Annotated in this window: 100 protein-coding genes, 2 tRNA genes, 1 pseudogene and 1 riboswitch (1 of these 104 only partly in view); of the genes and pseudogenes, 52 read left to right on the top strand and 51 right to left on the bottom strand. The window is 43.1% G+C overall.

All coding sequences use genetic code 11. From position 1 onward, the window contains the following. Positions 1–852: the 3' portion of an SDR family oxidoreductase gene (locus tag G460_RS0107215; protein ID WP_026954721.1), read on the top strand. The gene continues 21 nt to the left of window position 1, outside the view; 852 of the gene's 873 nt are visible here — the last part of the coding sequence; its start codon lies beyond the left edge, outside the window; its stop codon occupies positions 850–852. Positions 853–882: 30 nt separating this feature from the next. On the opposite strand, the gene G460_RS0107210 is transcribed toward G460_RS0107215, so the two are convergent. Continuing rightward, positions 883–1,968: a PAS domain-containing protein gene (locus G460_RS0107210; RefSeq protein ID WP_026954720.1), complete on the bottom strand. Its 1,086-nt coding sequence runs from the start codon at positions 1,966–1,968 to the stop codon at positions 883–885. A 265-nt stretch (positions 1,969–2,233) separates the two neighbouring features. Here G460_RS0107210 and G460_RS0107205 point away from each other — a divergent pair, with 265 nt between their 5' ends. After that, complete coding sequence (locus G460_RS0107205; RefSeq protein ID WP_026954719.1) at positions 2,234–2,965, top strand: DUF2092 domain-containing protein; 732 nt, start codon at positions 2,234–2,236, stop codon at positions 2,963–2,965. A gap of 12 nt (positions 2,966–2,977) precedes the next feature. Further along, a complete protein-coding gene (locus G460_RS0107200; protein WP_026954718.1) occupies positions 2,978–3,997 on the top strand; it encodes a DUF6515 family protein in 1,020 nt (339 codons plus the stop codon). Between the two features lie 44 nt (positions 3,998–4,041). Here the strand turns inward: G460_RS0107200 and G460_RS0107195 are convergent, their stop codons facing one another. Next, positions 4,042–4,536 carry a DUF4494 domain-containing protein gene (locus G460_RS0107195; RefSeq protein WP_026954717.1) on the bottom strand — a complete coding sequence of 165 codons (495 nt, stop codon included), beginning with the start codon at positions 4,534–4,536 and terminating at the stop codon, positions 4,042–4,044. 174 nt (positions 4,537–4,710) lie between these two features. Here G460_RS0107195 and G460_RS0107190 point away from each other — a divergent pair, with 174 nt between their 5' ends. After that, positions 4,711–6,972, top strand: coding sequence for a patatin-like phospholipase family protein (locus G460_RS0107190; RefSeq protein ID WP_026954716.1), 2,262 nt, complete (start codon positions 4,711–4,713; stop codon positions 6,970–6,972). Here G460_RS0107190 and G460_RS0107185 read toward each other — a convergent pair. Further along, a complete protein-coding gene (locus G460_RS0107185; protein ID WP_026954715.1) occupies positions 6,966–7,445 on the bottom strand; it encodes an Mpo1 family 2-hydroxy fatty acid dioxygenase in 480 nt (159 codons plus the stop codon). The two genes, G460_RS0107190 and G460_RS0107185, sit on opposite strands and share 7 nt — an antisense overlap. A 74-nt stretch (positions 7,446–7,519) precedes the next feature. Here G460_RS0107185 and G460_RS0107180 point away from each other — a divergent pair, with 74 nt between their 5' ends. The 3 genes from G460_RS0107180 to G460_RS0107170 are packed head-to-tail and all read left to right on the top strand — an operon-like array spanning position 7,520 to position 10,749. Continuing rightward, complete coding sequence (locus G460_RS0107180) at positions 7,520–8,650, top strand: NAD(P)/FAD-dependent oxidoreductase (protein WP_026954714.1); 1,131 nt, start codon at positions 7,520–7,522, stop codon at positions 8,648–8,650. Positions 8,651–8,695: 45 nt separating this feature from the next. After that, the gene (nhaC, locus tag G460_RS0107175) at positions 8,696–10,156 is read left to right on the top strand and encodes a Na+/H+ antiporter NhaC (RefSeq protein ID WP_026954713.1); all 1,461 of its coding nucleotides are present in this window, start codon (positions 8,696–8,698) and stop codon (positions 10,154–10,156) included. Further along, positions 10,153–10,749, top strand: coding sequence for a 3'-5' exonuclease (locus G460_RS0107170; RefSeq protein WP_026954712.1), 597 nt, complete (start codon positions 10,153–10,155; stop codon positions 10,747–10,749). Before nhaC ends, G460_RS0107170 begins: the two co-directional genes overlap by 4 nt. 14 nt (positions 10,750–10,763) lie before the next feature. On the opposite strand, the gene G460_RS0107165 is transcribed toward G460_RS0107170, so the two are convergent. From G460_RS0107165 to G460_RS0107140, 6 genes are read right to left on the bottom strand one after another with little or no spacing between them, the layout of a single operon-like run. Then, complete coding sequence (locus tag G460_RS0107165) at positions 10,764–11,249, bottom strand: hypothetical protein (RefSeq protein ID WP_026954711.1); 486 nt, start codon at positions 11,247–11,249, stop codon at positions 10,764–10,766. 55 nt (positions 11,250–11,304) lie between these two features. Continuing rightward, on the bottom strand, positions 11,305–11,925 hold the full coding sequence (locus tag G460_RS0107160; RefSeq protein WP_026954710.1) for an ABC transporter ATP-binding protein: 621 nt from the start codon (positions 11,923–11,925) through the stop codon (positions 11,305–11,307). A gap of 2 nt (positions 11,926–11,927) precedes the next feature. Beyond that, positions 11,928–12,707 carry an acyl-ACP--UDP-N-acetylglucosamine O-acyltransferase gene (gene lpxA / locus G460_RS0107155; protein ID WP_026954709.1) on the bottom strand — a complete coding sequence of 260 codons (780 nt, stop codon included), beginning with the start codon at positions 12,705–12,707 and terminating at the stop codon, positions 11,928–11,930. After that, entirely contained in the window at positions 12,704–14,098 is a 1,395-nt protein-coding gene (locus tag G460_RS0107150; RefSeq protein WP_026954708.1) for a bifunctional UDP-3-O-[3-hydroxymyristoyl] N-acetylglucosamine deacetylase/3-hydroxyacyl-ACP dehydratase, read from the bottom strand. Before G460_RS0107150 ends, lpxA begins: the two co-directional genes overlap by 4 nt. Positions 14,099–14,136: 38 nt before the next feature. Next, complete coding sequence (lpxD, locus tag G460_RS0107145) at positions 14,137–15,159, bottom strand: UDP-3-O-(3-hydroxymyristoyl)glucosamine N-acyltransferase (protein WP_026954707.1); 1,023 nt, start codon at positions 15,157–15,159, stop codon at positions 14,137–14,139. A gap of 20 nt (positions 15,160–15,179) precedes the next feature. After that, the gene (locus G460_RS0107140; protein ID WP_026954706.1) at positions 15,180–16,403 is read right to left on the bottom strand and encodes an HD domain-containing protein; all 1,224 of its coding nucleotides are present in this window, start codon (positions 16,401–16,403) and stop codon (positions 15,180–15,182) included. Positions 16,404–16,464: 61 nt separating this feature from the next. On the opposite strand from G460_RS0107140, the gene porX reads away from it, so the two are divergent. The 3 genes from porX to G460_RS0107125 are packed head-to-tail and all read left to right on the top strand — an operon-like array spanning position 16,465 to position 19,657. Then, positions 16,465–18,018, top strand: a complete 1,554-nt coding sequence (porX, locus tag G460_RS0107135) for a T9SS response regulator signal transducer PorX (RefSeq protein ID WP_026954705.1) — start codon at positions 16,465–16,467, stop codon at positions 18,016–18,018. 6 nt (positions 18,019–18,024) lie between these two features. Further along, a complete protein-coding gene (tsaE, locus tag G460_RS0107130; RefSeq protein WP_342667603.1) occupies positions 18,025–18,456 on the top strand; it encodes a tRNA (adenosine(37)-N6)-threonylcarbamoyltransferase complex ATPase subunit type 1 TsaE in 432 nt (143 codons plus the stop codon). Next, entirely contained in the window at positions 18,446–19,657 is a 1,212-nt protein-coding gene (locus G460_RS0107125) for an alanine dehydrogenase (protein ID WP_051315957.1), read from the top strand. Before tsaE ends, G460_RS0107125 begins: the two co-directional genes overlap by 11 nt. Here the strand turns inward: G460_RS0107125 and G460_RS0107120 are convergent. After that, positions 19,654–20,127: a response regulator gene (locus G460_RS0107120; protein ID WP_026954702.1), complete on the bottom strand. Its 474-nt coding sequence runs from the start codon at positions 20,125–20,127 to the stop codon at positions 19,654–19,656. The two genes, G460_RS0107125 and G460_RS0107120, sit on opposite strands and share 4 nt — an antisense overlap. 203 nt (positions 20,128–20,330) lie before the next feature. Between G460_RS0107120 and G460_RS21590 the strand changes: the two genes are divergently transcribed. The 6 genes and pseudogenes from G460_RS21590 to G460_RS0107095 all read left to right on the top strand — a co-directional run bounded on the left by G460_RS21590 (position 20,331) and on the right by G460_RS0107095 (position 27,086). Further along, positions 20,331–22,601, top strand: coding sequence for an Rv1355c family protein (locus G460_RS21590; RefSeq protein WP_051315956.1), 2,271 nt, complete (start codon positions 20,331–20,333; stop codon positions 22,599–22,601). Between the two features lie 3 nt (positions 22,602–22,604). Further along, entirely contained in the window at positions 22,605–23,291 is a 687-nt protein-coding gene (locus G460_RS21585) for a hypothetical protein (RefSeq protein ID WP_035464080.1), read from the top strand. After that, a complete protein-coding gene (locus tag G460_RS21580; protein ID WP_051315955.1) occupies positions 23,288–25,393 on the top strand; it encodes a sensor histidine kinase in 2,106 nt (701 codons plus the stop codon). Before G460_RS21585 ends, G460_RS21580 begins: the two co-directional genes overlap by 4 nt. After that, positions 25,386–25,985: pseudogene (locus G460_RS23525) on the top strand (response regulator); the annotation flags it as partial. The gene G460_RS21580 and the pseudogene G460_RS23525, both read left to right, overlap by 8 nt. A gap of 123 nt (positions 25,986–26,108) precedes the next feature. Further along, positions 26,109–26,471, top strand: coding sequence for a sensor histidine kinase (locus tag G460_RS23520; protein WP_425393928.1), 363 nt, complete (start codon positions 26,109–26,111; stop codon positions 26,469–26,471). Between the two features lie 75 nt (positions 26,472–26,546). Further along, positions 26,547–27,086 carry an inorganic diphosphatase gene (locus G460_RS0107095; RefSeq protein ID WP_026954700.1) on the top strand — a complete coding sequence of 180 codons (540 nt, stop codon included), beginning with the start codon at positions 26,547–26,549 and terminating at the stop codon, positions 27,084–27,086. An 18-nt stretch (positions 27,087–27,104) separates the two neighbouring features. On the opposite strand, the gene G460_RS0107090 is transcribed toward G460_RS0107095, so the two are convergent. Next, entirely contained in the window at positions 27,105–27,563 is a 459-nt protein-coding gene (locus tag G460_RS0107090; protein WP_026954699.1) for a hypothetical protein, read from the bottom strand. Continuing rightward, entirely contained in the window at positions 27,550–28,155 is a 606-nt protein-coding gene (locus G460_RS0107085; RefSeq protein WP_026954698.1) for an acyl carrier protein phosphodiesterase, read from the bottom strand. Before G460_RS0107085 ends, G460_RS0107090 begins: the two co-directional genes overlap by 14 nt. Positions 28,156–28,204: 49 nt before the next feature. On the opposite strand from G460_RS0107085, the gene G460_RS0107080 reads away from it, so the two are divergent. The 3 genes from G460_RS0107080 to G460_RS0107065 all read left to right on the top strand — a co-directional run bounded on the left by G460_RS0107080 (position 28,205) and on the right by G460_RS0107065 (position 32,698). Continuing rightward, entirely contained in the window at positions 28,205–30,130 is a 1,926-nt protein-coding gene (locus tag G460_RS0107080; protein ID WP_026954697.1) for an IGHMBP2 family helicase, read from the top strand. Between the two features lie 359 nt (positions 30,131–30,489). Further along, a complete protein-coding gene (locus G460_RS0107070) occupies positions 30,490–31,653 on the top strand; it encodes a DUF4221 family protein (RefSeq protein WP_026954696.1) in 1,164 nt (387 codons plus the stop codon). A gap of 157 nt (positions 31,654–31,810) precedes the next feature. Next, positions 31,811–32,698 carry a hypothetical protein gene (locus G460_RS0107065; RefSeq protein ID WP_157366882.1) on the top strand — a complete coding sequence of 296 codons (888 nt, stop codon included), beginning with the start codon at positions 31,811–31,813 and terminating at the stop codon, positions 32,696–32,698. Positions 32,699–32,822: 124 nt separating this feature from the next. Here G460_RS0107065 and G460_RS0107060 read toward each other — a convergent pair whose 3' ends face one another. The 4 genes from G460_RS0107060 to G460_RS0107035 all read right to left on the bottom strand — a co-directional run bounded on the left by G460_RS0107060 (position 32,823) and on the right by G460_RS0107035 (position 39,779). Next, positions 32,823–33,359 (bottom strand): DUF4924 family protein, encoded by a 537-nt coding sequence (locus G460_RS0107060; RefSeq protein WP_026954694.1) that lies wholly within the window; start codon positions 33,357–33,359, stop codon positions 32,823–32,825. A gap of 483 nt (positions 33,360–33,842) precedes the next feature. Continuing rightward, a complete protein-coding gene (locus tag G460_RS0107050) occupies positions 33,843–35,321 on the bottom strand; it encodes an efflux transporter outer membrane subunit (protein WP_026954693.1) in 1,479 nt (492 codons plus the stop codon). Further along, positions 35,318–38,506, bottom strand: coding sequence for an efflux RND transporter permease subunit (locus G460_RS0107045; RefSeq protein WP_026954692.1), 3,189 nt, complete (start codon positions 38,504–38,506; stop codon positions 35,318–35,320). The genes G460_RS0107050 and G460_RS0107045 overlap by 4 nt, the downstream gene beginning before the upstream one ends. A gap of 118 nt (positions 38,507–38,624) precedes the next feature. After that, on the bottom strand, positions 38,625–39,779 hold the full coding sequence (locus G460_RS0107035; protein ID WP_026954691.1) for an efflux RND transporter periplasmic adaptor subunit: 1,155 nt from the start codon (positions 39,777–39,779) through the stop codon (positions 38,625–38,627). A 357-nt stretch (positions 39,780–40,136) separates the two neighbouring features. Between G460_RS0107035 and lepA the strand changes: the two genes are divergently transcribed. The 7 genes from lepA (at position 40,137) to G460_RS0106995 (ending at position 47,862) form a co-directional block, all read left to right on the top strand. Beyond that, complete coding sequence (gene lepA / locus G460_RS0107030) at positions 40,137–41,930, top strand: translation elongation factor 4 (RefSeq protein WP_026954690.1); 1,794 nt, start codon at positions 40,137–40,139, stop codon at positions 41,928–41,930. A 191-nt stretch (positions 41,931–42,121) separates the two neighbouring features. Next, positions 42,122–42,478: a four helix bundle protein gene (locus tag G460_RS0107025; protein ID WP_026954689.1), complete on the top strand. Its 357-nt coding sequence runs from the start codon at positions 42,122–42,124 to the stop codon at positions 42,476–42,478. Between the two features lie 81 nt (positions 42,479–42,559). After that, a complete protein-coding gene (locus G460_RS0107020) occupies positions 42,560–43,444 on the top strand; it encodes a bifunctional 5,10-methylenetetrahydrofolate dehydrogenase/5,10-methenyltetrahydrofolate cyclohydrolase (protein WP_026954688.1) in 885 nt (294 codons plus the stop codon). Between the two features lie 67 nt (positions 43,445–43,511). Next, a tRNA-Leu gene (locus tag G460_RS0107015) sits at positions 43,512–43,593 on the top strand. A gap of 502 nt (positions 43,594–44,095) precedes the next feature. Further along, complete coding sequence (locus tag G460_RS0107005; RefSeq protein ID WP_026954687.1) at positions 44,096–44,482, top strand: hypothetical protein; 387 nt, start codon at positions 44,096–44,098, stop codon at positions 44,480–44,482. A 287-nt stretch (positions 44,483–44,769) separates the two neighbouring features. After that, positions 44,770–45,309, top strand: a complete 540-nt coding sequence (locus G460_RS0107000) for a DsrE family protein (RefSeq protein ID WP_026954686.1) — start codon at positions 44,770–44,772, stop codon at positions 45,307–45,309. Between the two features lie 39 nt (positions 45,310–45,348). Next, positions 45,349–47,862 (top strand): hybrid sensor histidine kinase/response regulator, encoded by a 2,514-nt coding sequence (locus tag G460_RS0106995; RefSeq protein WP_026954685.1) that lies wholly within the window; start codon positions 45,349–45,351, stop codon positions 47,860–47,862. 2 nt (positions 47,863–47,864) lie between these two features. Here the strand turns inward: G460_RS0106995 and G460_RS0106990 are convergent, their stop codons facing one another. Together G460_RS0106990 and G460_RS21570 are read right to left on the bottom strand one after the other, a co-directional pair. Further along, a complete protein-coding gene (locus G460_RS0106990) occupies positions 47,865–49,289 on the bottom strand; it encodes a sigma-54-dependent transcriptional regulator (RefSeq protein WP_026954684.1) in 1,425 nt (474 codons plus the stop codon). Between the two features lie 82 nt (positions 49,290–49,371). Then, a complete protein-coding gene (locus G460_RS21570; RefSeq protein ID WP_157366881.1) occupies positions 49,372–49,686 on the bottom strand; it encodes a hypothetical protein in 315 nt (104 codons plus the stop codon). Positions 49,687–50,027: 341 nt separating this feature from the next. Between G460_RS21570 and G460_RS0106980 the strand changes: the two genes are divergently transcribed. The 5 genes from G460_RS0106980 to G460_RS0106960 all read left to right on the top strand — a co-directional run bounded on the left by G460_RS0106980 (position 50,028) and on the right by G460_RS0106960 (position 56,107). Next, a complete protein-coding gene (locus tag G460_RS0106980) occupies positions 50,028–51,911 on the top strand; it encodes an amidophosphoribosyltransferase (RefSeq protein WP_026954683.1) in 1,884 nt (627 codons plus the stop codon). A 108-nt stretch (positions 51,912–52,019) separates the two neighbouring features. After that, positions 52,020–53,072 (top strand): M42 family metallopeptidase, encoded by a 1,053-nt coding sequence (locus G460_RS0106975; protein ID WP_026954682.1) that lies wholly within the window; start codon positions 52,020–52,022, stop codon positions 53,070–53,072. A 371-nt stretch (positions 53,073–53,443) separates the two neighbouring features. Further along, complete coding sequence (locus tag G460_RS0106970; RefSeq protein ID WP_169817502.1) at positions 53,444–54,352, top strand: App1 family protein phosphatidate phosphatase; 909 nt, start codon at positions 53,444–53,446, stop codon at positions 54,350–54,352. Then, a complete protein-coding gene (locus G460_RS21565) occupies positions 54,349–55,236 on the top strand; it encodes a diacylglycerol/lipid kinase family protein (protein WP_051315952.1) in 888 nt (295 codons plus the stop codon). Before G460_RS0106970 ends, G460_RS21565 begins: the two co-directional genes overlap by 4 nt. A 58-nt stretch (positions 55,237–55,294) precedes the next feature. Beyond that, positions 55,295–56,107, top strand: a complete 813-nt coding sequence (locus G460_RS0106960) for a 3-keto-disaccharide hydrolase (RefSeq protein WP_026954680.1) — start codon at positions 55,295–55,297, stop codon at positions 56,105–56,107. A gap of 127 nt (positions 56,108–56,234) precedes the next feature. On the opposite strand, the gene G460_RS0106955 is transcribed toward G460_RS0106960, so the two are convergent. Continuing rightward, a complete protein-coding gene (locus G460_RS0106955) occupies positions 56,235–57,068 on the bottom strand; it encodes a sugar phosphate isomerase/epimerase family protein (RefSeq protein ID WP_026954679.1) in 834 nt (277 codons plus the stop codon). On the opposite strand from G460_RS0106955, the gene G460_RS23160 reads away from it, so the two are divergent. The 3 genes from G460_RS23160 (at position 57,067) to tnpA (ending at position 58,832) form a co-directional block, all read left to right on the top strand. Then, complete coding sequence (locus G460_RS23160; RefSeq protein WP_157366880.1) at positions 57,067–57,234, top strand: hypothetical protein; 168 nt, start codon at positions 57,067–57,069, stop codon at positions 57,232–57,234. The two genes, G460_RS0106955 and G460_RS23160, sit on opposite strands and share 2 nt — an antisense overlap. Positions 57,235–57,528: 294 nt before the next feature. Beyond that, positions 57,529–57,993 (top strand): transcription elongation factor GreB, encoded by a 465-nt coding sequence (gene greB, locus G460_RS0106945; RefSeq protein WP_245578710.1) that lies wholly within the window; start codon positions 57,529–57,531, stop codon positions 57,991–57,993. 377 nt (positions 57,994–58,370) lie between these two features. Beyond that, positions 58,371–58,832 carry an IS200/IS605 family transposase gene (tnpA, locus tag G460_RS0106940; RefSeq protein ID WP_026954677.1) on the top strand — a complete coding sequence of 154 codons (462 nt, stop codon included), beginning with the start codon at positions 58,371–58,373 and terminating at the stop codon, positions 58,830–58,832. 1,213 nt (positions 58,833–60,045) lie between these two features. On the opposite strand, the gene G460_RS0106935 is transcribed toward tnpA, so the two are convergent. Next, the gene (locus G460_RS0106935) at positions 60,046–61,359 is read right to left on the bottom strand and encodes an SIR2 family NAD-dependent protein deacylase (RefSeq protein WP_026954676.1); all 1,314 of its coding nucleotides are present in this window, start codon (positions 61,357–61,359) and stop codon (positions 60,046–60,048) included. A 499-nt stretch (positions 61,360–61,858) separates the two neighbouring features. Further along, entirely contained in the window at positions 61,859–65,542 is a 3,684-nt protein-coding gene (gene purL / locus G460_RS0106925; RefSeq protein ID WP_026954674.1) for a phosphoribosylformylglycinamidine synthase, read from the bottom strand. A gap of 411 nt (positions 65,543–65,953) precedes the next feature. Between purL and G460_RS0106920 the strand changes: the two genes are divergently transcribed. The 4 genes from G460_RS0106920 to G460_RS0106905 are packed head-to-tail and all read left to right on the top strand — an operon-like array spanning position 65,954 to position 72,517. Then, entirely contained in the window at positions 65,954–66,556 is a 603-nt protein-coding gene (locus tag G460_RS0106920; RefSeq protein ID WP_026954673.1) for a TetR/AcrR family transcriptional regulator, read from the top strand. Positions 66,557–66,573: 17 nt separating this feature from the next. Next, on the top strand, positions 66,574–67,932 hold the full coding sequence (locus G460_RS0106915; RefSeq protein ID WP_035464074.1) for a TolC family protein: 1,359 nt from the start codon (positions 66,574–66,576) through the stop codon (positions 67,930–67,932). Between the two features lie 43 nt (positions 67,933–67,975). Next, on the top strand, positions 67,976–69,109 hold the full coding sequence (locus G460_RS0106910; RefSeq protein ID WP_026954671.1) for an efflux RND transporter periplasmic adaptor subunit: 1,134 nt from the start codon (positions 67,976–67,978) through the stop codon (positions 69,107–69,109). A 3-nt stretch (positions 69,110–69,112) separates the two neighbouring features. Continuing rightward, positions 69,113–72,517, top strand: a complete 3,405-nt coding sequence (locus G460_RS0106905; protein ID WP_026954670.1) for an efflux RND transporter permease subunit — start codon at positions 69,113–69,115, stop codon at positions 72,515–72,517. Between the two features lie 122 nt (positions 72,518–72,639). On the opposite strand, the gene G460_RS0106900 is transcribed toward G460_RS0106905, so the two are convergent. Continuing rightward, on the bottom strand, positions 72,640–72,999 hold the full coding sequence (locus G460_RS0106900; protein WP_026954669.1) for a single-stranded DNA-binding protein: 360 nt from the start codon (positions 72,997–72,999) through the stop codon (positions 72,640–72,642). Between the two features lie 425 nt (positions 73,000–73,424). Between G460_RS0106900 and G460_RS0106885 the strand changes: the two genes are divergently transcribed. The 5 genes from G460_RS0106885 (at position 73,425) to G460_RS21560 (ending at position 78,866) form a co-directional block, all read left to right on the top strand. Further along, a complete protein-coding gene (locus G460_RS0106885) occupies positions 73,425–74,477 on the top strand; it encodes a DUF1852 domain-containing protein (protein WP_084421196.1) in 1,053 nt (350 codons plus the stop codon). A gap of 30 nt (positions 74,478–74,507) precedes the next feature. Continuing rightward, on the top strand, positions 74,508–75,539 hold the full coding sequence (locus G460_RS0106880; protein WP_026954667.1) for a methionine synthase: 1,032 nt from the start codon (positions 74,508–74,510) through the stop codon (positions 75,537–75,539). A 21-nt stretch (positions 75,540–75,560) separates the two neighbouring features. Further along, on the top strand, positions 75,561–76,553 hold the full coding sequence (locus tag G460_RS0106875; protein ID WP_026954666.1) for a bile acid:sodium symporter family protein: 993 nt from the start codon (positions 75,561–75,563) through the stop codon (positions 76,551–76,553). Positions 76,554–76,688: 135 nt separating this feature from the next. Beyond that, positions 76,689–77,183: an Lrp/AsnC family transcriptional regulator gene (locus G460_RS0106870; RefSeq protein ID WP_245578709.1), complete on the top strand. Its 495-nt coding sequence runs from the start codon at positions 76,689–76,691 to the stop codon at positions 77,181–77,183. Between the two features lie 648 nt (positions 77,184–77,831). Then, the gene (locus G460_RS21560) at positions 77,832–78,866 is read left to right on the top strand and encodes a YncE family protein (protein ID WP_035464071.1); all 1,035 of its coding nucleotides are present in this window, start codon (positions 77,832–77,834) and stop codon (positions 78,864–78,866) included. A 96-nt stretch (positions 78,867–78,962) separates the two neighbouring features. Here G460_RS21560 and G460_RS0106860 read toward each other — a convergent pair whose 3' ends face one another. From G460_RS0106860 to G460_RS0106830, 7 genes are all read right to left on the bottom strand, one after another. After that, entirely contained in the window at positions 78,963–79,778 is an 816-nt protein-coding gene (locus tag G460_RS0106860) for a siderophore-interacting protein (RefSeq protein WP_026954664.1), read from the bottom strand. A gap of 10 nt (positions 79,779–79,788) precedes the next feature. Further along, positions 79,789–80,724, bottom strand: a complete 936-nt coding sequence (locus G460_RS0106855; RefSeq protein WP_026954663.1) for a siderophore ABC transporter substrate-binding protein — start codon at positions 80,722–80,724, stop codon at positions 79,789–79,791. 24 nt (positions 80,725–80,748) lie between these two features. After that, on the bottom strand, positions 80,749–81,510 hold the full coding sequence (locus G460_RS0106850; RefSeq protein ID WP_026954662.1) for an iron ABC transporter ATP-binding protein: 762 nt from the start codon (positions 81,508–81,510) through the stop codon (positions 80,749–80,751). Further along, the gene (locus G460_RS0106845) at positions 81,507–82,454 is read right to left on the bottom strand and encodes an iron chelate uptake ABC transporter family permease subunit (protein ID WP_026954661.1); all 948 of its coding nucleotides are present in this window, start codon (positions 82,452–82,454) and stop codon (positions 81,507–81,509) included. The genes G460_RS0106850 and G460_RS0106845 overlap by 4 nt, the downstream gene beginning before the upstream one ends. Then, positions 82,451–83,416 carry an ABC transporter permease gene (locus G460_RS0106840; RefSeq protein ID WP_026954660.1) on the bottom strand — a complete coding sequence of 322 codons (966 nt, stop codon included), beginning with the start codon at positions 83,414–83,416 and terminating at the stop codon, positions 82,451–82,453. Before G460_RS0106840 ends, G460_RS0106845 begins: the two co-directional genes overlap by 4 nt. A gap of 94 nt (positions 83,417–83,510) precedes the next feature. Next, entirely contained in the window at positions 83,511–84,779 is a 1,269-nt protein-coding gene (locus G460_RS0106835; protein WP_084421194.1) for a DUF4374 domain-containing protein, read from the bottom strand. 16 nt (positions 84,780–84,795) lie between these two features. Next, entirely contained in the window at positions 84,796–87,141 is a 2,346-nt protein-coding gene (locus G460_RS0106830) for a TonB-dependent receptor (RefSeq protein ID WP_026954658.1), read from the bottom strand. Positions 87,142–87,221: 80 nt separating this feature from the next. Here G460_RS0106830 and G460_RS0106825 point away from each other — a divergent pair, with 80 nt between their 5' ends. Continuing rightward, a complete protein-coding gene (locus G460_RS0106825; RefSeq protein ID WP_026954657.1) occupies positions 87,222–88,313 on the top strand; it encodes an alpha/beta hydrolase in 1,092 nt (363 codons plus the stop codon). A 391-nt stretch (positions 88,314–88,704) separates the two neighbouring features. Here the strand turns inward: G460_RS0106825 and G460_RS0106820 are convergent, their stop codons facing one another. Next, on the bottom strand, positions 88,705–89,094 hold the full coding sequence (locus tag G460_RS0106820; protein WP_026954656.1) for a single-stranded DNA-binding protein: 390 nt from the start codon (positions 89,092–89,094) through the stop codon (positions 88,705–88,707). Positions 89,095–89,373: 279 nt separating this feature from the next. Here G460_RS0106820 and G460_RS0106815 point away from each other — a divergent pair, with 279 nt between their 5' ends. The 3 genes from G460_RS0106815 (at position 89,374) to G460_RS23515 (ending at position 91,562) form a co-directional block, all read left to right on the top strand. Continuing rightward, positions 89,374–90,141, top strand: a complete 768-nt coding sequence (locus G460_RS0106815) for an Lcl domain-containing protein (protein ID WP_026954655.1) — start codon at positions 89,374–89,376, stop codon at positions 90,139–90,141. A gap of 178 nt (positions 90,142–90,319) precedes the next feature. Next, on the top strand, positions 90,320–90,706 hold the full coding sequence (locus tag G460_RS0106810) for a hypothetical protein (RefSeq protein WP_026954654.1): 387 nt from the start codon (positions 90,320–90,322) through the stop codon (positions 90,704–90,706). Between the two features lie 688 nt (positions 90,707–91,394). Further along, positions 91,395–91,562, top strand: a complete 168-nt coding sequence (locus G460_RS23515; protein ID WP_084421192.1) for a DeoR family transcriptional regulator — start codon at positions 91,395–91,397, stop codon at positions 91,560–91,562. Positions 91,563–91,875: 313 nt separating this feature from the next. Here the strand turns inward: G460_RS23515 and G460_RS21555 are convergent, their stop codons facing one another. Beyond that, on the bottom strand, positions 91,876–92,265 hold the full coding sequence (locus G460_RS21555; RefSeq protein WP_051315987.1) for a single-stranded DNA-binding protein: 390 nt from the start codon (positions 92,263–92,265) through the stop codon (positions 91,876–91,878). A gap of 286 nt (positions 92,266–92,551) precedes the next feature. Between G460_RS21555 and G460_RS22620 the strand changes: the two genes are divergently transcribed. The 4 genes from G460_RS22620 (at position 92,552) to G460_RS0106780 (ending at position 96,355) form a co-directional block, all read left to right on the top strand. After that, complete coding sequence (locus G460_RS22620; protein ID WP_051315948.1) at positions 92,552–93,742, top strand: AAA domain-containing protein; 1,191 nt, start codon at positions 92,552–92,554, stop codon at positions 93,740–93,742. A 9-nt stretch (positions 93,743–93,751) separates the two neighbouring features. After that, on the top strand, positions 93,752–95,197 hold the full coding sequence (locus G460_RS22615) for an AAA domain-containing protein (RefSeq protein ID WP_342667604.1): 1,446 nt from the start codon (positions 93,752–93,754) through the stop codon (positions 95,195–95,197). Positions 95,198–95,307: 110 nt separating this feature from the next. Beyond that, positions 95,308–95,868, top strand: a complete 561-nt coding sequence (locus G460_RS0106785; RefSeq protein ID WP_157366879.1) for a hypothetical protein — start codon at positions 95,308–95,310, stop codon at positions 95,866–95,868. Positions 95,869–95,926: 58 nt separating this feature from the next. Next, entirely contained in the window at positions 95,927–96,355 is a 429-nt protein-coding gene (locus G460_RS0106780) for a hypothetical protein (RefSeq protein WP_157366878.1), read from the top strand. A gap of 213 nt (positions 96,356–96,568) precedes the next feature. Here the strand turns inward: G460_RS0106780 and G460_RS0106770 are convergent, their stop codons facing one another. The 17 genes from G460_RS0106770 to G460_RS0106690 all read right to left on the bottom strand — a co-directional run bounded on the left by G460_RS0106770 (position 96,569) and on the right by G460_RS0106690 (position 111,715). Beyond that, positions 96,569–97,261, bottom strand: coding sequence for an HAD family hydrolase (locus tag G460_RS0106770; protein WP_026954650.1), 693 nt, complete (start codon positions 97,259–97,261; stop codon positions 96,569–96,571). A gap of 379 nt (positions 97,262–97,640) precedes the next feature. Next, the gene (locus tag G460_RS0106765; protein ID WP_026954649.1) at positions 97,641–98,561 is read right to left on the bottom strand and encodes an alpha/beta hydrolase; all 921 of its coding nucleotides are present in this window, start codon (positions 98,559–98,561) and stop codon (positions 97,641–97,643) included. A gap of 5 nt (positions 98,562–98,566) precedes the next feature. After that, positions 98,567–99,280 carry a DUF3307 domain-containing protein gene (locus G460_RS0106760; protein WP_026954648.1) on the bottom strand — a complete coding sequence of 238 codons (714 nt, stop codon included), beginning with the start codon at positions 99,278–99,280 and terminating at the stop codon, positions 98,567–98,569. Further along, positions 99,277–99,921 carry a SatD family protein gene (locus tag G460_RS0106755; RefSeq protein ID WP_026954647.1) on the bottom strand — a complete coding sequence of 215 codons (645 nt, stop codon included), beginning with the start codon at positions 99,919–99,921 and terminating at the stop codon, positions 99,277–99,279. The genes G460_RS0106760 and G460_RS0106755 overlap by 4 nt, the downstream gene beginning before the upstream one ends. 86 nt (positions 99,922–100,007) lie before the next feature. Next, entirely contained in the window at positions 100,008–100,295 is a 288-nt protein-coding gene (locus tag G460_RS0106750) for a Trm112 family protein (RefSeq protein WP_026954646.1), read from the bottom strand. A gap of 4 nt (positions 100,296–100,299) precedes the next feature. After that, positions 100,300–100,926: a thiamine phosphate synthase gene (locus G460_RS0106745; RefSeq protein WP_026954645.1), complete on the bottom strand. Its 627-nt coding sequence runs from the start codon at positions 100,924–100,926 to the stop codon at positions 100,300–100,302. Continuing rightward, positions 100,923–101,987, bottom strand: coding sequence for an AIR synthase family protein (locus G460_RS0106740; protein ID WP_026954644.1), 1,065 nt, complete (start codon positions 101,985–101,987; stop codon positions 100,923–100,925). The genes G460_RS0106745 and G460_RS0106740 overlap by 4 nt, the downstream gene beginning before the upstream one ends. Then, on the bottom strand, positions 101,987–102,712 hold the full coding sequence (locus G460_RS0106735; protein WP_026954643.1) for a class I SAM-dependent methyltransferase: 726 nt from the start codon (positions 102,710–102,712) through the stop codon (positions 101,987–101,989). Before G460_RS0106735 ends, G460_RS0106740 begins: the two co-directional genes overlap by 1 nt. 45 nt (positions 102,713–102,757) lie before the next feature. Further along, positions 102,758–102,850: riboswitch (TPP riboswitch) on the bottom strand. A gap of 54 nt (positions 102,851–102,904) precedes the next feature. Beyond that, positions 102,905–103,240 (bottom strand): L-rhamnose mutarotase, encoded by a 336-nt coding sequence (locus tag G460_RS0106730; RefSeq protein ID WP_026954642.1) that lies wholly within the window; start codon positions 103,238–103,240, stop codon positions 102,905–102,907. A gap of 9 nt (positions 103,241–103,249) precedes the next feature. Continuing rightward, positions 103,250–104,566, bottom strand: a complete 1,317-nt coding sequence (gene fucP, locus G460_RS0106725; protein ID WP_026954641.1) for an L-fucose:H+ symporter permease — start codon at positions 104,564–104,566, stop codon at positions 103,250–103,252. After that, positions 104,563–105,333 (bottom strand): L-fucose dehydrogenase, encoded by a 771-nt coding sequence (locus G460_RS0106720; RefSeq protein ID WP_026954640.1) that lies wholly within the window; start codon positions 105,331–105,333, stop codon positions 104,563–104,565. The genes fucP and G460_RS0106720 overlap by 4 nt, the downstream gene beginning before the upstream one ends. 1 nt (position 105,334) lies before the next feature. Further along, on the bottom strand, positions 105,335–106,162 hold the full coding sequence (locus G460_RS0106715; protein WP_026954639.1) for an amidohydrolase family protein: 828 nt from the start codon (positions 106,160–106,162) through the stop codon (positions 105,335–105,337). Further along, on the bottom strand, positions 106,159–107,022 hold the full coding sequence (locus G460_RS0106710) for a fumarylacetoacetate hydrolase family protein (protein WP_026954638.1): 864 nt from the start codon (positions 107,020–107,022) through the stop codon (positions 106,159–106,161). The genes G460_RS0106715 and G460_RS0106710 overlap by 4 nt, the downstream gene beginning before the upstream one ends. 30 nt (positions 107,023–107,052) lie before the next feature. Further along, entirely contained in the window at positions 107,053–107,811 is a 759-nt protein-coding gene (locus G460_RS0106705) for an SDR family NAD(P)-dependent oxidoreductase (RefSeq protein ID WP_026954637.1), read from the bottom strand. 217 nt (positions 107,812–108,028) lie between these two features. After that, positions 108,029–110,005: a PAS domain S-box protein gene (locus G460_RS22610; RefSeq protein WP_051315946.1), complete on the bottom strand. Its 1,977-nt coding sequence runs from the start codon at positions 110,003–110,005 to the stop codon at positions 108,029–108,031. A 13-nt stretch (positions 110,006–110,018) separates the two neighbouring features. Further along, positions 110,019–111,089: a Gfo/Idh/MocA family protein gene (locus G460_RS0106695; RefSeq protein WP_026954636.1), complete on the bottom strand. Its 1,071-nt coding sequence runs from the start codon at positions 111,087–111,089 to the stop codon at positions 110,019–110,021. Further along, positions 111,086–111,715, bottom strand: coding sequence for a peptidylprolyl isomerase (locus tag G460_RS0106690; RefSeq protein ID WP_026954635.1), 630 nt, complete (start codon positions 111,713–111,715; stop codon positions 111,086–111,088). The genes G460_RS0106695 and G460_RS0106690 overlap by 4 nt, the downstream gene beginning before the upstream one ends. 52 nt (positions 111,716–111,767) lie before the next feature. Here G460_RS0106690 and G460_RS0106685 point away from each other — a divergent pair, with 52 nt between their 5' ends. Next, positions 111,768–113,036: a GAF domain-containing sensor histidine kinase gene (locus tag G460_RS0106685; protein ID WP_245578708.1), complete on the top strand. Its 1,269-nt coding sequence runs from the start codon at positions 111,768–111,770 to the stop codon at positions 113,034–113,036. Here G460_RS0106685 and G460_RS0106680 read toward each other — a convergent pair. The 3 genes from G460_RS0106680 to G460_RS0106670 form a co-directional block, all read right to left on the bottom strand. Then, the gene (locus G460_RS0106680; RefSeq protein ID WP_026954633.1) at positions 113,029–114,174 is read right to left on the bottom strand and encodes a 1-acyl-sn-glycerol-3-phosphate acyltransferase; all 1,146 of its coding nucleotides are present in this window, start codon (positions 114,172–114,174) and stop codon (positions 113,029–113,031) included. The two genes, G460_RS0106685 and G460_RS0106680, sit on opposite strands and share 8 nt — an antisense overlap. Positions 114,175–114,261: 87 nt before the next feature. Continuing rightward, positions 114,262–115,113: an alpha/beta hydrolase gene (locus tag G460_RS0106675; protein ID WP_026954632.1), complete on the bottom strand. Its 852-nt coding sequence runs from the start codon at positions 115,111–115,113 to the stop codon at positions 114,262–114,264. A gap of 132 nt (positions 115,114–115,245) precedes the next feature. Then, a tRNA-Leu gene (locus G460_RS0106670) sits at positions 115,246–115,327 on the bottom strand. Between the last annotated feature and the right edge of the window lie 16 nt (positions 115,328–115,343).

The raw sequence follows: 115,343 nt of genomic DNA, 5'->3' as shown, positions 1-115,343 counted from the left end.
CTCAGAGCAGGTGCTTTGAAAGGGAAAAATATCTTGGTGACCGGAGGAGGAACAGGCTTAGGTCGAGCGATGTCTGAGTATTTTTTAGAATTGGGAGCGCAGGTGGTCATCACATCTCGAAAGCTCGATGTACTGGAGAAGACAGCGGATGAAATGATGAATTCTTCAGGGGGAAAAGTAGTTCCGCTTGCATGTGACGTAAGAGAGATAGAGCAAGTGGAGCAAATGTGGGCGCAAGCCAATCAGGTCTTAGGTTCCATAGATGTCGTATTGAACAATGCTGCTGGCAATTTTATCAGTCCTACAGAGAGACTTTCCACCAATGCATTCAATACAGTCTTGGATATTGTCCTCAAAGGAACTTCCCAAGTTACCTTGACTGCTGGAAAAGACTGGATCAAAAAGAAACAAACTGGTACTTTTTTGAATATTGTGACGACCTATGCCTGGACAGGATCGGGCTATGTGGTACCATCGGCTGCTGCCAAAGCAGGTGTGTTGGCAATGACCCGCTCTTTGGCAGTGGAATGGGCCAAATACGGAATTCGATCCAATGCCATTGCACCAGGTCCCTTTCCTACAGAGGGTGCGTGGAGTAGGTTGCTGCCTGGTGATTTGGTGAAGAAATTTGACCCTGCCAAAAAAGTGCCTGTTGGAAGAGTGGGGGAGCATCAGGAATTAGCCAATCTGGCAGCATATCTGGTGTCTGATTTCTCATCTTATGTCAATGGGGAAGTGATGACTATAGATGGAGGAGAGTGGCTCAAAGGTGCGGGGGAATTTAACAACTTGGATCAAATCCCTTCTGAAATGTGGGACATGCTGGAGGCAAGTCGAGGAAAAAAGCAATGAGCCCCAAGGTGATTTGGGGCTATCTCAAAGCTAAGTGGAAAATCCGGAATCTTTAGAGTCTGTTGGGGAAGGTGGTTTTGCATCTTCCTCAAAGATTTTGTGCTGCTGTACTGACTCTTTGATGCTCTTTTTCAGCGCTTGATCCAGTTGGTTAGTTTCTTTTTTGATCAGATCCAGCATGTTTTGTGATTCGAGCGAATGTGACTCCAAAGAAAGAATATCGATAAGTCCCAAAATATTGGCTACACGGGCTCTCATGGTATGGGATTGGTGAAAAGCCAAATCTCTCAAAAAAAGATGATGCTCCTTGAGCCAAAGTTCCTGTTTTTTCTTTTCTGTGATATCAATGATGATACCCTGGACTTTCTGAGCGCTTCCGTCTTTGGCCCATTCATTCGGTTTGCCAAAGGCCATAGCCCAAATGATTTGATGTCCTTTTGTCAAGAGTCTGAATTCTTTTTTGAAGGGGATAGCTCCAGAGTTTTTGAAATGAAGTACTAGCTCCTTGGCCAAAATGAAATAGTCCTCCGGATGGATGTGCTTTTCCCAAGAGATTTTCTCAGCTGTGGCTATTTCTGCTTCTGAATAACCCAAGGCCTGAGCAATTCCCGAACTCAATGTGCTGGCTTCTTTTTCTTGTGGGCTGTATTCCCAGAAACCCAAGAGTCGATTTTCCAGCAAGCTGTCTATAATCTGAGTAGGGGATTCCTCATGTTCGATAAAATCACCTAACTGGATGTGATATGGCTGAACCGGGCTCAATGGATGTCCTAGACCAATGCATGTTCCCGGTTCATCTATTACAAAAAAGAATTCCCATTTGGTTGGGAGAAGTTGGCCACTTGGATGATTTATTTTTTGGAGCTCCACAGCAAAGGATTGATGGTGGAGATTCCAAGCTTTCTGTCTGTGACTTTCATATTTGATCCAGTCGGAAGACAAAAAGCAATCTGAAAAGTGGATGGGTTTTTTAGTTTTTTCAAAAAGAGAAGGGACAGGTCCCAGACCAGAGTCGGAGCTTAACACATCTCCTTTGCTGTCTAATGTCACCTGCATAAAATATTCGGAGGTAATGGCCATCTCAGCCAAGACTTCCAGAAACTTAAAGTTACTCATTTGAAAAGTCAGTAATAAATACAAAATACAATTAATTGTATTTAAAAAGCAAATAAAAAGATTGGTATCGATCTGATGAGACTATTTAGCTGATGCCTTGCGGATTGTTTTATTCCAGTATTTTTGACTTGGGGGCACAGGGGAGTAGTGGTCGTTTTCACTAATTAATAAGAGTGAAGAATTCTTTTTAATTAAACAAAGACTTTATTTTGATTTTAAAATATATCCAATGGAATGCTTAACTTAAAGCTTAAATATTTTGACTATGAAAAAAAGATACGGATTGTTTTTAGGTCTCTTTCTGCTATGCCTGCCGGGGTTTTCTCAGGAAAAAATAGTGGACAGCACTGCGGTCAGGATCCTGGATAGGATGAGTACTTTGGTGGGAGATATTAATTCCCTCGGCTTCACGACTAGGATATGGAAAGATGTAGCATATTCAGATGATTTTTTCATTAAAGAATTCGAGTCCAGCGAAATAAAGCTGAAGGGGCCCAATAAGTTTTATGTGAATACAAAGGGGGAGCGTAAGTCAGACTTGTACTTTTACAATGGCGATCAGGTGATTTATTACTCCTTGCTCAATAATATTTACACCGCCGCTGCCGCTCCGGATAATCTTATCGAAACCCTGGATTGGCTGTATCAGAGCTTTGATATTGAGTTTACGATTGCCGATTTTTTGTTTCCGGATTTTACTGAGCAACTCGTGGAGTCTATGGACCGAATTGAATACCTCGGTCAGGTGCATATCGATGGTAAGCCACTTTTCCATATTGGAGCTAGTAATGAGCGGATGACTGTTCAGTTTTGGATAGAAGAAGGGTTTTACTTTTTTCCATCCAAGATTTTGATTACCTATCTAGGAGACCCATACGCTCATCAAGTGGAGGCTTCCTTTACTGAATGGAAAGTGAATGAGGACTATCCAGATCCTTCATTTGAATTTTTGCCACCTCCGGCGGCTAAACAGATCACTTGGATTGAAAAAAACTAAGCAGTGCATATCATGAAAAATTTCAAACATATACTTCTCGGACTCTCTGTTTTGGGAATGCTCCTATTACCTGATTATGCAGAAGCTCAGCGAATGCGAGCTGGAGCTGGTAGAGCAGGAGGTGGACGTACGATGTCTAGGCCCACAAACACTAGACAAATGCCACAGCGGACAACAACGTCACGTCCAGCTCAGTCTAGACCGACTACTCAAAGTAGGCCAAATAACTCTCGAAATACTTCCACCAGAAATGTGCCTGCTGCTAAAAACTCAAGTAATAGGGCTACGATCAATGGCGGATCCAAACGGGTGACGAACAACAAGTCGACTCAAAACAAGGTCAATAATATCCAGGGAAATCGCACAGGAAATAAAAATAATGTGGGAAACCGGGTGAATATCGACAATAGCAGAGATGTCAACATCAATGTGAACAATAGTCGTAATAATATCAATGTCAGAAATAACCATGTCAATAATTACAGGCCTTATAGACCACCTTATCGCCCGTATCCACGCCCTCCCTATGTTTGGGGCGGGTTTGGCTTCTCGTGGTTTAGACCCTACTATTATCATCCCTACACCCCGTTTTATTGGGGGCCTGTCTGGCATCCATGGGGTTTTTTCGTAGCCACATTAGCTGTCACGGCTATCGTCGTATCGGTCGAAAATCAGGATTATCACTATGACGAAGGGGTTTTCTATGTAGAGTCTGATGATGGCTATGTGGTAGTAGAGGCTCCTCAAGGTGCGACCGTGAAAGTAATTCCGAAGGAATCGAAAGAAGTAGAAGTGAGTCCTACGGTAAATAACTACTACTACGGCGGTACTTATTATGAAAAATCAGATGGAGGCTATACCGTAGTACCCCCACCGGCAGGTGCTGTAGTAGATGCTCTACCTGAGGGAGGCGAAGAGGTCAAAGTCGGTGATCAAACTTACGTGAAGATCGGCGATACTTATTATATGCCTGTGCAAGAAGATGGCAAGGATGTCTATGAGATAGTACAGGTAGAAGAAGTAGAGGATTAATTTTATCTACTAAAAATGAAAAAGGCCGCAAATGCGGCCTTTTCTTATTCTGACTCTTCAGTTTCACTGACAGGTCTAAAATTTCCTGGAGGAAGTTGCTCAGCCACTTCATCTCTTTCATATGGAAAGACCTCTACGATGGGACTTTCATTGATGTCGGGGACGCGAAAACTCACAAGCATATTGCTCAGACTTTCTTGGATTCTTTCGTAAGCTTGCTTCACATCTTCTGCTGTCACGATCATGTATTGGGTGACCTTTTTCTCTTTGCCACTTTCTCCATCAGCCACCAGATAGGTAATCTTACATTTGTGCCAAATGTCCTCATCTTCATAGAAGAAAACATCAACAATGTTACTTTTGCTGATCCCCGTGACCTGAAAGTCTCCTCTAATCTGCGAGCCAAGTCTATCATATAGAATCGCCTCCGCTTCAGTAAAGGATACAGCATCTACGAGGTACTGCTCAGAAATATTTTTAAGTAAGCCTTGTTCGTTCTCTTTGGCGTACTTCACTTTGCATAAAAACCAGGTTCTCATCTCATCTTCATTTGGGGTTTGAAGGTAAAATTATTCGCCCGAAGGACCATATCCTTTTCTGTTAAATTCCAGGGTTAAAATTGTTTATTTTGTAAGTTTCTGAATTTCAATACTCTTCAATTTATCTTTTTTGAATGTGGATAAAAGACGTATCTTTTAGTGAGTTTGCTGGCTATGAGGAACAAGTTTTGGTATAGTTTCCCGATTCAATTATTACTACTTCATCTAAGGAAGAACCTCACTCTTATTCTAGTCTGGGTGCTTTTGCTCCTGATTATTTTTGAAAAGTTTGGAGTGCTTCTGGGTATCCCGTATCTGTTTTTGGATCCTGAGTACCTTCATCAGGTCTCATGGTTGAGTTATTTGCTGATGGGGATAGGTTTGGCGGTCTTCACGATGGCTTTTCACATGACTACCTATATCATGGACGGGAGAAACTTCCCATTTCTGGCTGTAGTGAGTAAGCCATTCATTCACTTTTGCATCAATAACTCTATTATTCCGACGGTTTTTTATGTGTGTTATTGCATTCGTTTTATCGGTTTTCAATTACAAAATAACCTTCCAGACGAAAGTTTGGTGGCAGGATATTTTGGAGGTTTTCTGGTAGGAACTCTCCTGACCTATGCCTTGATATTCAGTTATTTTGCTTTTACCAACAAAGACTTTTTTATTCTTTTTGCCGGAAATGTAAATGAACGGCTTAAGAAGGTCAAGCTCACTAGGGCGAGTGTCCTGAGTAGGTATAAGGAGTTGAAAGATAAAAAGGAGCAGGTTCAGTATTATTTAGGAATGAATTTTAGACTGATACAGGTTCGGCCAGACATTTCTCGTTTCGAAAGACAAAAGCTCCTCAAAGTCTTTGATCAGAATCATCTCAATCTCTTTTTGATCCAGATTTTTCTGATCCTATTCATTTTGTTTCTTGGGGTTTTTAAGGAAAATCCAATTCTTCAGTTGCCAGCGGCAATGAGTTCTACGCTGCTATTGGCTATTCTGGTGATGCTGGTGGGGGCAGTAAGCTTTTGGTTGAGAAATTGGTCCACTGTGCTTGTCTTTTCCGCTTTGGTTCTTATCAATTACTTTTCCAACTTTTCCTTCCTGAATAGACCTCATGAGGCTTTTGGCTTGGATTATACAGTGACTCCGGCTTCCTATCACCTGGACCGACTCGATCTTCTCTTGCATCCAGATACGGTGCGAAAAGACCGGGAAAACACCATCCGAATCTTAAATCAGTGGAAAGCTCAGGTAGGATCTGAAAAACCTAAGCTGGTCATGGTGGCTGCCAGTGGAGGAGGACAGCGATCTGCGCTTTGGACATTTCATGTTCTGCAGCATCTTCATGAGATCAATGGAGGAGTCATCAGTCGTCACACGGAGTTGATGACTGGAGCTTCTGGAGGAGTGCTGGGAGAGGCGTTATTTCGGGAAGTATATCTGAGATCTCTGTCAGACTCAGCTTATAATCCTTCCGACTCGGTTTATCTGGATCAGCTTTCGGCGGATAATCTTAACCCGATCATTTTCACCTTGCTAGTCAATGATCTCTTGATCAGGAATCAAAAGTTTGAATACAATGGCTTTAGATATCTAAAGGATAGGGGCTTTGCATTCGAAAATCAGTTTAACAGCAACACCCTAGGGCTTCTGGACAAGCCGCTACATGCCTATCGTGAGCCAGAGTCTCGAGGACTGATTCCTCTGATGCCGGTCACTTCTCTGATCACCAATGACGGGCGCAAACTCGTGATATCCCCTCATTCGATGTCTTATTTAGGCACTTCCTTGATGGGGAGGATGGGAGCAAATGAGAAAAAACAAAGCATTGATTTTTTGCGATTTTTTGAAAAACAAGGGGCCGAAAACCTACGTTTCTTGACCGCATTGAGAATGAGTGCCACTTTTCCATTCATTACTCCCAATATAGAGTTGCCTTCCCAGCCAGTGATGGAGGTGATGGATACAGGACTGTCGGACAATTTTGGGATTCAGGATGCATTGAGGTTTACCTATGTGTTCCAAGATTGGATAGAAACTCATACATCAGGTGTGGTGCTGGTCACGATTAGGGATTCTGAGAAGTCCACAGAAATAGTTGAAAAACCATCTCCTAGAATTTTTGAACGGGTCTTCAATCCCCTGAAAAATATCTATTCCAATTGGGACAATGTACAGACTATCCAGAATGAGGTATTGTTCAACTACATGGCCGAATCTATGCCATTTGATTTGGAGAAAGTCGAGTTTGAATACGCTCCAGAGCTCGTACAGGTGGGCGAATTGACGGAAAGTCAGGAGACCATGAAGCGTGCTTCGCTCAATTGGAGACTGACATCTCAGGAGAAAGAGTCTATTCTTTTGAGTATTCACACTTCCAAAAACCAGAATTCACTCGCACGTCTGCGTGAGATTTTTGATCAGGACAATCAGTAAGCCAGTCCGACTTTTTTGAACACAAAGTGCATCAGCCAGGCCGGTCCAATCATCAAAAACTGAATATCCTTTAAGAAGGATGGTTTTTTTCCTTCGACTTTGTGGCCATAAAACTGGATGATCCAAGCCAAAATAAATATCCCCAGACTGATCATCCAGAGTTTTCCAGGAAATGCCAGGTCAAGGAAATTTGCGAATGCCAAACAGAAGGCAGAAAACAGCAGCATGCCCAAAGCCAGCGGAACAGATAGTGTGATATAGTAGATCAATACGACAAAGAGGATCACAGTGGCCCAATTGGCAAAATTGCCGAGTACCGGACGAAACTCCGCAAGCTGGTCCGACGGAATGCTGAAAATCAAACCCACAATGCTAAAAAATATTGCGGGTACACAAAACCAATGAATCAGTTTGTTAGTGGGGTTCTGATGACTCAACCCATATTCGTGGAGCAATTCGTCAATTTTTCTCATGGCATTTTGGGTGTTTTTCTGAAGATTTGGATTTAAATTACTAATTCTCCACCGAAAATTGATCCATTTGTCACATGTTTAGTTATTGGGAAGACAAGCATTTTTTTAACTACGATCTTCTAGTGATCGGTGCTGGATTTGTCGGGTTATCCACCGCCATTCATTTTCAGAGAAAGCACCCCAAAGCAAAAGTTCTAGTGCTGGAGAGAGGCGTTTTGCCCACGGGAGCCAGTACCAAAAACGCCGGATTTGCCTGTTTTGGAAGTTTGACGGAGATTCTGGATGACTTTTGGACGATGACCCAAGACGAAGTGGTGGACCTGGTAGCCAGGCGATACAAAGGATTACAAAAAATCAGGAAGGAGTTTGGTGACAAAAAGCTCAGCTACAAGTCCAATGGGGGATTTGAGTTGATAGAAGAGGGGCAGTTGGCAGCGATGGACGAGATTGGAGCGATCAATAAAGTTTTGAAGGATGTATTTCCGGGGCCAGTGTATTCTGCAGTGCCAAAATACCGGAAGTTAGGCTTTGGCGAGACAGTCAGAGCAGTCATCAAAAACAAGTATGAAGGAGAGCTTGATCCGGGCAGCTATGTCTCCTCCCTATGGGAACTTGCAGGAAAGCTTGGAGTCAAAATCATAACAGGGCTAGAGGTGCCGGATCTGGATCCAAATCAGGGAAGAGTAGTGGGAAAGGAGCTAGGAATGAACCGAGAGCTAGTCTTCCAGGGAGATATGATAGCGGTGTGCACCAATGCTTTTACTTCGAAAATTTGGGAAAATGAACAAATTGAACCGGGTCGCGGGCTTGTCATGATTTCCGAACCTCTTGATTTTAAAGTGCCTTGGAAGGGCTGCTTTCATTTGGATAAAGGCTATGTGTATTTTCGTCAAGTGGATGGGAGGTTGCTTTTGGGTGGAGCTAGAAATATGGATTTTCAGGGTGAAAAGAACTCTCAATTTGAAGTGAATCCCAAAATCAAGCTACACTTACAGGAGCTGGCTCAGGAAGTGATCTTTCCGGGAATGCCTATCCGATGGCACAAAGAGTGGACAGGTATCATGGCTTTTGGTCCCAGCAAATCACCCATCATCCAGAAAATTGGGGCTAGATCAGCCGCCGCAGTACGATTGGGAGGGATGGGAGTAGCACTGGGATGGCAAGCAGGGAAAGAACTCAGCGAGCTATTGAGCAAAGGGAATTGAATATTTTTGGTTAGATTCAAAGCTTAAATCACCGACAAATAATACATGCAAGATAAAATACGAGATCCCAAAGTGCTGGATGCACTGATTCCCTTGATTTTTTTGATTGTCCTTTTAGTGTTGAATATCAGGGTATTTGGGACGGATGGATTGTCTGGTTCCAATCAGATCGTATTGGTACTATCGGCAGCAGTAGCAGCTCTGGTCGCCAAATACAGGTTGGGTTTTAGTTGGGATACGCTGCAAGATGGGATGATTCAAAGTATCAGCTCCGCGATGTCCAGTATTTTGATTCTTTTCTTAATAGGAGCTCTTGCAGGGACTTGGTTGCTCAGTGGGATTGTACCAGCTATGATTTATTATGGACTTCAGGTACTAAGCCCTACGATTTTCTTATTTGCTGCGTGTTTTGTCAGTGCAGTAGTATCAGTATCCACTGGTAGTTCATGGACTACAGTCGCCACAGTTGGTGTAGCACTGCTGGGAATAGGCAAAGCATTGGGATTTGAAGAAGGGATCATCGCTGGAGCCATTATCTCTGGAGCTTATTTTGGGGATAAGATGTCACCTTTGTCAGACACGACTAACTTGGCACCCGCTATGGCTGGTACTGATTTGTTTACGCATATTCGACACATGGCAAAGACGACCGTGCCTTCAATAATCATCACTTTGATTTTATTTATAGTCATTGGGTTCAATTATGAAACCAATGGATCAGTGGATGATGTGAAAGCTATTTCCGCTGTGATTGTTGAGAATTTTAATATTTCCGCATGGCTGTTTATTGTGCCGGCTGTTGTCTTGATTTTGATAGTCAGAAAGGTCCCGGCTATTCCTGCATTGTTGGTAGGAGCTTTGTTAGGAGGCGTTTTTGCTGTGATTTTTCAGCCGGAGATCATTGTATTGATTGCAGATGAAGGAGGTTCCTATGCTTACCAAAGCTTCAAAGCTGTGATGATGTCTTTGTATGGAGAGATCTCAGTGACTACCAGCAATGATGTGGTCAATGAACTCTTAGTCACGAGAGGAATGGGAGGGATGCTCAATACGATTTGGTTGATTATCTGTGCGATGATCTTTGGGGGTATCATGGAAGTAAGTGGTATGCTTCGGGTTTTGGCAGAAGCTGTCATCCGAAAAGTACACAAAGTAGGTTCGCTTATAGCTTCTACAGCTGCTACTTGTGTGTTTTTCAATATTACCACATCCGATCAGTACTTGGCTATTTTGGTTCCGGGTAGGATGTACGCAGATATCTATAAAAAGCGAGGTTTGAAACCGGAGAATCTCAGTCGGACTTTGGAAGATTCGGCGACGGTCACTTCAGTTTTGGTGCCTTGGAATACATGTGGAGCGACTCAAGCTTCCGTATTAGGAGTTGCTACCTTGGTGTATGCTCCTTTCTGCTTTTTCAATATCATTAGCCCCTTTATGACGATCCTTTATGGTTATCTCAAAATCGGAATTAATTTTTACGAAGAGGACGAAGAACTATCCGCATGATCCCTTTTAAAATCAGTAAAGAAGAAGTAAATGCCCTGCCTTTGGGCCAGTTTGAAGGTGAAATTTTCCTAGTCGAAGATCAGGAAATGGTCGAAGAGGTGGTAGAGTTTTTAGAGACTCAATCCATGCTAGGCTTTGATACAGAGACCAAACCATCCTTTCGTAAAGGAGTGGTCAACCAGGTTTCTTTGCTTCAATTGTCTACGACTTCTCAAGCCTTTCTTTTCCGACTCAATGAGGTCGGGTTTCCTGATTCTATTCGGAATATTTTAGAGCGTGAGACGATTGTTAAGATCGGTGCTGCGGTCCATGATGATATCAAGGGGTTGGCAAAGCTGACCGATACTTTTTATGCGAAATCCTTTTTTGACCTCAATGATGAGTTGAAAAAAGTGGGTTTTCACAATGTGGGCGTAAGAAATCTCTGTGGAATGGTTTTGGGAATGAGAATATCCAAAGCTGAACAGGTCTCAAATTGGGAGGCAAATACGCTCACCGAAAAGCAAATGCGCTATGCTGCCACGGATGCGTGGGCTTGCTTGGAGATATTTAATAAGCTCCGATCGGAAGGCTATCTGGATGAATTGTTTTAGAGCAAAAGCTCTGCTTATTTCAAAATCAAGTTGAATACATAATCGCCTGCGACGGCATGTGTTCCTTGCAGTCTGGCTCTAGGAACAGGGATGCTAAATTGTAAACGAAGGTTGTCACCGGTGCGCGTGAAGGAAATCTCACGGCCAGCTGCTGGTTGAGCACCGGAAAGGGAGAATTTGTCGAAATTACTTCCTGCAAACGTCCAGTTGCCTGAATTGTCGAAAAGATCGTTGTTATTACTGCTGGTATAGGTTTTAGATGAGGTGGAGCTTAAGGTCAATTCAAAAGACTGATACAAGTCCGTCACTGTCGTGCCGCCTCGCGTCACCGAACCTCCTCCTGCGACAGTCCAAGTCAAGCTCCCGGTTCCTGTCAGGGCTTCAGTAGCCTTTTCTTCAGGAGTCTTTTCCGGTTCTGGTTCTGGATCGCTTCCTCCGCAGGAAATCAAAATCAAGGAGGAAATGCCAATAAAAGCCCAAAACAATAATGCCTTTTTCATACAGTCAGATTAATTAGTTAAAATTAAACATCTCCAGCGAAGATCAAAGAAGAGTCTACTTATAATCCTCTAAACTTATTTTTTGTTGGCAAAATTCAAACTCTCTCGGTTCATTGGAACAAATAAGCAGTATCTGCTCAGCACTATAGGCTTCGATTAAATCAAGATACCAACTCACTCCTTTCTTATCCAAGTTGGAGGTAGGCTCATCCAAAAACACCAAAGGCACATCCGAAAACAAAGCCAAACCAAGTTTGACACGTTGCTTCATGCCTGAACTAAATTGAGCGACAGGTTTGTGGATATGCTGGTCCAAATAGAGAATCTCGATCATTTTTTCTTTAGAAAGATCGTTTTTGGGATTCTTGAATTTGAAATGAAAATCCAATAACTCTCCAAGCGAAAACTCTTCTGGTAGCTCCATGTAAGGAGCGACTATCGCAAGAGATTTAAACCAGTCAGAATCAGAAATAGCTTGTGAGTCCAGCGAGTAAGTGATTTTTCCTGAGGTCAGAGGAATACTACCGCTGAGGCATTTGAGAAGGGTAGACTTGCCGGAACCGTTACTCCCGGTCACGGCAAGTCTGTCTCCACTTTGAAGTGAAAGATTGAGATTTTTGAAAATCCATTCGTATTGGAAGCGTTTGGAAGCTTCTTCGATTTGGATTTTCAGCATGATTAGTTGAAGTAGCCTTTCATCACTCCACGTTCTGATGAGCGGATGAAATTGAGAATTTCATCCCGTTCTTTGGTGGCTGGCAAGTTGACTTCGATTTCCTCGAGAGCCTTGCTGTTATTTAGGCTGTTGAGGAAAAGATAGCGATATACTTCCTGGATATGAGCAATAGACTCAGAAGTAAAGCCTCTGCGTCTAAGTCCCAGTGAATTGACACCTGCGTAAGAAAGCGGTTCTCTAGCTGCTTTGGTAAAAGGTGGTACATCTTTTCTCACCAGAGATCCCCCGGAAATCATCGAATGCATTCCCACTTTCACAAATTGATGGATAGCACTTGATCCACCCACAATCGCCCAATCATCAATCGAAACATGACCTGCGATCTGCACAGAGTTAGCGATGATCACATGACTGCCAATCACACAATCGTGCGCTACGTGGACATACGCCATCAATAGGCAATCACTTCCCACGACGGTAGTCTGCTTATCCACAGTACCTCTACTGATAGTGACGCATTCGCGGATGGTGGTATTGTCACCGATCATGACGGTGGAGTCTTCTCCTTGGAATTTGAGATCCTGAGGGATTCCAGAGATCACAGCTCCGGGAAAAATTTTGCAGTTTTTTCCTATTCTAGCACCTGGAAAAATGGTCACATTAGGGCCTATCCAGGAATTGTCACCGATGATCACATTCTCGTGGATCATGGTGAAAGGATCCACATGGACATTTTCTCCAAGTTGCGCTTTGGGGTCTACATGTGCGAGAGGACTGATCATGATTCTTTTCGGGTTATGCTGGCTGTCATTACTGCTTCACATACGAGTGTATTGCCTACATAGGCTTCACCTCTCATTTTTGCGATTCCTCGGCGGATCGGAGCCAATAGTTCACATTTGAAAATGAGTGTATCGCCTGGAAGCACCATTTTTCTGAATTTGCAGCTCTCTATCCCTAAGAAATAAGTCCAGTAGTTTTCTGGATCTTCGACAGTGCTCAATACAAGAATTCCACCGGTCTGAGCCATTGCCTCTACTTGCAAGACTCCCGGCATCACTGGATTGCCAGGGAAGTGACCCAAGAAAAAGGGTTCGTTCATTGTGACATTTTTCACACCTGCTACGATGGTGTCATCTAGATAAATGACTTTGTCCAACAACTGGAACGGATACCTGTGCGGAAGAATATTGGAGATCTGATTGATATCCATCACCGGAGGAAGTTTGGGGTCGTAGTGAGGGATATGGGACGAGCCTGCTTTTTCCATGGCTCTTTTTAGTTTTTTTGCAAAAGCCACATTGGCAGCATGACCGGGTCTGGCAGCCAAAATCTGAGCTTTGAGCGGTCTCCCTACCAAAGCCAAGTCTCCGACCACATCCAGTAGCTTATGTCGGGCAGGCTCATTTCTATAGCGAAGATCTACATTGTTTAGGATGCCTTCTTTTTTGACTTCGACGTGCTGCTTGTTAAACATCTTCGCCAAGTGGGCCAATTCTGCTTCTTCTACGACGCGGTCGACAACTACGATCGCATTATTCAAATCTCCACCTTTGATCAGATTGGAGTTGTATAGCATTTCTAGCTCATGTAGAAAACAGAAAGTTCGACACGAAGCGATTTCAGATTTGAATTGTCCAATATCCGTAATCGAAGCATGCTGACTTCCCAATACCGGACTATTGTAATCCACCATGACAGTGACTCTATAGTTGTCTGTCGGCAGGGCAACCATTTCTACTTCACGGGATGAGTCTTTGTATTGGATGCTTTCCTGTACTTCGAAAAATCTTCTTAGAGCATTTTGCTCTTCCAATCCTGCATCTTCAAGTACTTCGATAAATTGGATGGAAGATCCGTCCATAATAGGAGGCTCGGGGCCATCCAGTTGGATAAGCACATTGTCGATTTCCATTCCGACTAAGGCTGCCAATACGTGCTCTACAGTATATACTCGAGCTCCATTTTGCTCTAGCGTAGTACCTCGGGACACATCCACTACCAGATCACAATCAGCATCTACGGTAGGGCTACCTTCCATGTCAATGCGTTGAAACTTGATCCCGTGATTGGGAGGTGCAGGCAGAAAAGTCATGTTGGAAATGACGCCGGTGTGAAGACCCACTCCGGATAGTTCTACCTGTTTTTTTATGGTGTGTTGTTTTACTTTCATTCGTGATACAGCCATTTAAAATGCTTCGGGGCGCAAAATTAAGGCTTTTTTTCGAGTTCTTTGATTCGCTTTTCTAGGTCTGATAGATTTTTGAAGATGGAATAGGACTTAAGAAACTGTTTCATATCCATTCCTATATATCCAAAAACAGTCTCATTGGGCTTTTTGATGGATTTTATGACGCCAGTATTTGCACCGACGGTGGTTTTGTCTGCGATTTTCAAATGGCCGATAATCCCTGCCTGACCAGCTATGACACAGTTGCTCCCTATTTCTGTAGATCCAGAAATTCCAGCTTGTGCTGCGATGACGGTATTTTCACCGATCGTCACATTATGGGCTATTTGGACCTGATTGTCAATTTTTGCTCCTTTTTTGATCACTGTAGATCCCATGGTCGCACAATCTACCGTGGCATTGGCACCGATAGAGACATGGTCCTCGATGATCACATTGCCGATCTGGGGGATGGCTTTGTAGGTGCCGTCCTCTTGCGGTGCAAAACCAAATCCATCTGCTCCGATCACTGCTCCGGGATGGATTTCACAATGACTGCCGATCTGAGTGTCCGCATAGATTTTGGCTCCGGCGTGAATGATGCTATTGTCGCCGATTTTCACATTGTTGCCAATGTATGCCTGGGGGTGTACTTTGACATTGTTGCCAATTTGGCAGTTTTTGCCGATGTAGGAAAAAGCTCCTCGGTAATGGAGTTCTCCGATCTGGCTGGATGGATCCATGAAGCTGGGCTCTTCTACACCTACCAAAGATGCTTTGGTAAACTGAGAATAGGCCTCCAGTAAGGTAGTAAATCCAGTATAAGCGTCTTTGACGCGTATCAGATTGGTTTTGAGTGATTTGGTTGCTTTGAATCCTTCAGACACGATGACTGCTGTGGCTTCGGTCTGATAGATGAAGGGTTCGTATTTTTCATTGGATAGAAAGCTGATTCCTCCTGCAGCACCTTCTTGAATCTTGTCCAACCGGCTGACTTTTAGGGTTTCATCTCCTTCTACTTTTCCTTGCAATAGTTGGGCTAATTGTCCTAGGGTAAATTCCATACAGCTAAAAGAATTAAGGTCTAAGATAGACTTTTGGCTTTACATATGTAGTGTTTCTCGACGATTTTACTCATGACTTTGATATTCGGTAAATCCGCAGCCTGAGCCACATCGATGACTTTTCCTGATTTGGTGAGGATATTGATCCTGTCTTTGATGAGGTATCCATAGTTGCTTACTTTTCCATGGGAAAAGAAGTATTGGAGATCACTTTCTGGAATTTGGAGCTTTTCTAAGGCTTTGCCCTTAGATTTTTCCAATTCGTCCATTGAAAATGGCTCATTACTGAAGGAGATTTTGTAGAGGTTTCGGGTAAGAAACATCTGGGAGATATTCCGCAGCACGTAATCGTCAGCTTTTTTCCAAAGCTTGATCGCTCCCCAAATGTCTAGATCATCCAGCTCCAGAAATATTTTAAGAAGATTTGGATTCTGCTTGAAGTCTTGGAGGGTCAGCTCATGGCCTAAGAGGTAGTCAAATTCATCCGAGATGGTAAACTGAGCTCCCTGGATTTTGAGATCTTTGGCTCTTTGGATCAGATTGATCAGCATTTTTTCGGCGCTCACGGTGGTTTTGTGAAGATACACCTGCCAATACATCAGCCTTCGTGCGCTTAGAAAATTCTCGATTGAATAGATCCCTTTTTCCTCGATTACCACCTGATCATCTTTGACATCCATCATTTTGATGATACGATCTGCACCGATCGTGCCCTCAGACACACCTGTGAAAAAACAATCTCGCTGGAGGTAGTCAAGCCGGTCTATGTCCAACTGACTGGAAACCAGCTGGTGGAAAAATTTTCGCTCGTACTGATTCTTAAAGATTCTTAAACTCAAGTCCAATTTGCCACCCAACTCCTCATTTAGGAGTTCAATAATCATAAGGGAAAGTTCCTCATGAGGCACAGCCTTGAGCAAGGAATATTCCAGAGCATGGGAAAAAGGCCCATGTCCGATATCATGAAGCAAAATAGCGACTAAGGCAGCTTCATATTCTTCGTTGCTGATTTCGGTGCCTTTGTTTCTCAGATTATCCAGTGTGATACTCATCAGGTGCATAGCACCTAAAGCATGATGAAAACGGGTATGGAGAGCACCTGGATAGACAAAGTCTGTCAGTCCCAACTGCTTGATCCTGCGTAATCTCTGGAAATAAGGGTGATCGATAATGGTAAAAATCAGCTCACTCGGAATGGTGATAAAACCATAGACGGGGTCGTTGAGTATTTTCTGGCTTTTCAAGGAGGCCTGTTTTGTTTACCCAAAAGTAATTATAATTTTAAAAGAAAAGGAATAAGAAACCATGCAAAACCCCCAGATCCTTTGGGCCGATGATGAAATCGACCTGCTCAAACCACATATTCTTTTTTTGCAGCAGAAAGGATACGACATCTCCACTGTCAACTCTGGCGTCGATGCCATCGAAGAGGTGGAAAAGAAAAACTTTGATGTGGTGTTCTTGGACGAGATGATGCCTGGCATGACAGGTTTGGAGACTTTGCAGCAGATCAAGCAGATCAAACCGCAGGTCCCCGTGGTCATGATCACCAAAAGTGAGGAAGAACATATCATGAACGATGCGATAGGTGGCAAAATCGCCGACTATCTCATCAAGCCTCTAAATCCAAGTCAAATCTGGCTTTCTGTCAAGAAAATTCTACAAAACAGACAGCTTATAGACGAAAAAACTACGCTGAACTATCAGCAGGATTTTATGAATATCAGCATGGCATTTGGCGATGCCGTGGATCACGAAGACTGGGCCAATATCTATAAGAAACTCACGTATTGGGAGCTGCAGATCGATGCCACCGAAAATAAAAACATGCTGGAAGTTCTCGAATCCCAGAAGATCGAGGCCAACGCTAATTTTGCTCGATTCGTCAAGGACAATTATCTAGATTGGATGCAGGAGAAAAACATGGAAAAACCCCTCCTTTCACATCAAGTGATGAAAAAGAAAGTGCTTCCCAAGCTCAAATCCGGCAAGCCGCTTTTCTTCATCGTCATTGACAATCTCCGACTGGATCAGTGGGAAGAAATTGAGTCATTGGTAGCGCCATACTTCAATGTGCAGGAAAAGGAGACCTACTATAGTATTTTACCTACTACGACAGCATTTGCGCGAAACTCATTATTCAGCGGGATGATGCCATTGGATATGGCTCGCTTCTATCCCAATTTCTGGGAAGATGAAGACTCAGATGAAGGGAAAAATAATTTCGAAGAAGAGTGGATTCGGATCAATCTGGAAAAGAACCGTATTTCAGCAAAATTTTCCTATTCCAAGATTCTGCAAGTAAATCAAGGGAAGGCTGCTTTGGATCAGTTTCACGCCATGCTTCAAAATGACCTGAATGTCTTGGTATACAATTTTGTGGATATGGTCTCCCATGCCAGAACTGACATGAAAATGATCCGCGAACTGGCTCCGGATGAGTCTGCTTACCGCTCCCTGACCAAAAGTTGGTTTGAGCACAGTAGTTTGTTTGAGTTACTTAAGAAAATTCAAGGAGTAGACGCCGACGTGATCATCACGACAGACCACGGGACCAAGCGAGTCAACAAGCCGTATCGGATCATCGGTGATAAGAATGTGACTACCAATCTCCGATACAAGCAGGGTAAGAATCTTAATTTTGAATCCGGGAAAGTATTTGAAATCCGGAAGCCGGAAGAAGCCAAATTGCCCAAACTCAATGTTTCCTCCTGCTATGTCTTTGGTGTCGAAGACTATTTCTTCGCCTATCCCAATAATTACAATTATTATGTCAACTACTATAAAGATACTTTTCAGCATGGAGGTGTATCTTTGGAGGAGATGATCATTCCGATCGTCCATCTCACTTCAAAATAGAAGCTGGTGCAAAGTAAAATTTATGAATTGTCAGAGATAGAATCCATCGCCGAGTGGGTACTGGAGCAGGCAGGAGAAGAGAAACTGTGGGTATTCCAAGGGGAAATGGGGGCAGGCAAAACTACCCTAATCAAGGAGCTTGGCAAAAAGCTGGGAGTCACAGATAGCATGAGCAGTCCTACATTCGGAATAGTCAATCAGTATGATACTGTAGCTGCCGAGACGATCTATCATTTTGATTTTTACAGAATGGATGATCCGAGTGAAGCCTTGGATATCGGAATAGAAGAGTATTTTTATAGTGGCAATTATTGTTGGATGGAATGGGCCGAAAATTTGGGAGGCTTGATCCCCGATCAATTTTTATTGATAAAAATTGAGTATAATACTGCCTCAAGTAGAAAGATTACACTTCAATATTACTCGAATGTCGCCTGAGATCGATCAATTAGCCGCAGTAGGGCTGATCCCCAAAGAATCTCCCGTCAAAACCAAAAAAAGAGGGGAGGAGTTGAGTATCGGAATCCCAAAAGAAAAATCTGAAGAGGAAAAAAGAGTGGTGCTGACTCCGGAGGCCGTTGGTCTTCTGACCAATAATGGCATCCATGTAGTCGTCGAGACATCGGCTGGATTAGCTTCCAAGTTTACCGATCAGGATTACTCAGATGCAGGCGCCAAAGTCGTGTACTCTGCCAAAGAAGCTTTTGAAACAGATATAGTACTAAAAGTAGATGCTCCAAGTCTGGAAGAAATCAGCTCTATGAATGTGGGGGCGTGTCTGATCTCAGCCTTGCAGATAGGCAAGCAAAATCGAGAGTTTATCGAAGCTTTGAATACTAAGAAAATCACTGCGGTAGCTTTCGAATATTTGGAAGATAAGGTAGGAGGAATGCCAGTGGTACGGGCTATGTCTGAAATAGCCGGAAGCACTGTGATGCTAGTCGCTGCCGAGTACCTCTCCAGCGTCAATGATGGCAAAGGACTAATCATGGGGGGAGTGACTGGAGTGCCGCCCACGCAAGTAGTCATCATCGGAGCAGGTACTGTTGCTGAATATGCCGCTCGTACGGCCCTTGGTCTGGGAGCCAATATCAAGGTTTTTGATAACCACATCTATAAATTACGAAGACTAAAGCAACTGCTTGGTCAGCAGATCTATACGTCTACCATCGATAATCTCACTTTGACACAGGCACTCTCAGAAGCAGATGTGGTGATCGGTGCTTTGCGAGCAGAAAAAGGACGTAATAAAGTAGTAGTCAGTGAAGAAATGGTAGCCAACATGATGCATGGAAGTATCATCATCGATGTGGGAATCGATCAAGGGGGCTGTATCGAAACTGCCAAGATGAGCAGTCATAGCGATCCTGTCTATCAGGTGCATGACATCATTCACTATTGTGTGCCAAATATTGCCTCTAGAGTGTCTCGAACAGCCTCTTATTCCCTAAGCAATATCTTTACACCGATTATTCTCCAGATGGCAGACCTAGGAGGACCAGAGGAAATGATATTTACCTACCGCTGGTTTTTACGGGGAGTGTACACCTATAGAGGAAGCTTGACAAATGCCTATTTGGGTAGGAAATTCGACATTGCCCACAAAGAACTGCAACTGCTATTAGCAGCGCGCTATTAAGAGAGTAGGTTTTGGCGCAAGAGAAACTCCAACTGATCATTGGCTTTGATAAGCGCTTGCGTCAGTTTTTCATTTTCTTTTCTCAATGTATAGATCTCAAAGGCATTTTTGATGACAGTCCGCAGATAATCTTCCTCCCAAGGCTTGGTGAGGTAATGATACACCTGGCCTTTGTTGATCGCATCGATCACTGCCTGGATATCGGTGTAGCCCGTCAATAATACCCGGATCGGATCTGGGTGAATGGGGATGATGGATTCAAGAAACTCCACGCCGGTCTGCTCCGGCATGCGCTGATCAGTGATGATGATATCAACTTCCTCTTTCTCGAGGATTTCTCGTCCTTCTTTGGCAGATATAGCGATAAATATCTTATAATCACGACGAAATGTAGCCTTAAATGCTTGAAGATTGTTCTCTTCATCATCTACATACAAGATCCTTATTTTATCTGCTTTTTCAGTATCCATGGAGGTACCAACTTGGAATATTCTAATTACGATTCAAATAATTGTATTTTTTTTCTCAAAAACAAACAATTTCTAATAGTGGATTAACCGACAAGGAGTTATATTTTGCTGTGATTTTTAACAAAATATTGGGATTTTTCATTTGTGGTATAAAATAAAAACTAACTTTACAAGACAAATCACCCTATTGTCTTTCTTTTAAAATGCTTATTCCTGCCAAATCCGCTTTGGTAGATCAAGTATACCCGCTCATCCTTGATCCGACCAATCCCATCGATAAGGAAAAAATAAAAGGTTTGATAGATGATCCGCAGATTACTGTGGTGGATCAGATTGATAATCAGGCGGTCGATCTCGTCAAGGCTGCAGAGCCGGGCACAAACTTCACCCAGGAACAACTGACTGAAAAGTTGGATGAATTTTTTGGTACCACCAATCGTGAAGACTATGGCAACTGGGTCTACTACCCATGGAAATATAGCATTGTTCATCTCCTTCCAGAGGAGGAGTTTGTCAAAGTAAGGACGCTGCGCAATAACTATAAAATAACACCTCAGGAGCAAGCAGAGCTGGCGCAAAAAAAGGTCGGTATTGTAGGACTTTCTGTAGGTCAAAGTATTGCGTTGGTCATGGCTTTGGAAAGAAGCTGCGGAGAATTACGCCTCGCTGATTTTGACACATTGGAGCTGAGCAATCTCAATAGACTGAGAGCTGGAGTGACCAGCCTGGGTACAGAGAAGGTGGTCATAGCTGCTCGGGAAATCTCCGAACTTGATCCTTATCTTAAATTGACCTTGTACAGAGAGGGAATTACAAAGGAATCGATTGATGACTTTTTTGAAAAGGGAGGGATGCTCGACTTGATCGTAGACGAGTGCGATAGTTTGGATATCAAAGTACTCCTCCGAGAAAAAGCCCGATCAAAAAAGGTTTCTCTCATGATGGAAACATCAGATAGAGGAATGCTGGATATAGAAAGATACGACATAGAGCCAAATAGGCCGCTTTTTCATGGTTATTTGGGAGAAGTCAATGTGCAGTCACTTTCCAATCTGACCAATAAGCAAAAAGTACCTATGGTGCTCAAAATTACGGGAGAAGATACGCTTTCTACCCGAATGAAAGCGTCACTTCTGGAGGTGACTCAAAGTATTACTTCCTGGCCTCAACTGGCCTCAGCAGTATTTTTGGGAGGAGCTTCTGTAGGGCATGTGGCACGAAAGTTTCTGCTGGGAGAGTCCGTTCAGTCGGGAAGGTATTATGTAGACTTAGATGAGCTTGTCCCTGTACCAAAAGCAACTAGAAATTCCGATTCTTCCAATCAGCCGGTTACTCGGGATTGGTCAGCAGTTCAATTGCCTGAATCAAGCCTAGAATCACCCTATAAACTGGATAAGATTGAGCTGGAGCAATTGATTCGATTGGCCAATTTGGCGCCATCAGGAGGAAACTGTCAGCCTTGGAAGTGGATCATGGATCAGAAGGGGGTACTTCATCTGTTTGAAGATAAAGTATTGAGTCATTCGCTTCTTGATTATAAGAGTTCTGGTTCGCTTTTGGCATTTGGCGCTGCGCTCGAGACTATTCGATTGGCAGGTGCTGACATGGGGCTTGAATTGGAGATTGATTTCAAAATCACTGAATTTGACCAAGATTACATCGCTCAGGTACGGTTTCTTTCCAAGTCATCCCAAAGTTTGAAAGTGCCGTTTGCATCGCTTACAGAAGCGATCCCATTGCGCTGTACCAATAGAAAAAATGGTCCGAAGGTCGCACTCAAACAAGAAGATTTGGAGCTACTGACATCTATCGGGGCATCAGAAAGTGGGATTGAACTTGAGTTGATTTCCAGTGATACAGAACTTAAGCTTTTGGCCAAAGTCATCGGCGGGATGGATCGCTATCGATTGCTGCATGAGCAGGGATATAGTGATTTTATGAATGAGATCCGATGGTCCGATGAGGAGGCTAAAAGTACCGGAGATGGCATCGATATCGCCACACTTGAAATGGATCCATCAGCACGAGCCGCTATGGGGCTTGTGAGAGACCCGGGTACGGTGGAGTTTTTTAGAAAGCAAGATTTAGGCTTTGGCCTTTCCAAAATATCGGATGATACAGTGCTGACTTCATCAGCTGTGCTGATGATCCAAAGTGAACAATATGATCCTGTTTCCATTCTGAAGGCAGGGATGACTTTGCAGCGTATCTGGCTTCAAGCCAATTTGCTGGGGATCAGTGTTCAGCCAATTTCAGCTTCTTTATTTATATTTCACCGAGTGGAAAATGAAGAAGAGAGTGGTTTTACTAAAGAAGAAAAGGCTGGGATTTTGGAGTTGAAAAAAGATTTAAACCAGATTTTCAATAAAGACAATCAAAGGAATGAGATTTTTATGATCCGGCTCAATAAAGCAGACGAACCGAGTATGCGTTCTTATAGAAGAGATGTTTGGGAAAGCCTTATAGTTCTGTAGGATATGTACAAATTGATTGCGTTTAAGGCTGTAGATTATCCGGATCGGTGTGAGATGTTTATAGAAGGACATCGCCAGGTGCTCGAGAGCATAGGTGTCAAGAAAGTCACTTCTGCGAACAATTCTTGGGCACAAAATCCGGACGTAATTGTCGTGATCGTAGAGTCCAGCGAAGATGGTCAAATCTACGGAGGAGCACGAATTCACAAGGCAAACGAAATATCCCCGCTTCCTATGGTTGAGGCGATTCAGGATTTGGATAGCTCTATCAGGGAGGTGATCGCCAAAGATCTTGATGCAGGTACAGGTGAGGTATGTGGGCTATGGAATTCCCGGAAAATCACGGGATTGGGTATCGGAGCTATATTTATGGTGAAAGCCTGTTTGGCTTTGGCTCCCAAAATCGGCCTCAATTCGCTTTATGCGCTTTTTGCACCTACCACTGTGAAATTGGGATTGGAGATCGGATATGAAATTTTATCCGAGGTGGGCAACAATGGTACCTTTTATTATCCTAAATTGGACCTGATCGCTACTGCGATGAAACTTCATGATGTCGTCAACTTACCGATGACAGCCGAAGAGCATCGTGAGCCGATTTTTAGAATCAGAAACAATAGATCTCTGATCATCGAGGAGGTCTACAGAAACAGACAAGTTACATTGGAGTACACATCTTTTTTAGAATGATCAGAACAGTCGTATTAGTTATTTTGGCAGCCGTCCTGTGTTTTTCATGCAAGCATCGGACAGTCGAAGATTATGAATACATAGGATATCTCACCATCGCCGATTCTGTGGAGGAATTAGATCCGGCGAGTTTGGAAGTCTCTACCTGGACCGAGGTAGATGATCCCAATCTTTTTTTGGGATACAGTGATTCAGTTTATCTCATCAAAATAATCTTAGATCAGAAATACGCTGAAGAAAGGGAGCTTCGCATTTCTTTCGAAAATCCGATGTTGAATGAGATTGAGGTATATGGCGAGAATGGTAGACTTTTGTCTAAGCTCGGTCGGGTTAATTATACCAAAAATGAATTCAATTCGCTTTTCAATCAAGATCACATCCCTGTCAATGAAAGCCTGACCTACTACATCAAGGTGAAAAGTTTGGGGAATATCGTCGTCCCGATCGGAATCAATCATGAGGCGGATTCAGCTTTTGAACTCAAACTGGACCAAAAGAATGTCTTGTTTGGGGTTTATTTTGGGATTGTGTTGGCGATGTTTTTCTACAATCTCTTTTTGTGGTCATCGACCAGAGATTATCTCTATGGGATTTATATTCTCTATATTTTACTGGAAGGCCTCAATCAAGGAGTTTTGGGCGGGTACATAGATGCTTACTTCTGGCCGGATAGTGTTTTCCTCAAAGAGCGCGCATTTTATATCACCACCATTTTGGTATCTATGACTGGGATATTTTATTCCCTGAAGTTCTTGAATATCAAAAACCTCAATAAGCGAGTCTACCAGATAGGTGTCGCTGTTTTGGTTCTTTACTTTTTGATCCTGATTACCTTCTTTGTCGATTTCGGAATCGGTCAGATCAATATCCGGATGATGCAGAGCATGCTTGGCTTTGTGTCTTTTTACCTGCTGGCAATATCAATTTTCAGCTTGAGAAAAGGCTATAGACCTGCCAAATTCTTTCTTTTCGCCTTCTCCTTATTGATTGGAAGTATGGTGGTCTTCTTGCTGCGATATCTCAATTTCCTTCCGCATAATTTCTTCACAAATTACGTGTTTACGATAGGGGTCACATTTGAGACGATATTGTTGGCTTTTGCTTTGGCTGATAAGATCAATATCCTGAAGAAAGAGAAAGAAAGAGAGCAAGCTGAAAAGCTGCATGCTTTGAAAGAAAATGAACAGCTCGTCAAAGAGCAGAATGTCTTGCTTGAAGAGAAAGTGAAGCTGAGAACGGATGAGTTGGAGCAGGCATTGCGCAATCTTCAAAACACCCAAAGTCAGCTGGTCAATCAGGAAAAAATGGCTTCATTAGGTCAATTGACGGCAGGTATCGCCCATGAGATCAATAACCCGATCAACTTTGTGAGCTCCAATGTGACTCCACTCAAACGGGATATCGCAGATATCATGGAGATCATTGAGTTTTATCGAGAGACAGGCAAAACGGAATTTACCGATGAGTCCAAGAAAAAAGCGAAAGACCTGGAAGAGGAGCTGGAGCTGGACTATGTGTTGGATGAGGTAGATCAGCTCCTCAAAGGAATGGATGAAGGGGCAAAGCGAACTGTTGAGATTGTCAAAGGTCTTCGGCTTTTCTCACGTGTAGACGAGCAGGATGTCAAAAAAGTAGATTTGCATGACGGCATCAATAGCACCATCATCCTACTGAATAGCTCCATTCCCGGTAAGATCAGAATTGTCCGGGAGTTTGGCGAACTGCCTATGGTAGAGTGTCTGGCTGGCAAGATCAATCAGGTCTTCATGAATATCATCAACAATGCCGTACATGCTCTCACGGATCATTTGGATCAGATCGCAGATCCTAAAATCACTCTTCGTACCAAATCCCTGGGCGAGGAAGTAGTGATCGAAATAGAAGATAATGGCCCAGGGATGCCGGATCATGTAAAACAGCGGATTTTTGAACCGTTTTTCACCACCAAGTCCGTTGGTAAAGGAACGGGTTTGGGGCTTTCGATAGTTTATTCTATTATTGAAAACCATAAAGGCACCATGGAGGTCGAGACCGAAGAAGGTCAAGGCACCACTTTTATCATAACGCTACCTGTTTATCAAAGTACAGCCAAATATGAATAGCCAAATTCATGTACTCTATATCGATGATGAGGACAACAACCTAAAGTCTTTTAGGGCATCGCTTCGCAAGGATTTTAAAGTTTTTACGGCGATAGATGCAGAAGAAGGGCTGAAGCTGGCCCAAGAGGAAGAAGTCCATGTCGTGATCGCCGATCAGCGCATGCCTGGTATGACCGGGACAGAGTTTTTTGAAAAGCTTATTGAGATCAATCCGGATCCTATCCGGATCCTTTTGACAGGATATTCCGATATCGCATCAGTGATCGATGCGATCAACAAAGGGGAAGTCTACCGATTCATAGACAAGCCCTGGAATATCGAGCAGATCAAAAACTCCATCAAAAATGCAGCAGATATTTTCTTTATGAGAAGAGAGCTGAAGGAGAAAAACCTGAAGTTGAAAAAGCTCCACTCAGAGATGAATCAGTTTGTATATAGTCTTTCCCATGAGTTGAGAGGCCCATTGATGAGTATTTCTGGTGTTTCCAAATTGGCAAAAATGGAGGTCAAAGATCCTGAGACCTTGGAGTATTTTGAAATGATTGACTCTGCTACCACCAAATTGGATGACTTCATCTATAAAATGTTGGATTTTTATCGCTCCACCAAGATAGAGCATAAAATTGCCGAGATTAGGTTTGCGGATTTGATCGGGCAGCAGTTGGAAGCCTATAGGGCCAAGTGGGATTTGCAACATTTTCAATTGGAAGTCGATGTGAAGCAAGAGGATATCTTTTATTCTGACGAATCCAAGATCCGTGTGATTCTCAATAATTTGTTTAGCAATTCAGTACAGTTCCAAAAGAGAGAGTCACCTGAAAAGAAAATCACACTGACAGTAGTAGTGGAAGATGGGAAAGCGAGTATCATCCTATCGGATAATGGAATCGGAATAGATACCAAGCACCATCCTGAGGTGTTCAACCTCTTCACCCGAGCCACCCAGAAAAATGTAGGTACAGGCCTGGGACTATATATGGTCAAAGAAGCGGTCGAGCAGCTGGGCGGTACGATTGAGTTGCAGTCAGAGCTACATCAAGGCACCACCTTTAGCGTGCTCTTGCCATCCTTGAAATAAAACAATCCATGTGGGCATTTAATGAGGGAACTCTTATCTTTGCGCCCACACTTTTTATAAACAAAAAGAAAAGCTATGATTAATCCTTGGCATGATGTCAATATCGGGAAAGAATCTCCTGAAGTAGTGATGGGAGTGGTTGAGATTCCCAAAGGAAGTAAAGGCAAATACGAATTGCATAAAAAGTCAGGAATGCTGATGCTGGACAGAGTTCTTTTCTCTGCCGTTCACTATCCTGCCAATTACGGATTTATCCCTCAGACCTTTTGTGAGGATCATGATCCATTGGATATCTTGATTATTTCTCAGATCGATATCCCTTCCATGTGTCTGGTAGAGGCCAAAGTGATCGGTGTGATGCGCATGGTCGATGGTGGTGAGGCTGATGATAAGATCATCGCCGTGGCTGCAGGTGATCAGTCTGTCAATTATATCAATGATATCGACGAACTTCCTCCTCACTTGATGAAGGAAATTCACAGATTCTTCGAAGACTATAAAAAACTGGAAAATAAAGAAGTGAAAGTGGAAGACTTCTTGGGTAAAGAAGATGCCCTGAGAATCATCCGGGAAAGTATCGATCTATACGATAAAAACTTCAGAAACCAGAAGTAATTTCAAAAGCCTGAGCAATCAGGCTTTTTTGCTTTTGATGCGTTGCTTCGGCGCTTTTTTGATCAGATACTTTACCAAATCGCTATAGGCTTCGTGCTCATGATTGGACACAGAGATAGACTGCTGATCTGCAAATGCCACCGTCAATTGTTTAAACTCTTTCTTATTGGCCAATACGACTTCTTCCTCCCAAGCCAAAATATCTGTAACGGGATAGGCTTTATGAAAGCCCCTCAGCGGCATCTTGATGATGATCTGATCCCTGCCAGCTGTGATAAAACGAAATCCTGCCAGCATCTTGACCAAAAGCATCAGCAAAACCAAAGTGATCAGCGTCGCCGCGATCAGATAAAACCAAAATCCAAAACTTCCCTTGTAGGCAAAGTCTCTCAAAATCAGGATTAATCCTGCCAGAAGGGCTACGACGATGATGCCCAGTGAAAAGTAAGTGGACCCTTTGGGTTTAATGACGACCATGTGCCTGTTGTATTTCTTTCAGTTTTAGTCTCGCAAAAGTCTCCAATTCTTCGAAAAAAGCCAGAAAAATCCGGTCAAATTCCGATTCATGGTCTAGCAGAGCCAGGTGAGCCTCTTCCATATGTGAGTCAAATTTGGTTCGGCGGGACATCCCTGTCAGCGTTTGTCGGATTCCTTCTACCTCTGCATAGCCGGCCAACCAGTTGTCCTTTCTCATCCAATGGTACATACCTGCAAAGCGATCTGGGAATATGTCACTGTAAGCATCCAAGATCTCAAAAGTATGATCTATGAAGACTGTTCTTGGAATATCGGAGTAGCGCTTCCAATGTTTGGAAAGAAAGTAATCAAAGAAAATATCCGTAATCACCGAACTGTAGTGCCCAAATTTTGGGCGCAATAAGGTCTGACTTTCCCTGACCAATGCGTGAGAATCTGTGAAATAGTCTATCTCCCGATGCAGTAAAATCCCCAGCATAATCCCGTCTTCGTAGTCATTGATTTGTTTTCCTTTGACAAAATCTGCGATGAAATTGCCGACCAGGATTTTTTCCTGTCCAAAAGAGAGATATGCATGTGCCAAAAAATTCATAAGGGAATACTCGGTTACTTTTGCTTAGTTTCGCCTAAAATACGGATTGATGGACAAAGTCACGGAGGAATTAAAGAAAGGTCTGAAACTTTTGAAGCAGGAGTGGCAGGAGGATTTGGCCCAGTACAAAAAGAAGTTTTTGAATACAGCTCTTCAGGCCCGAAAACAGGAGGGAATCACTTGGTATCCTGTGCAGGTGAAAAAAGTCAAAATAGGCATGGGAGAGCGGCTACTCGTCGAGATAGAAAAGCTGGATCATCATCAGCCCTCTTCCTTTCAGTCCGGCAAGTCCGTTTCTTTTTTTACCAATCAGGAAGGCTATCAATCCACTGATTTTCGTGTCAATGGTGTGATCAATACCGTGAGAAAAGAGAGCATGGTCGTGACGCTGCAATCGGATGAACTGCCGGAGTGGATGGAGGGAAGTAGGCTGGGTGTCGATCTGCTTTTTGATGAGGCGAGCTACCGAGAGATGGAGTATGCGCTTAAGCAGGTGATCAAAGCGGATATTCCCCGTATCAAAGAGTTCAAGGAATTGCTGCTGGGAGAGCAGTCTCCCCAGTTTACCTCCAAATCCAGAGAGGAGAAAAAGCAACTCAACTCCTCGCAAAACCAAGCTTGCCAAAAAATCGCAGAAGCAAAAGATGTAGCAATCATTCACGGACCTCCTGGTACGGGCAAAACTACGACCTTGATCCAGGCCATCTTGGAAGCTGCGGAAGCAAGAAATTCCGTTTTGGTGTGCGCTCCCAGCAATGCAGCTGTCGACCTACTGGTGGAGAAATTATGTGATCAGGGGATCTCTACCTTGCGACTCGGGCATCCAGCCAGAGTGGAAGAGAAAATCCTCAATCAGACCCTGGATGCCAAAACAGCCCAGCACGACAGCTATCGGGATCTGAAAAAACTGAGAAAGGAAATCGACCAGTATCTCAAGCTGGCCAAGCAATACAAACGGAATTTTGGTCCGGAAGAACGGAGACAGCGCAAAATGCTCTTTGATGAAGTAGGGAGGATTCGGGACGCAGCAAGGCAACTGGAAGAGTATATTTCCTATGATATTTTTCAGCAGACCCAAGTCATCGCCTGTACGCTGGTAGGGGCCTCTTCTGTCCAGCTCAAAGGGATGGTGTTCGATGTGGTATTTATTGATGAGGCTGCTCAGGGATTGGAGGCTGCTACGTGGATTCCTATCCTCAAAGCTAAGAAGGTGGTTTTTGCAGGGGATCATCTCCAACTCCCACCGACGATCAAGTCTTTCGAAGCCAGTCGAGAAGGGCTAGCAGAGACCTTGATGGAAAAAGTCATTCGAAGAAAACCGGAATCAGCAGTGCTGCTGAAAACCCAGTATCGAATGAATAGGCAAATCATGGGCTTTTCCAATGCCTATTTTTATAATGGAGAGCTACAGGCCGCACCCAATACAGTGAATCATTGGTTTGAGGATGAGCCTATTTTGGAGTGGATCGATACAGCCGGAGCTGGCTACATAGATCGTCAGGAAGAAGACAGCCTGAGTACATTCAATCCCGAGGAAGCTGCTTTTGCCTGTCGCTATTTGGAGGATTTAGTCAAGCGAATCGGCGTGGGGAAATTCAAGGAAAACAAATGGAGTATTGGATTGATTGCGCCTTATTCTGCCCAAGTGCGATACTTGAGAAACCTGATTTTTGAATCTTTTGATTATCCCAATTTGAAAGCTTTTGCAGAGCTGATCACGATCGATACGGTGGATGGTTTCCAAGGGCAGGAACGTGATCTGCTGTTGATTTCCCTGACCCGATCCAATGACCGGGGAGAAATCGGCTTTTTGGCGGATGAGAGAAGGATGAATGTGGCATTGACCCGTGCCAAGCGAAAGCTGGTGCTGATCGGAGACAGCAGCACCTTGGCCAGCAATCCCTTTTTCGATTCCATTCTTGGGTATTTTGAAGAAAATGGAGGGTATCGAAGTGTGTGGGAGTTTATGGAATAATTTTTCAGTATGAAAATCAAGTAGTTATAAATTTGTGTTTAGTGGGGCTCGATTTGATTTTGAAAAGAAAAAAAGCAGGCATTAAATTAAAATGTTATTTAGGCTTAAAACCTTGAAAAATCCATTTTTGGATTGTTTGCATGTTCTTTGGGGCTTGGAGTTAGTATTGGAACCCCTCAAGAAGTTGAGGCTGAACCATTTGGAAATCAAGGGCATTGGGTTCCTTTAGCAAATGGTGGGGCAGAATGTATGACGCATTGGTGGCTTAATCAATGTAAGGTTGGGGACATTGAAGAGCCGGGAGACCAATAACCAATAAAGATGTGGTACTATTTCAAATAGTACCACTTTCTTCTTATATGAAAGAATTTAGATTTTTATTCCTTTGGCTGTTGATTTTGGTATCATGTAATCATTCCGATACCGTTGACTTTATGGATTGTAATATTGATTTACAAGATATTAAACCATCCATTGAAGTTGATTTAAATATCAATTCCCCTTCAAATTTTGGTGGAGGTATGACTGCTTCATATATTTTTCAGGATACACTTGGATATTTTTTACCTACAAAACCAAAAAATAAAGTTTTTATAGTTGATTTAAAGAACCGAGAGTTTATTGATGAAATTGAACTTGATCCCAATTTTATTACCTATCCATCGGGAATTCAAGTTGTATCCTCTGATAGTATTTTTGTAAGCGATTTCCAGTTTCCAATTATCTATTTAATGAATCAGGAAGGTGAAATTTTAGATTCGTTCAATCTATATAGGGAAGACCTTTGGAAAATGCCAAAAGAAGGGTTTGCTAACTTTGGTTTATATTTTGGTTTTGGATTGACTTTCAAGTATTTATCTGAAAAAAATAGCTTTTTGATTCCTTTGAAACAATTGGATCAATGGTATTTTATCGATGAAAAGAAAGATTTTCCTGCTATTGCCGAATATGATTTGTCTACCAAAGAATTTAAAAATCAATTCGGAAAGTATGAAGGGGTATATGCATCTGAAGAAAATGCCCTTTTGCCTTTCTATTTAAGTCATCCTATTGTCGAAGAAGTAAATGGAATAGTGATCTTAAGTTTTTCAATGGATCCCAATCTATATGTCTATAATCTGAATGGAGAGTTTTTGGAAAAAAAATGTGCTACCATTTCCGAATTTCAATTAGGAGCACCCTTGGAATACAATATGGATGATTATGATTCGGAGGGAATTAGAACGTTTAATAATCGAAATTCATATTATGGTAATTTCTTCTATGTGAAAGAACAAGAAAAGTTCGTTCGAATATTTTTAGAATGTAATCCTGATTCTGAAGGTAATTGTGTTTCCAAAAAGGTCTATGTAATGGTTTTTGATAAAGAGCTAAATCTGATTGAAGTAAATTCATTGTCAGAAACCTTTTCAAAAGACTTTTTTACCTATCAAATTGGGTTTGGTGACGGTTTTATTTCCAAAATTTCATCACTTGAAAGTGATGATGAGTTTTCTTTAAATCATTATTATTCAATTGATTAGGATGGTAGGTTTGTTTAGGCTTAAGCTTCTTTTACTCTTTATTTTTATTTGGAACTTTTCATTTGCCCAAAAGTCAGATTCGGTTCGACAGATAGCTCCAAATGATCAGAATCTGTTTTATGGAAATGAGAATGTGAATTTGGTAAGATTGTTCTGGATGGGGGGAAATAAAATGGTTGGTTTGAGGTATCAAGAAAGCCGACCTAAGGATTTGGTCTTAATGAACGAAAATCGATTGATCATTGATAGCTTAAGTATCAATGAGTTGTTTTTGGAAGATTATAGATTTGAATCCGGGAGGTTTATTTCTTTAATAAATTTGTTTCAGATAGGGGAAAATGATTTAGCAATCCTTCATGGTTTTGGGACGACCAAGGCTAAAATTAGTAATGGAGTATTTGAGGTTTTAGAAAAAAAAGTTCGATTGGGTAAACCAGATATTCCGCCAAAATACTTTGATGGCTATGATTTTTTTCATTTAGAAAACCTGACATTAGGTTTTAAAGTCAACAGGAAGAGGTGGATTAAATCTGCAGATTTTTGGGTTTACAATTGGGAAACTGGAAAATTTGCAGAATACAAGGATTCAGAATTTGAAGAGGAAAGTAATAATACCTATTGGAACACAAGTAAAAGCCCAGAAACTTTTAGTACCCTAACCCAATTTGCCTATAATGTCACGAAAACAAGGTATGGTCTTTTGTTTAATCTTCCTTTGAAGAATAGGTTTGTGATTTATGATTCCGAAAAATCCACCATGCAGGGATACCAATTTCCTGAACTTGAAAATAAAAGAGAGGCTAGATTTGTGTTTTATGATTGGAATTGGGACCGTTACTTTTCAGCTTTAGACACAGGCAAAGAATATAGAATTTATTCAATTGATAAAGGTCTAAAGAATTATCATCTCATAGCTACTTCTGAAAATCAACCTATTGAATTTAATGATGGGAAGGTTTATTTCAGGGATGTTATAATCAAAAAGGGTAGAAAAGAATATTATGTGGATCACTATTTGGGTGATCTATATCCCGAGATCAGATGATTATAATTAGTCTTTTTTCCTTCCTTCTGATTTTCCAGAAAGCTTAAAAACCAAATAACCAATACCGATCACAAAGTAAAGCGCAACGATGCCGACTATGATATAGATTCCGGTAGTACTCAAGCTAGTTTCTAGATATCATTTCCTGCTGATAGACCAGATTGAGTAGGCTCAGTACTTCACCAAAGGCTTCAGCGGTTTTCAGTTGCTCGTCAGACACTTTTTTGCCCAGAAGGCGACAGAGCAGTAGTCCATAGACGCCATTGAGACAGATCTGAATCTCATTTCCTAGATCCTGCCCGGCTGCATCCAGTACAGCCTGCACGATATGCGGCTTGGCTTTTTGATAGCTTTCAAAGTAAGTCTTGTCGGATTTGAGAAGCTGCCAATGGATTTTTGAAAGTTCATCGACTAGCTTTTGAGTTTCTTCCAGATGCCCATTTTCCATGATTTTTTCCTGCTTCATTCGCTGGATCAGACCTTCAAACCAGGATGTGATTTCAGATTTTTCCTGTTCTTCTACCGGATAGTGGGCGACTACATATTGTTTGATTTCTTCGAGATTTCCCTGATAGGAGCGAATCAAATCCTCCATCTGATAAAGATAAAGGATGTACTCGGCGATGTTTTGGGATTTCTTTTTGGCAGCGATTGACTTCATAGAGGGTTGATTTCTCAAGGGCAAATCTATTAAATCGAACAAACTCTGCCAATTCCTCCTTTTTCAAATGGGATTTGAAATGGATTGCACATCCTAGGATATACGTTCGCGATTGCAAATCACGAACAGCTCAACCTCCCACTTCCAACATCCCGCATCCAACTTCCAGCCCCACCTATTTTTCCAATTTTACAATCTTTCAATTTTCCAATTGACCACTTCCAAACTTCCTGCTTCCAAACAGCCAACACCTTTCTTCCAGCTCCAACCTAGATTTGAAATGGATTGCAAATCCTAGGATATACGTTCGCGATTGCAAATCACGAACAGCTCAACCTCCCACTACCAAACACCCCACATCCAACTTCCAGTCCACACCTAATTTTCCAATTTTCCAATCTTTCAATTTCCAATTGGCCTACTGACCACTGAGACTGATCACTTCAAAACATCCTGCATCCAACCTCCAAACCTCCCGCATCATCAGTCCTCCAATTCTACCTCTCTCCATCCACCTCCCAGACTTCTGTAAAGCTCGATCTTTGCCAAGGCAAGTTGCATGCGAAGCTGAACCACTTCGAGTTGGTTTTGCAGGGCATCCTCCTGAGCATTGATGATTTCCAGGTAGTTGGCATAGCCACTTTCAAATAACAAAAAGGCATTGGTCATCCCCTTGGTGGTGGTTCTCATTCGGGTCTGGGCGATTTCATACTCTTCCTGCAGTTTTTCCATATTGACCAGTGCATCTGATACTTCGGTGACGGCGAGATTGACTTTTTCTTTGAAATCCAATTCGGCAATTTCCCGCTGTTTGATAGCGATGCGATGATTCGTTTTGAGTTTTCTGTTTTGGAAAATCGGCTGGAAAAGCGCTCCATTTAGCATCGCAAAACCAGAACCTAGCGGATCAAACAGAGTGCTGAACTGCATAGAGTTCAATCCCGTGGCTGCACTGATTGTCAAGGAAGGATACTTCATGGCATGCGCTATGCCGACTTTAGCATTGCTGGCTACTAGATTGTATTCAGACGCCAGGACATCCGGACGGTTTTGGATCAGTTCCAGCGGCACTCCCGTGCTGAAGGTGTCCCCCAATGCCAAATCTTCCAAGACACCACTTAGGGCGATCGCTCCGGGTGTTTTCCCCAATAGACTGTTGAGACGATTTTCCTGTAGCGTATATTCCTTTTCGAGTTGAGGTATCAATGCCTTGGCACGCAGCATCTGTGACTCCGTCTGCTGGATGGCCAGGGCGGTATTTTCCCCTGCATCGTACTGAAGCTTGACGACTTTGAGTGTATTTTCACTTAGCGCAAAGTTTCTCTTTGCCACCGTGAGCTGGGATCGGAGCATGAGCATATTGTAGTAGGTGCTCGCTATTTCCGATACGATGGCTGTTTTCAGTGCCTTTTGAAACTCCTGAGTCTGCATGTATTTAGCCAGGGCGGCATCTTTTTGCCATCTCAGCTTACCCCAGATGTCGATTTCCCAACTTGTCTGTAGGGATACCGCATAGGCCAGATTTTCTGTGTAGAGTGTCGTCGGCACATTCTCTCCATGATTTCGTCTGGATCGGTTGGAGCCATAATTATTGTAGTTTTCAGAATAGTATTCTCTTCTGAAAGAGGCTGGATTGGAACCCAGACTGGGGAGAAAATTGGCTTTGGATTGGAGAAAGCTCTCATTTGAGATCTCTATCTGCTTTGCGGCTTTTTGCAAATCAAAATTGTGATCCAACGCCTCTTCGATCAGGGCATTCAGAGTGGAATCTTTGAAAAACTCAGACCAAGAGATAGAGCCCAGCTCTTTTTCTCCCACAAACAAACTGTCCTGAAGTTTTTCTCCTCCATAGAATTCTCCCGGAACTTGCGTGTCAGGACGGGTGTAGCTTTCCCCGACTTTGCAGCTGGTAGCCAAAGCCAAAATCACTACTAAAAAGGATAGAGGTTTGATTAATCTCATGATTTTTGGGATTCGGTGGAGGTACTTAATGCAAATCGATCTTGAAGGTCTTGGAATACATAGGCGAGCACAGGGATGAAAATCAATCCGAGGGAAATTCCGAAAATCATCCCTCCGGCGGTACCTATACTCACTGATTTAGTCCCTTCAGCGGAGGAGCCTACTGAGAACATCAGCGGCACCAAACCTGCCGTAAAGGCGAATGAGGTCATCATAATCGGTCGGAGTCGCTGCTGACAGGCTTGCAAGACAGCGTCTAAGATGGCAAGACCTGCTCTTCTTTTTTGAGCGACAAACTCCACGATCAGAATGGCATTTTTGGCCAGTAAGCCTATCAGCATGATCAGACCCACCTGCACGTAGATATTGTTGTCGATTCCGACTAGGTTGATCGAAACGAAAATCCCCAAAATACCTGCAGGAAGCGAGAGGATGACGGCCATGGGCAGCCAAAAACTCTCGTACTGAGCAGCCAGAATAAAGTAGGTCAGAATGATACTGATGATAAAGATGATCGTGGTATCGGAACCTGATTTTTTCTCTTCCAAACTCATCCCTGTCCACTCAAAACCTAAGTTGGCCGGCAGCTTTTGTTCGCTGAGTTCCTCGATCACATTCATAACATCTCCGGTACTATAGCCTTTGGCGGGTGTGATATTGATCCGTGCGGCATTGTAGAGATTGTACCGGAAAACTGTCTCCGGTCCAAACGTGTCCTCTAATCGGACAAAAGACGTCAGAGGCACCATTTCGCCTTTGTTGTTTTTGACCATGATGGAATTGATCGCTTCAGGAGTCTCTCGATATTCGATGTCCGACTGCATATAGACCATGTATTGTCTTGTAAACCGATTGAAGTCACCGACTCTGGTCCGTCCAAAATTGGACTGGATGGTAAACATCATGTCTTTGACAGAGACTCCGAGGGCTTTTGCCTTTTCGTAGTCTATTTCGATTTTATACTGAGGGAAATTGGTGTTGTAGGACGTAAAGGCCTTTTCGATCGCATCTTGTCGAGAAAGCTCTGCGATGAACTCATTTATCAAAACCCCGAACTCGGCCAGATCTCCGTCCGAATAATCCTGTAGCACGATCTGAACCCCATCGAAATTCCCAAAGCCCTGAATAGTAGGTCGCGGATACATGTTGATTTTGGCTTCATTGAGAACATTGAGTTTTTCGGTCAAATGCTTCACCACATCGCCTATGTCGGATACTTCACCGCGATCCTGGATTTTCTTGAGTTTGATATAGCCCAGACCGGTTGAGGCACTTTCTGAATCATCCACAATATTGTATCCCGACACGGTATTGACACTTGCTACTGCAGGCTCCATGTGTAGAATAGAATCTGCTTCTCTGAGGAGTTGGTTGGTTCGATTGAGGGAAGAGCCCTCAGGCATAGTCAGGGAGAAAATCAAGAAATTGTCATCCTCCGTAGGGATAAAGCCTTTGGGAGTCGTGGATGCTAAGAAATACGTGAAACCACAGACTAAAGCCAAGGCTCCGATAGACCACCATTTTCTTCCAATTGCCCATCTGACAGCCCGAATGTATTGAGCGGTAAAGCGATCAAAGAACTGATCAAATTTCTTCAAAGAATTGGCCTGGAAAGTTTGAAACTTATGGACTGGCTTGGAGTTTTTGATCCTTGTCCAAAGGGTTCGTTTTTCTGTATTGGGGTCTTTCTTCTTTTTCCCCAAAATCAAAGCACTCAGTACCGGCACGAGAGTTAAAGCATTGATCGCCGAGATCAATACTGCGAAAATGATCGTAAAGGCGAATTCCTTGTAAAACACACCTACCGGTCCGTCCAGGAATCCAGCAGGAAGGAATACTGCAGCAATCACAATCGTAATGGAAATGATAGCGCCAGTGATTTCTGATAAAGCAGTGTTGACAGCTTCCATGATGGTAAGACCCTGCTCGTGCATTTTTTCATAAATCGCCTCGATCACCACGATGGCATCATCGACCACAATCCCAATAGCCAGCACGATGGAAAACATACTAAGTACGTTCATCGTGGCCCCGATCATCTGGAGGAAAAAGAAGGTCCCCACCAAGGAAACCGGGATGGAAATGGCGGTGATGATGGTGGCTCGAAAATCTTGAAGGAAGATAAATACCACCAAGAAAACGAGGATAAATGCTTCTATCAGTGTTTTTTGCACATGGTGCATCGACTCATCGATCTGATCTCGCACACTGTAGGAGATGTTGTACTTCATGCCCTCTGGGAATGCCTTTGCTTGCTCTTCCATGATCTCGCGGACAGCTTTGTCGATTTCTACGGCATTGGCTCCCTGCTGCTGGACGATGTCGATCGTCACGGCAGATCTTCCATCGAGTTTGTTTTCACTCGCATAGTTGGAGGCCCCAAATTCGAGACGAGCCACATCTTTCAGTTTGAGTTGCGCTCCGTCCTCTTCGGTTTTGATGACTAGGTTTTCGTATTCTTCCGGTTCGCTGAATCGACCATTGTGCTTCAAGACAATTTCAAAAACTTCTTCCGAGTTTTCTCCAAATCTCCCCGGAGCAGCCTCGAAACTTTGATCCCGAACTTCAGTGTAAACTTCCCTTGGAGTGAGTCCATATAGTGCTAGCTTCTCAGGATTGAGCCAGATTCGCATCGCATAATCTCTGGATCTCAGGATAGATGCTTCCGCAATACCCCCGACACGCTTCAGCTCCCGACGGATTTTCATCCGGGTGTATGCATTTAGGAAAGTTTCGTCATAGGTACCGTTTTCGCTGTAGATATTGATGGTCATCAGGGAGCCCTTGAGTCGCTTGAGTACGACAATCCCTGCTTCTCGCACTTCAGCAGGAATTTGCTCCATGACCTTGGATATTCTGTTTTGGATCTCTACTGCAGCCACATTGGGATCTGTGCCCGGCTCAAAATAGACAGTGGATCGTCCCCGACCAGAGTTGGTGGCGGTAGAGTTGACATAGCTCATGTTTTCGGCACCATTGATTGCTTCTTCCAGAGGGAGAAGTACGGAGTTGGCTACTGTCTCTGCATTGGCACCTGGATAGTACACCTGAACACTCACGCTGGGAGGGGCGATTTCCGGAAAACGCTCCACGGGGAGAACTCCCATACTGGCCGCACCGGCCAAAACCAGGAGAATGGAAATGACCAAGGCTAAAACCGGCCTTTTGATGATGTCTTTTAACATTTGAATTTAGTTTTCTTCAATAAAAGCTTTCAGGAAAACCATGGGAGTTCCTATCCTCCTTGTTGGGAGGTGCAGTTCTTGGTTTTTTTGGGTTGAAAGGAAGCTGGTGGCTTGAGGTCTAGTTCTGAGAAAGAAGCTGACCTTGCTCGGTTGGTTTGATTTTTACACCTTCTGAGATTTTCTCCAGTCCTGCTGTGACGATTCTGTCATCTGATTTCAGGCTTTCTCCCGAAACAATAAACTGGTCTCCAGTCCGGCCTTCGATGATGATTTCTCTCCTTTCGGCGGTATTGTCCGGCTGGAGTACAAATACAAAACGCTTATCCTGAATCGTAGTCGTAGCACTTTGAGGAATCAAAATGGCATTTGGATAGATCTGCTCCATGAGGATTTTTCCCGTATTACCTGTTCTCAGAAGTGTGTCTGGATTATCGAAATGTGCCCTCAAAGTGATCGAACCGGTAGATCGATTGATCTGTCCCGAGCTGGCATCGACTGTTCCTACTTTGTCATAGACGCTTCCATCGGCCAGTACCAGTTTGACATCCGGGTTGATTCTCTTGGAAGTGGAGTCTTTTTTCATCCGCTCGTAGTAGAGGTAGTCAGACTCACTCATTGAAAAGTAAACATAGATCTCATGGACATTGGATAGGATGGTCAGCGGTTCATCGTCTGTCTTTTTGACAAGGTTTCCGATGGATTTGGGAATCCTACCCATCAGGCCGTCCACAGGAGCTTTGATGGTGGTAAAGTTGAGACTGATTCTCATATTGGCTGCCTCAGACTCGGCTTTGGCAAGGGAAGACTTGGCTACTTCATAGTCGGCCAAGGTGGTTTCCATCCGAACTTCTGAGATTACCTCATTTTCTATAAGAGGGCGAAGTCTGTCGATTTCGGTTTGAGCCTTACGAAGTTTTGCCTTTTCCAATTCCACATTGGCTTGGGCATTTTTGAGGTTCTCCATGTAAGGCTGGCTGTTGATCTTAAAAAGAGGCTGGCCTTTTTTGACATATTGGCCTTCATCCACGTAGATTTCTTCCAGCACTCCGTCCACCTGAGGTCGTATCTGTACGTTTTCGACTCCTTCAATAGAGCCTAGGTATTTGTACTCCAGTGCCGCAGATTCCTTTTTGAGGGTCAGAACGGGAAGCGGAATCCCTTCCTCTTCTACAACTTCCTCTTGGCATCCCACCAATCCATACCCCATCAGTGCGAGAGTGAGTAGTCGGAAGGATCCTTTTTTCAGCTGGTCTAGTAAATTTATCTTTCTCATGAGCTTGGTTATGATCGTTCGGGGATTTCCGAACGTACGTGTTAGGAGAAATAATCGTACCACCCGCCAGATTGGGTAAAATTGGTCCTTTTGCAATCGATTTCAGTTAAATGATCCTAAATAGTGAGGTAAAAAGTACTGATGCTGTGAGGATTACTGTGGAGAAATTCCCCAGTTTTTAGGGGTGGATTTTCACAGTCTTGGGAGAAAGTGGGGAATTGGAAGGGGGAACGTCTATAGTTCTCTTGTATTTGAAAGGCTTCCGTTTTGGTAGCTATCTGTATAAATTTTACAGTTTCAGGAAAGCAATTAAAAATCACAGGGAAAAGTCTAATTTTTACTACTTTTGCGCCACGAATGCTTATGAAAAACATTAGAAATTTCTGTATCATCGCCCATATTGATCATGGGAAGAGTACACTGGCGGATAGATTGCTGCAGGAGACCCAGACGGTCGCAGACCGGGACATGCAGGATCAGTTGTTGGACAATATGGACCTGGAGCGGGAGCGTGGTATCACGATCAAATCCCACGCAATCCAGATGCGCTATGCTCATGAAGGTCAGGACTATACGCTCAATTTGATTGATACTCCGGGACACGTCGATTTTTCCTATGAAGTATCCCGATCTATCGCTGCCTGTGAGGGAGCTTTGCTGATCGTAGATGCCTCTCAAGGGATAGAAGCTCAGACGATTTCCAATTTATATTTGGCTTTGGGACATGATCTGGAGATCATTCCAGTTCTCAATAAAATCGACTTGCCTGGAGCTGACCCTGAGTCGGTAGCGGATGAAGTGATTGATTTGATCGGTTGCGATCGGGAGGATATTATTTTGGCTTCCGGCAAAACAGGCATTGGAATAGACGATATTTTGAAAGCCGTCGTGACCAGAATCCCAGCTCCGACAGGTGATCCTGAAGCACCACTTCAGGCGATGATTTTTGATTCTGTTTACAACCCATTCCGTGGTGTGGAGGTGATTTTCCGGATTTTCAACGGAACCTTCAGCAAGGGCGATAAAATCAAATTCGTCAACACGGGTAGAGAATATGAAGCCGATGAGATCGGTATCTTGGGCCTCAATCAAATTCCCCAACAGACCATGTCTGCCGGGAATGTGGGCTATTTGATTTCTGGGGTGAAAGTCGCCAAAGAGATCAAAGTAGGGGATACCATCACCCATATCAAAAGACCTTGTGAGAAAGCGATTCAAGGTTTTGAAAATGTGAAACCAATGGTGTTTGCGGGGATTTATCCGGTAGATACCACGGACTACGAGGAGCTGAGAGCTTCCATGGAAAAGCTGCAATTGAATGATGCTTCTTTGGTATGGGAGCCAGAGACCTCTGCTGCTTTGGGCTTCGGCTTCCGTTGCGGATTCTTGGGAATGCTGCACATGGAGATCATTCAGGAGCGTTTGGAGCGGGAGTTTGACATGACGGTGATCACGACAGTGCCATCCGTGCAGTTCAAAGCGCTCATGACCAGTGATACCTATCAGGTCATCAATGCTCCTTCGGATATGCCTGAGCCTACCAAGATGAAGCATATTGAAGAGCCTTATGTCAAAGCTTCCATCATCACTGCTGCCGAATATGTAGGTGCGGTGATCACCCTTTGTATGGAGAAGCGAGGTCAAATCAAAAATCAGGTTTATCTGACAGCAGATCGGGTGGAACTGACCTTCGACATGCCTTTGGCAGAGATCGTATTTGACTTCTTTGATAAACTAAAAACCATATCCAGAGGATACGCCTCGTTGGATTATGAACTGATCGGATACCAGGTGTCGCACATGGTAAGACTGGATGTGATGCTGAATGGCGAGCCAGTGGATGCGCTTTCAGCGGTAGTTCACAGAGATAAAGCTTATGAATGGGGCAAGAGACTTTGTGAGAAACTGAAAGAATTGGTGCCACGTCAGATGTTTGAAATCGCGATTCAAGCGGCGATCGGACAAAAAATCATCGCCAGAGAAACTGTAAAAGCTTTGCGTAAAAACGTACTGGCGAAGTGTTATGGTGGTGATATCTCCCGTAAGCGAAAACTCCTAGAAAAGCAGAAAAAAGGCAAGAAACGTATGAGACAAGTTGGCAACGTCGAAGTACCTCAGGAGGCGTTTATGGCGGTGTTGAAGTTGGACTAATTCGGTCACAAAATCTTCATCTTTGGTGTTCGTCAACTTAAAGAACGATTTACGAAATACGAAGTACGAGGCTGAATTGATCCTCATATTTTATTGACAAATCATACATATTTGATTTTGAAATAAAGTCGGGGGAAATTGAGGAGCAAGAATGAAACATTGAGGTATATTCTGGTACTAATATTTATCCAATGAGCCAAGAATTGAAAGATCGGACAAAGAAATTTGCAATTGATGTCTGGTTTCTTTGCTCAAAATTACCTCAAACAAGAGAGTTTAATAACTATGTGAATCAGCTTCTCCGATGCTCTAGTTCAGTCGCTGCCAATTACCGGGCGGCTATGAGAGCAAAGTCAGATTTTATTTATAAACTAAAAATTGTAGAAGAAGAGGCGGATGAAAGTTTGTTCTTTCTTGAAATGCTTGAGAAAATCTGCTCCAAGCCGGAATTAGAACCAGAATTAACTAGGCTGATAAGTAAGTCAAATGAACTAGTTGCGATCATTGTTGCAAGTTTAAAAACAGCTAGATCAAGAATTAAGGGTTGATGCTTTGAATTTGCCCGTATTTCGTACTTCTCATTTCGTATTTAAGGCCTCTAAACTGAAAATCAAAAATTAAAAATAAGCATGGCTACATTAATTGATGGAAAATTAACCTCGTCTCAAATTAAATCCGAAATAGCTGCTCGCGTAGCGGAAATCAAAACCGAAGGAGGGAAGATTCCTCATTTGGCGGCGATATTGGTAGGGGATGACGGAGCCAGCCAGACTTATGTCAATGCCAAAGTGAAGGCATGTGGCGAGTGTGGTTTTGAATCTACTTTAGTCAGACTGGAAGAGACCATTTCCGAAGAGGAGCTGCTGAAAGTCGTAGCCGATATCAATGAAAATCATGAAATCGATGGATTGATCGTGCAGCTTCCTTTGCCAAAGCATATTTCTGTGGAGAAAGTGACGAATAAAATCAAGCCTGAGAAAGATGTGGATGGCTTTACTCCAGCAAACGTAGGAAGAATGGCTCTCAATTGGCCAGCTTATGTGGCAGCTACTCCTTATGGCATCGTAGAATTGCTGAAGAGATATGAGATCGAAACTTCCGGTAAGCACTGTGTCGTGATCGGTAGAAGTCATATCGTAGGTAGCCCGATGAGTATTCTGATGGCAAGAAATGACTATCCCGGCAATGCTACTGTGACCTTGACTCACAGTCGAACAAAAAACTTGGCTGAGATAGCTCAAACTGCTGATATTTTGATCGTGGCGCTTGGAAAGCCTCATTTTGTGACTGCGGATATGGTCAAGCCTGGTGCCGTGGTGATCGATGTGGGAATCCATAGAATCGAAGATGCTAGCAAGAAATCCGGTTTTAGACTGGTGGGAGATGTGAAGTTTGATGAGGTGGCGGAGAAAGCTTCAGCTATCACGCCTGTACCTGGTGGAGTAGGTCCGATGACGATTGCTTCCCTGCTTTACAACACACTGCTAGCTGCAGAGAAAAAAGTTTACAAATAAGGTCAAAAAGCCTGAAAAAGGGTTTGCTTGGAAAGGATTGGATTTCTACTTTTGCAGACCCTATCCCGCGCACGTGGTGAAACTGGTAGACACGCCATCTTGAGGGGGTGGTGCCTTCGGGTGTGGAAGTTCGAATCTTCTCGTGCGCACAAAGAAGCTCTGAAGCAATTCAGGGCTTTTTTTGTTTTTTATTTCACACAATTTTCACAGAAAAAGTCACAGATCCGTGCGGATTTGTTGAGTTATCCTGCTTCTTCAGAAGCAGGATTGAGTATCCCATTTCCATTGTTATTGGCAAGAACAAGGGCGAGTTTGGGAAAACTGGCTCCCTTGAGTGTTTTCATTCAGGTAAAGACTTTGAATGAAAATCCCTATGTTCAGCCATTCTAGAAGCAGAATTTAATAAATACCTCTCTATTCGTGAGACACGAATACAGGCTGAGTAAAAGTTGCAGGTTCACAAAGATTTTTTGAGTTTTCCAATAACTTCAAAAGTGAAAGTGAATTTCATTTTTTTATCATTAGTAGAGATAAGAATGTTGGTGAAAAGCAAATATGCTTCCTTTGGTCTTGTGAGCAGGTGATTTACTAAATATGATCAAAATTCACTTAGTGGACTTACGGGTTAAAAAGAAACTTGTATTTTAAAGTATGGAATTAAAAGAATTCATTAAACAGTCATTAACTCAAATTGCTCAAGGAGTTAAAGAATCTCAAGAAGATTTATTAGAAGTTGGAGCTATAGTGGTTCCAGATAAAACTTATAAAAATGCTGATTCATTTTTCATTAAAACTGATTCAATTGGTAGGCAAGAGGTTACTGAGATTAATTTTAAAATTGGGGTGACAATAAATGAAAGCAGCGAAAGTAAAGGAGGTATTGGTGTAATGTCTGGATTTTTGAATATAGGAGGAAGTATTGAGTCAGGGAATTCAAATCAAAATGTGAATACAATTGAATTTACAATACCTATGGTGCTTCCTTCTGTCGATGTTATTGAATTACAAAGGAAGAAAAGGTTTGATTCAAGTAAATAAGAAAAAAACTTGCGTTTTCGAAATCTAAATAGACTGAATAATTCAATTCAAACACATTGTTCAGCTTATCTAGAAGCAGAATTTTATGAAAATCTCTCCATTCGTGATGATACTAAATCGGGTTAAAAGGAAATATTAGCAAAAGTGAGGACATGAATGTGGGCTAGCAAGGGGAGCTAGAATCAATTCAAGAGTTTCTTTACTCCACAGAATATTAGCTCCTTTTATGCCAATGGCAGATTCTTTACCTTAATTTTCCCTACATTTTACCCTCAATTTCTTCAGCTATGAAAAAAATCCTATTCGCCTGTTTCTCTTTTTTACTCATTAGTTCATCGGCACTTCTGGCCCAGACAGCTCAGTATCCCATCGTCAAAGGACATGGGGGAATCTACGAGATCCCGGAAGCGACTGAGCGGCCAGATCCGACCAAGGAGTACAAGATCCTAGTGGATATGACTACGGGTCCGGATAATCCTGCCGCAGTCAGCAGGTGGGTGGACAATGTCGCCAGAATGATGAATCTTCATGGCTTGGCTGGGGTTCCGCAGGACAGACTTCATGTGAAAGTGGTGATCCACGGCGGAGCGATTTTTACCTTGCTTCAAGATGAAGAATACCAAAAAAGGCATCAAACAGCCAATCCGAATTTGGAAGTTTACGAAGCTTTGAAAGCTGCTGGGGCTGAGTTTTATGTCTGTGGGCAGTCCATGATTGCCAGAAATTTGGAAAAATCCGATCTTTGGTCCGGGGTAGAGATAGCCCACTCAGCTTTGACTACGATCACGACCTACGTTCCTCAAGGATATGTTCTGCTGAAGTTTTAAGGAATGGAATAGTTATTGGGGAATTTGGGAGCATCTGCTATGAAAAAACGCTCTCCCAATACCATCGCTGCCGGAAAAGTCGTTCTTGGATTTTTCTTTGCCTCCATCTTCCTGATCGGGGTGGCTGGCTTGACCTATTATACTCTCAACCGACTACTGGAAACGATGGAGCAGCTTTCTGCTCCCAATAAGAAACTGGACACTTTGCACAGTCTGCAGGCTGAAATCATCCAGATTTCGCAGATTGACAGGTTTGGGCCTGATGGAGACTTCCGGATTCAGGACTCGACGATGCGTTTTTTGAAAAGTGGATTGACCGAACTCGAATCTCTGGCAGATGATGAGGAAGAGTTGGCGGAGATTCAGCAGGTTCGTAGCAATCTTGACTCTTTGAAAGAAGGCTATGAAAACCTCTACGAAGTCAAAAGCAATCTGGCCAATAGGAATTTTTCCAGAGAAGCCTTACAAAAAGTAGAGTTGGGTATTCGCCGGAGGTCTGAAATCCTCGAAAATCAACCCCTTCAGGACATCAATACAAGAGATGTCATCATCAATGACCTGCGACAGCAGTCTACAGTTAAGCCTCCTGCCACTCGTCAGGAAACCAGTTCGCAGGTTGCCAAAGCTCCTGAATTGGATAAGTTGATTGGTTTTTTGCAGCAGAATTCCTCCAATACCGGAAATCGGGGAGTGGGGATCCTAGATAGTATCCTTTATAATATTCGTGGGGTGATCAATCAGATCTACCGGGAAGAGCGAAGACAGCGTGAAAATCTGGCTCAGCTGGAGACAGATCTCTCCATCAAACAAAGTGAGGTGATCTCTACGATTCAGGATTTGCTGAGTTTGCTGCAAAAGCGAATCTTGGAAAATTCCCAAGAACACAATCAGCAAGCCTATGGCTTGGCTTACGATGTGACCTTTTTCTTGGTTGTGGTGGTCTTATTGGCAGTCTTGGGGTCTGGATTTATGGTGTATTCGATCTTGAAAGAAATCAAACTCAATCGCCAGTATCAGGAAAATCTGGAAGTTTCCAGACAAAAATCTGAGCAACTGGCCAGGTCGAAGCAGGAGTTTTTGGCCAACATGAGCCATGAAATCAGGAATCCGCTGCATGTGATCCAAGGCTATACATCAGTCATGGAAAAGACAGATCTTGATGATAGACAAAAATCCCAGTTGAAAATGATTGGGTTTGCTTCGGAGACGTTGATGGAAATCGTCGATGAAGTATTGGATTTTTCCAAACTGGAAGCTGGAAAGCTCAAGCTGGAGACGGAGGCATTTGACCCGGAGCAACTCTTTGGTTCCCTTCGGGAATTTTTCGATTTGAAAGCCCAAGAAAAATCCCTCGATTTCAAATGGCGCCTCAATCTGCCGGACTCCAAATGGCTGGTCGGAGATCAGCTCCGCATCAAGCAAATTGTCAATAATTTATTGAGCAATGCCTTTAAGTTTACTTCCCATGGCTGGATAGAAGTGCGGGTAGACTGGGTAAATAATACCCTTTCTGTGGAAGTAGAGGACAGTGGAATCGGTATGAGTGAGGAGGTTTTGTCCAAAGTGTTTCGGGAGTTTGACCAGGCGGATACCTCTATATCCAGGAAATATGGAGGAACTGGGCTTGGTTTGGCGATCGTGCAGAGGCTGGTGCAGCTGATGGGAGGAAATATCATTGCGCAAAGCGAAGAAGGAAAAGGTTCTTCGATGAAGGTGATCCTGCCGATGGAAAGCGTAGCTGCTAAGGAAACTCAGTCTCTTTATAATCAGCAGTTTGTGCTCAATTTGAGCGGGAAGAAAATTCTATTGGTAGACGATGATCCGATTGGGATTCAGTACTTGTCTCAGATTCTCAATTACTTTGGGGCTGAGACAATGCTATATAATGGAGGAGTGGCTTTCAGAGATCAGTTTGACGGCAAAGAGCCTTTTGATTTGGCTATTTTGGATATTCAGATGCCCGAGTTTTCAGGCTTTGACGTGATCGCCAAACTGCAATCTCATCCAGAATACCACGGACAGCCTGTTTTGGCAATGACAGCCAATGTTTTCGTAGAAGAAAAAGAGAAAATGTCTGCTCGTGGGTTCAGTGATATTTTGTTCAAGCCATTCCAGGAAATGTCGCTTGTGGCGATTTTGGGTAGATTTTTCCCAGAATGTGTGGAGGAAATTCAGAGTGAAACCGAAACTGTCGAGTCCGTACAGACAGATTCCTTTGACCTTCGGGATCTCAATCGGTTTTGCATGGGAGATGAAGCTCTTCTCAAGGATATCCTGCACGATCTGATTCAGGAAACCAATAAGAATATTCAGCAACTTCAGAAAGCGAGATTGAATGAGCGCTACGAGGTGATTTTGGAAATTTGCCATCAACTCGGAAGCAGGCTGGGACAGATCAAAGCTGAATCAGGGGATTTGGCGAGGAAAATAGAGAATAGTCTCAAGCTAGGAAACAAAAAAGGAATCGGGGGACAGGTGCTTATTCTGGAGCAAAAAATACAGGAGCTTTTGACCGAACTCTCCGAGTTTATCGAATCAAAAACTCCTGCTTAGGCTTAATTTAAGCCGTATTTTTCCATTTTGCTGTAGAGCGTTTTCCTATCCATTTTGAGGATTCGGGCGGTTTTGGACTTGTTAAATTTGGTGTCCTGCAATACCTGCTGAATCAGTTCTTTCTCTTGCTCTACCCACTGACTTTTATAATCACGCGGAGAGGGCAACTCTTGGGAAGTATTGGGTGATGTGGTACTTGGGCTGGCCACACTTCGATGAGTGGTAAATGCCAGCTCGGGATCGTGCAAGTCACTCGGTAAGGCTTCTTTTTCTACCAGTGGACCATTGGTCAGCAAGACAGCACGTTTGATGATGTTCTTGAGTTCGCGGAGATTGCCCGGCCAGTCATAGCCTAAGAATACTTCCCAAACCTCAGATGTAAAGCCTTTCACAGTCTTGTTGAGTCGGCTGTTGCTTTCTTCCAAAAACTGCTCTGCAAAGACCTCTAGGTCATCTTTTCTTCTTCGAAGCGGAATCGCATGCAGGGTGAATTCATTTAATCTGTGATAAAGATCTTCTCGGAAATGTCCTTCTCCAGCCTGCTGAAGCAGATTTTCATTAGTCGCTGCAATGATCCTGACATCGATTTTGATTTCTTTATTTCCCCCGATTTTTCGGATGGTTCTCTCTTGGATAGCCCGCAGCAGTTGGATTTGAACTTCATAACTCAAGTTTCCGACTTCGTCCAAAAAGATCGTGCCCCCATTGGCAGCTTCAAAGTGCCCTGTTTTGTTTTCTAGCGCACCTGTAAAAGCACCTTTGACGTGACCAAATAGCTCACTTCCAGCGAGATCCTTGGGTAAGGCCCCGCAGTCAATGGCGATGAATGGGCCGTTTTTCCGTTCAGAATTCTCGTGTATTCTTCTGGAAATAAACTCCTTACCGGTACCGGTTTCCCCCAAAACCAACACGCTGAGATCAGTCGGAGCGACGAGATGAATGTGTTTTTCGAGTTTGTCTGCTTCTTGAGACTGCCCTACGACATAGGGTGAGTTGGACTCTGGAGCTGATTTGGTAGCCATCGTTGCCGGTTTCTCGATGGGAGATTCCAGAGTAGGGACTTCTGGCTTGGAAGAAAGTGATTCTTTAACCGTGGCGAGGAGTTCGTCTGGATTGATCGGCTTGGTGATGTACTCAAAAGCTCCCAGTTTCATCGCCTTGATGGCGATTCTGATATCAGAGTAGTGGGTGATCAGAATGACCTGGGTCTGAGGAAATTCATTCTTGGACCACTGGAGCAGTTCCATGCCAGTACCATCGGGAAGTCTAAAGTCGGCGATGATCAGATCAAATTTTCCTGATACCAAGAGTTGCTGTGCTTCTTTGACTTTGGTGGTGGTTTCGAGTTGAAATCCGTTTTTCTCCAAAAATGTCTTGACGATCCTGGAATAGGTCAGGTCATCTTCTACCAATAATATCTTTTTCATAGGATTAAATTCTAAGACCAAGTCAAACAAAAAAAGCACCAGACAATTTGCTGGTGCTTTTAAATTTAAAACTCAGAAAGGATTATTCCTTGATTTCATTCCCGTCTTGGTCATATTTTTTTGCTAGTTTCTCTTCGGTACCGTCATCGAAGACTACCTTGAACTGGAAGGTGCCATCTGGCAAAGTCATTTGCCAAGCTTCTGCGATGGTCAGGCTTTTGACAGCTTCATCATTGGCGATGGTAGTCTTTACCGGATCAGGCAGAGCGTCTGGCTCGATTTTTACTTTCCCTTCTTGGATCTCCACAGCAGTGGGAGCAGGGATGGTTTGAAGTTGTGGAGTGGCCAAAGCGACTCCTGAAACAAACATTGCGGCAATTAACATTGACTTTTTCATGGTTTTGTTGGTTTTTAAAATTGTGGTTAGATAGTTATGTAGTTAGGGTCCGGACCCATTCACCTAGATTGCTCTTGGCTGATAGATTTAATGCTAATCGTATGCCAAGTGCCCAAACGAACCGGAAAGGGCTTTTTATCACCTAAAACTTGTGGAGAAGGTGGGGAATCGCTGGTCAGAGTGATCCAAAAAAATCTTAAAAAGGAGAATTTTGAACGGGGAACTTGCTTAAAATCAAAAATGAATCGGATGTTAAGTAAATCTGAACTTTTTAAAACCAAATTATCTTCTAAAAACCTGTAACTTTGAACTGTCAAATAAAATAAACGCACACCCAGGAAATGAGCGACGCGATCAAACACGAATGCGGGATTGCAATGATCAGACTGCGCAAGTCCCCCCAATATTACATTGACAAGTACGGGACTGCAGGCTATGCAGCAAACAGGATGTATGTCCTGATGCAAAAACAAATCAATAGAGGTCAAGACGGAGCAGGCGTCGCCAATGTCAAAATCGACACCCATCCGGGTACGAGGTACATTTCCAGGTACCGGTCGATTGAGCCTTCGGCAGTCAATTTCATTTTTGACAAAATCAACAAGAAATATAAAAAGGCGAAAAAACTGGGTGGCCATGATGCACTGACTGATGCGGCTTGGCTCAAGGAAAATATCGCTTTTACCGGGGAAGTATGGTTGGGACATCTTCGCTATGGTACCCATGGCGAAAACAGCATCGAAACCTGTCACCCTTTCCTTAAGCAAAATAACTGGAGAAGTAGAAATCTGGTCATGGCGGGCAACTTCAACATGACCAATGTTGAGGAGTTATTCGGTAAGTTGGTAGAGCTAGGACAGCACCCTAAAGAAAAAACCGATACCGTCACCGTGATGGAAAAAATCGGACACTTCCTGGATGAAGAGAATCAGCGCATTTTTGACAAATACAAGCATCAATACTCCAATGAGCAGATCACACATGTGATCGAAAACGAGCTGGATGTAGCCAGAATCCTAAGAAGATCCTGTCGGGATTTTGATGGAGGCTATGCGATGGCCGGATTGATAGGCAATGGTTCTTCCTTTGTCGTGCGGGATCCTTCAGGAATCCGCCCTGCTTATTATTATGCAGACGACGAGGTGATCGTGGTGGCTTCCGAAAAGCCTGCGATCAAGTCCGCTTTCAACATTGATTTCAATGCAATTCAGGAGATCAAGCCAGGTCATGCTTTGGTTATCAATAAGGACGGTTCCTATGCAGAATCTGAGATCATGCCTGCCAGAGCCAAGACATCTTGTTCCTTCGAGCGAATTTATTTCTCCAGAGGGACAGATCCTGCTATCTATCAGGAGCGTAAAAATCTGGGAAAAGCTTTGATTCCGCAGATTCTCAAAGCCATTGATTTTGATTTGAAGAATACAGTTTTCTCCTACATTCCAAATACTGCCGAGACTGCGTTTTTGGGAATGATAGAAGGGCTGGAAGAATATCTTGTAGCCAAGAGAAAAGAAGTATTCATAGAGGGAAAACCTCATATGGGAGATTTGGAAGAGTTGTTGAATTTCCGCCCAAGGGTAGAAAAACTCGTTTCCAAAGATGTGAAGTTGAGAACCTTCATCACTAATGATGATGAAAGGGATGTGATGGTCTCCTCTGTCTATGATACTACTTATGAGGTGATCAAGCCGGGCGTGGATACGCTGGTAGTCATCGATGACAGTATTGTGAGAGGGACGACTTTGGAGAAAAGTATCCTGACCACCCTCGACAAATTGTATCCGAAGCGAATCATCATCGTATCCTCAGCGCCGCAGATTAGATTCCCGGATTGCTATGGGATAGATATGTCGCGAATGAAGGAATTTATAGCTTTCCGTGCAGCCTTGGCGCTTTTGAAAGATAGAGGATTGGAAAATGTACTGGATGAAACCTACGATGCCTGCATCGCCAGTCCATCAGGACCGGATAACTTTGTGAAGCGTGTCTATGAAAACTTCACCGATGATGAGATTTCTGAAAAAATCTCCGAAATCGTCACCAACCCTGAAATCAAGGCAGAAGTGAAGGTGATCTATCAGACTGTCAATAACCTGCATAAATGTACTCCTGATCATATCGGTGACTGGTATTTCACAGGAGACTATCCTACCACCGGAGGTACTCGCGTGGTCAACCGATCTTTTGCCAACTTTATGGAAGGAAAAACTGTACGAGCATATTAATCATTGAAATAATACTTAAAAGGCGCAGAGAATTCTTTGCGCCTTTTCTGTTTCCGGACATCGCAAAGCCGGAAGGAAAATATATCTTAGAAATTCAAAAAGGGAATTATGAATATTGACGTAGCACTTTTAAAGCAAATATGTGAAATAGCCGGAGCACCGGGATTTGAAAAACGAGTTCGTGATCTGGTTGTTGATTTGGTGACGCCACTAGCCGATGAGGTCAAGACCGATAATCTGGGCAATGTAATCGCGATTAAGCGTGGCAAAAACAATCCCGATGGCAAAAGAGTCATGGTGGCCGCACACATGGATGAGATTGGTTTTATCGTCACCCATGTCGATGACAATGGTTTTCTTCGCTTCCATACCTTAGGAGGTTTTGATCCGAAGACCTTGACTGCCCAGCGGGTGATTGTTCATGGGAAAAAGGATCTGGTCGGAGTGATGGGGTCCAAACCTATTCACGTCATGAGTCCCGAGGAAAGAAATAAGCTGCCAAAAACCACCGATTTTTTCATCGATTTGGGGATGAGCAAGGAGGAAGTAGAAAAGTATATCTCCGTGGGTGATCCTGTGACGCGTGACCGAGAACTCATCGAAATGGGCGATTGCGTCAATTGCAAATCCATCGATAACCGAGTCGCAGTTTTTATCCTGATTGAGGCTTTGAAGCAATTGGACAATCCTCCTTACGATGTCTATGCGACCTTTACCGTTCAGGAGGAAGTAGGGCTTCGGGGTGCCAACGTGGCCGCTCACAGTATCAACCCGGATTTCGGGATTGCCTTGGATACGACGATTGCATTTGACGTGCCGGGAGCTCAGGCGCATGAAAAAGTGACTCAGCTTGGCAAAGGAACAGCCATTAAAATCATGGACGCCATGACTATTTGTGACTATCGCATGGTGGATTTTATGAAGCAAACTGCCGATCAGAAAGAGATAACCTGGCAGCCTGAGATCCTGACAGCAGGAGGAACAGATACGGCTGGTGTGCAGCGGATGGGCAAACAGGGAGCGATTGCGGGAGCGATTTCCATCCCGACCCGTCACCTGCATCAGGTGATTGAGATGGCACACAAAAAGGATATTGCTGACTCCATTTCACTTCTAGTGGCCTGCTTGGAGGGAGTAGATCAATATGATTGGAAGCATTGAGTTTGTTCGTTGCAGGAGATTTAGAGATTAGGAGAAACGAGATTGGATATTTAAGACAGAAGCTTGAAGATAGGAGAGACAAATCCCTCTTCGAAGGGGGAGGTCTTTTGAATAGAGATTTTCAGCAATGGGAAAGCTTTTTATAAACCTTTGAGGTTTCGCAAACCTCGAAGGTTTTATTTTTTCTTACCTCAGCGAGGCGGGGAACGCAGAGATTTCACAGCGGATTTGGAAACCTTCCCTTCGTTCTAACTTAAAACCTTCGTCTGGTTCAATTGTTGTTTTACCAACACTTGAAATGCTAACAAATGTCTATGTCCTTTTTAGGTTTATTTTTAGATAAGAAGAAACGTGTTGAAATCGAACCCTTTTTGGCTATTTCAAATGGGAAAGAGGTTTTTGTCAAAGGGAGGGTAGTCACATCTAAGAGGCAGAGTTTACCCAAAGCGAGAAATAATTCCCTCAGTAATATACTCGCTGCGATCCGCAGATATTCCGTTTCCAGCATCGCAGATGTGCAGGTACGGATCACTACCGGCGAGTCTCAAGTAGAGGTGCCAACAGATCAAGACGGGGTGTTTGAGTGCCTGATTGATTATTGCAAAGAAGAGCGGGTTCAAGTTGAGCTGGTCGGGAAGGAAGACTACCAGGCCGTGCCTGTTCAAAAATCCATCACCAGGCTGGGAGGGAAGCATGGCCTGATTTCCGATATCGATGACACGATTTTGATTTCCCATGCCACAGAGATCGGGAAGAAGTTTTGGCTGTCCATTTCCAAAAATGCCTACACCCGTCGACCCTTTCCAGGAGTTTCGGAGTTTTATCACAACCTGAAAGTAGAAGGAGCCTACGAGGTTTTCTATGTGTCCAGCAGTGATTGGTCCCTTTTTGATCTGATTGAGGATTTTCTGGAATACAGAAATATTCCCAAAGGGCCGATTCTACTCAAGGACAAGCATATCAATCTGAAAAATATCTGGAAATCCGGCGGCGGCAGTCATCATCACAAATCTGAAAAAATCAGGTTTTTGCTGTCCTTTTTTCCTGAAATGAATTTTGTATTGATGGGAGATAGTGGGCAGCATGATCCTGAGATCTATGCCGAGATCAAACGAGAGTTTCCGGATCGGATTCGGGCCGTTTTTATACGGGAAGTTCGGTCAAAATCCACCAATTTGCCAGAGCGAGATCAGATGAAAGATTCCTTGGGTTTTCACTTTGTCAAAAACACAGAGGAAGCCATCGAAATAGCACAATCACTTAAACTTTTCCAAAAATGAAAAAAGTAGCCTTGCTGGTTTACAACCCAAATTCGGGAGATGAACACATTCCTGTGAAGGAGCTGCAGGAGAGGATTTTGATGCACTTGAGAGGTTTTGATTTGGCGGTGTATGAGACGACCGGAACTGATGATTCTGAGAAAGTCAAGCGGGAAATCGAATCGCTCAGCCCCAGTCTGGTTCTAGCAGGAGGAGGAGACGGTACCGTGAAGCTGGTAGCGGAGGTGCTGCCGGCGGAGATTCCCCTGGCGATCTTGCCGATGGGCTCAGCGAACGGCCTGGCCAAGTGCCTGGGCATAGATTTGCTGGAGGATGGATTGGAGGCCCTTCGTTACCTGGAGTCCAGTCCCATCGATGGGGTTGAGATCGACGGAGAGCTCTGTCTGCATTTGTCCGATTTTGGTTTAAATGCCGATATGATTCATCAATTTGAGCAGGAAGGGACAAGGGGCATGCTGGGCTATATCAAGAGTTCTTTTTCGCAGATTTTTCAGGCCGAGCCGCAGCCCTTTCGGATTCGCTCGGGTGATGGGGTTTGGGAAACCGAATCCAGAATGCTGCTGATCGCCAATGGAGATCGCTACGGCACTGGAGCTATTATCAATCCCATGGGAAAGATGAATGATGGAAAATTTGAAGTAGTGGCCCATGATGTGGACAATTGGGAGGATTTTTTGAAAATCACCAAAAGCATGCTCGATGGAGATGTGCCTGAGGGCAAGGTGTTGAAGTCCTGGTCTTTTGAATCCTGTGAAATCGAAAACTTGAATCGGGCGAATTTTCAGATCGACGGAGAACTGAAAGGAAAGCCTGAAAAAGTACGAGTCAAAATCCTTCCGGGAAGATTTCAAATGATCGTAGGCAGAAATCAGGGAAATCGCTGATCTTATTTTCCGCATTTCCATTTCATTTTTCCCTATTTTACTCGCTAAACACATTGCTATGAAAAAATCTTTTACACTTTTTGCCCTGATGGCTTCAGGGATTTTCCTTCATTCCTGCGGCAATAAGCCCGATACTGTCCAGTCCGAACCGGAGCAAACTGCTCAATCAGAGTGGGTTGACTTGTTCAATGGCAAAGACTTGACGGGCTGGGTACCCAAGATCCATCATCATGAGACAGGTGACAATTATGCCAATACTTTTCGGGTGGTCGATGGCGTGATCGTGGTCAATTATGATGGCTATGAAAAGTTTGAGGACCGCTTTGGACACTTGTTTTACGAAAAGCCATTTTCTTCCTACCAACTGACTTGGATGTATCGATTCACAGATCAGTTTATGGAAGATGCGCCGAGCTATACCTATCGAAATTCCGGGGTGATGTTCCATTCCCAGGCTCCCGAAACCATTTTGAAAGAGCAGGATTGGCCGATCTCAGTGGAGTGGCAAATGTATGCTCAAGAGAAGGAAGGTGTCCCAAGACCGACTGGAAATATGTGTTCTCCGGGTACGGATATAGAATTCGAAGGAAAAATAGACCCGAGACATTGCATCAATTCCAGTGGTCCAACTTTCCAATGGGATGAATGGGTGAAAGCAGATTTGATTGTCTATGAGGATTCGATCGTTCATCACTTAGTCAATGGAGATACTGTGTTGACTTATAAATATCCTCAAATCGGCGGAGGAACAGCCAATCGATTTGACCCAGCTATAAAAGTCGATGGAACACCTCTAAAATCAGGATATATCGGCCTTCAAAGTGAGGGGCAAGGGGTGATGTTCAAAGACATTAAAATCAAAGAACTCTAAGTTTTTCATCCATCCAATTTTCTTCTTGTTGCTGATCGTGAAGGATTGATTTGGGAGCAGAAGATAAATATCAAAAAAGGCTGGATTCTTTCGAATCCAGCCTTTTTTATGCCTGTTTCTAGCTTTGTTAATTCTTCGTCGTCTCAATCACCCCACGGAAATAGCCCAGCGATTCGGCAATCCCCATAAATGGATTATCCATATTTCTTTCGTGCTCCAGGCTACAAACCCCGGTGTAGCCGACCTTTCTGATCATGCTTACCATTGCTGGGAAGTCGATGATGCCTCGACCTACCTCTAGGGAATAGCCCGATTTGGAAGGTCCTGTTACGTCCTTGATATGCATGTCAAAGACTCGGCTGTGGTATTTTTCCATATCTGCCACTGGATCTTTTCCATTCCGGGTATCATGTCCTATATCCAGACACATGCCCATTCTTGGATCTAGATCTTTGGTATGGTTCCAAACATCGTCGGCATCTTGGTAGATGGCGATATCTGGGCCATGTAAATGGATTGCGAATTTGAAATCATACTCTTTCACTTTTTCATTGACATAGGGAAGTAGCTCCACATTAGGAACTCCCACAATCAGCTTCACACCGACTCTTTTGGCATAGTCGAATGCTCTATCCACTTCCTCCTGGGTTTTCATATAGATGGGACCTACGGCATATCCAGTCACATCATGTGCTTTCAGTTTTTCATGAAAAGCTGCGATTTCAGCATCGGTGCTATTCATAGGCAAATGAAAATCTTTGATGCAGAGGTAATGTACATCCAGGGCTTTCAAAGTTTCAAGTGCCTTGTCGAGGTCAAATCTTGCAAAGGTGTATCCTGCAATTCCAACTTTGAATGTTTCGCCTGTTTCTGGCGGGAGTTGAGGTCCGGGTCTGGTTTCCTGTGCCTTGCATACGATCAAAGAGAAGGCAAATAAAAGGGTCAATAAGGTTGATTTCATGAAGGTTTTATGTGTTTATGATATATTGAAACTATTCCAAACGGCGACTTCTTTTTACGAATCAGGGTCGGAAGAAAGAAGACCGGAGACGGAAGTTTGGTACAAAAGAGCTTCCATCGGATTTTATCATTTTGGACTTTCTGTTGCCGAAACGCAGATTTTGTAGAAAATTCTTTCCTGTCAATTTAGTGAATGCAAAGCAAAGAGAGATGCTGTTGTGGTTCAAATACTGCGGAATCGTTTGCTTTGATTAGAGCCCGCCCAGCTTTGTTCCTACGCCCTGATCCGTGTAACCACGGATCGTTTTCATTGCATTTTCGCCTCGGTCCGTTTCTCCACGGACCCTTATTACATTTTCAAAAAGGCCTAGGTGAGACACATGCAGCTATTATTTTTGAATTTCGAACATCGAATGCTTAAACTTGCCGGCCCAAAAAACTCAATTACCGATATGAAAACCATGTGGATCACCCCCGAGGGATTGGAAAAGGTCAAGGAAGAACTGGATCATCTCTGGAAGGTAGAGCGTCCTGAAACCACCCAAAAAGTGGCTTGGGCGGCTAGTCTCGGAGATCGCTCGGAAAATGCGGACTACCATTACAATAAAAGGCGCCTGCGGGAAATAGACAAGCGGGTGCACTACCTACGCAAATGTGTCGATGATCTGAAGGTGATTTCCTATGCTCCTTTTCAGGAAGGAAAAGTCATGTTTGGAGCTTGGGTCGAGATCGAAAATACGAAAGGGCACAAGATCCGCCTTCGTGTAGTAGGAGGAGAGGAGATTATTCAGCGGAGGGACTATATCTCCATCGATTCACCGATGGCTCAGGCCTTGCTGAAAAAGGAAGTTGGTGAGGAAGCTGTCGTCCAAACCCCAAATGGACCGATGACCTGGAAGATTAGGGAGATTGAGTACGAGAAATAGAGAGGAGAAGGATTTCCAAATCTTCATTATTCAAAATTCATCATTCGGTGTTCGATATTTTAGAGATTAGAGATTTAGAGAATAGAGATTGGAGATTTTGAGATTCAATTGCCACTTGTCCCGTTAATTATCGGGATAGCTGGGTATCATGAACTCGAAATTCAAAAAAATAAAAAAGCCTAGTCGCAGACTACGCTTAGTGGGGCCGTCCCATTGGGACTGATAAGAAATTATTCCCAAAACAATGCCGTAGGCATGAGGGAATATTTAGCCAGCCATTTTAATGGCTGGTAATTAGGATTTTGATATAGTGTGCAAAATGCCCTAGGCATGGTCGATTTTGATTAAATTGGTTTGACCAAGAAACATGATCTAATATGCCAAACACCTATTCAAAGATGTATTGCCAAGCAGTTTTTGCAGTCAAATACAGGAAAGCAATTATCAGGGATAATTTTAAGAGCGATCTATACGGTGTAATTGGAAACCTGATCAATGAGACCGGAGCGAAGACATTAATTGTTAATGGACATTTTGACCATGTTCATTGCCTGTTCCAATTCTATCCAAAGCAAGCTGTCTCTGAAATCATGAAAAGTACGAAAGCAAAATCATCTAAATGGTTTAATGAATCGAATCTTCTTAAAGATAGGTTTGAATGGCAAGCTGGTTTCGGATCGTTTACCTATAGCGAAAGGGAGATTTCAACAATTTTTGAGTACGTAAAAAATCAGGAAAAGCATCATGAAAAGATGACCTTTAGGGAAGAATACCTCAAGATGCTAAAAGCCCATAATATTGATTTCTTACCGGAATACCTTTTTAAAGAGTTGGAATAAGTAATCGCCCGTCCCTCTGGGACTTTGCCAGATCTTTTCTCCATCCAATAGTCCAGAGGTTAAAACCTCTGGCAAGGATATGAGGGCCGTCCCGCTGGGACTCACTAATTGGCGATTTGTAGAATAAATGCCGTAGGCATGATGGAATATCTAGCCAGCCATTTTAATGGCGGGTAAAAAGGGAGTGAGGATTTTACACAAATGCCATAGGCATGACCGATATTGTTTAATGACAGTAATATTAGATTTGGCGATGAATAGATATCGTCCGTCCCTCTGGGATTTTGCCAAAGCATATATCATTCAAATAATCCAGAGGTTGAAACCTCTGGCAAGGATATGGGTCGTCCCTTCGGGACTCACTAATTGGCGAATTGTAGAATAAATGCCGTAGGCATGATGGTATATCTAGCCAGCCATTTTAATGGCTGGTAATTAGGGTTTTGATATAGTGTGTAAAATGCCCTAGGCATGGTCGATGACCTGGAAGATCAGAAAGATTGAATATGGGAAGTAAAAAGAGGTATTCGTCCAAATATTCTATCGAAAAATAGAAAAATGTTTACCTGTAGGTGAGTGGGTTCTTCTGTAGGTGAATAAAGTTTGGTTTGAACAGAACTAGTTTAGCTTTTTGCTGAACTAGTTTGCCAATTAGGTAAATCAGTTCTAGTTTTTGCAGAACTACTTCTGTTTTAAACTGAACTGGTTATGCTTCTTGGTGAATCAGTTCTATCTTTTGGTAAACCAGTTATTCTTTTTGGTGAACTGCTTCTGTTCTTTTGTGAATTGGTTTAGGTTTTAGCTGAACCAGTAAGCTTTTTGGTAGGATGGCTTTGTTTTGTGGTTGGTGGAGTAGGATATCCAGCTTGTACCATATGCGATTGCTGGAGGCAAGACAGCTTGGTAGAAATGGAGCCCTAATCGAAAAGAGAATGCCATAGGCATGATCCAAGAGCAAATCACTTGAATTCTAGCTAGGATAGTCCCTAGGGGACTCAGGAGATTCTCAGGATTCTTTTGCTACCATTCTTCCGTCCCGCTGGGACTTTTTATGAATTTTAAGTTAAATAGGTTGGTACTGGTTTGCAGCTTGGCGAAGTGGCGGAAATAGAAGCACAAATTTTCAGTTTTACACTAAAGTTCAATTGAAGAACTGAACTTGAATTTAGTACTGAACCCGCCATTTTGCCAAACTGCTGTTAGCTGTGGTTATTTATATTTTATAACTTTTCAGTATGTTGGTTAGATTTTCTTCATTTAATTCTTCCATAAAAATCATCCTTCTTCTAATGAATACTGGGAGCCTTATTGGGTCTGAGACTATGGCTATAGGAATAATCTTTATTTTTTCATCTATTTCTCTTAATGTTATTAGCTCAAATAAAGATTCTATTTCTTTCATTTTTAAAACTTCAGAATCAAAAAACATTACAACATTATCAGAACGTTCAATATTTCTATTTAAATCTTCATAGTCCTTTATTGAATCTAGTCCTATAAACCACATTTGACTTTCGATATGTTTAAATTTAGATAACGTTTTTGTGATAACATTTTCATATTTATCATGAAAGTTCTTACTCGAAATGATAAATATGTCTGATTTGAAATCAAAGTTCCTTTTTCTTGGTTTCGGTTTTATGTCTTGTTCAGAGCTATTAGTTTGTAACTCGTTTAATGCATCAAAAAAATTATCAACTTCTGAATGATTACTATCAGCTTCGTAATCAATTACTTCTAAACGTTTATCTAGCAATAATCTTCTTTTTTCGGTTAAGTTGAATTTATTATTTGGAAGAAGTATATAATGCTTATTAAGTGTTCTAGAATAGATTGTTGATAATCTATCAATTACAAAATCCATATCAATATCATTTCCACTAAAACCAACAAATAAAACGGTGTGAGTTGTGAATAAAGTTTCAAGAAAGTGTAAATATTCAGGGGTTCTAAATAAAATTTGGTTATAAGATCTACTGCCTAAAACTATTGATTCTGGTCTATCAATGTCTCCATGAATTTTAAAAAGAAAAAAATCTTCATTTCTTAATGGTGATGAAATTGTTTTTAAATCTTCCTGCGTGAATTTTACAGGAACTTGACCTTCATGTGTTAGGGCATATGCTCCTTCTAATAAACTATCATAATTAGTTGTTAGAATTGCTCTAAATGGAATTTTAAAAACATTTTTGTGAGTCGTGGTTGGAATAACCTTTCTATCTCTAAAAATTGAATTTAAAAATTCTGAAAATTCACCAAGAGAAATACACTCTTGTAATTCTTGAGCAGCTAATAGATAGTTTCCTTTTTTAATGGTGTCTTCTATTTCTTCTGGACCATTCCAAAATATTGCATTTTTTGATTTCGCGTAATCAAGTAATTCATTTAAAAATGCACCCCATAATGGTAATTTTTTTCCATTTGTTCTTGCAACTTTTGCGGATAATCCTGAGCCAACGAAAAGAATACATCTATTACTTTTTATTGCTTGAATTATTTCAGGTGGTATGGTTCCTTTAAATTTCATTATTTCTGTTGGTTTATAATCACAGCTAACTTGTTTGTTTATATGGATTTTCCGTGCTTATTTATCTGAATTGGATCGCTAAACACGGGTTTATTGGTTATTATTTTATAAGTCATCGAATGGGCTTTTTACGTTCAGGAGGTTCTTTTGACTGACATGGGTATATCCCGATAACTATTGTGACTGTGATCTTGCTACTATTAAGGCCTAGCAATTCTTGAATAAATCTTTGGTCGCCACCTCTTTCAAAAAGATAAGTTGGATAGCTGTTTTTGGCCTTTTTAGCATAATTGAATTCCATCAGAACTCTTGTCTTTTTTCAAAAATTGGGCTTCGTATAAAACTGCTTTTCATTTGATCTGAACTAAAAGTGATTCAATATATTAAAAAATGGCAAAAAAAATCCCCTCCAAATAAACTTGAAGGGGATTTTTTAGAATTTCGAATTATGATTTTTGAAGTTTGAATGCAAATCCTTTCAGACTTCAGCCTTTAGATTTCATATTTTCTCTTCTACCCAAACTTTTGCGTTTACAAATGCCTCAACCCAAGGAGTGAAGTCGTCATTTCTATCCATTGGATAATGTGCCCAGTTCCAAGGCTTCAAAGATCTCTCGATATGTGGCATAATCGCCAAGTGTCTGCCGTCCTGAGAGGCAATACCCGCTACTGCATAGTCGGAACCGTTTGGATTGCCCGGATAAGCAGCATAGCTATACTTCATTCCGATATGGTATTCGCTTTCAGCTTTAGGTAGGGAGAATTTACCTTCCCCGTGTGCTACCCACACTCCCAATTGCTGGCCAGCTAGGCTGCCAAGCATCACTGTCTTGTTTTCTGGGATAGATACATTCACAAAGCTGGATTCAAACTTATGACTGGCATTATGAAGCATTTTTGCTCTGTGGACAGGGTCTTCAGCTCCTACCAAGCCTAGCTCGACCATCAGCTGGCAACCATTACACACACCCAAACTCAAGGTGTCAGGTCTTGCGTAGAAGTTGTCAAGCGCCTGCTTTGCCTTTGGATTGTAAAGGAAGGCACCGGCCCATCCTTTGGCAGATCCCAATACATCGGAGTTGGAAAATCCACCTACGAAGACGATCATCTGCACATCTTCCAGGTTTTCACGACCTGCGATCAAGTCCGTCATGTGGACGTCCTTCACCTCAAATCCTGCCAACCAAAGCGCATAAGCCATTTCACGATCGCCGTTCACACCTTTTTCACGGATGATTGCGGCTTTCGCTTTTCCTTTCTCGCTTCTGAATGGATCGATCCCTGCTTTCGCAAAGTCACCTTTCCAAGATTTAGCAAATTCAAAAGAAAGTGGTTGGTTTTTATAGTTGTCAAAACGGTCTTTCGCCAATTGCTCACCGCTTTGCTTTTTGTCCAATAGATAAGAAGACTTGAACCAAGTATCACGAAGCTCGGAAACGTTCAATTCAAGACCTTTTCCTTCCAAGTTGACTATTCCAGAATCATTCACTTTCGCCAATTCTACAAAGTCAATTTCCTGAGCAGTCAAGAAGGCCTCAGCCTGATGATCATCTGCTACCTGAATCAAGATTCCCGGATTTTCAGAGAATAGGGCTTTTACCAAATCAGATTCAGCCAATCGATCCGCCTGCACGTCCATACCCAAGTTTTGAGTAGGGAAACACATTTCCAAAAGGGCAGTGATGATACCACCTGAAGAGATATCGTGTCCAGCCAAGATCAATCCTTGGTTGATCAGTTCCTGAATCGTTTCAAATGCCTTTGCAAAATATGCAGAGTCCTGAACGGTTGGAGTCTCAGTTCCTACCTTGTTTAGAACTTGGTAGAAGCTGGATCCAGCTAATTTCGCTGCGTCTTTGGAGAAGTCAACGTACAAGATTTTGGATCCTGCCACTGGAAGAGCCGCAGCCTTCACAGTTTTGTTGATATCAGAGCATTCACCTACGGAAGAGATGATCACCGTACCCGGAGAATAAACTACTTTTCCGTCAGGGTATTTCTGAGTCATGGAAAGTGAATCCTTTCCAGTTGGGATATTTACCCCCAATTCGATGGCAAAGTCAGAAACGGCCTGCACAGCACGGTACAATCTGTCGTTTTCGCCTTTGTTTTTAGCTGGCCACATCCAGTTGGCAGAAAGAGAAACACCTTTCAAACCATCAGAAACAGGTGCAAAAACCAAGTTGGTCAAAGCCTCGGCAATCGCCAATCGGCTACCTGCTCCAGGGTCAGCCAAAGCTGCCACAGGAGCATGTCCGATAGAAGTTGCGATTCCTTTATTTCCTGTGAAATCCAAAGCCATCACAGCCACGTCATTCAAAGGAACCTGGATTTCACCGACAGTCTGCTGAGTTGCTACTCGACCTGTTACGGAGCGGTCCACCTTGTTGGTCAACCAGTCTTTACAAGCCACCGCTTCCAATTGCAATACTTCCTCGATATAGCCTTTGATCGCCTGTGGATCATAAGCTCCTTCGGAGAAAGCAGCATGGGTGGTATTGTCTTCCAAAACTGTTTTTGGAGAGGAACCAAACATGTAAGCCAAATTCCAATCGACCGGCTTTTCTCCGTTTTTCTGATTTTCGAATTTGAAATGCATGTCTCCAGTAGTTTCGCCGACCACGTAGAAAGGAGCTCTTTCACGGTCAGATAGCTGCTGAAGGGTATCAATATCTTTGGCACCGACAACCAAACCCATTCTTTCCTGGGATTCGTTGCCGATGATTTCTTTAGCGGATAGGGTAGGGTCACCTACAGGAAGTTTGTCGATGTGGATCGTGCCTCCGGTGTTTTCTACCAATTCAGAAAGACAGTTTAAGTGTCCTCCAGCTCCGTGATCGTGGATGGAAATGATCGGGTTGTTTTCATTTTCCGCCATAGCACGGATCACGTTTGCCACTCGCTTCTGCATTTCAGGATTGGATCTCTGGATCGCATTGAGTTCGATGGCATTGGAAAGCTCTCCGGTGTTCAGGGAAGAAACCGCAGATCCACCCATCCCGATGCGGTAATTGTCACCACCCATGATGACGATTTTGTCACCAGCTTTCGGCTCGTCTTTTTTGGTGTATTTGGCATTGGTGAAGCCGATCCCACCTGCAAGCATGATTACTTTGTCAAAGCCAAATTGCTTGTCGTCTTCTTCATGCTCAAAAGTCAATACAGATCCTGCGATCAATGGCTGACCAAATTTATTTCCAAAATCAGAAGCTCCATTGGATGCTTTGATCAGGATATCCATTGGCGTTTGGTATAGCCAAGGTCTTTCTGCTAGATTTTTCTCCCAGCTTCTTCCTTTTTCAGATCTGGAGTAGGAAGTCATGTAAACTGCCGTGCCAGCCAAAGGAATGGAAGCGGTACCACCAGCCAATCTATCTCTGATTTCACCACCGGAACCTGTCGCTGCACCATTGAAAGGTTCTACGGTAGTTGGGAAGTTGTGCGTTTCAGCTTTCAAAGAGATCACGGTGTCGATTTCTCTTTGCTCAAAGAAGTCAGCTTGATGCTGGGTCTTCGGAGCAAACTGATAGGCTTTTGGTCCCTGTACGAATGCTACGTTATCCTTGTAAGCAGAAGCGATTCTGTTTGGATGTTGCTTGGAAGTTTCCTTGATCAGTTGGAAAAGTGTTTTTGGCTTTTCTTCTCCATCGATGATGAAGGTGCCATTGAAGATTTTATGTCTACAGTGCTCGGAGTTCACTTGAGAAAATCCGAATACCTCAGAGTCAGTCAAAGGACGTCCCAATTGCTTCGCTACATTTTTCAGATAGTCGATTTCCTCCTCGCTGAGCGCTAGGCCTTGTGCTTGGTTGTAGGCGGCGATATCCTCGATGTTTTGGATTTCTTCTGGCTCCAGATGAATGTCAAAGATCTCCTGATCCAGTTTTTCATAGGCTTTCTGAAGCATGGGATCGATTTGATCTCCATCTGCCATTGGGAAAAACTCTTCGATTCGCTGGATTCCCAGAATCCCCATGTTGGCGGAGATTTCCACTGCGTTGGTTGACCAGGGAGTGATCATTTCCTTGCGGGGCCCGGAGTATTTTCCGGCGATTTCGGGTGATTGGATGGGAGTGGCTTCGCCAAAGAGCCAGTTAAGTTTTGCTAAGTCTTCTTGGGCGAAAGGTTGTGGAGTCTGTACTGCGTAGACTACTTTTTGAGGGGATTCAAAGAAGAAAATCATGTCCTTGAGCTGGTAAGCTGCAAAGGTAAGGATTTGGGGCAATTGTGAAAAATGAGGATGCAAATAAAATGGCTTTCAGACAGGGCTTTGAAGAGCAGTGAGAGTGAAGCTGAACAAAATCATGAATTCTTAATTTAAGTTTTTTCGGAATGCGCTGAAAGAATGCGTGATTAGAGCCGGATTTGAGTGAGTTGGTGCGGGTGCAGTGAATTACAAGAAGACTGTCATTTTGTGACGGGATTCTACGCAGAGTGCAAAATAGACTGTTATTAAATTCCATATTTGTACGGTTTCGAGCAGAATTTGCTTTTGCGCAGTACTGTTTTGCGGAATATTATTTCAAATAAAAACTAAGGAAACTTTGACGAGGCGCATCGTTTCCTTAGTTTTGCGGAGCAAATCACAAGCGCATTGGAGACGAGAGATAAGATATTGAATTTGGCCTTGGAGCAATTTACCAAATATGGGGTGAGAAGCACCACCATGGATGATATTGCGCGACTGATGGGGATTTCTAAAAAGACACTTTATCAGGAGTTTAGGGATAAGCGGGAGCTCATTCATTCCACTTTTTCCTTACTGTTGGACGTGGAAAAGCAAGAGTTGTCGGAGATCCTGAGGGCGGATTTGGATGCCATCGACCACTTGGTGGAGGTGTCCAAGATGATTCGCCATCGGCTGCAGACCATCAATCCGCTGACGATTCTGGAGATTCAGAAGTATTTTCCTGAATCCTGGACCCTCTTTGAAGAGTTTAGAGACCGGGTGATTTTGGTCAATCTGGAAAGGATCATTGAAGAAGGCAAGCAAAACGGCTACTTCCGCACCGAGGTAGATACGGGGATCATGGCCCGGATGCGTGTCAATCAGATTTCCAGTGCGATGGATCCTGCCAAGGTGGCAAATCCGGACTACGACTTGGTCGAAGAACAATTACAGACGATGGATCATTTTCTCCATGGTATATTTACAGAGAAAGGAAGAGAGGCTTATCGGCTTCAGAAAACCAAATAATTGATTGAATAGTTGAAATGAAAAACTACCTACTATTAGTATTTGCCTTTTTGAGCATGGTAGTGGCAGGAAATGCCCAGGAGACATTGCCTCTGACACTTCAGGAGGCTTTGAATTATTCGTTGGAGAATAATGTCAATGTCAAAAATGCACAATTGGAAACCCTGATCTCCAAAGCTACGGTCAAAGAGACCACCGCAGAGGGTTTGCCTCAGGTCAACGGAAGCTATGAGTTTAACTACAACCCATCCATTCCGGTGATGTTTCTTCCCAATGAGCCACCCTTTGGAGACCCAAGTATCCCCGGAGATGTCATTCCTGCAAGATTTGGATTGAGTTATTCTTCGAGTTTGGGAGCCAATCTCCGCCAAATGATTTTTGACGGGTCGTTTTTTGTAGGGTTGAGAGCTGCTAAGACTTACCGACAATTGACGGATCTCGATCTGGTCAAGACCGAGAATGATGTGATCGAATCGGTAAAAAAGGCTTATTTCGGAGTGCTGGTGAATGAAGAAAGAATCCGCCTGTCAGAGTCCAACTTGGCCAGAATCGATTCCTTGCTGGAAGAGACAAGAGCACTCAATGAGGCCGGATTTGCAGAGAAGATTGATGTGTCTCGAATTCAGGTGCAGAGAAACAATACCTACAGTCAATTGGAGAGAAGTCTGACCGCACTTGAAGTCAGCAAGCAAGTCCTAAAATTGCAGATGGGATTGCCGATGGAGTATGATGTGGAATTGGTCGAGACACTTCTAGAACTCAATCCTATCGATGAGATCAACGCCTTGATGGTCGATGAAGGAATAGAAAGAGTGGAAGTCAGTCAGTTGGAAACCAATCTGGAACTCACCCGCTTGGATCTCAAAAATAACCATGCCCAATACATGCCTTCCATAGACTTTGTCGCCAATGCCCAGCGCTCAGGAGCCGGCAACACGATGGATGCGGTTTTTAATAGTGACAACTGGTTTGGTAGCTCCCTGTTGGGCGTATCTATGTCGATTCCGATTTTTGATGGTTTGAGCAAAAGTGCCCGAATCCAGAAAAACAGAATCCAACTGCAGCAATTGGAAAATCAACGTTTTTTCTTGAATGAGAGCATCAAAAATGAAGTGTTCACTGCCAAAACCAATCTGAAGAATGATCTGAATATCCTGAGAGTGCAGCAGGAAAACCTGGATCTCGCTCAGGAGGTCTACGACATGGCCAAAATCAAATACAATGAAGGTGTAGGCTCCAATTTGGAGGTGACCGAAGCAAATGCCGACCTGATCGAAGCAGAGATCAATTATTTGTCTGCACTGTATGATGGGCTGGTGGCCAAAGTTGACCTAGAGAAAGCTTTGGGACTGCTGAAAACCAATAATTTAAACTAATCCTAAATCCTCCCCAAGTAGGAAAAATAATATCCGATAAATAATGAAAGCAAGATTGAAATTTTTACCCATTAGCTTCCTGATGCTGCTAGCCATCGGATGTGCATCTGAGGAGACGGTAGAGTCCAAAAAAGCAAAGTTGGAAGAGTTGAGAGCGGAAGCATCTACGATCCAGTCTTCTATTCTGGAGCTGGAAGCAGAAATCTCAGCGCTGGATCCAGAATATGCCAAGCAAAATCAAAAGTCCATTTTGATCACCACGGCAAAGGCCCGCAAGGGTGAGTTTGATCACTATGTGGAAGTGACTGGTTCTGTTCTTTCCAAAAAGAATGTGGTCATCAGCGCGGAGACAGGCGGTCGAATCATGGAGATTCCGGCGATGGAAGGCATGAGAGTGACTCGCGGACAGGTTTTGGCCAATATCGATGCAGAGACGATTCAGCGGAATATCGATGAGTTGGAGACAAATTTGGAATTGGCGACGACTTTATTTGAAAAACAAAAGAGACTCTGGGATCAGGAGATCGGGACTGAAGTTCAATTTTTGGAAGCAAAAAACAGAAAAGAAAGTCTGGAAAGAAATCTGGCTTCTGTCAAGACCCAACTGGAGAAAACCCGGGTGGTCGCGCCTTTCAACGGGACGATTGAGACCGTCCAAGTGAGATTGGGAGAATTGGTGCAGCCGGGGACAGCGATGTTTCAGTTTGTCGGTGAAAGCGATCTATTTATCGAAGCGGATATTTCGGAGAGTTATGTGGGAGTATTGAGCAAAGGGGACAGTGTGAATGTCACTTTCCCATCCATCAATCAAGAGTTGAAAACAAAAGTATCTGCTGTTGGGGCGATCATCAATCCAAACAACAGGACTTTCAAGGTGGAGGTTTTCCTTCCCAACCTGCCTCAGGTGAAGCCTAACATGATTTCTGTTTTGAAAATCAAAGATTATGAAAACAAAGACAGTGTCATCGTGCCGGCTTATTTGATCTTGAGTGATAATAAAGGGGATTATATCTATGTGGTAGAAGGAGAGACGGCCAAGAAGAAATACATCAAGAGAGGAAGAACCTTTGACGATGAAGCTGAAGTGCTAGAAGGCCTGCAAGGCAATGAGACTTTGGTAGACAAAGGTTTCCGTGAGGTAGGAGATAATTTTAGAGTCAATATTTCTCAACAATAAATCATGACTGAACAACCAAAATCAAAAACCATCAGGGAATTTGGACTGTCCAGTCTCAGTGTAGACAATTCCACTTCGGTGGTGATTTTGACGCTGATCATTGCAGTCTTGGGACTGGGTGCCTATCGGACCATGCCCAAGGAGAGTTTTCCTGAAATCGTCATTCCTACGGTCTATGTAGGGACTCCCTATCCCGGCAACTCGCCAGTGGATATGGAAAACCTGATCACCAGACCGATTGAGAAGGAACTGAAGGGAATGAATGATGTCAAAGATATCAGTTCGACCTCAGTGCAGGATTTCTCCTCCATTGTGATTGAGTTTAATCCAGGAGTAGAAATCTCCAAGGCAATCCAGGATGTGAAGGATGCGGTGGATAAGGCCAAAAGTGAATTGCCGACTGATCTCGATCAGGATCCCAATGTGCTCGAGGTGAATACTTCGGATTTCCCGATCATGAATGTGAATATTTCGGGGGATTATTCAGAAACTGAATTGAAGAAATTCGGGGAGTATTTGGAGGATGAGATCGAGAAACTTTCAGAGATTTCAAAAGCAGATCTTGCCGGTACGGTAGAGCGGGAGATCCAAGTGAATGTGGATCCTTATAAAATGGAAGCTACTGGAGTGACTTTTGGGGATATCTCTCAGGCTATCCAGACAGAGAATGTGACGATTTCCGGTGGTAATATCCGGGCTGGAGATTACACGAGGACTTTGCGTGTGGATGGTGAATTTACAGATCCCTATGATCTGCTCAATGTCATCGTCAAAACAGACAATGGGAAAATAGTATACCTGCGGGACGTAGCGGAAGTATTGGATACCTACGAGGAGAGAAGTTCCTACGCCAGAAGCAAAAATCTACCTGTAGTGACGATCAACGTCACCAAGAGATCAGGAGAAAACCTGCTATACGCTGCAGATAAGATCAAGGAAATCATCGATAGGGCGCAGCGCACCCGATTCCCGTCTGACCTGGAGATCACCATCACCAATGACCAATCCAAACAGACCCGCTTGCAGGTGAGTGACTTGGAAAACTCCATCATCTTTGGGGTGATCTTGGTGGTTTTGGTATTGATGTTCTTTTTGGGCTTCCGCAATGCGCTCTTTGTAGGGATAGCGATTCCACTTTCCATGTTTATTTCTTTCTTGGTGCTGAATGCATTCGGGATCACACTAAACTTGATGGTGTTGTTCTCTTTGATTTTGGCACTGGGGATGCTTGTGGATAATGGTATCGTGGTAGTGGAAAATATCTACCGATTGATGTCGGAAGGCAAGTCGGCTATCGTGGCAGCGAAGCAAGGAGTAGGGGAAGTAGCTTGGCCGATTATCACATCGACTGCGACTACCTTGGCCGCATTTCTGCCTTTGGCTTTTTGGGATGATATCGTCGGGGAATTTATGAAGTACCTGCCGATTACGCTGATTATTGTATTGTCATCCTCCTTGTTCGTGGCGTTGGTGATCAACCCAGTATTGACTTCCCTCTTTATGAAAGTAGAGGACGTATCCAAAGACAAGCCCAAGCAAAGATCGATCATCGTGGCTGGAGTATTCTTGGTTCTTTCCACTCTACTTTATCTGATGGGATGGACAGCTATGGGATCTTTGATGCTGATTGGCTGTATTCTGACCTTGTTTAATGTCTTTGCATTGAGAAAAGCAATCCGATGGTTCCAGACTGTGTTTTTGGTTCGTTTGGAAAACTCCTACGAATCGATCTTGGGCTATGCGCTGAAAGATAAGCGACCTTATTTCTTCTTTGGAGGTACGGTGTTGCTTTTGTTTTTCTCAGTAGTTCTATTGGGGATTAGAGCGCCGAAAGTTCTCTTTTTCCCAGACAACCAACCGCAGCTGATCAATGTCTATGTGGAGTTTCCGATAGGAACTGACATAGATGCGACCAATTCCTTTGTGGATCAGATGGAGGATGAGGTATGGGGTACCTTGACGCCTTATCATGAAATCATCGAATCCATGATCACGCAGGTCGGTGAAGGTACAGGAGATCCGACCGAGGGACCTAGCAATGAAGCTACCCCTCACAAAGCGAAAATCACGATCGGTTTTGTGGACTATATTGATAGACAAGGAGTCAATACCAATGAGGCGATGGAAGATATTCGCGATTTGGTAGAGAAATATCCGGGAGTGCAGATTACAGTAGATAAGCAGCGAAATGGTCCTCCTGTAGGCAAGGCTGTCAATATTGAATTTATTGGTGAAGATTACGAGCAGTTGATCGCATTTGTCAATCAGACCAAGGAATACTTGGATAGACAAAACGTAGCTGGGGTAGAGGAACTGAAGACCGATTTGTCCTTGGGGAGTCCAGAAGTGATTTTGAATATCGATCGGGAAAAAGCCAGAAGATTTGGGCTATCCACTTCCGAGATTGCTACGGAGATGAGGACCGCACTCTTTGGTCTGGAAGTGTCCAAATACAAAGAAGGTGAAGATGACTATCCGATTCAGTTGAGGCTGATGGAAGATTACCGCTATGATATCAATACGCTAGTCAATAAGAAAATTGGCTTTAGGGATAAGTTTGGTACTAAGCGTGAAGTGCCTGTGTCCGCTGTGGCAGATGTGAAATACGGGTCTACTTATGGATCTGTGAAAAGAAAGGATTTGGAAAAAGTGATCACACTAGCATCCAACGTGCTGGAAAATTACAATCCTACGGAGATCAATACCCAGATCAAAAACTTGATGGCGACCTATGAAATTCCGGAGGGAATCGAAGTCAAATTTACCGGAGAGCAAGAGGAGCAAGCCAAATCTCAAGAGTTTTTGATGAGGGCCTTGATGATAGCCGTTTCTATCATTTTCTTGATCATTGTCGCTCAGTTCAACTCAGTGACTACTCCATTTATCATCATGGCTTCGGTAGTCTTGAGCACGATTGGTGTATTCTTGGGATTGGTGATATTCAATATGGATTTTGTGATGATCATGACAGGAATCGGGATTATTTCCCTGGCCGGGGTAGTGGTAAACAATGCCATCGTATTGATCGATTATACCAATCTAGTGAGAGAGAGAAAAAGGGAGGAATTGGGAATCGCAGATGATGAGTTTTTGTCCTACCCAGACTTGGTGGGCAGTATCGTCGAATCCGGCAAAACCCGTCTTCGTCCTGTATTGCTGACGGCGATTACTACCGTGCTTGGTTTAGTGCCTTTGGCTATCGGGATGAACATCAATTTTGGAACTTTATTGAGTTCTTTTGATCCGCAATTCTACGTAGGTGGAGACAACGCAGATTTCTGGGGACCAATGGCATGGACCGTGATCTTCGGGTTAACCTTTGCAACCTTCCTTACGTTAGTGATCGTACCAGTCATGTACTTGCTGGCAGATAAGCTGAATATGAAGCTTCGTAAAGTGAAAGCATGATTGATTTAAGGTTGGTGGTTTTTTTTGAACAAACCTCCGGGACATTGTCCCGGAGGTTTTTACTTTTAAAAAGGCTTGGATTTCGGGAAAGAGTGTTAAAAAATCTTATCCTTTAGTCTGCCTCAAAAAGGAAGGTCATCTTCCTTATTTTCACCGGTTTCTGTTTGTGATTTGGTTTTGTTGCCACCCATGAGCAGAAACTCGTGGACGACTATCTCGGTGATGTATTTTTTGACACCGTCCTTGTCGGTATAGTCGCGGTTGGTGATTTTGCCTTCGACGGCGATTTCAGATCCTTTGTCCGTGTATTTTTCTAGGATTTCCGCTTGCTTGCTCCAGACGACGAGATGGTGCCAAGTGGTCTCACTGACTTTTTCGCCTTGTGCATTTCTGTAGGTCTCACTGGTTGCGAGGTTGACACTGCCTTTGATTTTACCGGAGTCCAAAGTATTGACTTGGATTTTGTCGCCCATACGGCCGATTAACTGCTCTTGGCTTCATGGTTTCAAAATTTACTCCTGAATTAGTACATGAGGAATTATCAATTGCCACTCTAGCTGTTCGGGGACTATTCAATCGAAATTTGGAAGCAGTACTTCAGGTTTTTTTCCAACGAAAAGCCAAATCCTATGGATAGGTGCTTTTTCGTCTTTCTGTAGGTACTTGGTATATTCTGCTGATACTATGTTCGAAACTCACCCTTTTTTGGAGAAAGTAAATCATCTCAAAATGATCCTTTGGAAGATTTGGCAGAAAATTTATCTGAATTCTTATATTATTAGACTCTTAAAAGATTAATTATCTTCAATAGATATGCTTTTTAGATTATATGTCTGAATTTATGTAACTATTAAGAATATTCATCTTTTGTTTTAAAATTTGCTGGGAATAAAAACTATGCAATGAGATGAAAGAAAGGGTGTTAGAAGATTCGGGAATAAACGAAAGAAAAGTTGTTGGAAAAGTTCAGGATACCATCAAGAATGATTTTGAGTTCACGCTGAAGAGCACTTGTTTGGATGAGAACTATCATCCCGCTAGTCAGACACGTTTGACGACCAATTTTGCAAACCTGGCCAGGGGTGCCAATCGCCAACAAAACTTACGCAATGCCTTGAATATGATCAACAATCGATTCAACGCGTTGGCTCATGTGGACAATCCAACCGGCGATCGCTACCTGATAGAACTTGAAATCATGACGGTAACGATGAGTATCGATGATAAAAACGGTACTAACGATCTACCGATGATTGAAGTTTTGAAGACGAATATTTTGGATCGTAAGACGGGAAAGCAGATTGATGGTGTTGCCGGAAATAATTTCTCTTCCTATGTGCGTGATTACGATTTCAGTGTTGTATTGACCGACTACAATAAAGACAAACCTAGTTTTACTGTTCCTGAAGATTTTGGGGATTTGCACGGCAAACTTTATAAGTGCTTTGTGAATTCAGCCACGTATAGAGAGCACTTTAAGATGTCACCGATCATCTGCCTCAGTGTGTCGAGCAGCAAAACTTATACCCGCACTGAATATCAGCATCCGGTTTTGGGTTTTGAGTATGTGCAAGATGCGTATTCGCTCACTGACGAATATTTTGCTAAAATGGGCTTAAAAGTTCGCTTTTTCATGCCTCCAAACAGCGTGGCGCCGATGGCGTTTTATCATTCCGGAGATCTGCTTGCTGACTATACGGATCTTGGCCTCATCAGCTCCATCAGCACGATGGAGACCTTTCAGAAGATTTATCGCCCTGAGATTTACAACGCCAATTCAGCGGCCGGGGAAATTTTCAAACCTAGTCTTAAACACGAAGATTATTCACTCACTCGTGTGGAATATGACCGCGAGGAACGCAGCAGACTGGCCGTGGAACAGGGAAAATATGCTGAAGAACATTTTATCAAGCCTTACCAAAGCGTATTGGAAGAGTGGTCTGCCAATTTCGCTCTTTAATCAAAACAAGCTATTTAGAACTACATAAAAATGAAGAAAATACTACTACCTACCTCGATTGTTGGAAGTATGCCCAAGCCTGCTTGGCTGGCCCCACCCGAAAAACTTTGGTCGCCATGGAAACTGGAAGGTGAGCAATTGCTCGAAGGCAAGCAAGATGCTTTGCGTATCACGCTACAGGAGCAGCAATTGGCAGGGGTGGATATCATCAGTGACGGAGAGCAGACGCGCCAACATTTTGTAACCACTTTTATCGAGCATCTGAATGGGGTGGATTTTGAAAATCGTAAGACTGTAAAAATCCGTGACCGCTATGATGCGAGGGTTCCGGTGGTTGTAGGAGAGGTGGCACGTCAAAAAGCAGTGTTTGTCGAAGATGCTAAGTTTTTGCGCAGCCAGACTGATAAGCGTATCAAATGGGCCTTGCCAGGACCGCTGACAATGGTGGACACCTTGTACGATGACCATTACAAAAGCCGGGAAAAATTGGCTTGGGAATTTGCGAAAGTTCTCAATGAAGAAGCAAGGGAACTGCAAGACGCAGGGGTGGATATTATCCAGTTTGATGAGCCCGCATTCAATGTGTTTTTTGATGAAGTAAACGACTTTGGAATGGCAGCATTAGAAAGAGCCATCGAAGGTTTAACCTGCGAAACAGCGGTGCATATATGCTATGGTTATGGGATCAAAGCCAACAATGATTGGAAGAAAACATTGGGTTCGGAGTGGAGACAATACGAGGAGATTTTCCCGAAAATCCAGAAATCCAAAATTGATGTGGTGTCATTGGAATGTCACAATTCCAAAGTGCCATTGAATTTAATTGAGCTCGTTCGTGGCAAAAAAGTAATGGTAGGCGCAATCGATGTGGCATCCAACGCGATCGAAACTCCCGAAGAAGTAGCGGATACTTTGCGTAAAACGCTTGAGTTTGTAAACATCGAAAATCTCTATCCTTCAACCAACTGTGGCATGGCTCCTTTGTCCAGAGAAGTGACGAGAGGGAAGTTGAGCGCGTTAAGTGCCGGAGCTGAAATTATACGCAGGGAATTTGGGGTTTAACTCCGATTTAACAAGTGTACATTGAAGAAGTTATTAGCAGTATTGAAGAAAGCAGGTTTCGACAGTTTCCTGTTGATGATTGGTGCCATGATTTTGATGGCTTATTTTTTACCACAGCCAGGATTGGTCAAAGAACCTGTTTCGCTGGAGGAGATTGCCAGTATAGGCGTATCCTTGATTTTCTTGTTTTACGGTGTGCGACTGAGTTTGGAGAAATTAAAGGCCGGACTTGCCAACTGGAAAATGCACATTGTCGTGCAACTGACTACCTTTTTGTTTTTTCCGCTCATCGTCTTGGCAGCTCGGCCGCTGTTTATGGGAACCGACTTTGAGTTGCTTTGGTTGGGAGTGTTTTTTCTGGCGGCTTTACCGTCCACTGTTTCCTCTTCGGTGGTCATGGTCTCTATCGCCAAGGGAAATATTCCCGCTGCCATTTTCAATGCAAGTATTTCCAGTTTGATTGGAGTGGTGGTTACACCGCTCTGGGTGGGGCTGTTTATCGCATCGGCAACAGGCGATTTTGATGTCACGGACATCTTTATCAAGCTGGTTCTTCAAGTTTTGTTGCCGGTCATTATTGGCATCAGCCTAAATTCCCGGTTTGGCGGCACTGCCGAGAAATACAAGAAACAGCTCAAGCAATTCGATCAAGCAATCATCCTCACGATCATTTACACCTCGTTTTGCAAGTCCTTTTCCGAGCATCTTTTTGATGGGTTCACTGCTCTTGAACTCGTCGGATTGGCCGCAGGTATGGTGGTCTTGTTTTTTACAATATTCCTTTGTGTGGGACTGATCAGCCGCTTGTTGGGTTTTTCGACGGAGGATCGAATCACGGTCTTATTTTGTGGATCCAAAAAGTCACTGGTTCATGGTACGGTCATGTCAAAAGTCCTCTTTCAGCAAAGCACCATCACTGGGATCGTCCTGTTGCCACTTATGCTGTACCATGCCTTTCAATTAATTGCGGCCAGCATTATGGCTCAAAGTATGGCCCGACGAAAGGAAGAGTGATTCTTAATCGAGATGGCTGTGGGAGTTCACGATATTTTCAACTCCAGCTAAAAGATGAAATGGCTGTAAATTATTTTTAAGTCAGGAATTATGGCTTTACCGATTTATATTTAAAGTCAAATAATCCGAAAATATATGGCTTCAGAAGTTTTCAAGGAAAATTTTTCTATGGAAGATTTGGACGAAATCGACATCAAGCTGCTCACGATCCTGGGCAATGACTCCAGCATCACCAAAAAAGAATTGGCAGCAAAAGTTAATCTATCTCCCTCACCGGTCTTTGAGCGGGTGAAAAAATTGGAGGAGCGTGGTTTTATCAGAAAGTACATTGCATTAATCAATGCAGAGAAACTGAACTATGGACTGATCGTCTTTTGTAGCATCAAGCTCAAGCAGCATGATAAAAATATAGGAAAGAGTTTTGTGAGTGATATCCAACAACTCGAAGAGGTGGTGGAATGCTACAATATCTCGGGGGATTACGATTTTCTGCTGAAAATATATACCCGTGACATGAAGCATTATCAGGATTTTGTGTTTAATAAACTAGGCTCGGTGAAGAGCATTGGAAGTACCCAAAGTACCTTTGTGATGAGTCAACTGAAGCATTCGTTTAATATTAAACTTTAATTCTATCAAAGTAAGCTATATCGGACCTATTAAAAGTTCTTCAGATGAGTTTCGAGCTAAGTGGCTATCCAGAGTACGTAGGTTAGGAATATCAAATAAATGAGGTGGGATCTGACTTGCTTTTTAGCTTTTACTTATCCTATAGATAGAAGTATCTCATTTAATCAGGTCTGGTGAAATCTTCGAAGTAGACGATAGAGAGAATATTCTCAATTTCATACTTGTAACTATTGAGTTTGAAATGAACTCTCCAGTAATTCTGCTGATGTCGTTTTGCGTTACTCAGGAGATGCAAATTATTTTCTTGATTGAGCAATTTTAAGTATAGCGTTTTCCAGTTTTTCTATCAACTCTTCTAGATAGAGTAGAAACAAATGGTCGGACTTTGGCTGTTAATCTTAGATCCTGATATTTTTTAACCTGATTTAAAAAGAGAAGACATATCGCGGTTTTTTTGAATCCCCCTTCTTCCAATTTAACTCTAAAAATTTGTGTCAAAGTAGCTGATGCTTTTGCTGTTTTTCCTGCATATTTTTTCTGGGCTCCTTAGACAAATAGAGATCTGTTTTGTAATATTGTGTGTATTTAGATTAAATCTAAATAATCATAATATTCAAAGTTTTAATTCTAGAATTTTTAAAAACCAACATGAAAAAATCAAAGCTAATCAGGCATTCTTTTGCATTAATCGGCCTTATGGCAATGGGACCAATGGGGGCATCCTTTGGCCAAGAAGTAGGGAATAGCGCCAAAATCGGCAAAGGGCTATATGAAATCGTCTATAGCAGTTCAGGAAACGCAGTGTATGTGGCGGCGGCTGGTTCCAGAGGAGGCAACAATGCACAGATCTACAAGCTGGATCCTGTCACACTCCAGGCTATTGACAGTATTGCACTGACAGAAAATCCAGGATATGGACTTGGAATCAATGACAAAACTCAGACACTTTATACTTCCAACACCAGAAACAATTCTGTAAATGCGATAGACCTGAAGACAGGCGAAGTGAAAACCATCGTACCAACTTTCGAAAAATCACATACCCGCGAGTTGATTATAGATGAAAAGTCGAACAAGATTTATGTTTCTGATGTCGGCAAGCCAAGTAAAATCTGGGTGATTGATGGCAAAACCAAGATGTTGGAAAAAGTGATTGAAAACACAGGGCAAAGCACCACGGGATTGGCATTGGACAGCAAGAACAATTTGATCTACCTAACGAATCTAGGGACAAGCGAAGTGGCTGTTTTGGATTTAAAAACTGAGGAAATCATCCGTAGTTTTCCTTCTGGAGCTGAAGGAGCAGTCAATATTGAGTTTGATGCGAAAACGAATAGATTATTTGTTGCTAATCAAATCACCGGAGCTATCACTGTTTTGAATGCGAACTCAGGAGAATTGCTGAAAACCATACCAACGGGAGAGGGTGCACTTGGAGTACGCTTTGACCCTAAACATGAACGGATTTTTGTGGCAAACAGAAAAGCTGGTACAGTCACGGTCTTAGATTCAAACAGCTATGAGGTATTAGCAGATTTGAATACTGGAACCTATCCAAACACAGTAGCTGTAAACCCTAAAACAGGTACGGCATATGTCACCAATAAGGCTCAATCGAAAAGAGATGACCCCTCTTTTGTAGATGCTAAAGGCGACGTAGTCACGCTGATTAGTTTCGAATAAAAAAAAACTGCCTGTCAGAATTTCTGACAGGCAGTTTTTTTTAAGAGTATTTCATTGGAGTAAATCCTTTGAAATGAGATTTTTTAATTTATCGAGTTAGACAGATTCTTTCTCCTCTCTTCTGACGGTACCGGATTCATCCTCGCTTGCGCCACTTTTCCAATACGAAAAAGCATACATTTCTCTGGCTTCCCAGCCTTGCTCTTTACGAAGATAAGTTCGTATGTCCTTGACAGAAGAATACTCGCAAGCCACATAGGCAAACTTAGAGGAGGAGGGTAGGTCTACTCTTTTGACTTCTGTGACCAAGTCGCTGCCATTTTCAGGATGTGCATTGTGTAGCCAGATAAAATCAATTTCTGCCTTGGTTTGGATTTGCTGCTCATCCTCTGGGCCATGAACTTCAATGATACATGTTCCTTTGGCTGTGGCCGGCAAGCTCTCCAAAATTACACTCAAAACAGGGATAGCAGTCATATCTCCAGCCAGTAAATACCAATCCACTGGAGGGAAAAGCTCCTTGGAATGAGTTTTCATAGCGATTCCCAGTTCATCGCCTACTTGTGCTCGATTGGCCCAGGCCGAGGCTGGTCCACCAGTTCCATGATCTGCAAAATCCAGTGTCAATTCCTGCTTTTCAAAATCAACGGCCCGATGGGTGTAGGTACGCATGAAAGGCCTTATCTCCGGTGCTGGAATAATCCACTCCTTGGTTTCAAAATTATAATCCCGCATTTCCACTTTGGATTGACCAGGCTGTGGGATGAAAATCTTATTGTTTGCTCCAAGACTAGAATCCTTAAATATCTCCACATTTCCTTTCAGAATCACACGGATCAGATGAGGAGTGATGCGAAGTTTTTCTTTCACGGTGAATACATCTTGAACTATTGGTCCTACTTGCAGTGCCATAATTGTAAGTTTAAAGACTGGAACTAACCTCTTCTATCATGATTTTCATAGAGGTAAGTCCCTCTCCTGAAATGTACCACGCAGCCGGATCGAGGTATATGATTTTTCCGTTTTTGTAAGCATTTGTTTGCTGGACGAGTACATTTTCAATGCTCTCTTTGTCTGTGGCTTCCTGATTGACGACCGCACTGCGGTCTATGATAAAGATAAAATCCGGATTGGCTTGCTGGATAAATTCATTGGAAACTGCCTGTCCATGGCGGGCAGACTCCAGATCTTTTACTGCTTCTTCAAACCCAAAAACATCATGAATGATTCCAAATCTGGATCCTTTTCCAAAAGCACTGAACTTACCATTGTTGTATAGCAAAACCAAAGCCTTTTGACCAGATCCACTGGCTTTTTGACGTAGCTCATCTACCTTCTTTTCCAGTTCCTGAATCGCCTGATTAGTTTCTTCCTCCTTGTCAAAAATCTCTCCATACACACTTGCATTGTTTTTGAAAGACCCCATCACATCGGACTGATCAGTTTGGAGAAATACTGTCGGAGCGATTTCGGACAGCTCTGGATAAATCGTCTGCATCCTAGCAGAGATAAAAATCACATCCGGGTCCAAAGAGCTCAGTTCCTCGTAGTTCACTTCGAAAAGTGTCCCTAAATCAACGACTGATTCATCTGATTGCAGCTCGCTCAGGTAATGTGGCAGGTGACTTTTGGCAGTGCCTATGATAGGGATGTCCAGTTCGCGGAGTGTTTCAACAGAGGCATAATCCAAAGCCACTACTTTTTGAGGGTTTTTGGGGATAGCTACCGTGCCCAGTTCATGGGTGATGGTCATAGTTTCCTGCGCTTCGTTGGCTGTATTTTCTTTGTTTGCTCCAGAATTGCAGGCTTGGAAGCCCATAAAGAAGGCAAGTGCTGGTAAGATCAATTTTGTTTTCATGTGATTGGTAGGTTAGTTGTTGTATTAGTTATCGTAATAGTTGCAGATGCGTCGACCGCCTCGCTCGATGATTTCAAAATGAATGTCGAAAACATCATGTAAGATGTGTGGCTCTATGATATTTTCGGTTTTGTCGAAATGAATGACTTGACCACCTTTCATAGCTGCGATGTAATCGGAATAATAGGATGCAAAATTAATGTCATGGATGACCATGACGATGGTTTTCCCTTTTTGTTGGCATAGCTCTTTGAGGATTTTCATTATTTGAACAGAATGCTTCATATCCAGATTATTCAGCGGCTCATCCAGTAGGATATAATCTGTGTCCTGGGCAACCACCATCGCCAAAAACGCCCGCTGGCGCTGGCCTCCACTGAGTTCATCGATGTAGTCTTCGGCTATTTCTGTCAGGTTGAGAAAAGCTATTGCCTCATCGATTTTCAACTCATCTTCTGCAGTCAATCTTCCTTGAGAATAGGGGAATCTTCCAAAACTGACCAAATCCCTTACGGTGAGTTTGAGATTGATGTGATTTGACTGCTTGAGGATTGAAAGGTGCTGTGCCAAGATTCGGTTTTTATACTCTTTGATATTCTTTTCACTGATGATGATGGCTCCCTGATCAGGCTCCAATATCCTCGAAATAATCCCTAATAAGGTACTTTTTCCAGCTCCGTTGCTTCCAACCAGAGATGTGATTTTCCCATTGGGAATCGAAAGTGAAACCTCCTTCAGGACTTTCTTTTCAGCAAAATTCTTGGATAAACTTTCTATCTGAATCATACTTTTTTCACTTTGAGTAGCAATACCATAAAATATAGTCCTCCAACAAAATTGATAATGACGCTGATGGTCGAGTTGAAATTGAACACATGCTCGACGACCAGCTGCCCGCAGAAAAGTGCGAGACAACTCACCAGACAGCAGGCTGGAATCAGGATGGCATGTTTGTAGGTTTTAAAGAGTTCGTAGGTCAGGTTTGTGACCAAAATTCCAAAAAAGGTTATCGGTCCTACCAAAGCAGTCGAGACAGCTACCAGTACGGATATGAGGATGAGGTAGAGCCGAACTGTCTTAAAATAATCGAGCCCGAGACTGATGGCATTTTCTCTTCCAAGAATGACCAAGTCGAGATTTCTAAATCCACGGAAGCCAAGCACGAAACAGAGAAGCATTATTGCCAGTGCATACCAAAATAGTTCTAAGTTGATCGAATTGAAAGAGGCAAACATGCTTCCCTGTAGCATCAAAAATTCATTGGGATCGATGATCAGCTGTAGAAATGAACTGAGTGTCCGAAACAGAGTTCCCAGTACCAGGCCGATCAGCAAAAGAAGGTAGAGATTGCTTTTTTCTTTTCTGAAAAGAAAGCGGAACAGCAGTAGTGCAAATCCCAGCATCATCAGGATCGAAAGGAAGAAATTTTCTTTGTCATTGACAGCGGTGAAGGTTTTGTCGCCATACAAAAAGACAATCACTGTCTGAATCAGCACATAGACAGACTCAAATCCCATGATAGAGGGAGTCAGAATTCTATTGGCCGTCAATGTCTGAAATACCACTGAAGAGTAGGCTACACAGCAGGCAACCATGATCATAGCTGCGATCTTGATGCTTCTTTTTTCAAAGGCATAAGTCCAATTGGTAGGCAGATCAAACAGTAGGAAAAAAGCGAGTAATCCCAAGCAGAGAAGCGAAAGTAAAATCAATTTGTTCTTGATGCTCATCGATTTCGCTTTAGAAGTAAAACCAAGAAAATGACTCCACCGACGACCCCGACCATCATACCGATCGGTACTTCAAATGGGAAAATGATCAGTCTACCGATAATATCACAGATCAATAGAAAGATTGCCCCAAAAATGGCGGTAAAAGGCAAGGTTTTTTTGAGATTGCCTCCCAGCAAAAGACTTGTGAGGTTAGGGACAACTAGTCCCAAAAATGGGATCATCCCAATCGTAATGGCAATGACACTGATGGTCAGGGATACACATACCAAGCCTATATTTAGGACTGAGCGATAGTTGAGCCCGAGGTTTTTTGAAAAATCTTTGCCTAAGCCGACCACGGTAAACTTGCTGGCATAGAGGTATGTCAGTAGTACGGCTGGAATACAGAGGTAGAGCAATTCATAGTTTCCTTCCAAAACGCCTGAAAAATCGCCTACCATCCAGGCACCGTAGGATTCGCCAGATCCTCCGACATCCTGCACGATGTTAAATTGATAGGCAAAAAATACTGTAACCGAATTGAGTATTCCTCCAAAAAGCAATCCTACAATAGGGATGAAAATGATATTTCGGTAGCGGATCCTATCCGCAATCTTGAGAAAAACCAAACTAGCTAAAAAAGTGAATGCGAAGGTGAAAAGCACTTTTAATACTCCTCCAGCCTCCGGCAAAAGGATCAAAGCTGCCAAAATCCCAAACTTAGCCGCGTCCAAAGTGCCGGCAGTGGCTGGGGACACAAATTTATTTTGAGTCATCTGCTGCAAAATAAGTCCGCAGACACTGACTCCTATTCCAGCCAAAAGGAGGGCAATGGTTCTTGGTACCCGGCTCACCCTCAGTACCAACCATTGCTCTTCGCTCAGCGATAAAATGTCTGTCATAGAGATATCGCTCACTCCTACAAAAAGCGAGGCAATTACTAAAATGATCAGAAGTGAAATGGAATTGATTGCTTTCAATCCAAAGGATTTTACTGGATATAAATGAAGCTCCGACCTCTTTCAAAGTTCGGAGCTCTTTATCAAATTTATGATGATCTTGAGTGCAGGTATTTTATTCTTCCGCCTTCAAAATACCCACAGCTTTGACCCCTTCTCCAATAATTTCGGAAGATTGAGTAGCTGTGGCAGAAGAAGGGTTGATGGTATAGAGGTAATGCTTCGAGTCAGAAGTCGTCACAGGTACGACCAATTGGCTGTTTTCAGCATCCACAAAAGGAGTACCTACCAAGAAGGGGTCCGTCTCCAAACCAGCAGCTGAAGGAAATCCTGTCACCCAAGTGAATGATTTGGAAGCCACATCTACTACGGCGAATCTGTCTGCATCTATGCCAAAGGTGGCTTCTGCATTGGTGCCCGGATACATGCTCAATACAAAGGTTGTCCCGCCGATATAGTAGGTTCTGAACAGGTTATGACCATTGGATGCCTCCGTGATATTGAAGAAATAATCAGCGTCAAACTCAAATTCACCTTGATTGATTTTCAGGATTCCAGAGGGAATAGTGGTCGTTTCAGCATCTGCATAATTGGTCTGACCTGAAGAAAACACATAGAGATCGCCACTTTCTACTACTTCAAGACCAGTCTCGCCTTGCGAGTATTTCTGACCGGCTACGAAGCCAGTTCTGCCAGTGTCCTTGATCACTTGCTTGACAGTGAAGTCATCATTGAACACTACCACATAGGTACTGTTGTAGTGAGCAGAAGTGAAAGCACTGGAAGAGATACTTCTGGCACCAGCAATGATATTTCCTTCGTATTCAGTGATGTCTGTGAAATAGGCCACTTCGCCCTCTTCCAGCATGTTGTTTGTCACGATAGTGATCAATTCAGAAGCATCGGTTTGTGTATCTACTTTGTAGAAATAAGCCTTTTGATCCAATTCAGGCTCTCTCAATCTGTCTGAATTCGCCATGATCAAATCACCTTTAGCTTCTCCTCTCGTCTGTACACCTACTGCCAAAGCCAATTCATTTCTTTGGGTCAACGTACCGTCATCAGAAAGAACATAAGAAGAACTGGTCGCAGCGTCAGCCTGATTGTATAGGAAACCATAAACTACATCAGTGCCATAAAATGTCCAGCTCCTGTCTCCTGGAGACTGAACTGCTCCAGTAGAGGTAGCATCATAAGTAGCACCTGCAGCCAATTCATCACCGGCCACGAGGTAGTCATTTTCCCCCGAAGTGGCAGCTACCACATATTTGGACTCGGTGGGGATCACTGGATCAGGATCATCTCCTCCGTTGTCATCACAAGAGTAGAATGAAAAAGCTGCTGCTGCAGCCATTAATTGCAAGAAATGCTTTGTGGTTTTCATAAGTTTAAGTTTATAGTTAGATTTTGTTGAAGTAGCACCTGAACTTCACTGAGAAGCTCCTGCCAGGCTTTTGCAAGCTGTAATTGTCATAGAGTCGAGCATCCAGTAGATTTTTGCAATCCAAAGAGACATTGTATTTGCCTGAAGCCCAAGAGTAGGTTCCGTACACACTGTGGTTCCACTGAGTAGGGATAGTCGCCCGATTGGAAGCCTGATATGTGTCGTAGTCATACAGGAATTCATCCGTGTATTGAAGATTGTAACTGAAACTCAACCTACTTTCCGGTTTCCAGATATCATTCAAGAAGTAGGTAGCGTCTAGGTTGACAAAGAAATTGGGCTGGTTGGGAAGGGTGCCGCCATAATAGGTTGATCCTTCAGAGTAATTTTTTGGTTTCACATAGGAAAGACTTGTTCCTGCGGTAAAGCGGTCTTTGAAGGAATACCGGATTTCGCCATCCACGCCGGGAGTTTTTACCAAATAGACGTTTTCGTAGGTTCCTTCTCCCTGAGAATAATTTATCGTTGTGCGGATGAAATCCCTGGTTCTTCTGTAAAAACCGTTGACATCGGCGCTAAAAACATGATCCTGTGCGAGTGTCCAACTATAAATAAAGCCAAGGTTGATATTCTGACTTTGCTCCGGTCTCAGGTCAAAATTGGCAACATAGAATCCAAAGACTTCACCGAATAGCTCCTCACTCACAGGAAGGCGAGTCGTCAGCTCATAGTTTGCCTTCAGCTGCAAGTCTTCCTTCAAAAAATAGGTGCCTGTCAAGCCATACCCAAACTTCGTATCTCCCTGGGTCACTGTCTGAAAATTGTCAATTCCATTTTGATTGGAAAGATTCAGGTAGGCCGAAGCAGAGTAATGATACATTTTCCCAAAGACGGAAGTGCTGAATCGGGAATTGTGGTCACTGGTCAAACTCATCCCCAGAATATTTCTATTGTTGACTCTGGGCTCTTGATTGATGTAGTCATCATTGGTGACTTTTTCATCTCCCTGGCGGGAAAAGAAATTTGCCACATTGTTTACCGTCAGACGATGCTTGGGATCAAGCTGGTAGTTCAGGTTGAAATTAATTGTGGCATTATTTTCATCATAGACGTAATCAGAATATTGGATTTCGCCGGGAGAATTGGATGGTACCCAATCGCCCAGCCAATTATATTCCCGATCCGATACATCCACATTGTGACCTCCTCCAAAATTATAGTTCGCTGCCAGACTCACTTTGAGATTTTCGATAAACAGGTTGTCTTTGGAGTATAGAAATGAAGGCATCAGGATTTTGGAAGTCTGATATTTTTCCCCAAAAGCCAGGTTGAGATAGGCGGGATGCTGAATCTCATCGTATTCCTGACCCCAAGTGAAGCCAAAAAGCAACTGATCGGCAAAGGGTTTATTGACCAAACCTACTTTGGCAATGACGGTTTCATTGTGATAGACATCATGGAAGCGACGGACTTTTTGAGGTTCTTTGGAAAGCAAGTTTGTCTCAAAATCCTTGATCGTCGCATAGACATCATAGTCATTGTCTGAGTAGTTCTGATAGGCACTCAACTGGAAAGTAAAGCCTTTGTCAGTTGTGATTCCTGTATTCAAAAAAGTCATGTGGGTATTGAAAGACCCATACGAATACGAGAAGTCCAGGTATTTTCCAGGAGACTTTTTGGTCACAATATTCACTGCCCCGCCTAGAGCATCCGAACCGAAATTAACGGGTACGACACCTTTATAGACTTCAATTCTTTCGGCAAGATTGACTGGCAGGTTGTTGATCTGAAAAGCGGAGCTCATCGCATCCATAGGCATGCCATCGATGAAAAAACGCACATGTCGGCCACTTAGCCCATTGACAGTGACGTTTGTTCGGGAGCCCAAGCCGCCTTCTTGCTGGATTTTGACGCCGGGAGCCATGTCGAGTACTTGAGAGAGTCCAATAGAGGCATTGTGAAAAGGTTTGGCATCAATAGCTACCACATTGAAACCGGATTCTTCGACTTCCCGGATTTCGGATTTCCCAAGGATTTCCACCTCGCCAAGTGTGTAGCTAGGGTCAGTTTCAAGCGTTACATTCAAGCCCTTTTCTGAACCGGTTGCTAGTTCTACAGATATTTCTTGCTTCAGATATCCTGGCATGGAAAAAACCAAGGTGTTCTTGCCAGATTTGATTTTCAGTTCGAAAAAGCCTTTCGCATCAGCGTAAGAGGCATTGTTGGTGTTTTTCTCAAAAGCCAGGACACCTACAATGGGCGTTCCGTCAGTATCGTGTACAAAACCTCTGACAAGTGCATCTTGTGCAAATGCCGGAATCATACCCAGCGTCCAAAAAAGTAACAGGAGTAATTTTCTCACTTGTTTGTAATTAGTCTAAATTAAATTTGCGACAAAAGTATATATTTGCGGGACATTCAAAAAACAAAAGCCAAAAAAATATGAGTATTGATGTATTTCAATATAAAACTGGACTTTACCTTATTGCTTTCCTTTTGCAATACCATGTAGCTCTAGCTCAAAAACCGATTACCATTGGTCACCAATACCAGATTTCATCTCAAATTTTGGACGAAGAGCGAGAAATTTGGATCAGCCTACCTGATAGTTATGAAGACAGTATCTATAGTCAAAAGAACTATCCAGTATGCTATTTTTTCGATGGAAATTTACATTTCGAAAACCTAGTGGCTCAGACAAATCGCTTGTCCAGTGGCTTGTATGCCGAAATGCCAGAGGTTATTCTTGTGGGAATCATTCAAAAAGACCGAACTCAAGAATTGACTCCAACAGCAATGGCAACTCCGGAGGAATGGAAAAGAGCAGACTTTTCTAGTAGTGGAGGGAATCTGCAGTTCATGGAGTTTGTCGAACAGGAATTGAAAGCTTGGGTCAATCAAGAGTTCAGAACGAATGGCTATGAAATTCTGATCGGCCATTCTTTTGGAGGCCTTGCAGTAGCCAATGCCCTCATCACCCATCCGGAGAGATTTGATGCTTATGTACCCATAGATGCCAGCATGTGGTGGGATAGTGAAAAGCTGCTAAGCAGTATCGATAGTCTTTGGAATCCTTTGAAGTATGAAGGGAAAACACTTTTCCTTGCAAAAGCTAATGACTCCGGATCTGGTGAAGACCATCATAATGCTCTGTTTAAGTTTCGTGATGAATTCAACCGGCTTCAGCCAGGTAGTCCGCTGCGGTATCGGTATACTTTCTATGAAAAAGAAGGGCATGGAAGTGTAGTCGTGCCGGCAGAGTATGAGGCTCTGAGGTTTATTTTTGAAGGCTATGAAATGCCTGTAAAGCAGGTGATGAAAGACCCAAGCCTACTAGATGGGCACTATGAAGAAGTTTCCAAAAGACTTGGATATCGCGTATTGCCTGATGAAAAGATGATTGATGATTTGGCAAAGGTGTGTGAGCGGCAGGAACTGAATGAACAAGCAAAGGAATTGCTTCGGAGGAATACTGTCTATTATCCGCAAAGTAAACACGCCAAAAAGCGGTATTTGAATTTTGAGGATAAATAGTGGATTGTAAAGCAATACCTCTATGGAGGGCCTAGTTAAATCCTTAGACGTGTCATTGAATAGCTCTATGTCTATATAAGTAGTTAGATATCAGTATTTTATGAGTTTTTTCATTGCCGCTTCAGGAGGGTTTTATCATTTTCATTTCTGAGGTTATTGGTAAGTTTATCACCAAACTCACTAGGATATTACTCTTAGAGAGTCTGTTTATTTTACCTTGTTTGTACTATTTGGAAAAGGATTTATCCTTTTCCAAATAGTGATTGAGGAGTAAGTTTTTTAGTGTTTGATGTATTACCTGACTATTTAAAGATAAATATAGTTGGGTGGAAGGTGTCGAAATGACAGTTCTTCTACATCAATGTTTATACTCAAAGGCACGAGGTACTCCTCAAAAAGGAAGGTCATCTTCCTCAGATTCACCAGCGGTTGTTTGTGATTTGGCTTTGTTGCCACCCATGAGCAGAAACTCGTGGACGACTATCTCGGTGATGTATTTTTTGACTCCATCTTTATCCGTATAGTCGCGGTTGGTGATTTTGCCTTCGATGGCGATTTCAGATCCTTTGTCCGTGTATTTTTCTAGGATTTCCGCTTGCTTGCCCCAGACGACGAGATGGTGCCAGGTGGTCTCACTGACTTTTTCGCCTTGTGCATTTCTGTAGGTCTCACTGGTAGCGAGATTGACACTACCTTTGATTTTACCGGAGTCGAAAGTTTTGACTTGGATTTTGTCGCCCATACGGCCGATTAGCTGAACTTTGTTTCTTAGCGCATTCATGATGTTTGTTGTTTAAATTGTGAGTTTGATTTTTCGTTTCGCCAGAGGAAAAACTTGATGGTCCAAAGTTCAGAGGCGGGGCAAGAATTAGTCGGGAAGCAGTCGTTAGTATCCGATAGTAGTCGTTTGTCATCGGATAATCTTTGATTCTAGGGAATTATGGCAGAATAATTTTTAGAAAAAATGAGTAGGTTTAGGAGAAGGAAATTATCTGATCATGCCTAGACCGGTGTATACGTGTAGCTTTTTTAATTGCTGGTCTGGATTTTAAGTTTTGAAATGGAACAGGTTTTAGAAATCATCTCATCCCGGGACTTTATCTTTTTTGCTGCCGGAATAGGAATCAGCGGCCTGATCGGATGGTATATTTCTTCTCATTTCTCTACTCCCCGCATCCGTGAATCGAAACTAATACAGCTTAAAAAGATCAAGCAAACTGATTTTGGGCAAAACAGGGAGTACATGCAAGCTAAAGAAAATGAATTCCTAGAAGATCCTTTTTTTGGACAATTTATCATTCAGCCAAATGGGGTGATGATTGATACAAAGAATGAGTTAATGTGGATCAGAGCACCTTGGGGAATGAATTGGAATGGAAGAGAATTTGTCGGAGAGCCAGTGAGCTTAGATTGGTATGAGGCATCCCATTATTTTGGGAAGGGGGCTGCTGCGGGACATAACCCAACAGGAACCATTAGTGAGAAAGACTTAACGACTTCGAATTTGATGGATCACTACCAGATGGGAAAAGCAACGATTCTGTTTGCCAATTACGATGATTGGCGTATGCCCACAGCTTATGAACTTAATAGCCTGAGTTTTGTGGTCAAAGAGGAGGAAGGCTACCAATCATTTAGTAGTGACAAAGCGGTAGCTTTGAGAGAACGACTCTTCCCCAACTTAAAAAAACTATCCCAAAACTTACTTTGGTCTGCCAATCTGGCCCACAGCGGATGCGCATGGGCAGTAGATGGGAACTGGCCGCCCGGTGATGTCAAGCTGGATACCAAATATTTTGTGCTTTTTGTCAGAAGTGCCAAGGGCTAAAAAATTGTTCAATTGTTGGCTCTCTTCTGGGGAATTTCTGGGTAAAGATTGTGGGTGCTTTTATAACTTGATATAGAATCTAGTTTATTGAGTGAAGCTTCCTTTTTTGAGAAAATTTCTAGGTTTAGGGATGAAAAAATAGTGTTCGGGATATAGGGAATTTGTGCTGTATTAAAAAATGAAATATTTAAATCTATATCTTGACTTTGAACCGAGTTGGGACACTTATAATAGAGTGACAGAAATATTTGGGCGGACTCCTCAAAAACATGAAAAATCAAAATTTGATGAAACCGATAAACCTTCAACTTGGTGGCTACAACTATTGGAAGATGAAGAAAATGACATTTATGTTGACTTCATTAATGTTTTCATGGACTTACTTGAACCAAACTTTGAAAGGTTAAAATCCATTGGGGTTGGTAAGGAGAATATTTTGATTTGGCTTATATATGAATACGAACACCAATGTGCTTTGGAATTAAGTCCTAAAGAACTTGAACGTTTAGGAAAAAATGGAATAGCCCTGAACATTGACTGTCATACAAAAAAAGTAGAAAACTGAGCACAAAAACGCATGTAGCTTATGGTGATTAAAAGTCTGTTAGCAAAGTTTCAATTTGTAGCGAGTTTTGGTTTCGGTGGATCCCGCAGTTGCGGGACTTCGAAACCGTGATAAGCCATATGCAAATCGTTGTAGGCAAAGCATAGATGAGAGATAAATTAATAGGCTGGGGACTTATTGGACTAAGTACTCTTTTGTTGCTCTGGAACTGGGAAAAGTATGTGGATTTTTACTATGTCTTTGAGAAGAGAGAAGTCTATTTACGACTTAAGGACTATCTAATAGCTGTAGCTCAAGGGACAATGTACTTGCTTATCTTCATTACGGGGGTTGCATTGGAACATAGTTACATAAAACAAAAAGAGAACAAACGGAGAGCAAATTTTTCCTTCATAATCATGCTGACAATTAGGATTGTTCTTGAATTACCATTTTACAAGTGTGAGTTCTACGGTATTCCTCATTCATTCTGGAAAAGTCAAAATGGACACTTTCACTAATTTGGACAGGCAGATAGATGAGAAACGAGGCACTACTTATGCACCCACGATAGACACTAACTAACACAAAATGACCTGATTTGACGCCGAAGAAGCAATTAGAATCAACTTTCTCCTATCAGTGAGGATCGGAAAATACCACCAGAGGTTTGAATGGGTGCTTTACGAATTATAACCAATTGGATCAAATGAATTCTAATTGGCTCAAGATAGACTCGTGGGAAACGGAGAAATTTGATATTGGCGACCGAACTGCTCGAAGAGACATTATTGATTTAGAAGAAAAAGGCTTATTGATAAAAACAGGCGATTTAAAAACATCCGAATACCTTTATAAAGATAAAATCGACCGATAAATGGCCGATAACTAGGTGAAATGTCCGATAAATGTCCAATAAACAGCCTATCCTTCTCAGCCATACATCCCGAAAGCTTTCGGGACCAAGTCGCACAAGGCAACCGCACATACCGAAACTAGTCAAATAGTATGTCCGTCCACCGAACGGTGGTAAACCGAAAAGGCCTACCTCGAAAGGGAAAATACAAGGAATACTTGAACTAAGAAAACCTAAGGGATCTCTGTTGGTAACCGAAAGTTTAGAGCTAAAAAGAGTCCACCAATCCAAAAAAAGCGCAAGCCATTCGACCTCCGCTTACGTGCTTTCTTGCTTAAAAAGGAAGGTCTTCCTCATCAGTTTCACTAGTTGTTGTTTGTGATTTGGCTTTATTGCCACCCATGAGCAGGAACTCGTGGACGATGATCTCGGTGATGTATTTTTTGACACCGTCCTTGTCGGTAAAGTCGCGGTTGCTGATCTTGCCTTCGACGGCGATTTCAGATCCTTTGTCGGTATATTTTTCTAGGATTTCTGCTTGCTTGCCCCAGACGATGAGATGGTGCCAAGTGGTTTCGCTGACCTTTTCGCCTTTTGCATTTCTGTAGGTCTCACTGGTAGCGAGATTGACACTTCCTTTGATTTTTCCAGAGTCGAAAGTTTTGACTTGGATTTTGTCGCCCATGCGGCCGATTAGCTGAACTTTGTTTCTTAGCGCATTCATGATGTTTGTTGTTTTGATTGTGAATTTGATTTTTCGTTTCGCCAGAGGAAAAACTTGATGGACCAAAGTTCAGGAGGGGGGCAAGAATTAGTCGGGAAGCAGTCGTTAGTATCCGACAGTAGTCGTTTGTCATCGGATAATCCTTGATTCTAGGGAGTTATGGCAGAATAATTTTTAGAAAAAATGAGTAGGTTTAGAGAAGAAAAAATTGAATTAGGTATATAAGCACGTTAGCGGTCACTTTTAGAGGACTCCAAGCGAAATCAGCAAAAATCATTATTGGAAAATGTCGCTTAGAAGAGAACTGATATACATTGACGAAAAAGACAAAACAGATAGAATTGCTGAGTATTCGTATCAAGGCGACAAAATAAGAATCGTATTCCACAACACGAACAAGGAGTTCTTTTATAGCAGAACGAGAGCAAGAATTGTAAGAACAGCTGTAAGCAGTGACAAGGCATTTAACGTCTTCAATTATCTAAAAGAAATTGCAGAAACTGTAGGACTAAAAACAGAAGAAGGGAACAATATACTGGCAAGGAGTTACGAAAGCATTGCTGCCATTCAAGAAGACTGTGTGCTTGAGGCTTTTTTAAATCATTCTTTATCTGCCGCCAAAGGAAGCAAAACAAATCCTGATTTTTTCCCTTTTGGTTTTAATCTAAGCCAACGAAAGGCTGTAAATATTGCCTTTTCCAACAATCTCAGTGTAATTGAAGGCCCACCGGGAACGGGCAAAACACAAACCATTCTGAACATCATTGCTAATGCTATTTTGAATGAGCAAAGTGTGGCGGTGGTGTCAAGCAATAACTCAGCTACCAAGAATGTCTATGAAAAGCTTGAGAAAAACGGCGTTGAATTTATAGCAGCACTTCTTGGAAACTCTCAAAACAAAAAGGAGTTCATTGATTCGCAAAAAGCAATTCCCGACCTATCGGAATTCCATTTGGATGATGAAGAAAAAGCAAACTTGAAAGAAAGGGCAACCACGCTTGTTTCCGTGCTCTCCGAAAATCTTAGTAAGAAAAATGAGTTGGCGTTATTAAAACTTCAACTTGAAAACATCGAAACGGAATACGAACACTTCAAAGAAACACATAAGGACAAAGCGGAGAAAACTGTAGCGTTTCGAAGAGATATCACGGCTGATAAAATCCTTCAATTTTGGATAACACTGGAATCATTTGGCAACAGACATAGGAAAATCGGATTCATCAAAAGATTCATTTTTCGACTGAAATACGGTATTAAGGATAAGTCATTCTATACCAATTCACTTGGTGAGATGATTTACATCTGTCAGTCAAAGTATTATCCAACCAAGATTAGTGAACTTATTCGAAGAATAGAATCATTAGAAACTTCTTTACAGAATTTTTCATTTGACGACAAAATGAAAGAATACTCAGAAACGTCAATGCAACTCCTTAAGGCGGAATTGTGTAAGCGATACAATAACCAAAATCGATAACCCTATACGATTTCAGAACTTCGCTTTCAGTCAGACAAATTCATTAAAGATTACCCCGTCATTATGAGTACAACTTACTCATTGAGACAAAGCTTATCTGAGGACATTTCTTACGATTATGTGATCATTGATGAATCCTCGCAAGTTGATTTGGCAACTGGTGCACTGGCTTTATCATGTGCTAAACGAGCGGTCATTGTTGGAGATACTAAGCAATTGCCGAACGTGGTTGATGCCAATATGCAAGAGAAAACTGACATGGTTTTCAATGCTTACCAACTGCAAGAACCTTATCGTTATGCAAATCACAGCTTGCTATCATCCCTCCTTGAATTATTCCCCAATGTTCCAAAGACGCTTCTGAGAGAACATTATAGGTGCCATCCGAAAATCATAGAATTCTGCAACAAGAAATTCTATGACAGTCAACTCATTATTCACACACAATACCCTGAGAAGCGCCAGCCTCTTGTTGTTTATAAAACGGCTCACGGGAATCACGCAAGAGAGCGAATGAATCAACGACAAATAGACATGATAAAACAGGAGATCATTCCAAATGAGAACCTGGAAAATGTGGATTTAGGAATTGTTACTCCCTATCGCAATCAAACTAATGCATTGCAAAGTGCATTTCAGGGGACATCCATTAAATCCGATACGGTTGACAAGTTTCAGGGCAGAGAGAATGAAGTTATCATTCTTTCAACGGTTGATAATGATATCTCAGAGTTTACGGATAATCCTAATCGTTTAAATGTAGCAGTCTCCAGAGCCATAGATCAATTGATTGTTATTGTCAATGGAAATGACAATGAAAGCGATAACAACATTTCTGATTTGATAAAATACATTGAGTATAACAACTTCTCAATTGTACAAAGTGAGTTAAGCTCCATTTTCGATTTGCTATATAGGGGCTATGAGGAGGAACGAGCAAAGATTATCGCGAAATCCGGGAAGGTTTCAGAGTTTGATAGTGAGAATCTAATGTTTCAACTAATCAAACAAGTCTTGGCTGAAGACCAATTTTTGAAGTATGATATCCTCCTTCACTTCCCCATAAGACACCTCATTAGGGATTTCTCTAAGCTAGACGAACAAGAAGTGAAATACGCATCAAATCCATTGACACACCTTGACTTTTTGATATACAATAAGCTTAGTAAAGCTTCTGTGCTCGGAATAGAAGTTGATGGCTTTGAATATCACAAAGGTGGAACTAAGCAAGCCGACAGGGATAAGATGAAAGACAGAATCTTGGAGAAGTATAACTTTCCAATTCTGCGCTTTAGAACAAATGAAAGCAACGAAAAGGAAAGATTGAGAAGTAAGTTGGTTGAACTACAAAACATAAAACGGAATATAGGCGAACCGCTAACTAACAATATAGCACATGCCTCTACTGAGCTATCTAATACTGAATTGGGAAACCGAAACTTGACCGATATTTGAAAGGCCAGAGGCACGTGCCATATCTGGTCGTTAGCAAAGTTTCAATTTGTAGCCAACTTTGGTTTCGGTGGATCCCGAAGTTGCGGGACTTCGAAACCGCCACAAGTCATATGCAATTCGTTGTGCTTCATGCAGAAAAAGACAAAATGAACATTCAAGAAGGATATAAAATTGACGAACCCGACATTTTCGTTCCTTGGGACATTGACGAACAGACTTTGACTCAGAAATTGAATGGACACGACTTTAAGCATGTAACGGCAGGCTATTACACCATTTCATGTACATCCTTGAATGGACTATGTTGTATGCTCGGATTTCACTTTGAACCCAGGAAAAACGGAAATTTAAACGAATTGGAATTTTTCCGAACAGACTACAACGACCTTGAGAAATCATTTAACAACTTTCAATCTCATTTCGAAAAAGAATTTGGAAAACCGACTTCAGAAGCAAATGGAAACGAAGGATATAAAAATTATGCTTGGAAATTTGAGTCGGTTCAAATAGTCCATTACGTGTTCGACAGATTTGGACCAGAAGAACACATGAGAATTAAAAAAATAAAAAAGGACGAAAGCACAACAACACCTACAAGCAGGCGGGCGGACAGTGCTAAACGAAACGATAATACTTTTAAAAAACTATGGTTTCGGCTGACAGGAAAGTAGCTTTTAAAGCCCGCCTGCTCATAGCCAAACCGTTGTGCTTCATGCTGAAAATAATGAAATGAAAAGATTTTTAACGATACTAGCGTTTTTGACTATTTCCATTTTTTCGTTTGGACAAGTTCCGACTGACCAGACATATAAAATGACAAGTCAAGACAATTTTGATTGGCTAAAAAAAGTAAAAGCCTTGGACGATAAATCTCAATTTGAATCCATAAGACAACGACTTTTATTTAACAGAAATGCAACAACGACTGACCAAAATTTGGAATCTCCGATTTTCATAATAGATGGAATTCTGATTACAGACACAATTGATCTAAAAACTCAGAATTTCTTAATAAATCAGTTGACTTTTGAGAATACGGACATTGTGATATTAGAACAACAGACCGAAGAATTTATTTGGTGTAAACCATTTACAGGAGTGATTGTAATGACAATTGCCGACAACAGAACGAGAAAAGAATTTAAAAAAATAAAATAAAGCCGGAACGCCCAATAATATCTAAGCTTCAGGGGGCATGGCGGCAGTCCGCGAGGTTTTTACTTGTCCACCATTTTTACTCATAGCCGACACGATAGCTTTTGTAAAATCCGTTTGAAAGCTTAGCCGGTCCGTTGCAAAGACAAAGAGATAATAGGAAGAGGAAAATTGAAATCCAACATCCAACATCCAAACTTCCAACCTCCCACCACCCTACATCCCCCGAATCAACTCAGCGGCCAAATTGATATTTTCCACTTCCGTAAATCGCTCATGCTCGATGACATGGTCCACCTGCTCATGCTCCCATGTGATATGGAAAGGAATATGAATCGCATGTCCTCCCAACTCCAAAACAGGCAAAATATCGGACTTAAGACTATTTCCTAGCATGACAAACTCCTCGGGTTTCACATCCAAGTGCCGGATTAACTTGTCGAAATCAGCTACTTTCTTTTCACTCATGATTTCGATATGGTGAAAATACTGTTCCAATCCTGACTTTTTGAGTTTGCGTTCCTGATCCAGCAAATCCCCTTTTGTCGCCAGTACAATTCGATAATCTCCATTGAGGGACTGAAGAACCTCCTCGACTCCTGGGAGCAGCTCAACAGGCTTTTCTAGCATTTCTCTGCCGATTTGAATCACTTTCTCGATCAGGGCTATGGGCATCTGTTGATCCGTCACATTCATGGCCGTTTCGATCATGGATAGCATGAATCCTTTGATCCCGTAGCCATAGAGGCTGAGGTTTTGGATTTCGGTACGGTAGAGTTCTTTGATGCTTTGATGAGCCGGTAGGAAATCCTCCAGCAGCGAAGCGAACTTTTCTTCTGCTTCCCGAAAAAATGGTTCGTTGACCCAGAGTGTGTCGTCCGCGTCAAATGCAATTACTTGAATAGGCATAGGGTTAAGCGTATTATCCATGGTCCAAAGACCGCAGGGTTGGGGTTTTTGAGTTTATTTGCTTTTAACTAATAGAACTTCTGAAGTGTAGAGACTCGACCACCGACGGCCGACGACAGTCCATAGCCATTCTATTGAGAGTCAGACCTTACCTTTTTTTCGTACGGAATGAAAGCTGATTTATTGAATGAAATTTTAGAAATCATTTAATGAAATATGATTACCCGTGATCACACCAGTTTAATATGAAGACGGCTAAAAAGAAGCCCTATAGAGAGTTCCAGGCCGCTTCTGTCTCCTGTCTCCTGTCTTCCAGTCCTTATAGCAAATGAAAATGGGGAGGATGCGCAAAAGCGGATACTCATTTAAAGAATGTTTCTCAATTGCTCTCCAAAGCCTTCATCCAGTCAAGCAGTACGTCTCGCCAGTTTTCGACAGGACCCTTTCCCAAGCCAAAGGAAAAGCCATGACCACCTTTTGGATAGATATGCAATGAAGCCGGGATGCCATGCTGATGCAATGCTTGATAGTACAAAAGACTGTTTTCGATTGGCACGCCTGTATCATCTTGCGCATGAACCAAAAACGTCGGAGGTGTCTGCTCCGTGACATTTTTCTCGTTAGAAAAGCGATCTACCAATTCTGGGGAAGGGTTTTCTCCCAAAAGGCTTTTCTTCGAGCCACCGTGAGTGTATTTCTCTTGGAAAGTGATCACGGGATAGACCAAAATGGAAAACGCTGGTCTGGCGTCAAGTAAGTCTATCTCATCTTTGCTGCGATCCAGCTCATGAGCATATTGGGTGCTAAGGGTGGAAGCAAGGTGTCCACCAGCCGAAAAGCCCATGATTCCCACATTTGCCGGATTGATGTTCCACTCAGCGGCATGGGCTCTTGTCAGACGGATGGCCCGCTGAGCGTCGAGCAATGGTACTTCTTTGGGATCGGTCAGGGATTTGGAGATAGGAAGTCTGTATTTGACGACGATCCCTGCGATGCCTTGTGCGTTTAGCCACTTGGCGAAATCTGTTCCTTCCCAGTCATAAGCCAAAATGCCGTAGCCACCTCCCGGGAAAATCATCACGGCTTGGCCCGTAGCAATTGACTTATTCGGTAGGTAAACTTCGATGGTGGGTATCTGTACGTTCGCGATGCGAATGATATTCTCCTGACGAACCTCTTCTTCAAACCCCATGTCCTCCTGCAGCGGAGGCGTGCCTTCCCAGAGAGGAATAATGTGATTTTGAGCCATCGTAGCCGTTGAAATTAAAAATAGGGATAGGAAATAGATCGCTTTTTGCATAAAGGTTAAATTTTGGAAACCCAGTTTACAAAAAGTCCTGCAGAGATTGCTAATGCAAAACTTAAAAGAGTGCCCACTAAAATATATTCAGTCAATTTTCGGTCCTTAGATCTGCTGAGATCACTGAATCTGAAGACAGATTTTGCAGTGAGGAGAAAACCTACAGCTTCCCATTTGCCTAGCAACACAAAGGTGAAGACAAACAGTCTTTCCAATATTCCTATGTATTTGCCGGCCTGCTGTAGAGAATATTTTTTTGGTAGATCGAGTTCTTTGGACCAGTTTTTTAGCAATACCTGTAGCAAGAGGGCCGAAACTTGGGTGACGAACAGCAAACCTGTCACTATTGCCAAAAAATAGACTGATGAAAAAAGAGGGAGGATGTCAGGTGTTTTTTGAGTTATTACCAGCCAAATGCCTATTAAACTTAATACGTGGAGGCATTGATCCAGAATAAACCAAAATACCCTATTTTTTCCTGTCTGAGAGTAAATTTTGAGTAGATCGATAGCTCCATGGAGAATGACTACCAAAATGGGGATATACCATAAAGCCTTGTCAAAAAGAAGGATCGCTGTCAATAGTCCGTGGATGAGGAAGTGTAAGTAAAGCTTCCAAGATCTGACTTTCAGTTGCTCTTTTTCTTGAACCCAAGAGCTGGGCTGAAGGACAAAATCACCGATCAGATGCGCAAGGAGAAGCTTGAGAAGGATGATCATGGCAGATGGTTCTGGAGTTTTTTCCTAAAAATCTGTTCGATTTCCATCAGTTCTTCGACATTGGCTCTTTTGAATCTGTCACTGACTGAGTTTTGTTTGATTCCGAGTTTCCGTCCGACTTCCTCTTGAGTCGCCTGGGGATCAGCCCAGATGATCTGCATGAGTTCGGCGGAGGATAAAGACCACTTGTCCATAAATATCCCGGCCAATTTGAGGTAAAGATTGATCTCCTCATCCATGTCTTTCCATGGACTTTGGATCGCAAGGTTTACTTTTTCCTTTTTTAGCCTGTCAAATTGCTCACTGGAGTGAATAAATGCCGGTCCGTTGCTTTCGGAAATACGAGCTCCTCCATAGGTTTTTTCCCCTATCCCGATAGACATTCTCACGTCAATGGGACTGGATGTTTTGGAGATATTGGGCTCAGAGATGCTTTTGATCAAAATCTTGATTTGGATGGCCTTATGAAGGGATTCCGCTGGGTTTTTTACTTCCAATTGGAAAAAATCCCCCCAGACCAATTCCCAATCCTTAGGCTGTTCTCCCCATTTTCCCATAAGTTTTTGAAGTGGTATCAGCCAGACTTCCGGATTTTGAATTTTTCTCGAAGACATGATATCTCCTTTTATGACTGCTATCATAGTCTGATTTTATCGTTTATTTGAGCGATAATCTTAAATATCGTTTTTTTAGACGATAAAATCAAATATCGCTTTTTATGACGATATTACTCTAGCTTTTTAAAGTTTTCGGGGGCAGCAAGCTGAAAGGACTGTTGGCCTGCAGCCATTTCAAGTCCCCATCTCTTTAAGCTGGGAAGTTCTAGGGATTTTTCTCGGTACTCATCCGGGGTCATGATGGGAATGCCATAGATGATGGGGAAATATCTGTTGCAGCTAGTGCAAGTCAATATGCCTTCGATGATTTGTTGGTCTTCCGTCTCCTGAAATACTTCCAGATTGAGGTCCTTTTTATCAAAAGGACAGCAGAGTTTATCTAATAATTTCCTGTTCATACGATTAGTGTTTCATTTGTTTGAGATAATTCTGGGTGGCAGCCTTGGGATCTTCCTGATTCAAAATCCCTGAAATGACTGCTAGCCCTTGATAGGAGAATTCCTGCAAAAGATGCAGGTTTTCGGGTTTGATTCCTCCGGAAAGGAAAATGGGTAAACTCGTCAGGTTCTGAGCTTGTCGGATTGTGTCTGGGTCCACAAGTTCGCAGGTATCCACGGAGGAAGAGGGGAATACCGAGCAAAAACTGATGTAGGACATCTGATTTTGATCTGCCCATCGGATCGTTTCTAGATCGTTTCCGACAGTCAATCCTGTTATCTTATGTTGGAGTTTCACTTTGACTAGATCCCAGTTTATTGGGATTTGATCAAAATGAACTCCGTCCACCTTGGCTTTCAGTGCCAGCTTCCAGTCCTCATTGACCAAGACGGGTGCAGAAAAGGACTCCGCAAACTCTACTACTGATTTGCAAAAGCTGATTTTGTCCTCTTCTTGGATACCTTTCTGCCAGTGATTCCATATCTGAACCACACCGACTCCGGCCCTAAGCGCCTCTTTCAACTTTCCCAATAGCAAGGACCAATCCTGAGAAGGGTCCAATACCAAATACAATCCTTTGATTTGCTTCATGATTTTCCAGATTTGATAGCTTCATAAAAGGCGTCCCAGTATGGGTCTTTCCCGTTAAAATCAAAGATTGATTTTTGATTCTTTTCAGCTATGATTTCTTTTTTCGGATCAGCGGTGAACTGGCCGATACAGGAGGCTTCAATGCCTTTTTCCTGATAGGCTTGAAGTAGTTTTTCTTCTGAACCTTCTTCCACGGCCATCAACAAGGCTCCAGCTCCGATTGAGATCAAAGGGTCAATTCCAAAAAGCTTGGCTACTTTTTCAACTTCATCTGAAACAGGAATTCCCGATTTCTTGACAGAAAAACCCAAACCAGATGCATCTGCCATTTCATCCAATGCCCCCAAAACACCTCCCTCAGTGACATCGTGCATGGCCAAGAGTTCCTTATTCGGCAGGAGGGTAGAGGACGCCAAAAGAGCTTCTGGAAGTACGGAAAGCTTCCAGAAATTGGCAGCGGCCTTATGCTGGATCTCATCACCCAGAGCATCTGATACAAAATTAGGGAAGGCCATAGCCAGCAAAGAGGTGCTCGACAAAGCAGCTCCTTTGGTGAGGATGATCGAATTCCCGGCTTTTGCCCTATTGCTTGAGAGGAGTTTTTCTTTGGGAGCTTGCAAAAACATCGTTCCACCACCCGAAATGGTGGATTCCTGACCGGGAACCTGTCCTGTATGGCCCCCCGTGATCGCTATATTCAGATCCGTGCAAAGCTCATGAATGTACTGCCAATATTCTCCAAATTGCTCTCTGCTCATGCTCGATGGGAGATTGAGTACAAACTGTGCATACTGCGGAGCAAAACCCGTTGTGCATAAATCATTGGCTAGTAAATGGATGGATAGCCAAGCCGAAACTTTCATCCCTAATGAGGGAATCAGTGACAAAGGATCGCTGGAAACAGCCAAAGCATTGCCATTTTCCAAATCGATGAGGGCAGTATCCACTCCAAACTGAGGCCCACAAATCACCTCATCCCGACTGGCTCCACGGCGGTTGAGCAAGTCTTTTTTGAAAACAGCAGCACTGATTTTTCCGGAAAAATCCTCAAAAGCTCCCATTACACATCATTGAGTTTGACATGAAATCCGAAGAAATCTCCATAGGGGACTTTCCATTGTTGCTTGGGAAACCACTTGGGAAGGCCGGTTGCATTCCATTCTATGCTGTAGTCACGATCCGGTAGTGCTTCTGCTACTAAGGCTTTTAGTGAAGCAGGTGTGTAGAAATTGGCCGTGACATAGTAATTGTTTTTTCCAAAAACCTGCTGCACTCTCCTTCGGATTAGCTTGGGCGTGTTGCGATTCATCATTCCGAAAATGATCCCATATTTACCAACTCGGACAGCTTCTCGGATGACGGCTACAGGATTTTTGTAATATTCGAAAGTGGTCACAAAAGCCAAGGCATCGAAGGAATGATCCTTGAAGGGCATGTGATGAGAGTCTGCCAGTACCAGATCCCCGTCAAATAACTGTACGCCCTGGGCAAGCATAAAGGGAGAAATGTCTCCACCTGTAGCTTCCAGGCCGATTTCATGCCACCATCGCGTAAAGCGGGTAGTTCCACAGCCGAATTCCAAAAGGGTTTTGACTCGATGATCCTGCTTGATCAGGCCTTCCAAAGTCCTTTTCTGCCAAATCTCCTGTTCTTTGTAGGGACCCTCGTAGTATTGCTCGTAATGATCGGTATCATCTCGATTAAAAAACCACTCTTTACGCCCTTGCCAAGTCCGGAGTTCTTCCGGCGCCACTTGGTAATTTTCTTTTTTGATCAGTTCGCTCATTCGTCTAAATACTTAGACCTGAATGAATTCCAGAAAGAATAGAGTCCGCACGACTCTCACAATTCCTACGCTGGCATTATCCAGATCAGGTTTTTCGGGTATGATCTCAGCCGTATGTAGGCACCCCGTTGTTTTAATTTTAATCAAATATAAAAGACAAACCCGAGAAAGTCCCGGGTTTGCATGGCCTGTTTAGGCTTTGAATTCAAATATTTTTTCTGTGATGGCCCATCTCCAGTTGGGAGGTGTGCCGGGCAGATTGGTTTGGTATTGGCCGAGAAATGCCTCCCATTCTTGGATTTTGGGGTTGGCATTGTCGAGTTCTGCTTTTTTCTCAAAGCTAAACTGATCATCGGCTACCATGATCATGGAAAGGCGGTTTTTCCATCGGTAGATGCTCATCTGAAGAATCCCCGCTACGCGGATACTTTCCAGAATCTCCGGAGCTACCGCCTTGTGGCAGTCCACATAAGCTTGGATGGCCTCCGGTTCATCTTTCAAATCACAAATCAAAAGGTATGTCTGCATGGGGAATGATTAGGTAGTAATACTTGGTTTTTTGACACGCACGGCGAAAAGGAAAACCATCAAGAAACAGGCTAATGGAAGAGCAAAAGAGAAGTTGACCTCTGAAACTCCAAGGATCGTGACGTCGGTGTAGCCTGTACCGCCCAAGTCTAGAATCATTCCTTGAAGGGTAGGCATGATCGCACCACCTACAATCGCCATCACGAGAAATGCTGCTGCGAATTTGGAATCTTCTCCTAAGCCTTCGAGTGCGATTCCATAAATAGTTGGGAACATCAAAGACATGGCAAAGCTTATGCCTACCAAGCTATACAGTCCTGTCATGCCTGGGATGAAGATCGCTCCGAGCGTAAAGGCCATTGCCAATAATGAGAAAAGAGATAGAAGCCTGGAGGAGGAAATGTAGCGAAGGAGGAAGGTACATACCCATCGTCCAACTAAAAATACCACCAATGCGGCGTAGCCGTAATTGACGGCTGAGGCATTGTCGATGCCCATCGCTTCGGCATATTGGTAGATGTAGGTCCACACCATGATCTGCGCACCCACATAAAACATCTGAGCGAAAGTCCCTTCTACGAAATTCCTGTTTTTGAACAAGCGTTTCATCGTTGGTCCAAAATCCACTTTATTGGAAGCATCCTTGTTTTCAGGCATTTTGACCAGTGCTATGACTACCAATATTCCCACTACGACTACCCCCAGCATCACATAGGGATTACGGATGATCATCAGGTCATTGGTCCGAATGATGGCTTTGGAAGCCTCGTCCAAGCTGCTATAGATCAGATTTCCGTCAGCGTCAGTCTCATTGGATTGGAGTGAGTTGAGGATAAACTGCTTGGCTACAAATAGTCCTGCCAATGCTCCCATGGGATTGAAAGCTTGGGCAAGATTGAGTCTCTGAGTCGCAGTAGCTTCCGGTCCCATCGATAAGATGTAAGGATTGGCGGTGGTCTCCAAAAACGCCAAGCCAAATGTCAAGATATAGAGGGAGGCGAGGAAAAAGCCATAGCTTTCCAACGCTGCTGCTGGATAAAACAAAATGGCTCCAAAAGCATACAGGCCTAAACCCAGCAGGATTCCGGTCTTATACGAGTATTTTTTGATAAAAAATGCTGCTGGCAAAGCCATGGTGAAATATCCCCCGTAAAATGCCAATTGGACCAAGGAGGCCTGGACATTGTTGAGTTCCAACACTCTCTTAAATGCCGCCACCATGGGATTGGTGATGTCATTGGCAAAGCCCCAAAGGGCAAATAGTGAGGTGATGAGGATAAATGGGAGAAGTAGGTTTTTGGGTATTAGTGCTGGTTTCGGGTTCATAGGGTTCTGTCCAGATGAGTATAGCCGCCATCGACGAAAAGATGCTGACCGGTGATATGTAAAGCTTGAGATGAAAGTAAAAACAAAGTCATGGAAGCGATCTCTTCTGGCGAAGTCATCCTTCTTCCCAGAGGAATTTTTTGGTTGATTTCTTCCAGTTTTTTGTCAGGATCGGGAAAGGTATTGATCCAGTTTTGGTAAAGAGGAGTGAATACTTCTGCAGGAATCACGGCATTGACGCGAATCTGATAGGGAAGTAGCTCCGCAGCCCATTCACGGGTCAAAGCGAGTTGAGCACCTTTTGCAGCTACATAGCCAGAAGTACCTCCCTGTCCCGTCACGGCAGTTTTGGATGAAATATTGACAATGGCTCCCTGTGTTTTTTTCAACTCAGGAAGGGCATAATGCGTGAGGTAATAATAATGGTTGAGGTTTTTGGTGACGGAGTTTGCAAAAGCTTCCGGACTTCCATGCTCCAAGCCGACACCGTCATTGGCTCCGGCATTATTGACGACACCATCTATTCGACCAAATTTTTCCAAGCAAAGCTTAACGGCTGTTTCTGCATCTTCAGCAGTAAACATTCTCATCGGGATCTGAAGTGCTTTCCCGTCTGCCAACTCAATCAGTTCCTTTCCCTCTTTTTCCGAAGGATCGATGAATACAGGAATGGCGCCTTCTGCAATCAAGCTTTTGGAAATAGCTCCACCGATGCCTTTGGCTCCACCCGAGATGAGGATGACTTTATCTTTTAACTGTAAATCCATATTAATATAAATTGTAAAATTGAGTGGCAGTTTCACCCATTAGTTGAGCCTGCTCAGAAGGAGACAGGGAAGCTATAAAATCCCGAACTAGGTCAATTATCTTTTCGTATTCTCCTGCTACCAAGCAGACAGGCCAGTCGGAGCCGTACATGCATCTCTCCGGGCCAAAAAGCTCCAAGGCAATTTCCATGTAGGGTTTGATCTGGTCTGCAGTCCAGGTTTGCCAGTCTGCCTCTGTGACCATTCCGGAGATTTTGCAGTGGATATTTTCCCTTTCTGCGATGGGTTTTAGCTCTTTTTCCCAGTCTTTCCATTCTCCTTTTTTGATATAGGGTTTGGCAAGATGGTCGATCACCATCGGTTGTTCCGGACATTTTTTGACCAGCTCCAAAACAGCTTTGAGATGGTGAGGAAAAACGAGAATGTCATAGGTATAGCCGGCTTTGTGGAGGGATTTCAGGCCTCTGATAAATTCCTCTCTCAGCATGTAGGCAGGATCTTTCCCTTGGAGAATTTCACGAAATCCTTTCAAGTAATTGTACTCAGAATACTTTTCCAAAATTTCGCTGAGATTGTCAGAACCGAGATCAGCCCAGCCAACTACTCCTTTGATCCAAGGGTTTTGAGCAGCTAGATCCAACAAGAAATCGGTTTCCCTGAGGCTTTCATCCGCCTGCACGGCTACACAGCCGTCTAGTTTGGCATCCTCCAAAAGAGGTTTGAGATCCGCCGGAAGAAAATTCCGACGGATTCTTTTCATGCTCTCATCGATCCATTCGTGACGCTTTGGGTTATATTCCCAAAAATGTTGATGAGAATCTATTTTCATGCTTCAGGATCATTCATAGCCACTTGCTTGGAAATACCCAAACCGTCGATTCCTAATTCTACCACATCACCAGGCTTCAAGTAGCGAGGCTCTGGCTTGAGACCCAACCCAACTCCTGAAGGAGTGCCGGTAGAGATCACATCACCAGGGAGTAGAGTCATGTATTGACTGAGATGCTCGATCAAAGTAGGGATGTCAAAGATCAAGTCAGAGGTATTGCTGTCTTGGAGTAGTTCATCGTTTAGCTTGAGCCAAAGTCTGAGATTATGTGGGTCAGAGACCTCATCTTTGGTGACTAGAGTAGGGCCGAGTGGAGCGAAGTTATCCGCACTTTTTCCTTTGACCCACTGACCACCGTGACGAAGCTGGAAGTCACGCTCACTGACGTCATTGTGCAGCGCATAGCCGGCTACATAATCCATCGCATTTTCTTTGCTTACATATTTGGCTCGCTTGCCGATGACTACAGCCAATTCTACCTCCCAATCGGTCTGAACCGAGTTTTTTGGAATATAGATCGGATCAAAAGGTCCGCAAAGCGAAGAAGTTGCCTTCATGAAAATAATAGGCACTTCTGGTACTGCCATGCCAGATTCTTCGGCATGCTTGAGATAATTGAGTCCGATGCAGACAATTTTGGAAGGTCTTGCTACCGGGGACCCCAAACGGGAATCCGCAGGGATTTTTGGAAGTGTAGATTCATTGGCTTCCAGCCAGATCTTCAATCTTTCCAAACCGTTGTTGTTGAAAAAATCTTCGTTCCAGTCTTCTCCAAAACTACTGCAGTCCAGATAGTCTCCATTTGCAGCTTGTATTCCTGGTCTTTCCTGGCCGATCTGGCCAAATCGTATCAATTTCATGAGTTAAAATTTAGATGTTTTAGAGGAGGATTACATTTTTAATCCCAAAAATCCTCCATCGATATTAATATTAGAGCCTGTGATAAAGCTGCCTTCCTCACTGCTGATGAAATAGGCCAGTTCGGCTACTTCTTCAGGAGTGCCCATGCGACCGATGGGTTGGGTGGCAGCCAGCTTGGCAAACATTTCTTTTTCCTGTCCTGGGTAGTTTTTTGCCAAAAACCCATCCACAAATGGGGTGTGAACTCTCCCCGGCGATAGACAATTGCATCGCACACCTTGCGACACATAATCTCTGGCAATGCTCAATGTCATAGACAAAGCTGCACCTTTGGTCATGGAATAGGCAAATCTATCAGGAATGCCCATCGTGGCTGCGACAGAACACATATTGAGAATCGAACCGCCACCGTTTTCGATCAGCTTGGGTAGAGCTGCTTTGGTGCAGACAAACATCCCTTTGACATTGACCTGATATAATCTATCAAAGTCCTCTTCAGAGGTGTTTTCCACTTTGCCAACATGAGATACGCCGGCATTGTTGATCAAGGTGTCGATTTTACCGGGCAGTTGCTGGATACGTTCACTGATTTGCTCCAGTGAAGTCACATCTGCATGCCAAAAGGTAACCTGATGCCCTTTTTCCTGCTCTTCTTTTTCCACTAATTCCCCTTGGGAAACATTAGCATCGATAAAAAATACTTGGGCATTTGCCCTAGCAAACCTTCTGACCATGGCAAGGCCGATACCACTTGCTCCGCCCGTGATAAGGACTGTTCGATCTTTCATAATATGTGTTGGATTATCGGCTTCGAAGAAACTAAAGCGTAGAATCTTCTAGTCGATTTGTTGAATAAGGCGAAATTTATGGCTTTTTCGCAAAAAGGCCATCAATTTTTTATACAATCGGATGAGTCTTTGGATTGCGGTCTTCTGATAGGATTAATTGGGCCGTTGATGATGCCTTGAGCCTGTGGGCTAAAGAAACTGTGGCTACCACTCGTGACTAAGAATTCGGCTTGGGTTGTTTTTCTTTCGATTTTTCCAGCAATCCCCATTCTTTTCGGGCGCTTTCGGCAGTACCTACTTGGGAAATTTTGTAGCTGATGTCCCGGATGATTTCATCCAGTTCGTTGGAAGAAGCTAAAAGATAGGAGAGCAATTCCCGATCGTCCGGAGAAAGGTTTTTGGCAGAAGTATCCAACAGTTGGGCTAGCCCTAAGATCCGTGCCAATGGAGCTCTGACCACATGGGACTGGATCCAGGCTATCTCCCGAAAAAGCTCATTCTGCTGTTCTATTTTCCGGATGTAGTTCAGCTTATCTGTCAAGTCTATAACCAAAGCCATCGCGGCTTCCTTGTTTCCGATCTTGAATTTGGCAGGACTGACTTCTACCTCCATGATCTCTCCATTTTTCTTGAGATGCTTGGATAGTCTTCGATAGGTCTTTTTGGGGCTATCGCCAAATTCGGAAAGATACTGTTGTACTTTGGGAATGTCCTTGGCTGGCCGAATATCCAAGATGGTCATCTTGAGAAACTCCTCCCTAGTATAGCCATATTTGGTGACTGCGGCCTGGTTGATGTCTATGATTTTATACGTCTCCGAGTCATGAACTATGATAGGAGAGGGGTTGAAATCAAAAAGTCCAGAGTATTTCTTTTGGGATTCTTCGAGTTCTTGATTGATCTTTTGAAGCTGAAGGTTGGATTGAAGTAATTTTTGTTCTGATTCTTTTTGTTCGGTAATATTCTGTGTCGAACCGATAATTCGGATTGGCTTACCGGCATCATTGCGCAGGATGTAGGCTTTTTCCAGTACGTAGAGATATTTGCCTGATTTGCTTTTGATTCTCAACTCCTCCGACCAGTAATTTTCCTGACTTTGAAAGACCTCTTTTACAAATCTTTCGCTTTGTGCCTGGTCATCCGGATGAATCAATGAGAGCCAGAAGCCGGAATCAGAAGTGAGTTCCTCAGCAGTGTATCCCAAGAATTTTTGAAAACCGGGACTTCTGTACACTTCATCGGTGGAAATGTCCCAGTCCCAGATCATTTCCGAATTGGCCATGGATACATACTGAAACCTCTGATTGCTTTCCTTGAGTTTATGGGTTGTTTGAGCGATTTTCTTTTGTAGGATAGATGGCTGTTTGGCAAAATTCCAAAACAGAAATCCGAATGCCAATGCACTCAAAAACCTAAAACCCACAGGCAAGAGCATTTCATTGAAGGATTTGTCCTGATTCATTTGGACTTTGAGAGTCCAGTTTCCTTCTGGAATGAGTGTTTCCAAGATGGGACCTTGCAGATCCGTGAAATCTGCTGACAAAAGCGATTGTGCTTCATCTAGCTCCGGCGAACTTTTGATCAAATCAATGGTGTAGCCTTCTTGAGCCAGTGGGGGAGCAAAGATTTCATCTTTGAATTCCTCCCAATCCATCAACACAGCAGCAAAGCCGGTAAATCGATTTTCATCAAAAAGGGGGAGTCTACAAATGATAGCTCTGCCACCTTGCTTGAGATTGATAGGCCCTGCAAAAAACACTTCCCGTCTCCGAATGGCTTCTTGGGCTTCTGCCAATACTTTCGGGTCTTCAAGAATATTGTAGCCAATGATTATTTCATTGCCTTCCAACGGGTAGGTGTTGACTATTGTACCGCTATCCAAGTATTGAATCTGATCAAGAATTTTGATATTCTCAATGATGCTTTTGCCTACCTCATGAAAATTCCCTTCTATTTCTCCATTTTGGACGAGGTACCCCAAAACCTTCACTGCAGAGTTGGCTGTGAAAAGGGCGGCGTTGATGCGCTCTTCGATGGTTTTCGAGAGATTTTCTACATCCTCCTTTGCATTATATTCTTTGAGCTGAAACTCCCGGAAACTCAAAAACAACCCAAAGCCCAAGGTGATCAGAAATGCAATAGCACCTGTGAATAGGGGAGATGTGAAGAATATTTTCCGAAGGATGGAAGCCATATTGCCGATGTACTTAAAGCATTACTGTTTTTCCTGTTTTGACAGATTCATCACAAGCAAATGCGATTTTGAGGCTGTTGAGTGCGTCTTGTAAGTGGTCTGTAAGATCTAGTTCTGACAAGATAGAGTCTAGGAAATAGCGCTGTTCCCTATCACATAATTCCTGATGGGAAGGCTCGTCCTTCATATCTATCCATTCGTCTTCTTGAGTAAACTGATTTGTAGAATCTATAGCCGCATGATGGATGCGAATAGATTCTGTTTGGGTGTGGGAATCCACATGGTCTGAATTTCCTGTTTGCGCAGCTTCTTTGGCCACGATGGAAACAGCGCCTTTGGGACCAAAAACATCCTTGACAAAAAAAGCGGTTTCGGATACCATGGGTCCCCAGCCAGCTTCATACCAGCCTACCGATCCATCGTCAAAGCGGATCTGAAGCTGACCGTAATTGTAATTGTCCTCTGAGATTTCATCAGTCAGCCTAGCGCCGATGGCTGAGACAGAGACTGGTTTGGAGCGGGTCATTTGGCACATCACATCGATGTAGTGTACTCCACAATCGACAACGGGGCTGAGGCTTTTCATCAAGTTGCGGTGTACATCCCACATATATCCCTGAGACTGTTGGTTCAGGTTCATCCTCATGACCAGAGGTTTGCCTAGTTTTTGACTTTCCTCGATAAATCTGATCCAAGATGGGTGATGTCTCAAAATATACCCCACCACCACCTTTTTGTCTTTTTCTTTCGCTTTGGCAATGATTTTTTCGCAGCCGAGAATGCTATCAGCCAGAGGCTTTTCTATAAACAGGTGGCAATCGTGATCTAGGGCTTTCAAAGCAAACTCTTCGTGTGTATCTGGGTAGGTGGAAATACAAACTGCGTCAGGGCTTGTACTGTTTAAAGCCTGCTCAAAATTTTCAAAAAGAGGATAGTCTGCCTGAAGCTTTTGATTCAGTTCGTGTTTACTATTACCGCGTGATACCAAGCCACAGATCTCAAATTCGGGCATGTGATGATAAGAGGTGGCATGAGAAGCGCCCATGTTGCCGCAGCCTACTACCAGTATTCTTAGAGGTTTCATGGATTTTGAGTTTTAAGTTGGGATATCTCCGGCTCGGTCAAATAGACAATGGATACATCCAAGGTAACTGGATCAAGGGGCATGTCTGTGGAATCTCTCTCAAGGTGCACAATCTCATCGATATACTCCATTCCTGATATGACCCGACCAAACACGGTATAATCTCCGTCCAGCCGATGAAGGCCCTCTTTATTTTGAACAATATAAAACTGACACCTAGCCGAAAGTTTGCCCGGATTGTCATCTCCACCTGCTCCCACTGCTCCGTAGCTATGAGTCAGATCTGGGTGAAACTCTGGATTCAATAGGTACTCTGGATCTGTGAATCCCTCAGGTGTGTCTGGACAACCTCCTTGTGCTACAAAATTGGGTATGACCCGATTGAATGTCAGTGAGTCCCAGTAGCCGGCTTCAGCTAGTTGGATGAAGCTTCCCTTGTGTTTCGGCGTACGGTCATCCAGTTCGATCCAGACGGTTCCATGCGGAGTTTCGATTTTTCCAATTGCAGACTTTGCCTGTCCGATAGCTGTAGTTGGATGGAGCAAGCAGAGCCAGAAGGCCAGACTCAAAATGAGTGAGAATCCGAGCGCTCTACAATCGAATAGAAAATTTTGCTTTTGGATCATAAAAAATTGAAATCTATGTTTTTGGGCTGAAATTGCATGTTTTAAATTAGGAATGAATCCTAATATAGCGGTTATTTCTATTATGAACGATCGATTTGAAAAGCAATCTTTTCCTGTTCCAGCCAATGAATTTGCCCGGGCAAAAGCACTGGGAGAACTAGATCCGGATTACTTGGATCTGAGCAGGTCTATGACTGATCTCTCTCGGCTTGCAGCCAAAATAGCCGGAACAAAAATTTCCCTGATCAATCTTTTGGATCATTTTACTCAATGGAACATATCTGCCTTTGGAATGGAGGTGGAGCGACTTCCGAGGGAAGAGTCTGTCTGTCAATACACAGTGATGGAAGTAGAAACGGAAGAGTTTGAGGTGAAAAATCTGGCTGAAGATGAGAGATTCAGCAGCCGGGACTATGTACGGGACCAGCCCAACCTCCGCTATTATTACGGAATACCGCTCAAGGTAAGTCAAGACCTGAGTATCGGAGCGCTCTGTGTGATGGATACAGAGATGAAGGATTTGACTGCCGAAAAAAGAGAAATGCTGGCGATTGTGGCGAAGGAAATCGTGAATCGGATGAAAGCCAATAAGCAACTGGAAGAGATGAAGCAAAGAATCATGACCATGACACAGGTCAAAAATAGACTAGCCCATGATATTCGTGGCCCCATTGGCGGGATCATAGGCTTGGCTGATATCATCGAAAACCAAGGGGAGGAGAATGAAATGGAGGAGATGATGGAGTTTTTGGGGCTGATCAAAAAAAGCAGCAAGTCCATCTTGGATTTGGCAAATGAAATCCTGACACAAGACAAAGAGCAGCAAGCGCAAAATTCTGATCAACTGTTGGCATCTGCGCAGTGGACGCTGGCCGAACTCAAGCAAAAGCTCGAGGACATGTTTTTTCCTCAAGCAAAGTCCAAAGGTGTTCGGTTGGAGATTTTAGTAGAAGGAACTCATGTGACACCTACTTTTCCTAGAAACAAAATCCTGCAGATTTTGGGGAATTTAATTTCCAATTCAATCAAATTTACTGCTCCATCAGGTAAGATAGTTGTTCGATTGGCTTGGCATGTAGAAGGATCGCAGAAGACTTTGCAGTTTGCTGTGCAGGATAGTGGAGAAGGCATGAGCGCTGAGAAACTCCACGAAATCATGCAAGGGAGTGGTTCATCGACTCTGGGTACCCAAGGGGAAAGCGGGTATGGATTTGGGATGAAGCTGGTCCTGCATTTGGTGAAGTCTCTGGAAGGGCAAATGACTTGTGAGTCTGCACCCGGCGAAGGGACTTTGATTCAGATCAGGATTCCGGTCAGCTAGATTGGCATGATTCTATGCCTAGTTTTTGATTGTTGACTGGATTGGCATACATGGCGAGGTAGCTTTTCACTTCTTCAGGGATCGCAGTATTGACTTTGCTTGCAATTCGCCTTTCAAAATCTGCCTTTTCAGTCTCAGAGTAATGATTGGCGTATTCGTTTTGGCCATAGAGCAAGTCATGAGCGATGTAGTTACTCGGCCAAAGTTTGTAGCCTGTCCAGATTTCACGATCGATGAGATTGGCCAGCTGATTGAGTTTGTCACTTTGGCTAAGCTCGCTTTTAGAAATCTCCTTAATCTCTGAATTTAGGATTTTATTGACTTGAATGTGGATTCTTTTCTTGGTACCCATGATACCGCGTAGTAGGTTGAGAAAGTCCTCATTCTCGCTTTTGACGTACTTTTCGTCTCGAGCTTTAGCCAGCAATTCTGGCATTTTAAGCATGTCGGTAGGATCGTACTCATAAGAGATAGATACGGGGACTACATTCACTTTTTCAAAATATGAAAATGAATCCTTGCTCTCTTCAGCCAAGGTGAGCATTTTGAGTACGCCCTTTTGTGTGATGTCATTTCCATCTTTGGTTCTACCTTCTCGCTGCGCTGTCCATACGCTCCGATTTTCTTTGAGCAGGGACTGACTGATGTAGTCTGATACGAGTTTGGAGCTTTCGAAAAGATCCCGTCCAGATACTCCTCTTTTGATCGCAAAGTTTCTGCTCAATCGGGATAGCGTATGCAAGAATGGTTTCTTGATCAGATTGTCTCCGATGGCAGAGGTAGTCATTACCAGGCCATTTTCATAGAGGCAAGCATTGAGCAGGGACGTGTCCAAAATAATGTCTCGATGATTGGAGATGAAGAGGTAAGGAGTGTTGGGCTCCAGCTGTTCAAATCCACCAGTGCTAAGTCCATCCGAACTCTTCTCCAGTACTTTCATCAGACCTGGATAAATGAAATTGATCTGAAAGTCTCGCAGGGAATGAGTATGACGCATGAGTTCTTTCCACAGTTGGGTTCTGTCATGTGGAAAGGTAAAACTCATCATGGCTTCTAGCATAGGATCCTCCAGAATCTGCATGATAGCCGGGTTGGCTTCTGCATCATAAAAGGGTCTTATGGAATCGAATTTTGACATATTTGGGTGAAATAACGGTTGCAAAAAGCAAAAAATAGTCGAAAAATCGAAGGTGTTTTGCTATTTGAAACCTTAGGAATGAGCTATCTAGTTTCGTTTCAGATACTTGTCCAAAAACAAAATATGGCTTGGCAAAGCTTCTGTCCAGTATTGCCAAGTATGGGCACCTGGTCTTTCAGTGTAGTCATGCGGAGTTCCGTTTTCCAATAGCAATTGATGCAGTTGGCGGTTGGTATCGATCAGGAAATCATCCACACCACAGTCTATCAGCAAGGCCAATCCGTTTGATTTGAGCTGATCTACATAGCCAACAGCGGTATAAGGATTGAAGTTCGGCGCGTCGTAGTTGATTTCTCCCAGCATTTCTTTTTGTCCATTGGCACGGAGGTTTTTAAAATCTTCAGGGACCTTCCACATTCTTGTATCGATATTCATCACACCACTCATGCTTCCAGCAGCTATAAATAGCTCGGGATGCTTGGCTGACAAGTAAATAGATCCATGACCACCCATGGATAGGCCTGTGATCGCTCTGGATTCTTTTTGGGCCAGTGTCTGGTAGTGTTGATCGATGTATGGAATGAGTTCTTCTATGAAATAGCTTTCATACTGGACAGAGTCCATCAGGGGACTGTCGAAATAATAACTGGCTGGTCCTACTCCCGGCGTGACGATGATGAGATCATATTGATCAGCCAGCTTGTTGACCAAGCCAGGTTGAGTGACTTTTTGATGCCAGTCGCTAAAAGCACCACTCCCTCCATGAAGGAGATAAATCACTGGATAGTGGCGGTCAGATTCACCATAATTGCTAGGTAAAGTAATGGCAGCTTGAAGGGTTTTGTCCATTTTCTGGCTATAAATGCCAATCGTATCGACTGTGGCCTGCGAGAATGCCGCAATAGGGGAAAGAAAAAGAAGGAAAAAGAGTCTTTTCATGAGGTAGGTTGAATGGGTTAGAGAAAAGAAAAATACGAAGTAAATCCGAAAAATGGGTAGTAGGTGGAGACGGGGACGTAAAGGGTGGCTAAAAACAAAAAAAAAGCTCCTCAGAAACTGAGAAGCTTTCAGTGCGGATGGAGGGACTCGAACCCCCATGCCTCGCGGCGCTAGATCCTAAGTCTAGTGCGTCTACCAATTTCGCCACATCCGCAAATATTATTTGTTCC

It is taken from the genome of Algoriphagus vanfongensis DSM 17529 (assembly GCF_000429465.1).
Lineage (GTDB): Bacteria > Bacteroidota > Bacteroidia > Cytophagales > Cyclobacteriaceae > Algoriphagus > Algoriphagus vanfongensis.
Note: the sequence above shows the minus strand (reverse complement) of the source record. Positions and strands in the feature narration are given on the sequence as shown.

What these genes read in the sequence shown, in the direction of transcription:
- G460_RS0107210 (WP_026954720.1), bottom strand. Translation starts at nt 1,968, where the DNA reads ATGAGTAACTTTAAGTTTCTGGAAGTCTTGGCTGAGATGGCCATTACC.
- G460_RS0107205 (WP_026954719.1), top strand. Translation starts at nt 2,234, where the DNA reads ATGAAAAAAAGATACGGATTGTTTTTAGGTCTCTTTCTGCTATGCCTG.
- G460_RS0107200 (WP_026954718.1), top strand. Translation starts at nt 2,978, where the DNA reads ATGAAAAATTTCAAACATATACTTCTCGGACTCTCTGTTTTGGGAATG.
- G460_RS0107195 (WP_026954717.1), bottom strand. Translation starts at nt 4,536, where the DNA reads ATGAGAACCTGGTTTTTATGCAAAGTGAAGTACGCCAAAGAGAACGAA.
- G460_RS0107190 (WP_026954716.1), top strand. Translation starts at nt 4,711, where the DNA reads ATGAGGAACAAGTTTTGGTATAGTTTCCCGATTCAATTATTACTACTT.
- G460_RS0107185 (WP_026954715.1), bottom strand. Translation starts at nt 7,445, where the DNA reads ATGAGAAAAATTGACGAATTGCTCCACGAATATGGGTTGAGTCATCAG.
- G460_RS0107180 (WP_026954714.1), top strand. Translation starts at nt 7,520, where the DNA reads ATGTTTAGTTATTGGGAAGACAAGCATTTTTTTAACTACGATCTTCTA.
- nhaC (WP_026954713.1), top strand. Translation starts at nt 8,696, where the DNA reads ATGCAAGATAAAATACGAGATCCCAAAGTGCTGGATGCACTGATTCCC.
- G460_RS0107170 (WP_026954712.1), top strand. Translation starts at nt 10,153, where the DNA reads ATGATCCCTTTTAAAATCAGTAAAGAAGAAGTAAATGCCCTGCCTTTG.
- G460_RS0107165 (WP_026954711.1), bottom strand. Translation starts at nt 11,249, where the DNA reads ATGAAAAAGGCATTATTGTTTTGGGCTTTTATTGGCATTTCCTCCTTG.
- G460_RS0107160 (WP_026954710.1), bottom strand. Translation starts at nt 11,925, where the DNA reads ATGCTGAAAATCCAAATCGAAGAAGCTTCCAAACGCTTCCAATACGAA.
- lpxA (WP_026954709.1), bottom strand. Translation starts at nt 12,707, where the DNA reads ATGATCAGTCCTCTCGCACATGTAGACCCCAAAGCGCAACTTGGAGAA.
- G460_RS0107150 (WP_026954708.1), bottom strand. Translation starts at nt 14,098, where the DNA reads ATGAAAGTAAAACAACACACCATAAAAAAACAGGTAGAACTATCCGGA.
- lpxD (WP_026954707.1), bottom strand. Translation starts at nt 15,159, where the DNA reads ATGGAATTTACCCTAGGACAATTAGCCCAACTATTGCAAGGAAAAGTA.
- porX (WP_026954705.1), top strand. Translation starts at nt 16,465, where the DNA reads ATGCAAAACCCCCAGATCCTTTGGGCCGATGATGAAATCGACCTGCTC.
- G460_RS0107125 (WP_051315957.1), top strand. Translation starts at nt 18,446, where the DNA reads ATGTCGCCTGAGATCGATCAATTAGCCGCAGTAGGGCTGATCCCCAAA.
- G460_RS0107120 (WP_026954702.1), bottom strand. Translation starts at nt 20,127, where the DNA reads ATGGATACTGAAAAAGCAGATAAAATAAGGATCTTGTATGTAGATGAT.
- G460_RS21590 (WP_051315956.1), top strand. Translation starts at nt 20,331, where the DNA reads ATGCTTATTCCTGCCAAATCCGCTTTGGTAGATCAAGTATACCCGCTC.
- G460_RS21585 (WP_035464080.1), top strand. Translation starts at nt 22,605, where the DNA reads ATGTACAAATTGATTGCGTTTAAGGCTGTAGATTATCCGGATCGGTGT.
- G460_RS21580 (WP_051315955.1), top strand. Translation starts at nt 23,288, where the DNA reads ATGATCAGAACAGTCGTATTAGTTATTTTGGCAGCCGTCCTGTGTTTT.
- G460_RS0107095 (WP_026954700.1), top strand. Translation starts at nt 26,547, where the DNA reads ATGATTAATCCTTGGCATGATGTCAATATCGGGAAAGAATCTCCTGAA.
- G460_RS0107090 (WP_026954699.1), bottom strand. Translation starts at nt 27,563, where the DNA reads ATGGTCGTCATTAAACCCAAAGGGTCCACTTACTTTTCACTGGGCATC.
- G460_RS0107085 (WP_026954698.1), bottom strand. Translation starts at nt 28,155, where the DNA reads ATGAATTTTTTGGCACATGCATATCTCTCTTTTGGACAGGAAAAAATC.
- G460_RS0107080 (WP_026954697.1), top strand. Translation starts at nt 28,205, where the DNA reads ATGGACAAAGTCACGGAGGAATTAAAGAAAGGTCTGAAACTTTTGAAG.
- G460_RS0107070 (WP_026954696.1), top strand. Translation starts at nt 30,490, where the DNA reads ATGAAAGAATTTAGATTTTTATTCCTTTGGCTGTTGATTTTGGTATCA.
- G460_RS0107065 (WP_157366882.1), top strand. Translation starts at nt 31,811, where the DNA reads ATGGGGGGAAATAAAATGGTTGGTTTGAGGTATCAAGAAAGCCGACCT.
- G460_RS0107060 (WP_026954694.1), bottom strand. Translation starts at nt 33,359, where the DNA reads ATGAAGTCAATCGCTGCCAAAAAGAAATCCCAAAACATCGCCGAGTAC.
- G460_RS0107050 (WP_026954693.1), bottom strand. Translation starts at nt 35,321, where the DNA reads ATGAGATTAATCAAACCTCTATCCTTTTTAGTAGTGATTTTGGCTTTG.
- G460_RS0107045 (WP_026954692.1), bottom strand. Translation starts at nt 38,506, where the DNA reads ATGTTAAAAGACATCATCAAAAGGCCGGTTTTAGCCTTGGTCATTTCC.
- G460_RS0107035 (WP_026954691.1), bottom strand. Translation starts at nt 39,779, where the DNA reads ATGAGAAAGATAAATTTACTAGACCAGCTGAAAAAAGGATCCTTCCGA.
- lepA (WP_026954690.1), top strand. Translation starts at nt 40,137, where the DNA reads ATGCTTATGAAAAACATTAGAAATTTCTGTATCATCGCCCATATTGAT.
- G460_RS0107025 (WP_026954689.1), top strand. Translation starts at nt 42,122, where the DNA reads ATGAGCCAAGAATTGAAAGATCGGACAAAGAAATTTGCAATTGATGTC.
- G460_RS0107020 (WP_026954688.1), top strand. Translation starts at nt 42,560, where the DNA reads ATGGCTACATTAATTGATGGAAAATTAACCTCGTCTCAAATTAAATCC.
- G460_RS0107005 (WP_026954687.1), top strand. Translation starts at nt 44,096, where the DNA reads ATGGAATTAAAAGAATTCATTAAACAGTCATTAACTCAAATTGCTCAA.
- G460_RS0107000 (WP_026954686.1), top strand. Translation starts at nt 44,770, where the DNA reads ATGAAAAAAATCCTATTCGCCTGTTTCTCTTTTTTACTCATTAGTTCA.
- G460_RS0106995 (WP_026954685.1), top strand. Translation starts at nt 45,349, where the DNA reads ATGAAAAAACGCTCTCCCAATACCATCGCTGCCGGAAAAGTCGTTCTT.
- G460_RS0106990 (WP_026954684.1), bottom strand. Translation starts at nt 49,289, where the DNA reads ATGAAAAAGATATTATTGGTAGAAGATGACCTGACCTATTCCAGGATC.
- G460_RS21570 (WP_157366881.1), bottom strand. Translation starts at nt 49,686, where the DNA reads ATGAAAAAGTCAATGTTAATTGCCGCAATGTTTGTTTCAGGAGTCGCT.
- G460_RS0106980 (WP_026954683.1), top strand. Translation starts at nt 50,028, where the DNA reads ATGAGCGACGCGATCAAACACGAATGCGGGATTGCAATGATCAGACTG.
- G460_RS0106975 (WP_026954682.1), top strand. Translation starts at nt 52,020, where the DNA reads ATGAATATTGACGTAGCACTTTTAAAGCAAATATGTGAAATAGCCGGA.
- G460_RS21565 (WP_051315952.1), top strand. Translation starts at nt 54,349, where the DNA reads ATGAAAAAAGTAGCCTTGCTGGTTTACAACCCAAATTCGGGAGATGAA.
- G460_RS0106960 (WP_026954680.1), top strand. Translation starts at nt 55,295, where the DNA reads ATGAAAAAATCTTTTACACTTTTTGCCCTGATGGCTTCAGGGATTTTC.
- G460_RS23160 (WP_157366880.1), top strand. Translation starts at nt 57,067, where the DNA reads ATGAAGGTTTTATGTGTTTATGATATATTGAAACTATTCCAAACGGCG.
- G460_RS0106955 (WP_026954679.1), bottom strand. Translation starts at nt 57,068, where the DNA reads ATGAAATCAACCTTATTGACCCTTTTATTTGCCTTCTCTTTGATCGTA.
- greB (WP_245578710.1), top strand. Translation starts at nt 57,529, where the DNA reads ATGTGGATCACCCCCGAGGGATTGGAAAAGGTCAAGGAAGAACTGGAT.
- tnpA (WP_026954677.1), top strand. Translation starts at nt 58,371, where the DNA reads ATGCCAAACACCTATTCAAAGATGTATTGCCAAGCAGTTTTTGCAGTC.
- G460_RS0106935 (WP_026954676.1), bottom strand. Translation starts at nt 61,359, where the DNA reads ATGAAATTTAAAGGAACCATACCACCTGAAATAATTCAAGCAATAAAA.
- purL (WP_026954674.1), bottom strand. Translation starts at nt 65,542, where the DNA reads ATGATTTTCTTCTTTGAATCCCCTCAAAAAGTAGTCTACGCAGTACAG.
- G460_RS0106915 (WP_035464074.1), top strand. Translation starts at nt 66,574, where the DNA reads ATGAAAAACTACCTACTATTAGTATTTGCCTTTTTGAGCATGGTAGTG.
- G460_RS0106910 (WP_026954671.1), top strand. Translation starts at nt 67,976, where the DNA reads ATGAAAGCAAGATTGAAATTTTTACCCATTAGCTTCCTGATGCTGCTA.
- G460_RS0106905 (WP_026954670.1), top strand. Translation starts at nt 69,113, where the DNA reads ATGACTGAACAACCAAAATCAAAAACCATCAGGGAATTTGGACTGTCC.
- G460_RS0106885 (WP_084421196.1), top strand. Translation starts at nt 73,425, where the DNA reads ATGAAAGAAAGGGTGTTAGAAGATTCGGGAATAAACGAAAGAAAAGTT.
- G460_RS0106880 (WP_026954667.1), top strand. Translation starts at nt 74,508, where the DNA reads ATGAAGAAAATACTACTACCTACCTCGATTGTTGGAAGTATGCCCAAG.
- G460_RS0106870 (WP_245578709.1), top strand. Translation starts at nt 76,689, where the DNA reads ATGGCTTCAGAAGTTTTCAAGGAAAATTTTTCTATGGAAGATTTGGAC.
- G460_RS21560 (WP_035464071.1), top strand. Translation starts at nt 77,832, where the DNA reads ATGAAAAAATCAAAGCTAATCAGGCATTCTTTTGCATTAATCGGCCTT.
- G460_RS0106860 (WP_026954664.1), bottom strand. Translation starts at nt 79,778, where the DNA reads ATGGCACTGCAAGTAGGACCAATAGTTCAAGATGTATTCACCGTGAAA.
- G460_RS0106855 (WP_026954663.1), bottom strand. Translation starts at nt 80,724, where the DNA reads ATGAAAACAAAATTGATCTTACCAGCACTTGCCTTCTTTATGGGCTTC.
- G460_RS0106850 (WP_026954662.1), bottom strand. Translation starts at nt 81,510, where the DNA reads ATGATTCAGATAGAAAGTTTATCCAAGAATTTTGCTGAAAAGAAAGTC.
- G460_RS0106845 (WP_026954661.1), bottom strand. Translation starts at nt 82,454, where the DNA reads ATGAGCATCAAGAACAAATTGATTTTACTTTCGCTTCTCTGCTTGGGA.
- G460_RS0106835 (WP_084421194.1), bottom strand. Translation starts at nt 84,779, where the DNA reads ATGAAAACCACAAAGCATTTCTTGCAATTAATGGCTGCAGCAGCAGCT.
- G460_RS0106825 (WP_026954657.1), top strand. Translation starts at nt 87,222, where the DNA reads ATGAGTATTGATGTATTTCAATATAAAACTGGACTTTACCTTATTGCT.
- G460_RS0106820 (WP_026954656.1), bottom strand. Translation starts at nt 89,094, where the DNA reads ATGAATGCGCTAAGAAACAAAGTTCAGCTAATCGGCCGTATGGGCGAC.
- G460_RS0106815 (WP_026954655.1), top strand. Translation starts at nt 89,374, where the DNA reads ATGGAACAGGTTTTAGAAATCATCTCATCCCGGGACTTTATCTTTTTT.
- G460_RS0106810 (WP_026954654.1), top strand. Translation starts at nt 90,320, where the DNA reads ATGAAATATTTAAATCTATATCTTGACTTTGAACCGAGTTGGGACACT.
- G460_RS23515 (WP_084421192.1), top strand. Translation starts at nt 91,395, where the DNA reads ATGAATTCTAATTGGCTCAAGATAGACTCGTGGGAAACGGAGAAATTT.
- G460_RS21555 (WP_051315987.1), bottom strand. Translation starts at nt 92,265, where the DNA reads ATGAATGCGCTAAGAAACAAAGTTCAGCTAATCGGCCGCATGGGCGAC.
- G460_RS22620 (WP_051315948.1), top strand. Translation starts at nt 92,552, where the DNA reads ATGTCGCTTAGAAGAGAACTGATATACATTGACGAAAAAGACAAAACA.
- G460_RS0106785 (WP_157366879.1), top strand. Translation starts at nt 95,308, where the DNA reads ATGCAATTCGTTGTGCTTCATGCAGAAAAAGACAAAATGAACATTCAA.
- G460_RS0106780 (WP_157366878.1), top strand. Translation starts at nt 95,927, where the DNA reads ATGAAAAGATTTTTAACGATACTAGCGTTTTTGACTATTTCCATTTTT.
- G460_RS0106770 (WP_026954650.1), bottom strand. Translation starts at nt 97,261, where the DNA reads ATGCCTATTCAAGTAATTGCATTTGACGCGGACGACACACTCTGGGTC.
- G460_RS0106765 (WP_026954649.1), bottom strand. Translation starts at nt 98,561, where the DNA reads ATGCAAAAAGCGATCTATTTCCTATCCCTATTTTTAATTTCAACGGCT.
- G460_RS0106760 (WP_026954648.1), bottom strand. Translation starts at nt 99,280, where the DNA reads ATGATCATCCTTCTCAAGCTTCTCCTTGCGCATCTGATCGGTGATTTT.
- G460_RS0106755 (WP_026954647.1), bottom strand. Translation starts at nt 99,921, where the DNA reads ATGATAGCAGTCATAAAAGGAGATATCATGTCTTCGAGAAAAATTCAA.
- G460_RS0106750 (WP_026954646.1), bottom strand. Translation starts at nt 100,295, where the DNA reads ATGAACAGGAAATTATTAGATAAACTCTGCTGTCCTTTTGATAAAAAG.
- G460_RS0106745 (WP_026954645.1), bottom strand. Translation starts at nt 100,926, where the DNA reads ATGAAGCAAATCAAAGGATTGTATTTGGTATTGGACCCTTCTCAGGAT.
- G460_RS0106740 (WP_026954644.1), bottom strand. Translation starts at nt 101,987, where the DNA reads ATGGGAGCTTTTGAGGATTTTTCCGGAAAAATCAGTGCTGCTGTTTTC.
- G460_RS0106735 (WP_026954643.1), bottom strand. Translation starts at nt 102,712, where the DNA reads ATGAGCGAACTGATCAAAAAAGAAAATTACCAAGTGGCGCCGGAAGAA.
- G460_RS0106730 (WP_026954642.1), bottom strand. Translation starts at nt 103,240, where the DNA reads ATGCAGACATACCTTTTGATTTGTGATTTGAAAGATGAACCGGAGGCC.
- fucP (WP_026954641.1), bottom strand. Translation starts at nt 104,566, where the DNA reads ATGAACCCGAAACCAGCACTAATACCCAAAAACCTACTTCTCCCATTT.
- G460_RS0106720 (WP_026954640.1), bottom strand. Translation starts at nt 105,333, where the DNA reads ATGGATTTACAGTTAAAAGATAAAGTCATCCTCATCTCGGGTGGAGCC.
- G460_RS0106715 (WP_026954639.1), bottom strand. Translation starts at nt 106,162, where the DNA reads ATGAAAATAGATTCTCATCAACATTTTTGGGAATATAACCCAAAGCGT.
- G460_RS0106710 (WP_026954638.1), bottom strand. Translation starts at nt 107,022, where the DNA reads ATGAAATTGATACGATTTGGCCAGATCGGCCAGGAAAGACCAGGAATA.
- G460_RS0106705 (WP_026954637.1), bottom strand. Translation starts at nt 107,811, where the DNA reads ATGAAAGATCGAACAGTCCTTATCACGGGCGGAGCAAGTGGTATCGGC.
- G460_RS22610 (WP_051315946.1), bottom strand. Translation starts at nt 110,005, where the DNA reads ATGGCTTCCATCCTTCGGAAAATATTCTTCACATCTCCCCTATTCACA.
- G460_RS0106695 (WP_026954636.1), bottom strand. Translation starts at nt 111,089, where the DNA reads ATGAAACCTCTAAGAATACTGGTAGTAGGCTGCGGCAACATGGGCGCT.
- G460_RS0106690 (WP_026954635.1), bottom strand. Translation starts at nt 111,715, where the DNA reads ATGATCCAAAAGCAAAATTTTCTATTCGATTGTAGAGCGCTCGGATTC.
- G460_RS0106685 (WP_245578708.1), top strand. Translation starts at nt 111,768, where the DNA reads ATGAATCCTAATATAGCGGTTATTTCTATTATGAACGATCGATTTGAA.
- G460_RS0106680 (WP_026954633.1), bottom strand. Translation starts at nt 114,174, where the DNA reads ATGTCAAAATTCGATTCCATAAGACCCTTTTATGATGCAGAAGCCAAC.
- G460_RS0106675 (WP_026954632.1), bottom strand. Translation starts at nt 115,113, where the DNA reads ATGAAAAGACTCTTTTTCCTTCTTTTTCTTTCCCCTATTGCGGCATTC.